This window comes from Citrobacter sp. UYEF32 (assembly GCF_040546205.1).
Lineage (GTDB): Bacteria > Pseudomonadota > Gammaproteobacteria > Enterobacterales > Enterobacteriaceae > Phytobacter > Phytobacter diazotrophicus.
In genome coordinates, this window is the sequence record NZ_JBEPNI010000008.1 from 1 (window position 1) to 115343 (window position 115343).

Annotated in this window: 102 protein-coding genes (1 of these 102 running past the window's edge); 40 read left to right on the plus strand and 62 right to left on the minus strand. The window is 53.4% G+C overall.

Annotated features, from left to right (window positions below; all coding sequences use genetic code 11):
- Positions 1–254: 254 nt before the first annotated feature.
- Positions 255–821 (minus strand): D-glycero-beta-D-manno-heptose 1,7-bisphosphate 7-phosphatase, encoded by a 567-nt coding sequence (gene gmhB, locus ABIB59_RS21210; RefSeq protein WP_039078460.1) that lies wholly within the window; start codon positions 819–821, stop codon positions 255–257.
- Positions 822–1009: 188 nt separating this feature from the next.
- Here gmhB and metN point away from each other — a divergent pair, with 188 nt between their 5' ends.
- From metN to proS, 6 genes are all read left to right on the plus strand, one after another.
- Positions 1010–2041 (plus strand): methionine ABC transporter ATP-binding protein MetN, encoded by a 1032-nt coding sequence (gene metN / locus ABIB59_RS21215; protein WP_039078459.1) that lies wholly within the window; start codon positions 1010–1012, stop codon positions 2039–2041.
- Positions 2034–2687 carry a methionine ABC transporter permease MetI gene (locus tag ABIB59_RS21220; protein WP_039078458.1) on the plus strand — a complete coding sequence of 218 codons (654 nt, stop codon included), beginning with the start codon at positions 2034–2036 and terminating at the stop codon, positions 2685–2687. The genes metN and ABIB59_RS21220 overlap by 8 nt, the downstream gene beginning before the upstream one ends.
- Before the next feature lie 43 nt (positions 2688–2730).
- The gene (gene metQ, locus ABIB59_RS21225) at positions 2731–3546 is read left to right on the plus strand and encodes a methionine ABC transporter substrate-binding lipoprotein MetQ (protein ID WP_354036939.1); all 816 of its coding nucleotides are present in this window, start codon (positions 2731–2733) and stop codon (positions 3544–3546) included.
- Between the two features lie 107 nt (positions 3547–3653).
- A complete protein-coding gene (gene rcsF / locus ABIB59_RS21230; protein ID WP_039078456.1) occupies positions 3654–4058 on the plus strand; it encodes an envelope stress sensor lipoprotein RcsF in 405 nt (134 codons plus the stop codon).
- Positions 4055–4762 carry a tRNA (N6-threonylcarbamoyladenosine(37)-N6)-methyltransferase TrmO gene (tsaA, locus tag ABIB59_RS21235; RefSeq protein ID WP_071193685.1) on the plus strand — a complete coding sequence of 236 codons (708 nt, stop codon included), beginning with the start codon at positions 4055–4057 and terminating at the stop codon, positions 4760–4762. The genes rcsF and tsaA overlap by 4 nt, the downstream gene beginning before the upstream one ends.
- A 111-nt stretch (positions 4763–4873) precedes the next feature.
- Positions 4874–6592 carry a proline--tRNA ligase gene (gene proS, locus ABIB59_RS21240; RefSeq protein WP_079497212.1) on the plus strand — a complete coding sequence of 573 codons (1719 nt, stop codon included), beginning with the start codon at positions 4874–4876 and terminating at the stop codon, positions 6590–6592.
- 32 nt (positions 6593–6624) lie between these two features.
- Here proS and nlpE read toward each other — a convergent pair whose 3' ends face one another.
- The 3 genes from nlpE to ABIB59_RS21255 are packed head-to-tail and all read right to left on the minus strand — an operon-like array spanning position 6625 to position 8323.
- Positions 6625–7323 carry an envelope stress response activation lipoprotein NlpE gene (gene nlpE / locus ABIB59_RS21245; RefSeq protein ID WP_354036942.1) on the minus strand — a complete coding sequence of 233 codons (699 nt, stop codon included), beginning with the start codon at positions 7321–7323 and terminating at the stop codon, positions 6625–6627.
- 35 nt (positions 7324–7358) lie between these two features.
- A complete protein-coding gene (gene arfB, locus ABIB59_RS21250) occupies positions 7359–7781 on the minus strand; it encodes an alternative ribosome rescue aminoacyl-tRNA hydrolase ArfB (RefSeq protein WP_039078452.1) in 423 nt (140 codons plus the stop codon).
- Positions 7778–8323: a YaeQ family protein gene (locus ABIB59_RS21255; RefSeq protein WP_169039924.1), complete on the minus strand. Its 546-nt coding sequence runs from the start codon at positions 8321–8323 to the stop codon at positions 7778–7780. The genes arfB and ABIB59_RS21255 overlap by 4 nt, the downstream gene beginning before the upstream one ends.
- Positions 8324–8516: 193 nt before the next feature.
- On the opposite strand from ABIB59_RS21255, the gene ABIB59_RS21260 reads away from it, so the two are divergent.
- Entirely contained in the window at positions 8517–8717 is a 201-nt protein-coding gene (locus ABIB59_RS21260) for a YaeP family protein (protein ID WP_039078450.1), read from the plus strand.
- Complete coding sequence (gene rof, locus ABIB59_RS21265) at positions 8704–8964, plus strand: Rho-binding antiterminator (RefSeq protein ID WP_039078449.1); 261 nt, start codon at positions 8704–8706, stop codon at positions 8962–8964. Before ABIB59_RS21260 ends, rof begins: the two co-directional genes overlap by 14 nt.
- A gap of 29 nt (positions 8965–8993) precedes the next feature.
- Here rof and tilS read toward each other — a convergent pair whose 3' ends face one another.
- The 20 genes from tilS to rpsB form a co-directional block, all read right to left on the minus strand.
- On the minus strand, positions 8994–10283 hold the full coding sequence (gene tilS / locus ABIB59_RS21270) for a tRNA lysidine(34) synthetase TilS (protein ID WP_071193696.1): 1290 nt from the start codon (positions 10281–10283) through the stop codon (positions 8994–8996).
- 69 nt (positions 10284–10352) lie between these two features.
- Positions 10353–10742, minus strand: coding sequence for a VOC family protein (locus ABIB59_RS21275; RefSeq protein WP_335257419.1), 390 nt, complete (start codon positions 10740–10742; stop codon positions 10353–10355).
- Between the two features lie 56 nt (positions 10743–10798).
- On the minus strand, positions 10799–12937 hold the full coding sequence (locus tag ABIB59_RS21280) for a lysine decarboxylase LdcC (protein ID WP_354036945.1): 2139 nt from the start codon (positions 12935–12937) through the stop codon (positions 10799–10801).
- Between the two features lie 106 nt (positions 12938–13043).
- On the minus strand, positions 13044–14003 hold the full coding sequence (gene accA, locus ABIB59_RS21285; RefSeq protein WP_039078446.1) for an acetyl-CoA carboxylase carboxyl transferase subunit alpha: 960 nt from the start codon (positions 14001–14003) through the stop codon (positions 13044–13046).
- A 12-nt stretch (positions 14004–14015) separates the two neighbouring features.
- Positions 14016–17498 carry a DNA polymerase III subunit alpha gene (dnaE, locus tag ABIB59_RS21290; RefSeq protein WP_079497216.1) on the minus strand — a complete coding sequence of 1161 codons (3483 nt, stop codon included), beginning with the start codon at positions 17496–17498 and terminating at the stop codon, positions 14016–14018.
- Positions 17499–17523: 25 nt separating this feature from the next.
- Positions 17524–18120 (minus strand): ribonuclease HII, encoded by a 597-nt coding sequence (rnhB, locus tag ABIB59_RS21295; protein WP_039078444.1) that lies wholly within the window; start codon positions 18118–18120, stop codon positions 17524–17526.
- The gene (gene lpxB / locus ABIB59_RS21300; RefSeq protein WP_354036948.1) at positions 18117–19265 is read right to left on the minus strand and encodes a lipid-A-disaccharide synthase; all 1149 of its coding nucleotides are present in this window, start codon (positions 19263–19265) and stop codon (positions 18117–18119) included. The genes rnhB and lpxB overlap by 4 nt, the downstream gene beginning before the upstream one ends.
- Entirely contained in the window at positions 19265–20053 is a 789-nt protein-coding gene (lpxA, locus tag ABIB59_RS21305) for an acyl-ACP--UDP-N-acetylglucosamine O-acyltransferase (RefSeq protein ID WP_039078442.1), read from the minus strand. The genes lpxB and lpxA overlap by 1 nt, the downstream gene beginning before the upstream one ends.
- A 3-nt stretch (positions 20054–20056) precedes the next feature.
- Complete coding sequence (fabZ, locus tag ABIB59_RS21310; RefSeq protein WP_004145858.1) at positions 20057–20512, minus strand: 3-hydroxyacyl-ACP dehydratase FabZ; 456 nt, start codon at positions 20510–20512, stop codon at positions 20057–20059.
- Positions 20513–20616: 104 nt separating this feature from the next.
- Complete coding sequence (gene lpxD / locus ABIB59_RS21315) at positions 20617–21642, minus strand: UDP-3-O-(3-hydroxymyristoyl)glucosamine N-acyltransferase (RefSeq protein WP_039078441.1); 1026 nt, start codon at positions 21640–21642, stop codon at positions 20617–20619.
- A 3-nt stretch (positions 21643–21645) separates the two neighbouring features.
- Positions 21646–22140, minus strand: a complete 495-nt coding sequence (gene skp, locus ABIB59_RS21320; RefSeq protein WP_039078473.1) for a molecular chaperone Skp — start codon at positions 22138–22140, stop codon at positions 21646–21648.
- Between the two features lie 119 nt (positions 22141–22259).
- Positions 22260–24674 carry an outer membrane protein assembly factor BamA gene (gene bamA, locus ABIB59_RS21325; protein WP_071193679.1) on the minus strand — a complete coding sequence of 805 codons (2415 nt, stop codon included), beginning with the start codon at positions 24672–24674 and terminating at the stop codon, positions 22260–22262.
- A gap of 31 nt (positions 24675–24705) precedes the next feature.
- Positions 24706–26055: a sigma E protease regulator RseP gene (gene rseP / locus ABIB59_RS21330; protein WP_039078439.1), complete on the minus strand. Its 1350-nt coding sequence runs from the start codon at positions 26053–26055 to the stop codon at positions 24706–24708.
- A gap of 11 nt (positions 26056–26066) precedes the next feature.
- Positions 26067–26924 carry a phosphatidate cytidylyltransferase gene (cdsA, locus tag ABIB59_RS21335; protein WP_039078438.1) on the minus strand — a complete coding sequence of 286 codons (858 nt, stop codon included), beginning with the start codon at positions 26922–26924 and terminating at the stop codon, positions 26067–26069.
- A 12-nt stretch (positions 26925–26936) separates the two neighbouring features.
- Positions 26937–27695 (minus strand): (2E,6E)-farnesyl-diphosphate-specific ditrans,polycis-undecaprenyl-diphosphate synthase, encoded by a 759-nt coding sequence (gene ispU / locus ABIB59_RS21340; protein WP_039078437.1) that lies wholly within the window; start codon positions 27693–27695, stop codon positions 26937–26939.
- A 183-nt stretch (positions 27696–27878) separates the two neighbouring features.
- Complete coding sequence (gene ispC, locus ABIB59_RS21345) at positions 27879–29078, minus strand: 1-deoxy-D-xylulose-5-phosphate reductoisomerase (protein ID WP_193795158.1); 1200 nt, start codon at positions 29076–29078, stop codon at positions 27879–27881.
- A 95-nt stretch (positions 29079–29173) separates the two neighbouring features.
- Positions 29174–29731: a ribosome recycling factor gene (frr, locus tag ABIB59_RS21350; protein ID WP_039078435.1), complete on the minus strand. Its 558-nt coding sequence runs from the start codon at positions 29729–29731 to the stop codon at positions 29174–29176.
- 152 nt (positions 29732–29883) lie between these two features.
- Complete coding sequence (gene pyrH / locus ABIB59_RS21355) at positions 29884–30609, minus strand: UMP kinase (RefSeq protein WP_039078434.1); 726 nt, start codon at positions 30607–30609, stop codon at positions 29884–29886.
- A gap of 146 nt (positions 30610–30755) precedes the next feature.
- On the minus strand, positions 30756–31607 hold the full coding sequence (gene tsf / locus ABIB59_RS21360; protein WP_039078433.1) for a translation elongation factor Ts: 852 nt from the start codon (positions 31605–31607) through the stop codon (positions 30756–30758).
- Positions 31608–31746: 139 nt separating this feature from the next.
- The gene (gene rpsB / locus ABIB59_RS21365; RefSeq protein WP_039078432.1) at positions 31747–32472 is read right to left on the minus strand and encodes a 30S ribosomal protein S2; all 726 of its coding nucleotides are present in this window, start codon (positions 32470–32472) and stop codon (positions 31747–31749) included.
- A gap of 377 nt (positions 32473–32849) precedes the next feature.
- On the opposite strand from rpsB, the gene map reads away from it, so the two are divergent.
- The 4 genes from map to ABIB59_RS21385 all read left to right on the plus strand — a co-directional run bounded on the left by map (position 32850) and on the right by ABIB59_RS21385 (position 37866).
- Entirely contained in the window at positions 32850–33641 is a 792-nt protein-coding gene (gene map / locus ABIB59_RS21370) for a type I methionyl aminopeptidase (RefSeq protein WP_039078431.1), read from the plus strand.
- A 183-nt stretch (positions 33642–33824) separates the two neighbouring features.
- Positions 33825–36500, plus strand: coding sequence for a bifunctional uridylyltransferase/uridylyl-removing protein GlnD (gene glnD / locus ABIB59_RS21375; protein WP_354036962.1), 2676 nt, complete (start codon positions 33825–33827; stop codon positions 36498–36500).
- Between the two features lie 30 nt (positions 36501–36530).
- Positions 36531–37355 carry a 2,3,4,5-tetrahydropyridine-2,6-dicarboxylate N-succinyltransferase gene (dapD, locus tag ABIB59_RS21380; protein WP_039078429.1) on the plus strand — a complete coding sequence of 275 codons (825 nt, stop codon included), beginning with the start codon at positions 36531–36533 and terminating at the stop codon, positions 37353–37355.
- A 121-nt stretch (positions 37356–37476) separates the two neighbouring features.
- Positions 37477–37866 carry a DUF3461 family protein gene (locus tag ABIB59_RS21385; RefSeq protein ID WP_039078428.1) on the plus strand — a complete coding sequence of 130 codons (390 nt, stop codon included), beginning with the start codon at positions 37477–37479 and terminating at the stop codon, positions 37864–37866.
- 100 nt (positions 37867–37966) lie between these two features.
- Here ABIB59_RS21385 and cdaR read toward each other — a convergent pair whose 3' ends face one another.
- The 3 genes from cdaR to dgt form a co-directional block, all read right to left on the minus strand.
- Positions 37967–39124: a DNA-binding transcriptional regulator CdaR gene (cdaR, locus tag ABIB59_RS21390; protein WP_039078427.1), complete on the minus strand. Its 1158-nt coding sequence runs from the start codon at positions 39122–39124 to the stop codon at positions 37967–37969.
- Positions 39125–39286: 162 nt separating this feature from the next.
- Positions 39287–40735, minus strand: a complete 1449-nt coding sequence (degP, locus tag ABIB59_RS21395; protein WP_354036965.1) for a serine endoprotease DegP — start codon at positions 40733–40735, stop codon at positions 39287–39289.
- Positions 40736–40870: 135 nt separating this feature from the next.
- Positions 40871–42385, minus strand: a complete 1515-nt coding sequence (gene dgt / locus ABIB59_RS21400) for a dGTPase (RefSeq protein WP_193795155.1) — start codon at positions 42383–42385, stop codon at positions 40871–40873.
- A gap of 108 nt (positions 42386–42493) precedes the next feature.
- On the opposite strand from dgt, the gene mtnN reads away from it, so the two are divergent.
- The 3 genes from mtnN to ABIB59_RS21415 are packed head-to-tail and all read left to right on the plus strand — an operon-like array spanning position 42494 to position 44623.
- Positions 42494–43192, plus strand: coding sequence for a 5'-methylthioadenosine/S-adenosylhomocysteine nucleosidase (gene mtnN, locus ABIB59_RS21405; RefSeq protein WP_039078424.1), 699 nt, complete (start codon positions 42494–42496; stop codon positions 43190–43192).
- A complete protein-coding gene (gene btuF, locus ABIB59_RS21410; RefSeq protein WP_039078423.1) occupies positions 43185–43985 on the plus strand; it encodes a vitamin B12 ABC transporter substrate-binding protein BtuF in 801 nt (266 codons plus the stop codon). The genes mtnN and btuF overlap by 8 nt, the downstream gene beginning before the upstream one ends.
- A gap of 14 nt (positions 43986–43999) precedes the next feature.
- The gene (locus ABIB59_RS21415) at positions 44000–44623 is read left to right on the plus strand and encodes a TRIC cation channel family protein (protein WP_039078422.1); all 624 of its coding nucleotides are present in this window, start codon (positions 44000–44002) and stop codon (positions 44621–44623) included.
- 49 nt (positions 44624–44672) lie between these two features.
- Here the strand turns inward: ABIB59_RS21415 and erpA are convergent, their stop codons facing one another.
- The gene (gene erpA, locus ABIB59_RS21420) at positions 44673–45017 is read right to left on the minus strand and encodes an iron-sulfur cluster insertion protein ErpA (RefSeq protein ID WP_039078421.1); all 345 of its coding nucleotides are present in this window, start codon (positions 45015–45017) and stop codon (positions 44673–44675) included.
- Positions 45018–45210: 193 nt separating this feature from the next.
- Between erpA and hemL the strand changes: the two genes are divergently transcribed.
- On the plus strand, positions 45211–46491 hold the full coding sequence (gene hemL / locus ABIB59_RS21425) for a glutamate-1-semialdehyde 2,1-aminomutase (protein WP_079497221.1): 1281 nt from the start codon (positions 45211–45213) through the stop codon (positions 46489–46491).
- Between the two features lie 147 nt (positions 46492–46638).
- Here hemL and fhuB read toward each other — a convergent pair whose 3' ends face one another.
- The 6 genes from fhuB to hrpB all read right to left on the minus strand — a co-directional run bounded on the left by fhuB (position 46639) and on the right by hrpB (position 58285).
- Positions 46639–48621, minus strand: coding sequence for a Fe(3+)-hydroxamate ABC transporter permease FhuB (fhuB, locus tag ABIB59_RS21430; RefSeq protein WP_079497223.1), 1983 nt, complete (start codon positions 48619–48621; stop codon positions 46639–46641).
- The gene (fhuD, locus tag ABIB59_RS21435; protein ID WP_079497224.1) at positions 48618–49508 is read right to left on the minus strand and encodes a Fe(3+)-hydroxamate ABC transporter substrate-binding protein FhuD; all 891 of its coding nucleotides are present in this window, start codon (positions 49506–49508) and stop codon (positions 48618–48620) included. The genes fhuB and fhuD overlap by 4 nt, the downstream gene beginning before the upstream one ends.
- The gene (gene fhuC / locus ABIB59_RS21440; RefSeq protein WP_125125298.1) at positions 49508–50305 is read right to left on the minus strand and encodes a Fe3+-hydroxamate ABC transporter ATP-binding protein FhuC; all 798 of its coding nucleotides are present in this window, start codon (positions 50303–50305) and stop codon (positions 49508–49510) included. Before fhuC ends, fhuD begins: the two co-directional genes overlap by 1 nt.
- Positions 50306–50352: 47 nt before the next feature.
- Entirely contained in the window at positions 50353–52602 is a 2250-nt protein-coding gene (gene fhuA, locus ABIB59_RS21445; protein WP_079497227.1) for a ferrichrome porin FhuA, read from the minus strand.
- 250 nt (positions 52603–52852) lie between these two features.
- A complete protein-coding gene (gene mrcB, locus ABIB59_RS21450; RefSeq protein ID WP_354036968.1) occupies positions 52853–55390 on the minus strand; it encodes a bifunctional glycosyl transferase/transpeptidase in 2538 nt (845 codons plus the stop codon).
- Positions 55391–55855: 465 nt separating this feature from the next.
- Positions 55856–58285 carry an ATP-dependent helicase HrpB gene (gene hrpB, locus ABIB59_RS21455; protein WP_354036970.1) on the minus strand — a complete coding sequence of 810 codons (2430 nt, stop codon included), beginning with the start codon at positions 58283–58285 and terminating at the stop codon, positions 55856–55858.
- 136 nt (positions 58286–58421) lie between these two features.
- Here hrpB and thpR point away from each other — a divergent pair, with 136 nt between their 5' ends.
- The 9 genes from thpR to panD all read left to right on the plus strand — a co-directional run bounded on the left by thpR (position 58422) and on the right by panD (position 65645).
- On the plus strand, positions 58422–58952 hold the full coding sequence (thpR, locus tag ABIB59_RS21460) for an RNA 2',3'-cyclic phosphodiesterase (RefSeq protein ID WP_039078413.1): 531 nt from the start codon (positions 58422–58424) through the stop codon (positions 58950–58952).
- Positions 58953–58964: 12 nt separating this feature from the next.
- Positions 58965–59669, plus strand: coding sequence for a DNA/RNA nuclease SfsA (gene sfsA, locus ABIB59_RS21465; protein WP_039078412.1), 705 nt, complete (start codon positions 58965–58967; stop codon positions 59667–59669).
- 180 nt (positions 59670–59849) lie between these two features.
- Positions 59850–60305, plus strand: coding sequence for an RNA polymerase-binding protein DksA (gene dksA, locus ABIB59_RS21470; RefSeq protein WP_001155227.1), 456 nt, complete (start codon positions 59850–59852; stop codon positions 60303–60305).
- Between the two features lie 126 nt (positions 60306–60431).
- Positions 60432–61328, plus strand: a complete 897-nt coding sequence (gene gluQRS, locus ABIB59_RS21475; RefSeq protein WP_039078411.1) for a tRNA glutamyl-Q(34) synthetase GluQRS — start codon at positions 60432–60434, stop codon at positions 61326–61328.
- A 69-nt stretch (positions 61329–61397) separates the two neighbouring features.
- Complete coding sequence (gene pcnB / locus ABIB59_RS21480; RefSeq protein ID WP_222557120.1) at positions 61398–62795, plus strand: polynucleotide adenylyltransferase PcnB; 1398 nt, start codon at positions 61398–61400, stop codon at positions 62793–62795.
- Positions 62796–62863: 68 nt separating this feature from the next.
- Complete coding sequence (gene folK, locus ABIB59_RS21485; RefSeq protein ID WP_039078409.1) at positions 62864–63349, plus strand: 2-amino-4-hydroxy-6-hydroxymethyldihydropteridine diphosphokinase; 486 nt, start codon at positions 62864–62866, stop codon at positions 63347–63349.
- Positions 63350–63466: 117 nt separating this feature from the next.
- Entirely contained in the window at positions 63467–64258 is a 792-nt protein-coding gene (gene panB, locus ABIB59_RS21490; protein ID WP_039078408.1) for a 3-methyl-2-oxobutanoate hydroxymethyltransferase, read from the plus strand.
- Positions 64259–64269: 11 nt separating this feature from the next.
- Positions 64270–65124: a pantoate--beta-alanine ligase gene (gene panC / locus ABIB59_RS21495; protein WP_039078407.1), complete on the plus strand. Its 855-nt coding sequence runs from the start codon at positions 64270–64272 to the stop codon at positions 65122–65124.
- A 140-nt stretch (positions 65125–65264) separates the two neighbouring features.
- Positions 65265–65645, plus strand: coding sequence for an aspartate 1-decarboxylase (gene panD / locus ABIB59_RS21500; protein ID WP_039078406.1), 381 nt, complete (start codon positions 65265–65267; stop codon positions 65643–65645).
- Positions 65646–65805: 160 nt separating this feature from the next.
- On the opposite strand, the gene ABIB59_RS21505 is transcribed toward panD, so the two are convergent.
- The 4 genes from ABIB59_RS21505 to ABIB59_RS21520 all read right to left on the minus strand — a co-directional run bounded on the left by ABIB59_RS21505 (position 65806) and on the right by ABIB59_RS21520 (position 69366).
- Complete coding sequence (locus tag ABIB59_RS21505; RefSeq protein ID WP_354036983.1) at positions 65806–67050, minus strand: polysaccharide deacetylase family protein; 1245 nt, start codon at positions 67048–67050, stop codon at positions 65806–65808.
- 63 nt (positions 67051–67113) lie between these two features.
- Positions 67114–67554, minus strand: a complete 441-nt coding sequence (locus ABIB59_RS21510; RefSeq protein ID WP_039078404.1) for a PTS sugar transporter subunit IIA — start codon at positions 67552–67554, stop codon at positions 67114–67116.
- Between the two features lie 118 nt (positions 67555–67672).
- Entirely contained in the window at positions 67673–68443 is a 771-nt protein-coding gene (locus ABIB59_RS21515) for an ABC transporter permease (RefSeq protein WP_039078403.1), read from the minus strand.
- Positions 68440–69366, minus strand: a complete 927-nt coding sequence (locus ABIB59_RS21520; RefSeq protein ID WP_039078402.1) for an ABC transporter ATP-binding protein — start codon at positions 69364–69366, stop codon at positions 68440–68442. Before ABIB59_RS21520 ends, ABIB59_RS21515 begins: the two co-directional genes overlap by 4 nt.
- Before the next feature lie 106 nt (positions 69367–69472).
- Between ABIB59_RS21520 and can the strand changes: the two genes are divergently transcribed.
- Positions 69473–70135: a carbonate dehydratase gene (gene can / locus ABIB59_RS21525; protein WP_039078401.1), complete on the plus strand. Its 663-nt coding sequence runs from the start codon at positions 69473–69475 to the stop codon at positions 70133–70135.
- 73 nt (positions 70136–70208) lie between these two features.
- On the opposite strand, the gene hpt is transcribed toward can, so the two are convergent.
- Positions 70209–70745, minus strand: coding sequence for a hypoxanthine phosphoribosyltransferase (gene hpt / locus ABIB59_RS21530; protein WP_039078400.1), 537 nt, complete (start codon positions 70743–70745; stop codon positions 70209–70211).
- Positions 70746–70952: 207 nt separating this feature from the next.
- On the opposite strand from hpt, the gene ABIB59_RS21535 reads away from it, so the two are divergent.
- Positions 70953–73340: a glucose/quinate/shikimate family membrane-bound PQQ-dependent dehydrogenase gene (locus ABIB59_RS21535; RefSeq protein WP_354036987.1), complete on the plus strand. Its 2388-nt coding sequence runs from the start codon at positions 70953–70955 to the stop codon at positions 73338–73340.
- A 115-nt stretch (positions 73341–73455) separates the two neighbouring features.
- Here the strand turns inward: ABIB59_RS21535 and cueO are convergent, their stop codons facing one another.
- Positions 73456–75039 (minus strand): multicopper oxidase CueO, encoded by a 1584-nt coding sequence (gene cueO, locus ABIB59_RS21540; RefSeq protein WP_354036989.1) that lies wholly within the window; start codon positions 75037–75039, stop codon positions 73456–73458.
- Positions 75040–75194: 155 nt separating this feature from the next.
- Between cueO and ABIB59_RS21545 the strand changes: the two genes are divergently transcribed.
- The 3 genes from ABIB59_RS21545 to speD all read left to right on the plus strand — a co-directional run bounded on the left by ABIB59_RS21545 (position 75195) and on the right by speD (position 77314).
- A complete protein-coding gene (locus ABIB59_RS21545) occupies positions 75195–75542 on the plus strand; it encodes a YacC family pilotin-like protein (protein ID WP_039078397.1) in 348 nt (115 codons plus the stop codon).
- A 96-nt stretch (positions 75543–75638) separates the two neighbouring features.
- On the plus strand, positions 75639–76505 hold the full coding sequence (gene speE / locus ABIB59_RS21550) for a polyamine aminopropyltransferase (RefSeq protein ID WP_039078396.1): 867 nt from the start codon (positions 75639–75641) through the stop codon (positions 76503–76505).
- 14 nt (positions 76506–76519) lie between these two features.
- Positions 76520–77314, plus strand: coding sequence for an adenosylmethionine decarboxylase (speD, locus tag ABIB59_RS21555; RefSeq protein WP_039078395.1), 795 nt, complete (start codon positions 76520–76522; stop codon positions 77312–77314).
- Between the two features lie 81 nt (positions 77315–77395).
- Here speD and ABIB59_RS21560 read toward each other — a convergent pair whose 3' ends face one another.
- The 8 genes from ABIB59_RS21560 to pdhR all read right to left on the minus strand — a co-directional run bounded on the left by ABIB59_RS21560 (position 77396) and on the right by pdhR (position 90025).
- Positions 77396–77569 (minus strand): hypothetical protein, encoded by a 174-nt coding sequence (locus ABIB59_RS21560; protein ID WP_165159226.1) that lies wholly within the window; start codon positions 77567–77569, stop codon positions 77396–77398.
- Positions 77570–77730: 161 nt separating this feature from the next.
- Positions 77731–78093 (minus strand): protein YacL, encoded by a 363-nt coding sequence (gene yacL / locus ABIB59_RS21565; protein WP_039078394.1) that lies wholly within the window; start codon positions 78091–78093, stop codon positions 77731–77733.
- A gap of 230 nt (positions 78094–78323) precedes the next feature.
- The gene (gene acnB, locus ABIB59_RS21570; protein ID WP_107224042.1) at positions 78324–80921 is read right to left on the minus strand and encodes a bifunctional aconitate hydratase 2/2-methylisocitrate dehydratase; all 2598 of its coding nucleotides are present in this window, start codon (positions 80919–80921) and stop codon (positions 78324–78326) included.
- A gap of 271 nt (positions 80922–81192) precedes the next feature.
- Entirely contained in the window at positions 81193–82629 is a 1437-nt protein-coding gene (locus ABIB59_RS21575) for a hypothetical protein (RefSeq protein WP_079497239.1), read from the minus strand.
- A 154-nt stretch (positions 82630–82783) separates the two neighbouring features.
- On the minus strand, positions 82784–84208 hold the full coding sequence (gene lpdA / locus ABIB59_RS21580) for a dihydrolipoyl dehydrogenase (RefSeq protein WP_039078471.1): 1425 nt from the start codon (positions 84206–84208) through the stop codon (positions 82784–82786).
- 196 nt (positions 84209–84404) lie between these two features.
- Positions 84405–86297 carry a pyruvate dehydrogenase complex dihydrolipoyllysine-residue acetyltransferase gene (gene aceF, locus ABIB59_RS21585; protein WP_354036993.1) on the minus strand — a complete coding sequence of 631 codons (1893 nt, stop codon included), beginning with the start codon at positions 86295–86297 and terminating at the stop codon, positions 84405–84407.
- 14 nt (positions 86298–86311) lie between these two features.
- Entirely contained in the window at positions 86312–88975 is a 2664-nt protein-coding gene (gene aceE, locus ABIB59_RS21590) for a pyruvate dehydrogenase (acetyl-transferring), homodimeric type (RefSeq protein WP_039078391.1), read from the minus strand.
- A gap of 285 nt (positions 88976–89260) precedes the next feature.
- Entirely contained in the window at positions 89261–90025 is a 765-nt protein-coding gene (gene pdhR / locus ABIB59_RS21595; protein WP_039078390.1) for a pyruvate dehydrogenase complex transcriptional repressor PdhR, read from the minus strand.
- 534 nt (positions 90026–90559) lie between these two features.
- Between pdhR and aroP the strand changes: the two genes are divergently transcribed.
- The 3 genes from aroP (at position 90560) to ABIB59_RS21610 (ending at position 94456) form a co-directional block, all read left to right on the plus strand.
- Positions 90560–91933, plus strand: a complete 1374-nt coding sequence (gene aroP, locus ABIB59_RS21600) for an aromatic amino acid transporter AroP (RefSeq protein WP_107224044.1) — start codon at positions 90560–90562, stop codon at positions 91931–91933.
- A gap of 169 nt (positions 91934–92102) precedes the next feature.
- Complete coding sequence (locus ABIB59_RS21605) at positions 92103–93509, plus strand: glycoside-pentoside-hexuronide (GPH):cation symporter (protein ID WP_110295039.1); 1407 nt, start codon at positions 92103–92105, stop codon at positions 93507–93509.
- Entirely contained in the window at positions 93506–94456 is a 951-nt protein-coding gene (locus ABIB59_RS21610; protein ID WP_317086418.1) for a glycoside hydrolase family 43 protein, read from the plus strand. The genes ABIB59_RS21605 and ABIB59_RS21610 overlap by 4 nt, the downstream gene beginning before the upstream one ends.
- Before the next feature lie 141 nt (positions 94457–94597).
- On the opposite strand, the gene ampE is transcribed toward ABIB59_RS21610, so the two are convergent.
- Positions 94598–95452, minus strand: a complete 855-nt coding sequence (gene ampE, locus ABIB59_RS21615; protein WP_354036996.1) for a beta-lactamase regulator AmpE — start codon at positions 95450–95452, stop codon at positions 94598–94600.
- Entirely contained in the window at positions 95449–96012 is a 564-nt protein-coding gene (gene ampD / locus ABIB59_RS21620; protein ID WP_079497245.1) for a 1,6-anhydro-N-acetylmuramyl-L-alanine amidase AmpD, read from the minus strand. Before ampD ends, ampE begins: the two co-directional genes overlap by 4 nt.
- Positions 96013–96154: 142 nt before the next feature.
- On the opposite strand from ampD, the gene nadC reads away from it, so the two are divergent.
- The 4 genes from nadC to hofC all read left to right on the plus strand — a co-directional run bounded on the left by nadC (position 96155) and on the right by hofC (position 100309).
- Positions 96155–97048, plus strand: coding sequence for a carboxylating nicotinate-nucleotide diphosphorylase (nadC, locus tag ABIB59_RS21625; RefSeq protein WP_039078384.1), 894 nt, complete (start codon positions 96155–96157; stop codon positions 97046–97048).
- 235 nt (positions 97049–97283) lie between these two features.
- A complete protein-coding gene (gene ppdD / locus ABIB59_RS21630) occupies positions 97284–97721 on the plus strand; it encodes a prepilin peptidase-dependent pilin (RefSeq protein ID WP_079497247.1) in 438 nt (145 codons plus the stop codon).
- Between the two features lie 10 nt (positions 97722–97731).
- Positions 97732–99117 (plus strand): type II secretion system protein GspE, encoded by a 1386-nt coding sequence (gene gspE / locus ABIB59_RS21635; protein ID WP_354036999.1) that lies wholly within the window; start codon positions 97732–97734, stop codon positions 99115–99117.
- Positions 99107–100309, plus strand: coding sequence for a protein transport protein HofC (hofC, locus tag ABIB59_RS21640; RefSeq protein ID WP_334749206.1), 1203 nt, complete (start codon positions 99107–99109; stop codon positions 100307–100309). The genes gspE and hofC overlap by 11 nt, the downstream gene beginning before the upstream one ends.
- 32 nt (positions 100310–100341) lie before the next feature.
- Here the strand turns inward: hofC and ABIB59_RS21645 are convergent, their stop codons facing one another.
- Positions 100342–101385: a GMP reductase gene (locus ABIB59_RS21645; protein ID WP_039078380.1), complete on the minus strand. Its 1044-nt coding sequence runs from the start codon at positions 101383–101385 to the stop codon at positions 100342–100344.
- 329 nt (positions 101386–101714) lie between these two features.
- On the opposite strand from ABIB59_RS21645, the gene coaE reads away from it, so the two are divergent.
- From coaE to yacG, 3 genes are read left to right on the plus strand one after another with little or no spacing between them, the layout of a single operon-like run.
- A complete protein-coding gene (coaE, locus tag ABIB59_RS21650; RefSeq protein WP_334749207.1) occupies positions 101715–102335 on the plus strand; it encodes a dephospho-CoA kinase in 621 nt (206 codons plus the stop codon).
- Complete coding sequence (gene zapD, locus ABIB59_RS21655; RefSeq protein WP_354037001.1) at positions 102335–103078, plus strand: cell division protein ZapD; 744 nt, start codon at positions 102335–102337, stop codon at positions 103076–103078. Before coaE ends, zapD begins: the two co-directional genes overlap by 1 nt.
- 9 nt (positions 103079–103087) lie before the next feature.
- Entirely contained in the window at positions 103088–103282 is a 195-nt protein-coding gene (gene yacG / locus ABIB59_RS21660) for a DNA gyrase inhibitor YacG (protein WP_108702035.1), read from the plus strand.
- Positions 103283–103321: 39 nt separating this feature from the next.
- On the opposite strand, the gene mutT is transcribed toward yacG, so the two are convergent.
- The 11 genes from mutT to ftsW all read right to left on the minus strand — a co-directional run.
- Positions 103322–103711 carry an 8-oxo-dGTP diphosphatase MutT gene (gene mutT / locus ABIB59_RS21665; RefSeq protein ID WP_039078376.1) on the minus strand — a complete coding sequence of 130 codons (390 nt, stop codon included), beginning with the start codon at positions 103709–103711 and terminating at the stop codon, positions 103322–103324.
- Positions 103712–103769: 58 nt separating this feature from the next.
- A complete protein-coding gene (secA, locus tag ABIB59_RS21670; RefSeq protein ID WP_039078375.1) occupies positions 103770–106475 on the minus strand; it encodes a preprotein translocase subunit SecA in 2706 nt (901 codons plus the stop codon).
- A gap of 59 nt (positions 106476–106534) precedes the next feature.
- Positions 106535–107035, minus strand: a complete 501-nt coding sequence (gene secM, locus ABIB59_RS21675) for a secA translation cis-regulator SecM (protein WP_039078374.1) — start codon at positions 107033–107035, stop codon at positions 106535–106537.
- A 286-nt stretch (positions 107036–107321) separates the two neighbouring features.
- On the minus strand, positions 107322–108239 hold the full coding sequence (gene lpxC, locus ABIB59_RS21680; protein ID WP_039078373.1) for a UDP-3-O-acyl-N-acetylglucosamine deacetylase: 918 nt from the start codon (positions 108237–108239) through the stop codon (positions 107322–107324).
- 100 nt (positions 108240–108339) lie between these two features.
- The gene (gene ftsZ / locus ABIB59_RS21685) at positions 108340–109491 is read right to left on the minus strand and encodes a cell division protein FtsZ (RefSeq protein WP_039078372.1); all 1152 of its coding nucleotides are present in this window, start codon (positions 109489–109491) and stop codon (positions 108340–108342) included.
- 59 nt (positions 109492–109550) lie between these two features.
- The gene (gene ftsA / locus ABIB59_RS21690) at positions 109551–110807 is read right to left on the minus strand and encodes a cell division protein FtsA (protein ID WP_039078371.1); all 1257 of its coding nucleotides are present in this window, start codon (positions 110805–110807) and stop codon (positions 109551–109553) included.
- Complete coding sequence (gene ftsQ / locus ABIB59_RS21695) at positions 110807–111637, minus strand: cell division protein FtsQ (RefSeq protein WP_039078370.1); 831 nt, start codon at positions 111635–111637, stop codon at positions 110807–110809. The genes ftsA and ftsQ overlap by 1 nt, the downstream gene beginning before the upstream one ends.
- A gap of 1 nt (position 111638) precedes the next feature.
- A complete protein-coding gene (locus ABIB59_RS21700; protein ID WP_108702036.1) occupies positions 111639–112559 on the minus strand; it encodes a D-alanine--D-alanine ligase in 921 nt (306 codons plus the stop codon).
- Positions 112552–114024, minus strand: a complete 1473-nt coding sequence (gene murC, locus ABIB59_RS21705; RefSeq protein WP_039078368.1) for a UDP-N-acetylmuramate--L-alanine ligase — start codon at positions 114022–114024, stop codon at positions 112552–112554. The genes ABIB59_RS21700 and murC overlap by 8 nt, the downstream gene beginning before the upstream one ends.
- Positions 114025–114080: 56 nt before the next feature.
- A complete protein-coding gene (gene murG / locus ABIB59_RS21710) occupies positions 114081–115148 on the minus strand; it encodes an undecaprenyldiphospho-muramoylpentapeptide beta-N-acetylglucosaminyltransferase (protein WP_039078367.1) in 1068 nt (355 codons plus the stop codon).
- Positions 115145–115343 carry the 3' end of a cell division protein FtsW gene (ftsW, locus tag ABIB59_RS21715; protein ID WP_047371825.1) on the minus strand. Its footprint extends 1046 nt past the window's final position, so only the last 199 of its 1245 coding nucleotides appear in the window; its start codon lies off the right edge, out of view; its stop codon occupies positions 115145–115147. Before ftsW ends, murG begins: the two co-directional genes overlap by 4 nt.

Consider the following 115343-nt stretch of genomic DNA (forward strand, 5'->3'; position numbering starts at 1 on the left):
CAGATTGTCTGATAAATTGTTAAAGAGCAGTGCAACGCGGCTTTCGCTCACCGTTGCGAGGTGGCGTATATTACGCTTTCCTCTTTCAGAGTCAACCCGTTATTTCAGGATTTTTCTCTTCAACCGACCCGGCTGTTTGTGTGAAGTGATTCACATCCGCCGTGTCGATGGAGGCGCATTATAGGCAGCCCACGATGAATGACAAGCGAAAAAATGCATTTTTATTTCAACCGCTCATCTTTTCATCATAACGGTTACTTTTGTTGCTTTTTGATAGCCGCAGGTAGGTCCGCAAGGCTATTAATCACCCAATCTGCCGCATTTTCCGCCTCTGGTGTAACGGGCTTGCCGGTACGCACCAATACTTTCGTTCCCACATCAGCAGCGGTAGCCGCCTGCATATCTTCGAGTTTGTCACCCACCATATAAGAAGCAGACATATCAATGTGCAGATAGTCTCGAGCAGAAATGAGCATGCCCGGATGTGGCTTACGGCAGTCACACACCTGGCGGAACTCTTCTACCGTCCCCTGAGGGTGGTGCGGGCAATAGTAGATACCATCCAGCTCGACATCGCGATCGGCCAGCGACCAGTCCATCCATTCGGTGAGCGTTTCAAATTGCGCTTCGGTGAATTTACCGCGCGCGATACCGGACTGATTGGTCACCACCACCAGCGCGAAGCCCATGGCTTTCAGTTCGCGCATGGCGTCAATGACACCGTCTATAAATTCGAAGTTATCAATTTCGTGCACATAACCGTGGTCGACATTAATAGTGCCATCACGGTCGAGGAAAATTGCGGGTACTGATTTTGCCACCGGGTTGCTCCTGAAAAAGGCATGTGGGCGTAGTATCTCATGTTTCACCGCACAGGAAAGTGCTCATCGCGCAGGGTTCGATTGATTTAGACGTCTGGATGCCTTAACATCCGCCTTGTTTACGGTCATCACCCGTAACAGGCAGAACAAAATGCCACGGCTAACTCTCATACGATAAAAATAATCTGATGATTAAACTTTCCAATATAACCAAAGTATTCCAGCAGGGAACTCGCACCATTCAGGCGTTGAACAATGTCAGCCTGCATGTTCCTGCCGGGCAAATTTATGGCGTCATTGGTGCCTCTGGCGCCGGTAAAAGTACGCTTATTCGCTGCGTTAACCTGCTTGAGCGCCCGTCCCAGGGCAGCGTCCAGGTTGACGGCCAGGAGCTGACAGCCCTTTCAGAAGCACAACTCACTAAAGCTCGCCGCCAGATTGGCATGATCTTCCAGCACTTTAATTTACTCTCTTCCCGCACCGTGTTTGGTAACGTCGCATTGCCACTTGAGCTGGATAACACGCCGCGCGAAGAGATTAACCGTCGCGTCAAAGAATTGCTGGATCTGGTTGGACTGGGCGACAAACACGACAGCTATCCGGCGAATCTGTCCGGTGGTCAAAAGCAGCGTGTGGCCATTGCCCGCGCACTGGCGAGCAACCCGAAAGTACTGCTGTGCGATGAAGCCACCAGCGCACTGGACCCGGCAACTACGCGTTCCATTCTGGAGTTGTTGAAAGACATCAACCGTCGTCTGGGCCTGACGATTCTGCTCATTACCCACGAAATGGATGTCGTAAAACGCATTTGCGACTGCGTTGCCGTCATCAGTAATGGTGAACTGATCGAACAGGACACTGTAAGTGAAGTGTTCTCTCATCCCAAAACGCCGCTGGCACAGCAGTTTATTCAGTCAACGTTGCACCTGGATATCCCTGAGGATTACCAGCAGCGCCTGAAAGATCAGCCACTGGCAGGTAGCGTGCCGATGTTACGCATGGAATTCACCGGTCAATCGGTCGATGCCCCCCTGCTTTCTGAGACCGCACGCCGCTATAACGTGAACAACAATATTATCAGTGCGCAGATGGATTACGCCGGTGGCGTGAAATTCGGCATTATGCTGACAGAAATGCACGGCGAGCCGCAGGATACGCAAGCCGCTATTGCCTGGCTTAAGGAACACCATGTGAAAGTAGAGGTGCTGGGTTATGTCTGAGGCAATGATGTGGTTACTGGCGCGTGGCGTCTGGGAAACGCTGGCAATGACCTTCGTATCCGGTTTCTTCGGCTTTGTGCTGGGTCTTCCGGTTGGCGTGCTGCTTTATGTCTCGCGTCCTGGACAAATTTCGGAGAATGCAAAACTCTACCGTACCATTTCGGCGCTGGTGAATATTTTCCGTTCGATCCCGTTCATTATTTTACTGGTCTGGATGATCCCGTTCACCCGTATTATCGTGGGGACTTCCATCGGCCTGCAGGCAGCGATTGTGCCTCTGACCGTCGGTGCAGCACCTTTTATTGCCCGTATGGTGGAAAACGCCCTGTTGGAAATCCCAACCGGCCTGATTGAAGCCTCCCGTGCAATGGGCGCAACCCCGATGCAGATCATCCGTAAGGTACTACTGCCGGAAGCACTGCCGGGTCTGGTCAATGCAGCAACAATTACTCTGATTACCCTGGTGGGTTATTCCGCAATGGGTGGAGCCGTGGGCGCAGGCGGTCTGGGGCAGATTGGCTACCAGTACGGTTATATTGGCTATAACGCCATTGTGATGAATACCGTCCTGGCACTGCTGGTGATTCTGGTTTACTTAATTCAGTTTGCAGGCGATCGTATCGTTCGCTCTGTTACGCATAAATAACGTTGCTCACAACACAACGACTCTGAAAGAAAGGAAAAAACACATGGCTTTTAAATTCAAGACCTTTGCGGCAGTGGGTGCCCTGATTGGTTCTCTGGCTCTGGTAGGTTGTGGTCAGGACGAAAAGAATCCGAACCACATTAAAGTCGGCGTCATCGTCGGTGCTGAACAGCAGGTTGCCGAAGTTGCACAGAAAGTCGCGAAAGAGAAATACGGTCTGGACGTTGAGCTGGTAACCTTTAATGACTACGTTCTGCCGAACGAAGCGCTGAGCAAAGGCGACATCGATGCGAACGCCTTCCAGCACAAACCGTACCTGGATCAGCAGATCAAAGATCGTGGCTATAAACTGGTTGCTGTTGGCAATACCTTTGTTTACCCGATCGCAGGCTACTCCAAAAAAATTAAATCTATCGATGAATTGCGGGAAGGCGCTCAGGTCGCTGTACCGAACGATCCGACTAACCTCGGCCGTTCCCTGCTGCTGTTGCAGAAACAGGGCCTGATCAAACTGAAAGATGGTGTTGGCCTGCTGCCAACCGCTCTGGATATTACAGAGAACCCGAAAAACCTGAAAATTGTTGAGCTGGAAGCCCCACAACTGCCGCGCTCGCTGGACGATGCACAAATCGCGCTGGCCGTTATTAACACCACCTACGCCAGCCAGATCAATCTGACGCCAGCAAAAGATGGTATCTTTGTCGAAGATAAAGACTCTCCGTACGTTAACCTGATCGTTACCCGCGAAGACAACAAAGACGCAGAAAACGTGAAGAAATTCGTTCAGGCCTATCAGTCTGACGAAGTCTACGAAGCAGCGAACAAAGTCTTCAATGGCGGTGCGGTGAAAGGCTGGTAATCCGGCCCGTCAGCAATATCCTTCAGGACGGGCTCATGCCCGTCTTGTCATTTGTGCAAGCTCCTGATTCAATAAGCGGCGTTAAGATCATTTTTTGAGGATATATTATGCGTGCTTTACCGATCTGTTTTTTAGCACTCATGCTGAGCGGCTGTTCAATGCTAAGCAGATCTCCTGTCGAACCTGTTCAAAGCACAGCAACCCCGCCTAAAACAGAACCAGCAAAACCGAAACCGCCGCGTCCGACGCCGGTTCGAATCATTACCAATGCTGAAGATTTGGTGGGTAAACCGTTCCGTGATTTAGGTGAAGTGACCGGTGACTCTTGCCAGGCAACCAATCAGGATTCCCCACCGAACATCCCGACCGCCCGTAAACGCATGCAAATCAACGCATCAAAAATGAAAGCGAATGCGGTTCTGCTCCACAGCTGTGAAATCACCAGCGGCACGCCGGGTTGCTACCGTCAGGCTGTATGCGTAGGTTCAGCGCTGAACGTCACGGCGAAATGACCACATTTGCCATCGAGCAGATAGGCGTCATCCGCTCCCCCTATAAAGAAAAGTTTGCCGTTCCCCGCCAGCCTGGTCTGGTTAAACATGGAGGCGGCGAACTGCATCTGCTGCCTCCCTATAATCAGGCCGAAGCCGTACGCGGGCTTGAGGCGTTCAGCCATCTCTGGATTGTGTTCATTTTCCACCAGACGATGGCTGGCGGCTGGCGTCCTACGGTACGCCCTCCCCGGCTAGGGGGGAATGCGCGGATGGGGGTTTTTGCCACGCGTTCAACCTTCCGTCCTAATCCGATTGGCATGTCTTTGGTGGAGCTTAAAGGCATTCACTGCGAGAAAGAGCGTGTCATTTTGCAACTGGGTAGTCTTGATCTTGTCGACGGCACGCCCGTCGTGGATATCAAACCCTATTTACCCTTTGCTGAGGCTCTGCCGCATGCCAGCGCCAGTTATGCGCAGCAGGCCCCCGTCGCGGAGATGGCGGTGTACTTCACGCCGGAGCTCGAAGCGGCATTTCCACAGTTAGAAAAGCGTTACCCGCAGCTAAGATCGTTTATTATTGACGTCCTGGCGCAGGACCCGCGCCCGGCATACCGTAAAGATGAGGAAATGGGGAAAACGTACGCGGTCTTGTTGCTGGATTTCAACGTGCGCTGGCGCGTGACCACTGCAGGTTTTGAAGTGTTTGCGCTGGAAGGCCGTTAATTTATCCTCCCTCTACTTTTGGCATCTCTTTCTCGCTGGTAAACTGAATCACTTTTTTGAATCAGGCTCCTTTTGAGTCTGTTCCAATCGTCCAAATGGAACCGTAACAACATGCGTACTAGCCAATACCTGCTCTCCACTCTGAAGGAGACACCTGCCGACGCCGAAGTCATCAGCCATCAGTTGATGTTGCGCGCCGGGATGATTCGCAAGCTGGCCTCCGGGTTGTATACCTGGCTGCCGACCGGCGTGCGCGTCCTGAAAAAAGTCGAAAACATCGTGCGTGAAGAGATGAACAACGCCGGTGCGATTGAGGTGTTAATGCCGGTCGTTCAGCCTTCTGAACTGTGGCAAGAGAGTGGTCGTTGGGAGCAGTACGGTCCGGAACTGCTGCGTATTTCTGACCGTGGCGAGCGTCCGTTCGTACTCGGGCCGACTCACGAAGAAGTGATCACCGATCTGATTCGTAACGAGCTCAGCTCTTACAAACAGCTACCGCTGAATTTCTTCCAGATCCAGACGAAGTTCCGTGACGAAGTACGTCCGCGTTTCGGCGTGATGCGTTCCCGTGAATTCCTGATGAAAGACGCCTACTCTTTCCATACTTCTCAGGAATCGCTGCAGGAAACCTACGACGCGATGTATGCTGCCTACAGCAAGATCTTTACCCGCATCGGGCTGGAGTTCCGCCCGGTTCAGGCAGATACCGGCTCTATCGGTGGTAGCGCGTCTCATGAGTTCCAGGTACTGGCGCAGAGCGGTGAAGATGACATCGTTTTCTCTGATACCTCTGACTATGCCGCCAACATCGAACTGGCAGAAGCTGTGGCGCCGAAAGCACCGCGTGCGGCGGCAACTCAAGAGATGACGCTGGTTGATACGCCGAACGCGAAAACCATCGCCGAGCTGGTTGAACAGTTCAACCTGCCGATTGAGAAAACCGTCAAGACCCTGCTGGTCAAAGCCGTTGAAGGCAGCAGCTACCCGCTGGTCGCCCTGCTGGTACGTGGCGATCACGAACTGAACGAAGTAAAAGCCGAAAAACTGGCGCAGGTTGCCAGCCCGCTGACTTTCGCGACCGAAGCTGAAATTCGCGCCGTGGTAAATGCGGGTCCGGGTTCGCTGGGGCCGGTAAACATGCCGATTCCGGTCGTTATCGACCGTACCGTTGCGGCAATGAGCGATTTTGCCGCTGGCGCTAACATTGATGGTAAACACTACTTCGGTATCAACTGGGACCGTGACGTAGCAACCCCGGAAATCGCCGATATCCGTAACGTGGTTGCTGGCGACCCAAGCCCGGACGGTCAGGGGACGCTTCTGATCAAACGCGGTATCGAAGTGGGTCACATCTTCCAGTTAGGTACCAAATACTCTGAAGCGCTGAAGGCGTCCGTTCAGGGTGAAGATGGTCGTAACCAGATCCTGACCATGGGCTGCTACGGTATCGGGGTAACGCGTGTTGTGGCTGCGGCGATTGAACAGAACTTCGATGACCGCGGTATTGTATGGCCAGAAGCGATTGCACCGTTCCAGGTGGCCATTCTGCCCATGAACATGCACAAATCTTACCGTGTTCAGGAACTGGCAGAGAAGCTCTATAACGAACTGCGCGCACAGGGTATCGACGTGCTGATGGACGACCGTAAAGAGCGTCCGGGTGTGATGTTCGCTGATATGGAGCTGATCGGTATTCCGCACACCATCGTGCTGGGCGACCGTAACCTCGACAACGACGATATCGAATACAAATACCGTCGCACTGGCGAAAAACAGATGATCAAGACGGGTGATATCCTTAATTACCTTGTCAGCGCCATCAAGGGCTAACAGTAAAAAGCCTCGCAAATGCGAGGCTTTTTTTATTGGTGATTACAATCTTTTCCGGCTATAAATTTCGCGTTTTTATCCGCCACCAGCGTCTTTTCCATCTCACCGTTATCCGTTTTCGGCTGTAGCGCGAAATGTCCTTCCACCTCCAGCAATACCGGCTGCGAAGCCTGACCTGCCGCTGCTTTATATTGCTGTTCGAGCCGCGCATCATTGCTGACCGCAATCCGTTTGCCCGTCATACAATCAGCGAACTCTGCCACACCACCAGTACGCGAATACATGCCACGCATCGCCATCGGCGTTGTCGGTAAGGCCGCCGTGACAGGCTGCAAGACATAATTTAGCTGTGAGCGAATCGGGTTCCCTTCACGATCCAGCATTTCCAGCGCACTGCCTTTCGCGCGGAAGTAAAGTTTCTCGCCACTTGCATCTGTCAGCACCAGCTTGTCCGCAGTGCGTGCCCATTGCCCGTAAGAGGCAAAATTTGATGGCGCTTTGCCACCCTGATAGCCCTGATTCATCACCCAGGTGCCATCTTTTTCAAGGAACAGTGAGGTTTCGATGCCTTCACAATCTGCGCACGGCAGAATACCGCGCCAGCTCTGTTGCATTGGCTTGAGCTTTTCAGCTCGCACGGGGGAGACGGTTTCCACCTCTCCCCGATTGTTGCACCCCATCAGCGCAAAGAGTGTCATTGCCACAGCCAAAGATACAATCGCTTTATTCACTCTTTCTTCCTTATGAACAGTTCTTATCTCGTCCGTCACTCCTGTGGGCGACGAACCTTCCCTCGTAGCGCTTTTACAGAAGATTTTTGCGCTTTTCCTGCCAGACGCCGCTCTTTCGATGCCCGTGTTGGACGGGTGGCCCGACGGCTTTTTTGCACCACCGTCAGTTCCCTGATTAACGCCACCAGCCGGGCAATCGCCGCTTCGCGATTCATATCCTGGCTGCGGTACTCCTGCGCCTTGATGATAACGACCCCGTCGGCCGTTAAGAGATGATGTGTCGCTGCCAGCAGCTTCTCTTTATAAAACTCGGGCAAACTAGACGCACGAATATCAAAACGCAGATGGATCGCCGTAGAGGCTTTATTTACATGCTGCCCGCCCGCCCCTTGCGCGCGAATCGCCGTAATCTCCAATTCTTCATCAGGAATGCTGACCTGGCGGGATATCTCAATCATGCGTGCTGTTGCCAGGTTGCCAAGTGGATTTCCAGATTGGTTTGAGTGTCGCTCAGCCAGATAGTTCCTTCCTGGAGAGTAGCCTGCAGTGACATTGTCCGCTCCGCCAGCCCACTCAGCATCGCCAGTTGCTCATCATCCAGGTACCAGATACTCAGATTTTTAAATCCAGCGAGTTTGCTCTGGTTCTGCTGCCACCAGATTTGTGCCGCACGCGAGTTATAGGTGAATAGCGCCACCTCTTTCGAATGCGAACAGGCTTTCTTGATGCGCCGTTCGTCCGGCAATCCGAGTTCGATCCACAGATCGATACCCAGATGATCGTTGCGCAGCCACACTTCGGGCTCGTCATCCGCACACAGCCCACGGGTGAACTGTAGCCGTTCATCGGCAAATTTAATCCATGCCAACAGGCGCAGCATCATGCGCTCCTGCGTCTCGGAAGGATGACGGGCAAGCGTCAATGTGGCATCGAGAAATTGATTCCGGTCTAAATCCGCCACATTCACAGTAGCTTTATAAATGGTTGCTTTGAGCGCCATACCGCCTCCTTTGCATAACAGCGGCTATTGTAGCGAATAAAGATATAACGTGCTGTTATCTCTTAATCTGCGGTTAATTCATCACTCTGATAATGACCCGTCGGGTATGGTATAGTCACCTTGCTAAACAGAGTTAATCTTCGTAGGCTTAATGGTATCTCACAGTAAAGCCAGGGTGCTGACAGGAGGACGTGTGGGAAATTATTGTGAGTTAATACGCCAGCGGTATGCGGAAATTGCCAGCGGAGACTTAGGGTATATCCCGGATGCGTTGGGGTGCGTATTGAAAGTTTTGAATGAAGTGGCTTCGGACGATGCCGTTTCAGAGTCGGTCAGGGAAAAGGCGGCGTATGCTGCCGCGAACTTACTGGTGAGCGATTATGTCAATGAATGATACCTATCAACCCATCAATTGCGACGACTATGACAACCTGGAACTCGCCTGTCAGCATCATCTCCTACTGACGCTCGAGCTCAAAGATGGCGAAACTTTGCAGGCAAAAGCCAGTGATTTAGTATCTCGCAAAAATGTGGAATATTTGGTTGTTGAAATTGCAGGAACAACGCGCGAACTGCGTCTCGACAAAATTGCCAGCTTTAGTCATCCGGAAATCGGCACCGTCGTGGTGAGCGAATCCTGACAGCACTTTCGGGCAGCGCTGACTGCCCGTTACTTCTGCCACATTAGCCGTACGCCAGGCTGCCCATTTTCTGCTTTGCCCTCCTGCGTGACAAACACGCCTGCCGCAGCAATCAGCGACTCACCGTAAAACAGTAGTGGTGTTGTATCCCGACGCCAGGGTGCCACGCCCAACTCCTGCCAGATCTTTTTAAGTTTACGGCCACCGTTACGCCCCTGGATGTGCAAAGTTCCCGTCGCCTGAAAGCGTACCGATACCACTTCGTCAGCGCCCGGTGGACGCAGCTCCTCGCCCGGCACAAGCCGCAGAACGCCAAGCCCATCCGGCAACGTCAGCGGCAAAAAAGGATCCGTCCATTGCAGAACTTTTTCGCGCTGACCCGCAAGCGCCTTAACCCACCACAAATAACCCTGATAACGGCGGATATCATGATCGCCAAGGCGCAAGCATGGCACTGCATCCTCTCTGGCTAACGCCACCTCTTGCCAGACCCGTAGCAACATTTCCCGGGAAGGCATCGGCGCCTGCTGCGCGGAAAGCCAACGTCGTAAGATAGCGGCACGCCGTGCCGCACTTAACGTTTCCAGCGCCGCAATCGACAACCCACCGTCACGGTGTGTCGCCGCCGCAAGCTCGTCTGCCAGCAGTTCATCCAGCAATTGCTCCTGCTCGCCGCACAAGGCCGCACTCCGGGCGACCGCATCGGCAAAATGCGGCCAGCGGGCATTCAATGCAGGCAGAACGCGTAAACGCAGGAAGTTGCGGTCATAGGCATCATCAGCATTACTCTCGTCTTCAATCCATGACAAGCCATGCTGCTGAGCCCAGCGAAGAAGGGCTTCACGTGTTTCGTTCAACAACGGTCTGAGGAGCATAGTGTCGGCAAACGGCAGCGTTTCCGGCATACCCGCAAGACCGGCCGGACCACTCCCCCGTTTAAGCGCCAGTAAAAACGTTTCGCACTGGTCGTCAAGATGCTGGGCGGTGAGCAGCAATTCTCCGGGGACTAACGCTTGAGTAAAGGCGGCATAACGGGCTTTTCTCGCCTGCGCTTCAATTCCATTGCCTTCATCCACCAGTTGTACCCGATGAACAACAAGCGGTACCAGCCAGCCATCGCAGACCTGCTGACAATGAGCAGCCCAGGCATCCGCATTGGGGCTTAATCCGTGGTGAATATGAATCGCGCGCAGGGAAATGTCCGGCTGCTGATGACGCCACTGCACCAAACGGTGCAACAGTACTGTCGAATCGAGCCCGCCGCTAAACGCCACCAAAAACTGGCGTTGATGGGCAGGAAAGCGAGAAAGTAAGGGCATGATCATGGCATTAACCGAAACGGAAATCATGCCCGGCACGTTACCGGGCATTCTTGTGACTGGCAAGGCTTACTGCTGATAGAGTTCCAGCGGAAGGTTGTCAGGATCTTTAAAAAAGGTAAAGCGCTTACCGGTGTAAGGGTCAACACGAATCGCTTCGCACGAGACATTGTGCGCTTGCAGGTGAGCAACCGCCTGATCGATATCCACAACGCTAAAGGCCAGATGACGTAATCCGCAGGCTTCCGGCCCACTCGGACGTGCTGGCGGAAAGGGAAACGAAAACAACTCAATGACATACTGGCCATTCAGCGCCAGGTCTCCTTTCCAGGAGTCACGCTCTTCACGATAAACTTCGCTTTGCAGCGTAAAACCCAGGATATCGCAATAGAACGCTTTACTCTTTACATAATCCGTTGCGATGATGGCGATGTGATGTACCTTTTTTAAACCCAGCATAATGTCTCCTTTTGTCTTTGCGCACGTTACCGTTGTGACGGGTAACCCGCAAGAGGCTACGGTCTTTTTAAGACACGTACCCAATAGACGCCATCTTCTCCCCGCTTCGCGCCATGGATATCCGTTTCAAAACCCGGATAGTGCCGCCCTATCGCACAGAGCATTAACAGGAAATCCAAAACCGAGCGGCTCGCTTCGGTGATCATCTCCCCTGGCATCAGTAACGGCACGCCCGGTGGGTAAGGTAAGATCATATTGGCGGAGATACGTCCGGTAAGCCTTTCCAGTTCAATAGTTTCAACATCTCCACGGATTTGCTGCTGCCACGCCTGATGCGGCGTCAGCTTCATTTCCGGCAACACATCAAACGCCCGCAGCATCAGTTGCGGCAGATCGTGCTGGCGGATCAATTTATGGATGCCCTGCGCAAGATCCTGGATCCGCATATTGCGGTAGAAGTCGGGATCTTCGGCATACAGATCCGGCAGCATGTTCTTCACGCGTAAATTGAGATCGTAGGCACGCTTGAACTCCATTAACCCACGCAGCAGGCCCATGGCACGGGTTTTGTCGATCCCGATACTGAACAGGAACAACAGATTGTAAGGACCCGTTTTTTCAACTACCACGCCGCGCTCATCAAGAAACTTCGCCACCAGCGCCGCCGGGATCCCCTCTTCACTCATATTGCCTTGCTCATCCATACCCGGCGTCAGAATAGTCACCTTGACCGGGTCGAGGAACATGTGGTCTTCGTCAGCATCGCGGAAGCCGTGCCAGCTTTCTTCCGGCGCTACCGGCCAGCAATCGGCCTCATTGATCTCCTCGGGCTGCCAGATATCAAAGAACCAGCCATCGGCTTCATCTTTTAACCGCTGCACCTCTTTGCGGAAATGCAAAGCGCGCTCAACCGAACGGTTAATCAGCCGTTTACCGGGGTTACCGCGCAACATTGCCGCCGCGGTCTCAATGGAGGCCACCAGCGGATAGCTTGGCGAGGTGGAGGTGTGCATCATAAAGGCTTCGTTAAAGGTATCTTCGTCATACTCACCTTTCACATGGATAAGCGAGGCCTGCGAAAACGCCGCCAGCATTTTGTGCGTCGATTGCGTTTCGAAAATCACTTTCCCCGGTACCCGCTCACCGCTCATGCCGCTCTTCCCGGCATAAATCGGATGAAAGTTGGTGTACGGCACCCAGGCGGAATCGAAATGAATAGAAGGCACATCCAGCGTTTTTTTAATCCAGTCAGTGTTGTATAGCAGCCCATCGTAAGTGGAATTGGTGATTACCGCATGCACCGGCCAGGTTGCACCTGCGGTTGCAGCAATCTTTTGTTCAATGCTGGCATGGGTGAATTCCCGGCGCGGAATACCGCCCAGAATCCCCAGCGCGTTACGTCCCGGTTTTAACCACAGCGGCGTAACGTCGCTCATCATTAACAGATGGGCCAGTGACTTGTGGCAATTGCGATCAATCAGCAGCGTACTACCCACCGGTGCGGCGTACATACCCACAATTTTATTGGAGGTGGAGGTGCCATTGGTGACCATATAACTTTGCTCAGCGCCAAAGGTGCGGGCGATATACTCCTCGGCTTCCAGATGCGGCCCGCTATGGTCCAGAAGCGAGCCCAGTTCAGTGACCGAGATAGACACATCCGCTTTTAGCGTGTTGCCGCCGAAGAAATCATAAAACAGGCAGCCAACCGGGCTTTTCAGGTAGGCCGTACCCGCCATGTGGCCTGGCGTGCAGAAGGTGTATTTTCCTTCTTTCACATAGGTAAAGAGCGCTTTGGTAAAGGGCGGCGTGATGTTATCGAGATACTCTTTTGTGTACTGCCCGATACGTGTTGCAATGTCATCGGCCATCCCCAGGGCATATTCAAAAAACCACAGCGCCATCCGCATATCTTGTGCGCTGACATCCAGCGTCGAATGGGTGTTAATAAAGGCATAAAGGGGAAGATATTCGTTAAGCTGGTTGATATCGCTGCATAAATCGAGCGTGTACTCGTCCCAGTCGAAAATGACGCCGCAGATACGCGGATTGTGTTCGATGAATTTCAGCAGGTCGCTGCTGTTTTGTGGCCAGATTATCTGAAACCCTTGCGCCTGGAGCGCCTTCTCAAGCTCCTTGATCGGCTCATCTTTGTAAAAGACGCCGTGCGGCCCCATGATGGCAATAATATTCACGGTTACCTCCTGAAAAAAACCTAAGTTAATCATAGCTGAGGTAAACAGGGGGTATAAAAAAAGCCACAACACTGTGTGGCTTTTCAGAATGATCTTTCAATGCTTATCAGGCGTAACCATAGCTCATCAGACGCTGGTAACGGCGATTACGCAGATCGTCTTTGCTCAGCACGTCCAGATCCGCCAGATCTGCAATCAACTGCGCTTTCAGAGAGGCCGCGATGGCTTCCGGGTTACGGTGTGCGCCACCTAACGGTTCCGGAATGATCGAGTCGATCAGTTTCAACTCTTTCAGACGCGGTGCAATGATACCCATTGCGTCGGCAGCCAATGGTGCCTTGTCTGCGCTTTTCCACAGAATGGACGCACAGCCTTCCGGCGAGATAACCGAATAAGTGCTGTATTGCAGCATATTCACTTTGTCACCCACGCCAATGGCCAGCGCACCGCCAGAACCGCCTTCACCGATAACGGTACAAATGACCGGTACGCTCAGACGGGACATTTCACGCAGGTTACGCGCGATCGCCTCAGACTGACCACGCTCTTCCGCGCCCACGCCAGGGTATGCGCCTGGGGTGTCGATAAAGGTAATGATCGGCATATTGAAACGTTCAGCCATTTCCATCAGGCGCAGCGCTTTGCGATACCCTTCCGGTGCCGGCATACCAAAATTGCGGCGAATTTTTTCTTTGGTTTCACGTCCTTTCTGGTGGCCGATGATCATCACCGGGCGACCGTCAAGGCGAGCGATACCACCGACGATGGCTTTGTCGTCCGCATAAGCGCGGTCGCCAGCCAGCTCGTCGAATTCATCAAATGCGAGGCGGACATAATCCAGGGTGTATGGACGCAGCGGATGGCGTGCCAGCTGAGCGACTTGCCATGCACCAAGATCGGCAAAGATTTTGCGCGTCAGCTCTACGCTTTTTTCACGCAGACGATGCACTTCTTCATCGATGTTAATATCCAGTTTTTCATCCTGACGACTTACTGACGTCAGAGAATCGATTTTCGCTTCCAGCTCGGCAATCGGCTGTTCGAAATCAAGGAAATTCAGACTCATAGTATTCCTGTATTAGTCAAACTCCAGTTCCACCTGCTCCGAACCAATGAGGCCACGGAGATCGTTTAATAAACGATCGCTCGGAGAGACACGCCACGTTGCGCCGAAACGTAATCGTGCACGTGCATCCGCCCTCTGATAGTAGAGATGTACTGGAATGGTCCCCGAGCGATGGGGTTCCAGAGACTGACGGAGTCGGTTCAAAAGCTGGTCATCAATTTGCCTGTCCGTCAGCGAGATAGCAAGCCCGCGCGCATATTTTTCACGAGCTTCGTCAATGTCCATCACTTCGCGGGCGGTCATTTTAAGCCCCCCGCTGAAGTCATCAAAGCTGACCTGTCCGCTGACGATCAGTATGCGGTCTTTTTCCAGCAGTTGCTGATATTTGTCCAGGGCGTCCGTGAACAACATCACTTCCAGGCGCCCGGAACGGTCATCCAAAGTACAGATGCCAATACGATTGCCGCGCTTGGTGACCATAACCCGCGCAGCAATCACCAGCCCCGCCGCCGTGGTGACCTTGCCACGTTCGGTCGGGTGCATGTCTTTTAGTCGGTAGCCACCGACGTAACGATCGATCTCTTTTAAATACTGGGTGATCGGATGCCCGGTCAGGTACAGCCCCAGGGTTTCACGTTCACCGTCCAGCACCACCTGCTCTGGCCACGGCTGGCAACTGGCGTAAGACTGTTCCACCTGTTCGGGCTCTTCTGCCAGGACACCGAACATATCCGCCTGACCAATGGCTTCCGCTTTCGCATGCTGATCTGCCGCTTTCAGGGCGTCGCCGAGGGAATTCATCAGCGCGGCCCGATGCGGCCCAAGGCGGTCAAACGCCCCGGACATTATCAGTTTTTCCAGCACCCGGCGATTGAGTTTTTTGGTGTCGGTACGGGCACAGAGATCAAACAGTTCCCGGAAATAGCCGCCGTTATTACGAGCCTCGAGGATCGCTTCAATCGGGCCTTCACCCACGCCTTTGATAGCCCCAATGCCGTAAACAATTTCACCGTCGTCATTCACGTGGAAATGGTACAGACCAGAGTTGATATCCGGCGGCAGGATCTTGAGCCCCATGCGCCAGCATTCGTCCACCAGGCCTACCACCTTCTCGGTGTTGTCCATATCGGCGGTCATTACCGCCGCCATAAACTCTGCCGGATAGTGCGCTTTCAGCCACAGCGTCTGGTATGAGACTAAAGCATAGGCAGCAGAGTGCGATTTGTTAAATCCGTACCCGGCGAATTTCTCCACCAGGTCGAAGATTTTCATCGCCAGCTCGCCGTCAACGCCGTTTTTCTTCGCCCCTTCTTCGAAGGTCCCGCGCTGCTTGGCCATCTCCTCCGGCTTTTTCTTACCCATCGCACGACGCAGCATGTCCGCGCCGCCGAGGGTATAGCCAGACAGCACCTGGGCTATCTGCATCACCTGTTCCTGATACAAGATGATGCCGTAGGTCGGCTCCAGTACCGGTTTCAGACTCTCATGCTGCCACTGTACGTCCGGGTAGGAAATCTCTTCGCGCCCGTGCTTACGGTCGATAAAGTTATCCACCATTCCCGATTGCAGTGGGCCCGGACGGAACAGGGCCACCAAGGCTATCATATCTTCGAAGCAGTCAGGCTGCAGACGCTTGATCAAGTCTTTCATGCCGCGGGATTCAAGCTGGAAGACCGCTGTGGTTTCCGAGCGCTGCAGCATGTCGAAGCTTTTCTTGTCATCGAGCGGGATAGCGGCGATATCAAGCGGTGGCTCGCCGTTCTTCTCTCGGCGGGCGTTGATCATCTCCAGCGCCCAGTTGATGATGGTGAGCGTACGCAGCCCCAGGAAGTCAAACTTCACGAGACCCGCGTATTCCACGTCGTTCTTATCAAACTGGGTGACCGGATGTTGCCCCGCCTCATCACAATAGAGCGGTGCAAAATCGGTGATTTTGGTCGGCGCGATAACCACACCACCGGCGTGTTTACCGGCGTTACGCGTGACGCCTTCCAGCTTACGCGCCATATCAATTAGCGCTCTGACTTCCTCGTCAGCCTCGTAGATTTCTGGCAGTTGCGGTTCCGCTTCAAAGGCTTTCGCCAACGTCATACCAGGATCGGGCGGCACCAGCTTAGAAATACGATCCACAAAACCGTACGGATGCCCCAGCACGCGGCCCACGTCGCGGATAACCGCTTTCGCCGCCATCGTACCGAAGGTAATAATCTGCGATACCGCGTCACGCCCGTACATATCTGCTACGTGCTCGATAACCTGATCGCGTTTTTCCATACAGAAGTCAACGTCGAAGTCGGGCATGGAGACACGTTCCGGGTTAAGGAAACGTTCGAACAGCAGGTCGAATTCCAGCGGATCGAGGTCGGTAATTTTCAGCGCGTACGCCACAAGCGATCCTGCACCCGAACCACGGCCCGGCCCTACCGGCACACCGTTATCTTTCGACCACTGGATAAATTCCATAACGATAAGGAAGTAGCCCGGGAACCCCATCTGGTTAATAACCTGGAGTTCAATATCCAGACGTTCATCATACTCAGGGCGTTTCTCTTTACGGACCGCCTCATCCGGGAAAAGGAATGCCAGGCGCTCTTCCAGCCCCTCTTTCGACTTCGCGACAAGAAAATCTTCGGTGGTCATATCCCCGGTCGGGAACTGGGGCAGGAAGTATTCGCCCAGACGCACCGTGACGTTACAACGTTTGGCGATTTCTACCGTGTTTTCGAGCGCTTCCGGGATGTCAGAGAAAAGCTCACACATCTCGTCTTCGCTGCGCATATATTGCTGCGCAGAGTAATTACGCGGACGCTTGGGGTCATCAAGGGTAAAGCCGTCGTGAATCGCGACACGGATTTCATGGGCATCAAAGTCGCCCGCATCGATAAAACGCACGTCATTGGTCGCCACAACAGGCAGACCGCGTTCTTCGGCGAGCCGTACCGCCGCATGCAAATAGTTCTCTTCGTCCGCGCGACCGGTACGAATCAGTTCGAGATAATAGTTGTTGGGGAAATGCTCTTCGTAAAACGCCACGCACTGCTCGACCAGCGCGCTATTACCGCGCATCAGGCTTTTACCAACATCCCCCATCCGGGCACCAGACAACAGGATCAGCCCGTCTTTCAGCTCAACCAGCCAGTCGCGGTCAATCCATGGCCCCGCCGCCCCGTACCCACGCTGATAGGCACGAGAAATTAGCAGCGTCAGGTTTTGATAGCCGACGTTGTTTGCTGCCAGTACAGTGAGCTGCGTCAGTTCGTCCGCGAGTAGTTCGCTCTGAACATGAAAATCGGCCCCCACAATCGGTTTTAACCCCGCGCCATGGGCCGTTCCGTAGAACTTCACCAGGCCACACAGGTTGGTAAAATCGGTGATCGCCAGCGCTGGCATGCCGAGCGCGGCCGCCTTTTTCACCAGCGGCCCGGTTTTCGCCAGCCCGTCTATCATGGAGTAGTCGCTATGCACCCGCAGGTGTACGAAACGTGGTTCAGCCATTTTCAGATCTCTTCACGTCACAGAATCAGGACACAAGGCCCAGCACGCGTTTGACGGGCGCAAAGCTGCGCCGATGATGTTCCGTTGCGCCATGCTCAGCCAGTTTTTCCAGATGGAAAGCGGTTGGATAGCCTTTATGCTGCGCGAAACCGTATTGAGGAAAAGTCAGATCGAGCGTGGCCATTTCTGCATCGCGGGTGACCTTCGCCAGAATGGAGGCGGCGCTGATTTCAGGCACCCGACTGTCACCTTTTACAACCGCCAGCGAAGGCATCGGCAGTTTGGGGCAACGGTTGCCATCAATGAGAACATACTCCGGAATAATACCCAAACCAGCGACCGCACGCTGCATCGCCAGCATCGTGGCATGCAGAATATTTAACTCGTCGATTTCGTGCGGCTCTGCACGGCCCAGACTCCAGGCCAGCGCCTTCTCTTTGATCTCGTCAAACAATGCCAGACGGCGTTTCTCAGATAATTTTTTCGAGTCATTAAGACCGATAATAGGACGCGCCGGATCGAGGATAACAGCAGCAGTCACCACTGCGCCAACCAACGGGCCGCGTCCAACTTCATCCACACCGGCAACCAGGTGTGTATGGGGGTAAATAAATTCCATCATTGTGCCAACTCCAGTACGGCATCTGCGGCCTGCTCATCGGCATTACAGCGGATCTGCAGATGCAGTTCCCGGAAAATATCGTGCATCGCATGGCTGGTTTTGCCATTTGCCAACAGGGGGAGTAACGCATCAGCCAGCGCCTGAGGCTGACAGTCATCCTGCAGCAGCTCTTTAACAAGCTCACGACCCGCCAGTAAATTGGGCAGCGACACGTAATCGGTTTTAACCAGACGCTTCGCCAGCCAGAAGGTAAACGGCTTCATTCGATAACCCACCACCATCGGGCATTTCGCCAGCATGCACTCCAGCGCGGCTGTGCCGGATGCCAGCAATGCAGCATCACTGGCGATCATCGCTTCCCGCGCCAGGCCATCCAGCATATGCACGCGCAGCTCAGGGGCCACATCCGCTTTGATGCGTTCAAACTGCTCGCGACGCTTTGCATTCACTAACGGCACCACAACTTCCAGGTCCGGATAATGCTTACGCAACAGCTGCGCCGTACGCAAAAAGTCAGCGCTCAGCATCTCAACCTCTGCGCCACGGCTGCCCGGAAGTAACGCAAGGCAATGCGCGTCATGGGGAATGCCTAATGTGTCCCGCGCCGCATTTTTATCCGGATCCAGCGGCATCGCATCCGCCATGGTATGACCGATAAAACGGCAGGGAACATTGAATCTATCGTAAAACGCTTTTTCGAAAGGCAGAAATGCGAGCACCAGGTCGGTGGCTCTGCCTATTTTGAAAACGCGTTTCTGGCGCCAGGCCCATACCGAAGGGCTGACATAATGAATGGTCCTGATGCCCTTCTTTTTCAGGTTCCCCTCAAGGGTAATATTGAAATCGGGTGCATCAATGCCGACAAAGACATCGGGTTTAAGCTCGCTAAAGCGACGCGTGAGGTCGGCACGGATATGCAGCAGACGTCGCAGGCGACCAAGCACCTCGACAATCCCCATTACCGCCAGCTCTTCCATTTCGTACCAGGCCTCGCAGCCTTCGGCCTGCATACGCGGCCCGGCAACACCGACGAAGCGCGCATCGGGCATACGCGCTCTCAGTGCACGGATGAGACCCGCACCAAGAATATCGCCGGAGGTTTCTCCGGCGACGAGGGCAATCGTTAACGGACGACGTTCAACCATTACCGAATTAAACCACGCGTGGAACGTTCAAAAAACGCCATGAACGTTTTCACTTCCGGATGCTGTTCTGCCAGCTCGGCAATTTCAGGTTTCGCTTCATCCAGCGTTTTGCCGCTGCGGTACAGCAGTTTATACGCGTTACGGATTGCGGTGATCGCTTCGCGGCTAAAGCCACGACGCTTAAGACCTTCAATATTCACACCAAACGGAGTGGCGTGGTTACCCTGAGCAATCACGAACGGTGGAACGTCCTGTGCGACACCAGAACAGCCGCCAACCATAACGTGCGCACCGATAATGCAGAACTGGTGCACCGCGGTCATACCGCCAATGATCGCGAAATCATCAACGGAAACGTGGCCTGCCAGTGTGGCGTTATTCGCCAGAATGCAGCGGCTGCCAACGGTGCAATCATGCGCAACGTGCGCATTGACCATCAGCAGGTTGTCACTGCCCACCTTCGTCAACCCACCGCCTTGTACCGTGCCACGGTGAATGGTGACGCTTTCGCGGATGCGGTTGCGATCGCCAATTTCCACGCGGGTCGGTTCACCAGCATATTTCAGATCCTGGTTAACCTCGCCGATGGAAGCGAACTGATAAATCTCGTTATCGCGACCAATTTTGGTATGGCCATTAATAACAACATGAGACTTCAGTACGGTGCCTTCGCCGATTTCGACGTTAGCGCCAACAATACAAAACGGACCAATGTGAGCGTTAGCACCAATAACGGCACCGTCTTCAACAATGGCAGAAGGATGAATAAAGGCGGTTTTATCAATCACGTATCAGGCCTCCCGGCTACGTGCACACATCATAGTAGCTTCACAAACAACTTTACCGTCTACCAGCGCGACACCCTTGAAGCGAGTCAGGCCACGGCGCGTTTTTTCGAAAGTTACTTCCATGATCATTTGATCGCCTGGCACAACCGGACGCTTAAAGCGCGCTTCATCGATACCTGCGAAGTAGTAGAGCTCGCCTGGTTCCAGTTTACCGACGCTTTTGAACGCCAGAATACCGGTTGCCTGCGCCATCGCTTCCAGAATCAACACGCCAGGTAAAATCGGTTTGCCTGGGAAATGCCCCTGGAAAAACGGCTCATTTACCGAAACATTTTTAACTGCGCGCAGAAAACGACCTTCTTCAAAGTCCAGCACACGGTCTACCAGCAAAAACGGGTAACGGTGCGGCAGAAGCTCCAGAATCTCTTCAATGTGCAGAGTATGAGTGTCAGTAGTCAAAATACTCTTCCTGTCTAAATATACTAAAAGGCCATAATAACACGGCCCGCGGCAATCGTAAGAATGCCGACAGGCCGGGAAGTTTAAACGTAGCGAGCGAGCTATTAGTCTTCTTTATTGACTTTACGCTCAATAGCTTTGAGGCGCTTGCTCATGTCATCAATGTTCATCACCAGGGCTGCGGTTTTACGCCACACCTTGTTCGGCTGTAGCGGGATGCCGGAGGAATAAATTCCTGGCTCGGTGATAGGACGCATCACCATCCCCATTCCCGTCACGGTGACTTTATCGCAGATTTCCATATGCCCGTTGATAACGCTGGCACCGCCAATCATGCAATAACGGCCAATTTTCAAACTACCCGCCATGATGACGCCACCAGCAACCGCGGTATTGTCGCCAATCACGACGTTATGTGCAATCTGGCACTGGTTATCAATGATGACACCGTTACCAATGCGGGTATCATCCAGCGCACCGCGATCGATAGTGGTACATGCACCAATTTCAACACGATCGCCGATGATGACACGACCAAGTTGTGGGATCTTAACCCAGGTGCCGCGATCGTTAGCATAACCAAAACCATCAGAACCGATCACGGTGCCCGATTGAATCAGGCAATTCTCACCGATCTCGATTTCATGGTAAATGGTCACATTGGCCCATAAACGGGAGCCCGCACCAATTTTCGTATTTTTCCCAACGAAGCAGCCGGGGCCAATGACAACATTGTCACCAAGCGTCACGCCGGATTCGATGACTGCGTTTGCGCCAATCGCCACGTTGTTTCCCAGCGTCGCATCAGGATCGATCACGGCCCCAGGGGCGATGTTCTGAGCCGGTTGCGGCGTGGTATCAAGAATTTGGGCCATGCGCGCGTATGTCAGGTAGGGGTTTTTCACTACCAGAGCCGCACTCGTGGCAAAAGGAAGATCGTCCTGCGTCATGACGACAGCAGACGCCTGACAGGCAGCTAAGCTTTCACGGTACTTAGGATTTACCATGAAGGTGATTTGCCCTGCTTTAGCGGATTGCATGGACGCAACGCCGGTGATGACGATATCGCCATCACCGTGTAACTCTGCATCCAACTGTTGAGCTAAATCAGACAGTCGAATTGAAGGCATTACTTATTTAACCTGTTTCAGTACATCAGCAGTGATGTCTTTAACGTCATTGCTGTTGTAGATAGCGGCGTTAGAAGGAATAACCAGATCCACGCCCTGATCGGAAGCAACTTTCTTCACAGCAGCCTGAATTTTGGTCATCAGCTTGCCACGTTCTTCGTTAGAACGACGAGCCTGATCCTGCTCGAAAGCCTGACCTTTCTGTGCCAGATCCTGACGCTGAGCCTGGATATCTTTTTCCAGCTTAGTACGATCGGCCGCTTTCATTGTGGAACCGTCACGCTGATAGCGCTGCATTTTAGTCTGCAGGTCAGATTCCATACGCTGCAGTTCGCTGGCACGGCCACTGAATTCGTTTTTCATTGTCTGAGAAACGCCAGAAGTCTGCGCAACCTGTTGGAACAGGCTGTTCATGTCTACGACCGCAATTTTATCGGCCGCCTGAGCAGACGTTGCCATTGCCAAACCTACACCTGCAGCTAATAACCACTTTTTCACAATTAACTCCTCACCATCCCGTTTGTACCCGAAGGTACCGTTCTTTGCGTTGGCAGGCAGTACGAAGCGCACTGCCTCACCATCACGACACTACTTATGCATTCCTTCGCTGCGGCAAGTTACCAGGTTTTACCAATGTTAAACTGGAACTGTTCTGCCTTGTCTCCATCGTATTTCTTAAACGGCTGGGCGTAGGAGAAAACCAACGGCCCCAATGGGGACATCCATTGTAAGGCGATACCCGCGGACATACGGATATTGCTCGGGTCACTGTAATCCGGTATGCCTAACGCTTTCATATCAGCAGTGTTTTGCCAGTTGGTATCCCAAACGGTACCTGCATCCCAGAAGAACGATGTGCGTACAGAATTCGCATACTTCTCACTAATAAATGGCGTCGGCGTGATGAACTCTACGCTTGCCACGCCCATTGCGTTACCGCCCACGGCGTCATTAGAACTACAGTATTTCTTAGTCGTCGAATCACAGTTATCCAGCCCCTTCGCACCGTAATAAACGGCTTTCGGACCAATGTTGTTGGATTGGAAACCACGAACGCTGCTGGAACCACCAGCATAGAAGTTCTCATAGAACGGCAGTTCTTTACCACTTAAGCCGTCACCATAACCCCAACGTGTACGTCCCAGAACAACCCATTTATGATCGTCATCGATCGGGAAGTAGGAAGCCGTATCAATTGTAACTTTGTAGAACTCGTTATCGGAACCCGGAATCGTCACCTTACCGTTCAGGTTGACACGTGAGCCCTTGGTCGGGAAATAACCCCGGTCAAGGTTGTTGTATGTCCAACCATAGTTGAAGGTGAAGTCGTTTGCCGTGAAACCGTTATTATCGTCGGTTTTACTGGCGCTTTGACCAATGGAGTCCAGATAACGCCACATCGCCACCTGCGGTTCCATCTTAGACAGATCGTTATGGACATAGCCTAAGCCCACACGCAGGGTATTGTATTCGTTAACCGGGAAACCTAACGTGCCATCCAGACCATAACTTTTGTTGGTGTAGGAAGACAGATCAGCATCGTCAGCTTTAAAGTCATTGTAGAAGATACGCCCGCCGAGACTCACACCATCCACCGTAAAGTACGGGTTGGTCACCGAGAATTCGGAATAGGTCTGGTAGTCGTTCTTCGTACCGTTGATACCCACGGAGTAGCCAGTACCCAGCCAGTTGTCCTGCTGGACACCCACCTGGAAGCTCACACCGCTCTCTGTACCGTAGCCAACACCGAAGTTGAAGCTACCGGTGTTACGCTCTTTAACTTTGTACACGACGTCAACCTGGTCCGGGCTGCCCGGCACACGCTGCGTATCGGTATCTACCGTTTCGAAGTAACCCAGACGGTTCAGACGCTCTTTACCCTGATCTACAAGGTCGCTGCCCAGCCAGGCACCTTCCATCTGACGCATCTCGCGGCGCAGAACGGCATCTTTCGAAGTATCGTTACCTTCGAAGCGAATTTTACGCACGTAATAACGGTTACCCGCATCGACGTTTACATGCAGCTTAACGGTTTTATCCGTATCGTTGATTTCCGGCTGCGACTGAACGCGCGGGTAGGCATAACCATAGCGACCAAGAAGTTTTTTAATGTCATCTTCCATTTTGGTCACTTTGGTGCCGTTATACAGCTCGCCCGGCTGGATTTTGGTCAGGCTTTCAATCTCCGCGGAGTGACCCGCCAGATTGCCGCTAACTTCAACACCAGAGAGTTTGTACTGATCCCCTTCGGTCACGTTGACGGTGATGTAGATACCTTTTTTATCCGGCGTCAGACTCACCTGCGTGGAATCAATATTAAAACGCGCATAACCGCGATCCAGATAGTAACTACGCAGGGTTTCAAGATCGCCCGCCAGTTTCTGTTTCTGGTACTTGCGATCGCCCACCACGTTCCACCATGGCACTTCATCGCGCAACTGGAAGGTAGAGATCAGCTCTTCGGTCGTAAACGCATGGTTCCCGACGATGTTGATCTGTTGGATCTGGGCTGATACGCCTTCCTGGAAGACCAGTTTAAGGTCAACACGGTTACGTGGCAGAGGCGTAACGACCGCCTTCACGCTGGCACTGTATTTACCGACACTGTAATAGAAATCTTCCAGACCTTTTTCGATATCAGACAGTGTAGTGCGATCCAGAGATTCACCAACACGTACGCCTGAAGCTTCAAGGTTCTGCTTGAGCATGTCATCTTTCACCGACTTGTTGCCGGAGAAAGTGATACTGGCGATTGTCGGACGTTCTTTTACCTGAACGAGAAGGGTATCACCGTCGCGGAGTACGCGAACATCCTCGAAGTTACCAGTGGCAAACAGGGCGCGGATGGTGTTACTGATGTCTTCATCATTCACCGTGTCGCCTGGGCGAACCGGCATACTGAGGAGGGCCGCACCAACGGCGACACGCTGCAGGCCTTCGAAATGAATGTCCTTCACTACGAACCCGTCAGCACCGTATACGGTGGCGCTGCTAAACAGCAGCGACGCTATGAGCAACTTTTTCATCGCCATCGTTATTATGCGTTCTTCCTAACAAACTCTCTTACAACCGAGAGAAATCATTGAAAAGTGCAAGCCCCATTAACAACACCAGCAAAATCGAGCCAATGCGATAACTAAAGTCTTGAACCCGCTCGGATACCGGTCCGCCTTTCAGCTTCTCAATCGCTAAAAACAGCAGATGCCCCCCGTCGAGGACAGGTAATGGGAACAGATTGATGATACCTAAGTTCACGCTTATCAACGCGAGGAACATCAGGTAGTAAATCAACCCGAACTCTGCTGACATCCCAGCCCCCTGAGCGATCGAAATCGGCCCACTGAGGTTGTTCAGTTTTACGTCACCGGTTATCAATTTCCCCAACATACTGACCGTCAGCTTCATCAATTGCCACGTTTTGTCCGTAGCTTCAGCGATGGCGCTAAATGGCCCGTACTGGCGTACTGTCTTATATTCATCCGGCAGCGGGATAATTTTCGGCACAACGCCGGCAAAACCCTCCGCCTTGTTACCGGGTTTCGCATCCGGTATTAGCGTTAAAGACAAGGGACTCCCATGCCTTTCAATGTCCAGTGCTAACGGTGTGCCCGGATTATCGCGCACCAGGGTGACAAACGTCATCCACTGCGTTAGTTGCTGACCATCGACTTTAACGATCCTGTCGCCAGCTTGCAAACCTGCTTTGCTTGCAGCCGAGCCTAATTGTACCTCAGCTAATACCGGTTCAATCTGCGCACCGCGTGGACGAATCCCTAATGACGCTACCGGGTCGTCTTTATCAGGTGCAAAATTCCACTGTTGTAAATCGAGAACTTTGTCCTGGCGGTTATTGCTCCCAAACGGAGCCACGCTGAGTGTGGTTTGCTTGTCGCCAATTTTGGCGATCAGCTGCAAACGCACTGCGTCCCAATCAGGCGTTTCGATGCCATCAATCGCTTTAAGTTCCGTTCCTGGCGTAATTTGCGCGTTTGCTGCGATGGAATTGGGCGCAATTTCACCAATAACCGGGCGAACACCCGGTACACCGATGATAAACACCAGCCAGTAAGCCACGATAGCAAAAAGGAAATTGGCGATCGGTCCCGCCGCGATAACCGCAGCACGCTGGCCAACGGTTTTATTGTTGAAGGCGTAATGGCGCATTTCCGGCGTCACCGGTTCAACACGCTCATCCAGCATTTTGACGTAACCACCAAGCGGAATGACGGCAATAACGAATTCCGTACCTTGCTTGTCCTTGCGACGCCAGAGCGCTTTGCCGAAACCAATGGAAAAACGCTCGACTCTCACGCCGCAACGGCGAGCAACCCAGAAATGGCCAAATTCATGCACGGTGATTAGAACACCAAGCGCAACAATGAACGACGCCAAATCCCAGAGAAAGCTCAGCATAAAACCGTCCGTTAAATCGTCCTGAAAACCAGTAACAGCAGACAGGCAAATACAGGAACCGCCGCCGTCAGGCTGTCGATGCGGTCAAGTATACCACCGTGACCGGGGATTAAATGACCACTGTCTTTAATACCGGCTTCACGCTTAAACATGCTTTCCGTCAGATCGCCCAGCACCGAGGCCAGCGCCGCGATCACAGAACAGAGTAATAATGTTGATGGCGCAACTTCGAGATTTGCCCACGCACCATATCCCCAGGAAATAATTCCTGCGGTAAACAAGCCGCCAATAAAGCCTTGCCAGGTTTTTCCCGGTGACACCTTCGGTGCCAGCTTATGTTTGCCAAACAGTTTGCCAAACATATACGCACCGGAATCTGCGCCCCATACCAGGATCATGATATACAGCAACCATAACGCCCCGCTGTAGTGATTATCAGCGTAATGCCATGACCGCAGCGCCAGCATACCCCAGAAAAAAGGAATAATTGTGAGAATGCCGAAAATCAACCGTATAGGTTTCGAATTACGCCAAATTGCTGCAGATGCAGGATAACCCAGCACCAGCACCAGAGCGATAACCCACCAGACAAGCGAAGCCCAAAGTGAAACCTCGACGACTGGCTGATGAATATTATGATGGTACTCCGGCAGCATAAACAACATCAGTGCCAACACCAGCCCGCATAATACCGCCAGCCAGACACGCTGTGTCCGTGACGTAAAACCGCTCAGTTGTCCCCATTCCCATGCAGCCAGCATGCAAACGGCAAGCGTAACAATCGCAAAACCCACAGGCGGCAATAAGAACAATGCAGCAATGACAATGGGTATTAATACAAACGCAGAAATCAGGCGATACTTCAGCAAAAGCTACCCCCATCAGGCTTTGTCGCCACCTGGCTCGGTGCCGCCGAAACGACGCTCTCGATTGGCAAAGGCATGCAGCGCACCTTCAAAGTCTTGTTCATCAAAATCGGGCCAAAGAACATCCGTAAAGTAAAGTTCGGCATAGGCAATTTGCCAAAGTAAAAAGTTACTTATGCGATGTTCCCCACCCGTCCTAATCACTAAATCTACAGGTGCCAGTTCATGCATACAGATTTGCTGACTCAGCAAATCTTCATCAATTTGGTCAGGATGCAATACCCCTTCCTGAACCTGAACGGCCAATTGCCGTACTCCCTGTACGATATCCCAGCGTCCGCCATAATTCGCCGCGATATTTAGCGTCAGCCCCGTATTCTGGGCAGTCAACGCTTCCGCTTTACGAATACGCTCTTGCAGACGCGCGTTGAAACGGCTGGTATCACCAATAATGCGCAAACGCACATTATGTCGGTGCAGGCTCTTCACTTCACTGTCCAGCGCCCAGACAAATAATTCCATTAGCGCACTGACTTCCTGCGCTGGACGATTCCAGTTCTCACTACTGAACGCGTAAAGCGTTAACGCATCAATCCCGCTGTTGGCAGCAAAAGAAACGGCCCGGCGGACTGATTTCGCACCCGCTCTGTGTCCAAATGCCCTTATCTTTCCTTGTCTTTTCGCCCAGCGACCATTGCCGTCCATAATGATTGCTACATGGCGACAGCCATGTGCTGGCAAATTTTCGCTCATTGGTTGATTCGCAGACAACATAACGCGTTTTAGTCCCTGAAAAGGATTTAGCGGTACTCAGGAATACAAAAGCCTTTACGCAAAAAAGCCGTGTCAACCACGGCTTCCCCTGACAGCCCGACATTAAACAGGCTGATGGATGGCGCAGACTATATCACCGAAGCCCAACGCTAACAAATAGCATGACTGTTAGTGGCTGGATTATCACCAGCTTGCGAAGCGCGTCACTTGTTTTTGCGCTACGTCACGTGCTAGCCGATCTACAGCCAATACATCATCAATACTTTGTGGTTCGCTTAATACCATCTGTTCCAGAACAGACAGATTCAGCGCAGCAATATCCGTAAAACGGATAGCGGAAGCCAGAAATGCCGACACCGTTACCTCATTAGCCGCATTCAGCGCCGTGGTCGCTGCCTGCCCCTGTGCAAACGCATCTATCGCCAGTTTCAGGCAAGGGTAGCGGTCATAATCAGGTGCGGCAAAACTCAACGCGCTCAATTTACAAAAATCGAGGGCATTGGCGCCGGAGGGCACACGTTCAGGCCAGGCCATAGTATGTGCAATCGGTGTACGCATATCCGGTTCACCAAGCTGCGCTAAAACACTGCCGTCCTGATAACGCACCATGGAGTGGATCACCGATTGCGGGTGAATAAGCACTTCCATCTGGCGGGCAGAAGCGTTGAATAACCAGCGCGCTTCAATGTATTCCAGACCTTTGTTCATCATGGTGGCGGAATCAACGGAGATCTTTCTCCCCATCGACCAGTTCGGATGACGACATGCCTGATCCGGCGTCATTGAGGCCAGTTCGGACATAGGCGTTTCACGGAACGGGCCACCAGACCCGGTAAGCAGAATAGACGAAACGCCATTCTGCTCTAAATCAGCGTACCCCAGGTTTTGTTGGATTGTTTCCGGTAAACTCTGAAAAATAGCGTTATGTTCGCTATCCACCGGGAGGAGCTGCGCCCCGCTCTCTTTCACTGCGTCCATAAAAAGACGTCCGCAGGTCACCAGCGACTCTTTATTGGCAAGCAGCACGGTTTTACCCGCGCGGATAGCCGCAAGCGTAGGCACAAGGCCAGCAGCGCCAACAATCGCCGCCATCACCTGGTCGACCTCATCGAGCGCAGCCATCTCACAGGCCGCCTGCTGACCACTCATGACCTGCGTCGGGCAGCCCTGTTGCTGTAATTCAGCTTTTAGCTGACGCGCACTGGCTTCATCGTCCATCACCGCAAAACGCGGGGTGAATTCCAGGCATTGTTCCACCATACGGGTAACATTTTTACCCGCAACCAGGGCAGTAATGGAAAAGCGATCGGGATTGTGGCGAACCACATCGAGCGTGCTGCAACCAATAGAACCTGTTGAGCCCAGAAGGGTTAAATGCTTCATGAAACGCTCACAATATTGTGCAGATTAAAAGCAAAACGCCGCCAGCAAAGCCCCCTTGGCGGCTCTCTGTACGGCGTTTTTCGTCGGTTTTCGAATCAGAACTGCATCAGTTCTGCTTCTTTATCCGCCAGCGCCGCATCGACTTTTTTGATTGCAGCGTCAGTCAGTTTCTGCACGTCTTCCTGAGAACGACGGTCATCATCTTCACTGATTTCTTTATCTTTCAGCAGCGCTTTGACTTTATCGTTCGCATCACGACGTACGTTACGAACAGCAACGCGCGCTTGTTCAGCTTCGCCACGAACAATTTTGGTCAGGTCTTTACGACGTTCTTCGGTCAGCGGCGGCAGCGGAACGCGAATGTCGGTCCCGGCGGAGCTTGGGTTCAGACCGAGGTCGGACGCCATGATGGCTTTCTCAACGGCCGGGCCCATAGAACGATCGAACACGTTGATTTTCAGCGTACGGGAGTCTTCTACCGTTACGTTCGCCAGCTGGCGCAGCGGCGTCGGAGTACCGTAATACTCAACGACGATACCATCCAGAAGGCTCGGGGAAGCACGGCCAGTGCGCACTTTGCTGATTTGGGTTTTGAATGATTCTACGCATTTTTCCATGCGCACTTCAGCATCTTTTCTGATATCGCTAATCACGTTACGAATCCTTGAAATCTTGTCTCAGGCAAACCATACGCCACTTGAGTGGTTAGTATAGTCTCGTTCAGTACAAGGCACCGTGAAGATGCCTGACAGAACTGCTAAATAAATTAAGGCGGAATCTTACCCTTATTTGTTGCTTACGGGAATTATTCCGTAATCAAAGTGCCTTCATTTTCGCCCATTACCACACGACGCAACGCGCCCGGCTTGTTCATGTTGAACACGCGGATAGGTAATTTATGGTCGCGGGCCAGGGTAAAGGCGGCAAGATCCATTACTTTCAGTTCTTTATCAAGAACTTCGGTATAACTGAGCTGATCGTACATGGTCGCAGCCGGATCTTTTGCCGGATCGGCAGTAAACACGCCATCAACCTTGGTGGCTTTCAGTACGACATCCGCTTCTATCTCAATGCCGCGCAGGCAGGCAGCGGAATCAGTCGTAAAGAACGGGTTACCCGTACCGGCACTAAAGATCACAACACGATTGTTACGCAGCAGGCTGATCGCCTCAGCCCAGCTGTAATTGTCACACACGCCGTTCAGCGGAAATGCGGACATCAGGCGGGCATTCACATAGGCGCGATGCAGCGCGTCGCGCATTGCCAGGCCATTCATGACCGTAGCCAGCATGCCCATGTGGTCACCCACCACGCGGTTCATACCCGCTTTCGCCAGGCCAGCCCCACGGAACAAGTTACCGCCACCAATTACCACCCCAACCTGAACACCCAGTTCAACAAGTTCTTTGATTTCTTGCGCCATGCGGTCAAGGATGCTTGCATCAATACCGAAACCTTCGGAACCCTGCAGGGCTTCGCCGCTCAGCTTAAGCAGAATGCGTTTATAGACGGGTTTTGCATTGGTAGCCATGTTTCTTTCCTGAGACTGTCAACAATTAGACGGGTTTAAATCCGGCGATATGATACGTCGCCTGTCAGCGCAAACACTATAGCGATTGGCTGATTTTACTCTGACGGGAACAAAAAGAAGCCGCCCTCAGGCGGCTGCTTTAATAATTAAGACTGCTTGGACATTGCAGCAACTTCTGCTGCGAAGTCAGTCTCAACTTTCTCGATACCTTCGCCCACTTCGAAGCGGATGAAGTTAGTCACATCAGCGCCCTGCTCTTTCAGCAGTTGGCCAACGGTTTTGCTCGGATCCATAACGAAAGGCTGACCCGTCAGAGAAACTTCGCCGGTGAATTTCTTCATGCGGCCTTCAACCATTTTCTCAGCGATTTCTTTCGGTTTGCCAGACTGCATGGCGATGTCCAACTGAACCTGGTACTCTTTTTCTACCACTTCAGCAGACACATCTTCCGGCTTAACGAATTCTGGTTTGCTTGCAGCGATGTGCATAGCCAGCTGTTTAACCAGCTCTTCGTCTGCGCCTTTAGCCGCAACCAGAACACCGATACGTGCGCCGTGCAGGTAAGAACCCAGCACTTCGCCTTCAAGGGAAGCAACACGACGGATGTTGATGTTCTCACCGATTTTAGCAACCAGCGCTACACGTTCTTCTTCGAACTGTGCTTTCAGAACTTCAACGTCAGTGATTTTGCCTGCAACAGCTGCGTCCAGAACTTTGTTAGCAAATGCCTGGAAACCACCGTCTTTCGCAACGAAGTCAGTCTGGCAGTTAACTTCCAGAATGATACCGTAGGTGCCGTCGATCTTGGTGATGATCACGCCGTCAGCAGCAACGTTGCCTGCTTTTTTCGCAGCTTTGATTGCACCAGATTTACGCATGTTTTCGATTGCCAGCTCGATGTCGCCGTTAGCTTCAGTCAGTGCTTTTTTGCAATCCATCATGCCTGCGCCAGTACGTTCACGCAGCTCTTTTACCAGGGATGCGGTAATTTCAGCCATTCTTTATTCCTCGGGAGAATTTGACCTGCCCGGTTCGAAGAACCGCACAGATATGAAAGTAAAAAAGGGGCCTGAGACAGGCCCCCTAACCAAACTTGTAACTACCTGGTTAATAAGGGCTCTAAAAGAGCAAACCTTATTATTCAGCTTCTACGAAGCTTTCTTCCGCTTGGGTAGCCAGATCCTGAGAACGGCCTTCACGGACGGTCGCAGCAACAGCATTCAGGTACAGGGTCACAGCACGGATTGCATCGTCGTTACCCGGGATAACGAAATCAACGCCATCTGGATCAGAGTTGGTATCAACGATAGAGAATACTGGGATACCCAGGTTGTTCGCTTCTTTGATAGCAATGTGCTCATGGTCAGCATCGATAACGAACAGTGCGTCCGGCAGGCCGCCCATGTCTTTGATACCGCCCAGGCTGTTTTCCAGTTTCTCAAGCTCACGAGTACGCATCAGCGCTTCTTTCTTGGTCAGCTTGTCGAAAGTACCGTCCTGAGACTGAGTTTCCAGGTCTTTCAGACGCTTGATGGACTGACGAACGGTTTTCCAGTTAGTCAGCATGCCGCCCAACCAGCGATGGTTCACGAAGAACTGATCGCAGCTGTTTGCAGCTTCTTTTACCGCTTCGCTTGCAGCGCGTTTAGTACCAACGAAAAGGATTTTACCTTTACGAGAAGAGATCTTGTTCAGTTCAGCCAGAGCTTCGTTGAACATCGGTACAGTTTTCTCAAGGTTGATGATGTGAACTTTGTTACGCGCGCCGAAGATGAAAGGCTTCATTTTCGGGTTCCAGTAACGGGTCTGGTGACCGAAGTGAACACCAGCCTTGAGCATGTCGCGCATGGAAACAGTTGCCATGGTAAAAACCTCTATAGATAAAGTTGGGGTTAAGCCTCCACGTATCCCATATTACCGACCCCGAAGGGCACCCCGGAATATGTGCCGATACGTGTGTGTTATTACACAAAGTGAGATTTGGTCGCCTCAGTTCCGAAGAGGAACGGAAGTCCGGCGCGCTTTATACCATAAACAGGCGTCAGACTCCAATAATTGTTGGCGTTACGCACGGTACTGAACGATGAATTTCCTGTTACAGGAGGCATTGCAGTACACGGGCGGCACGAAAGACGAAGTTCAGAATGATTCTCAATTTGGCACAGGACTCGTCAGACTGTTACCATTGACAGCACTTAGACTAGTATTGTCGAAAAATTCGACGCTGATGGACAGAATTCATGGCTATCTCAATAAAGACTCCAGAAGAAATTGAAAAAATGCGCATCGCCGGCCGTCTCGCCGCCGAAGTGCTGGAAATGATCGAGCCGTACATTAAGCCCGGCGTAAGCACCGGTGAGCTGGATCGTATCTGTAATGACTATATCGTTAACGAACAGCACGCCATCTCCGCCTGCCTTGGCTATCACGGCTTCCCGAAATCCGTTTGCATCTCTATTAATGAAGTGGTTTGTCACGGCATTCCGGACGACGAAAAACAGCTCAAAGATGGCGATATCGTCAACATCGACGTGACGGTGATTAAAGATGAGTACCATGGCGATACGTCGAAAATGTTTATCGTCGGCAAACCTACTATTTTGGGCGAGCGTCTGTGCCGTATCACTCAGGAGAGCCTCTATCTGGCGCTGAGAATGGTGAAACCGGGCATCCGTCTGCGTACCCTCGGTGCAGCCATTCAGAAATTCGTGGAAGCGGAAGGTTTCTCTGTCGTCCGTGAATATTGCGGACACGGTATTGGTCGCGTTTTCCACGAAGAGCCGCAGGTGCTGCACTACGATGCGGATGACGGTGGCGTAGTGCTGCAGGCCGGTATGACCTTCACCATTGAACCGATGGTGAACGCAGGCGATTACCGTATTCGTACCATGAAAGATGGCTGGACGGTAAAAACCAAAGACCGCAGCCTTTCCGCGCAATACGAGCACACGATTGTGGTTACCGATACAGGGTGCGAAATTCTCACCCTGCGTAAAGATGACACTATCGATGCTGTGTTAACCGCCGCTTGATAGTATTTAACGGTCCGCGTCGCGGGCCGTTCTTCCCCTCCCCCGCCCCGCTCTACGTCATAGATATAAACGACTTTTCATTTCTCGTTATCTCTTCTAATTTGTCGCATATGTCTTCGCATCCCGAACGCTCTCTGGTTCGGCAATGTCGCGTCCTGCCTTCAACTTATGGGTGGCCTGTTAATGAGCAATACATTTTCTGAACAATTCATCAGTACGGTGAAACCCACCCTTCCGGGCCAACCGGACTATCCCGGGAACTGGCCACAGGACGAACTGAATTGCGCCGCCATCAAGGCGCATATCGATACATTTCAGCAATGGCTGGGGCATGTTTTTGACGCCGGCCTTTCTGCCGAACAACTGATAGAAGCCCGCACGGAATTTATCGATCAGCTCCTGCAACGCCTGTGGCTGGAGTATGCTTTCGGCGACATCGGCGATACCGCGCTGGTTGCCGTGGGGGGCTACGGTCGCGGTGAACTGCACCCGCTGTCGGATATCGACCTCCTTATTTTGAGCCGCACGAAATTGCCTGACGAACAGGCACAAAAAATCGGTGAACTGCTCACGCTCTTATGGGATGTGAAGTTGGAAGTCGGCCACAGCGTGCGTACGCTAAGCGAGTGTCTACAGGAAGGGCTTTCCGATTTAACGGTCGCCACCAATCTGATTGAATCCCGCCTGTTAATTGGCGATGTTGCCCTGTTTCTTGAACTGCAAAAGCATATTTTCAGCGAAGATTTCTGGCCATCGGAAAAATTCTTCCCGGCAAAAGTGGCCGAACAAAATGAGCGCCACCAGCGTTATCACGGCACCAGCTACAATCTGGAGCCCGATATCAAAAGCAGCCCTGGCGGCCTGCGCGATATCCACACCCTGCAATGGGTCGCACGTCGCCACTTTGGCGCAACATCCCTGGATGAGATGGTTGGGTTTGGCTTTTTAACCGAAGCCGAACGCAACGAACTTAACGAGTGTTTGCACCTGCTCTGGCGTATTCGCTTCGCCCTGCACCTTGAACTCAACCGCTATGACAACCGTCTGCTATTTGACCGCCAGCTCAGCGTTGCTCAACGCCTGAATTACGTCGGTGAGGGGAATCAACCGGTCGAGCATATGATGAAGGATTTTTTCCGCGTCACTCGTCGCGTGACCGAACTGAACCATATGCTGTTGCAACTCTTTGATGAAGCGATTTTGGCGCTCACCGAAGATGAAAAGCCGCGCGCCATTGATGATGAATTCCAACTACGCGGCACGCTGATTGACCTGCGCGATGACAATCTGTTTATCCGCGAGCCGCAGGCCATCCTGCGTATGTTCTACATCATGGTGCGTAACAGCAGTATCACCGGTATCTATTCGACCACCTTGCGCCATTTACGCCATGCGCGACGCCACCTGACGCAGCCGTTGTGCTATATCCCCGAAGCGCGGTCAATATTTCTTAGCATGCTCCGTCATCCCGGAGCCGTGAAGCGTGGCCTGCTGCCAATGCATCGCCATAGCGTTTTGTGGGCTTATATGCCGCAGTGGTCGCACATTGTCGGGCAAATGCAGTTCGACCTGTTCCATGCCTATACCGTAGACGAGCACACCATCCGGGTAATGCTGAAACTGGAAAGTTTCGCCAGTGAAGAGACGCGTCAGCGCCATCCGCTTTGCGTGGAACTGTGGCCGCGCCTGACGCATCCCGAGCTTATCCTGATCGCTGCGTTGTTCCACGATATCGCCAAAGGACGCGGGGGCGACCACTCCGTGCTTGGCGCACAGGATGTGCTGAAATTCGCCGAATTACACGGTCTCAACTCCAGGGAAACACAACTGGTTGCCTGGCTGGTGCGCCACCACTTGCTGATGTCTGTCACCGCACAGCGCCGTGATATCCAGGATCCGGAGGTGATCAAACAGTTCGCCGAAGAAGTGCAAACAGAAAACCGTCTGCGCTTCCTGGTGTGCCTGACAGTGGCTGATATTTGCGCCACTAATGAAACCCTGTGGAATAGCTGGAAGCAAAGCCTGCTACGCGAACTCTATTTCGCTACGGAAAAACAATTGCGTCGCGGCATGCAAAACACGCCGGATATGCGCGAACGCGTGCGGCACCATCAGCTCCAGGCGCTGGCGCTGCTGCGTATGGACAATATAAATGAAGAGCAGCTTCATCAGATTTGGGGACGCTGTCGCGCCAACTACTTCGTCCGCCACAGTCCAAATCAGCTTGCCTGGCACGCGCGGCATCTGTTGCAACACGACCTGAGTAAGCCATTGATCCTGCTCAGCCCGCAGGCCACGCGCGGCGGTACGGAGATTTTTATCTGGAGTCCGGACAGGCCTTATTTGTTTGCCGCCGTCTGCGCCGAGCTGGACCGGCGCAACCTGAGCGTGCACGACGCACAGATTTTCACGACCCGTGATGGCATGGCGATGGATACATTTATCGTCCTGGAACCAGACGGTAGCCCACTGTCGCCGGATCGTCATGACGCCATCGGCTTTGGCCTGGAACAGGCGATTACACAGCCCAGTTGGCAGGCACCGCAGCCGCGTCGTCAACCGGCCAAGTTGCGCCACTTTACCGTCGATACGGAAGTGAATTTCCTGCCGACACATACAGACCGAAAAAGTTTCCTGGAGCTCATCGCGCTGGATCAGCCAGGGCTGCTGGCCCGCGTGGGCAAAGTGTTTGCGGACCTTGGCATTTCGCTGCACGGGGCGAGAATTACGACAATTGGTGAGCGAGTAGAAGATTTATTTATAATCGCGACTGCCGACCGGCGTGGCCTTAATAATGAGCTGCAAAAGGAGGTACAACAACGGTTGACAGAGGCCCTCAATCCAAACGATAAAGGGTGACGTGTTTTTTTATATGGAAAGAGTTTAACAATGCAGCAGTTACAGAACGTTATTGAAGCCGCTTTCGAGCGTCGCGCAGAGATCACCCCGGCAAACGCAGATACCGTTACCCGTGAAGCGGTTAACCAGGTTATTGCCCTGTTAGATTCCGGCGCGCTGCGCGTCGCAGAGAAAATTGATGGTCAGTGGGTCACTCACCAATGGCTGAAGAAAGCCGTACTGCTCTCTTTCCGCATTAACGATAATAAAGTTATCGAAGGTGCGGAAAGCCGCTACTTCGATAAGGTACCGATGAAGTTCGCCGACTACGACGAAGCGCGTTTCCAGAAAGAAGGCTTCCGCGTCGTGCCACCCGCGGCGGTGCGCCAGGGCGCGTTCATTGCCCGTAACACCGTGCTGATGCCGTCTTATGTGAATATCGGTGCTTACGTCGACGAAGGCACCATGGTCGATACATGGGCGACTGTCGGTTCATGCGCGCAGATCGGTAAAAACGTTCACCTCTCTGGCGGTGTCGGGATTGGTGGTGTTCTGGAGCCATTACAGGCGAATCCGACCATTATCGAAGATAATTGCTTTATTGGCGCACGTTCCGAGGTAGTAGAAGGTGTTATCGTTGAAGAAGGTTCCGTGATCTCCATGGGCGTGTACATTGGTCAGAGTACACGTATTTATGACCGCGAAACGGGCGAAGTTCACTATGGCCGCGTACCAGCGGGTTCCGTTGTTGTTTCAGGCAACCTGCCGTCTAAAGACGGTAAATACAGCCTGTACTGCGCTGTCATCGTGAAAAAAGTCGATGCCAAAACGCGTGGTAAAGTCGGCATCAACGAACTGCTGCGCACCATCGACTAAGTCATACCCTCTCCTGATTCGGGAGAGGGTGACATATCCCGCCTTTTTTGCATTTCCAGGTGGCGAAAATAGATTTTTTCGTTAATTATTCATAGGTTATGTTGAGCTTAAGGGTACCGCTATGTACGATAATCTGAAAAGTTTAGGCATCACCAATCCTGATGAAATCGATCGCTACAGCCTTCGTCAGGAAGCAAACAACGACATTCTGAAAATCTATTTCCACAAGGACAAAGGCGAGTTTTTTGCGAAAAGCGTAAAGTTTAAATATCCTCGTCAGCGCAAAACGGTGGTCGCGGATGGTATCGGTCAGGGATACAAAGAGGTGCAGGAGATCAGTCCAAACCTGCGCTACGTGATCGACGAGTTAGATCAAATCTGTCAGCGTGATCGGACAGATGTGGATCTGAAACGGAAGATCCTGGACGATCTCCGCCATCTGGAAAGCGTTGTCGCGAATAAGATCAGCGAAATTGAATCCGATCTGGAAAAACTGACACGCAATAAATAATGCGGGAGTGACGCATTCTGATGCCCTCACCCCGTCCCTCTCCTGGCTGGAGAGGGCGCAAACATTAAAAAGGCAACCCAGGTTGCCTTTTTGCTTTCATTTACCGCTGTTCATCCAGTTGCAGCGCCACATAGAGCAGCAACCTGTCGTCAAAGTTCCCCAGATCCAACCCGGTGAGTTCAGAAATACGGTTCAGACGATATTCCAGCGTATTGCGATGAATAAATAACGCCTTTGACGTCGCCAGCGGCTGAACATTGTGGCGGAACCATGCGGAAAGCGTACGGCGCAAAAGGCCATTATTATCCATCGCTTTAAGACGCTGCAGCGGGCGGGAAAGCTCATTCGCCTGCCAGCCGCCGCGTAAACTGTCGAGCAGCACCGGCAGCATCAAATCCTGATAGAAGTAACTACGGCTTTCCGGCATGCGCTGTTTCCCCACCATCATAGTGGTGCGCGCAGTACGGTAGGAACGAGCGATACTGCCCGGCCCGGTAAAGTAGTTACCCAGCGCAACGCGAAAACGCAACTGACCGTTCTCTTTCATGCGCTGAATCAGTTGTTCAACGCGCTTACGATGATCTTCGGCATCCCAGCGACCAAACTGATTCAGTGCCGGTTTAAGCACCACCATTTCGGTCAACGAGACAATCGCAATAAGGTTATTACGCTCAGGCGTGGTCAGGGCATTTTGCAATTGCTGGAGTTCCGCCATCGCGCTGTCCACCCCCAACTGCCCGCTATCGACCTCCACCACGGCAACCACACGCGGCTGATTTAAATCGATGCCCAGACGCTGTGCCCATTCGGTAAGTGCTGGGGTATGCTCTTCTGCCTGAATCAGGTTCATTACCAGCTCTTCACGCAGACGACTGTCCTGAGCCAGCAGGTGCATCAGCCGGGATTGTTCCAGCATCATTTCGGCGGTCATACACACCAGCTCGCCATATTTGCGCAACGACTCAGGCTCACCCGTCAGGCCAATAACGCCGACGATTTCCCCTTCCAGACGCAACGGCAAGTTGATGCCCTGACGGACCCCATGAAGGTGACGGGCCACCGCATCATCGATATCCACCACGCGCCCTTGCGCCAGCACAAGCAACGCGCCTTCGTGCAATTCCCCAATTCGCTCGCGATCACCGCTACCAATAATGCGGCCACGAGCATCCATCACGTTAATGTTTGTATCTATGATGCGCATAGTGCGCGCCACGATATCCTGCGCCATTTTAGTATCAAGATGCCAGCCAGCCATGTAACCCTCCCGTGAGCAGAGCACAAGCATATGGGAGATAATTACGGGGTGCACTGTGCAAATGCACAAAGCAGGCGGTGGAAGTATGGAGTTGTGGAAGGCCTCACAAAATCTGAGGAGAGCGCCCTCTTCTCCCGAATGGAAGAAGAGGGCTTAAGCGGGTTACTGCATCAGCAGATAGATTGAAGTATCACCACGCTGAATATTCAAAGCAAGGACCGAAGGCTTGCTGTCGATGATTTTGCGCAACTCGCCAAGGTTTTTCACCGGTTGCTGGTTAGCCCCCACGATGATATCCCCTTTCTTAAGACCAATGCGCGCAGCAGGCGTGTTGGCTTTCACCACGTTCACGACAACGCCCTCATCTTTACCATTGTTGCTCATTTCAGCGCCTTCAATGCCGCTGAAAATATTGCCGGACTCGACCTGATTCTGGCTGCTCTGCTGCAGTTCAAGGCTCACATTCACAGGTTTACCGTCGCGAACCAGACCCAGTTGCACTTTGCTGCCGATAGGCATAGAACCCACTTCCGCACGCAGCGCGGCGAAGCTGCTGATCGGTTTGCCATTCAGCGAAGTAATCACATCACCGGCTTTCACACCTGCTTTCGCAGCCGCAGAATTTGGCATGACCTGGCTGACAAAGGCACCGCGCTGAGCATCGACTTTCATCGCTTTCGCCAGCTCAGAGTTCAGTTCAGTCCCCATGATTCCCAGCTCGCCACGACGTACCTGGCCATACTGCACCATCTGCGCCGTCAGGTTTTTCACCATATTACTTGGGATAGCAAAGCCGATACCGATGTTGCCGCCATCCGGAGCGAGGATGGCGGTATTGATACCGATCAGTTCACCATTCAGGTTAACCAGCGCACCGCCGGAGTTACCCCGGTTGATCGCCGCATCGGTCTGGATAAAGTTTTCATAGTTTTCCGCATTCAGGCCGCTGCGACCCAGCGCAGAGACAATACCTGAGGTCACGGTTTCACCCAGGCCAAACGGGTTACCGATAGCCACGGTATAATCACCAACGCGCAGAGCGTCAGAGTCAGCCAGCTTAATAGCCGTCAGGTTTTTCGGATCCTGAATTTGCACCAGTGCGATATCGGAACGCGGGTCTTTACCAACGATTTTGGCATCGAATTTACGGCCATCGCTCAACTGAACTTTAATAGAGGTCGCATTATCCACCACGTGGTTGTTTGTCACGACATAGCCTTTAGCTGCGTCAATGATGACACCGGAACCCAGAGCCATAAATTTCTGTTGCTGAGCGCCATCACCCCCGGGGCCACCTTGCCCGCCCGGAGCACCACCGCCCTGACAGAAAGGCGAACTCTGGAAGGGAGAACCGTCCTGGCAGAACGGGGAATTATCACCGAAGAACTGCTGGAAATTACGCGGCATACGCGGCGTATTAACCGTGGTGCTGCCTTCTACGTTAATACTTACAACGGATGGCATGACCTGTTCCAGCATGGGTGCCAGGCTTGGCATCTGCTGCGAAGTCGACACCGATGAGGCGGTTTCAGCAGCCATCCCGGAAACAGGGGACAGCGCTAGGCTTAAAGCCAACGCCAGTGCACTCATTGCTAAAGTCGTTTTTTTCATGTCTCTCAATCTCTTTACTGGTAACGCAAACGGCTGTGTATGTATAACTCAGAGTCGCTTTATAGCGTGAAGTTCCGGGATTAAGTTTTTGGAAAAAGTAAAAATTTATTGTCCGTCTTTACAATTCCCAACCGATTATTCCACCGCCATCAAGCGGCGGTATTCATCCCATGCATATAAATCTGTCATTCCGCTGATATAGTCCTGGATGAGCCGACAACGGTGATAATATTCCATTATCGCGAAGTCGCTCCCTTCCGGGGATAATTTGCTCACGGCTTCAACGTAAGCCAGTCGATGGCGCGTTGATAACTTCTGGAACAAGCGTGATTCAATCGGCAAACGTCGCACGCGATCTTTTTCCACAAGCTCTGAAAAATCCGCCAGCGATAATTGCAGTAGCGGACGATAAATCTCCAAAAGCCCACTGATTACGCGATATCCCTGTAACTCCAGTTGTTCAACATCGGGATGACTAAACACCTCTTTAATGGCGACATTTTTATAAAGTTCAAGGAGCTGGCTATAATCGCTGTCATCTTCCAGCAGGGCGTGATTGAATTCTCCGCTGAATATTTGCGGTAGGTTTTCAATAAATCGCTGCGCGGCATAAGGCACAAGTTTATTTAAGGTATTTACACGTAAATACATAAAGAACTGATCTTCGGCGCTGCGGCTTAATGAATTTGCGCGGGATTTCTCCCAGGCGTTCTCCACTACCTGAGAGAACAAAGAACCTTTACTGTGTTCACCCCAGGCGTCATAGAGATGCTGATAGAGTTGCTCTGCGGTAAAAATGCGCTTTTCCACCGCATCTTCAAGGTCAGCTACGCAATAGGAAATATCATCAGCAGCTTCCATTATCCAGGTCAGTGGGAAACGACTGTAAGTATCGAGCTCAAGTTCTTTACGCAGCCGGGCGACATACGTCTCTTCGGAAAAATAAAAACCCGGCTTTTTCATTAAATAACTGTGGGTGGATGGCGGTGGACCACTCCACCAGGCAGGCCGGGTATATTTTAAAATACAGCCCACCTGTGCCCAGGTCAGATTCATGCGCATCAGGGTGTGAACCAGACGAATACCCTGCGCATTTCCTTCAAAATGGCTGAGATCCTGGCGCACCTTACGGCGTAGCGCATTGAGAGCATCTTCCCCCTCCCGCAGACGCAGCGCCACCACTTCGCAGCGATCGTCCGTCAGAGGCTGGCTGGCAGCATCCTCTGGCGCCAGGCGCTGACGAAACCAGTCATTGATTGCCGCCTCGCCAAAATGACCAAATGGCGGATTACCAATGTCGTGCATCAGGCACGCCATCTCAACAATGCTTTCAAAAGGGCCGGTAAGTTCATCCAGGCCATAGGTTTCAAGCAGACGAAGCTCTTTCAGGCGGCTTAACACCTCTTTGGCGATGTAACGCCCAACCTGCTGCACTTCCAGCGAATGGGTCAACCGCGTGCGCACCGCCGCGTTACGTTCCAGGGGGAAGACCTGCGTTTTTTGCTGCAGACGGCGAATCGCCGCCGAGTTGATTATCCGCCCGCGATCGCTTTCAAAAATGCGCAGGATTTCGCGCTCAGTTTTCACGCCTTGTGGCGAACGGTAGCGACGATGCCAGTTTATTTTTTTGCGAAAATCGATCTCAGCCATTTCCTCTCCTGTCAGCGAGGCGTCACGGGGTATCATGCAATTGTGTATGCCATGATAGACTATGCCCTGTAAACGTATCCCTGTCTTATCACATTAGCGAGTATCTCCATGAAAATTGGCATTATTGGTGCAATGGAAGAAGAAGTTACGCTGTTGCGTGACAAAATCGAAAATCGTCAGACGCTGACCATTGGCGGCTGTGAAATTTACACCGGTACGCTGAATGGTACAGAAGTCGCCCTGCTGAAATCTGGCATCGGCAAAGTGGCCGCCGCAATGGGCGCAACACTGCTGCTGGAACGCTGCAAGCCGGATGTGATTATCAATACAGGTTCCGCTGGTGGTCTGGCGTCAACCCTGAAAGTCGGCGATATCGTGGTCTCTGACGAAGCACGCTATCACGACGCGGACGTCACAGCATTTGGCTACGAGTTCGGCCAGTTGCCCGGTTGCCCGGCGGGCTTTAAAGCAGATGAAAAACTGGTTACTGCGGCAGAAAGCTGCATTAAACAGCTCAATCTGAACGCGGTTCGCGGTCTGATTGTCAGCGGTGATGCCTTTATTAACGGCTCCGTGGGTCTGGCCAAAATTCGCCATAACTTCCCGCAAGCCGTAGCCGTTGAAATGGAAGCAACCGCCATTGCGCATGTCTGCCATAACTTTGGCGTACCCTTTGTGGTGGTGCGCGCCATCTCCGACGTGGCCGACCAGCAATCCCACCTGAGCTTTGATGAGTTCCTCGTGGTTGCCGCAAAACAGTCCAGCCTGATGGTTGAGACACTGGTGCAGAACCTGGCACGTGGCTAAATATTTGTTCAGGGCGCTGGCCGCCCTGCTTATTTTTGCTTCGGCGTGGCTTTGCGCCGCGCCGCGCGTGATCTCCCTCTCTCCTGCGAATACGGAAATGGCCTTTGCCGCTGGCATCACGCCTGTGGGCGTCAGCAGCTATTCAGACTTTCCCCCTGAGGCGAAAAAAATCGAGCAGGTTGCCACCTGGCAAGGACTCAACATCGAGCGGATTGTGGCGTTAAAACCCGACGTCGTCCTCGCCTGGCGCGGCGGCAATGCGGAACGTCAGGTCGATCAACTGGAACGGCTGGGTATCAAGGTGCTGTGGCTGGATTCGGTAACCATCGAACAAGTCGCAGAATCTTTAGCCGGGCTCGCACAATACAGCCCACACCCCAAACAAGCACAGCAGGCATCAACTGAGCTGCTGGCCCAGTATCAGGCGCTGAAAAAACAGTATGCCGGGCAGACGAAAAAACGGGTGTTTCTGCAGTTTGGCGGAGAACCGCTTTTCACCAGCGGTAAAGGCTCGCTGCAAAACGAAGTGCTGGAACTGTGCGGGGGCGAGAATATCTTTGCCGCCAGCCGGGTTCCCTGGCCCCAGGTGAGTCGTGAGCAAGTGCTGGCGCGCGAGCCCCATGCGATCGTGGTAGCAGGAAATGTGAGCGAAATTCCTAAAATCGAACAATTCTGGCACAAACAGCTCGATATTCCGGTCATTCCGCTAACCAGCGACTGGTTTGAGCGCGCCGGTCCGCGTATTATCCTCGCCGCTCAACAACTCTGCCCTGCCCTGGCGCAGGTGAAATAACCGGGGATTAAACCATGCTCGTCTACTGGCTGGATATTGTCGGTACCGCTGTTTTTGCCATCTCAGGTGTGCTGCTTGCCGGAAAACTCCGGATGGATCCTTTTGGTGTGCTGGTATTAGGCGTGGTAACCGCCGTCGGTGGCGGCACGATCCGCGATATGGCGCTCGCCCATGGCCCTGTATTCTGGGTGAAAGATCCGACCGACCTGGTGGTGGCAATGGTCACCTGTATGCTGACGATTTTGCTGGTTCGCCAGCCAAGGCGTCTGCCGAAATGGGTGCTGCCAGTGCTTGATGCCGTCGGGCTGGCCGTATTTGTCGGTATTGGGGTAAACAAAGCGTTTATGGCTGGCACCGGGCCGTTGGTCGCAACGGGTATGGGGGTGCTGACCGGTGTTGGCGGTGGGATTATTCGTGATGTGCTGGCACGCGAAGTACCGATGATCCTGCGAACGGAAATCTACGCCACCGCTTGTATCATTGGCGGCATTGTCCATTCAACAGCGGCTTACTCTTTTGATGTGCCGCTGGAAAACGCTGCGATGCTTGGAATGGTGGTCACATTGGGCATTCGCCTTGCCGCCATACGCTGGCATCTCAAGCTGCCGACATTCGCGCTGGATGAGAATGGCAGATAGCAAAAAGCCGTGTCACTGACACGGCTTTTTTGTGGCATCCGAACAGGGATCAGATGCTGAATGAGGATCCGCAACCGCAGGTGCTTGTTGCGTTCGGGTTGGTTACCACAAAACGGGAACCTTCCAGACCTTCGGTATAATCAACCGAACCACCCACCAGATATTGCAGACTCATCGGGTCAACAACAAGGCCTACGCCCTGTTTCTCAATGGTCATGTCGCCATCGTTGATCTGGTCGTCAAACGTGAAGCCATACTGGAAGCCACTGCAACCGCCGCCCGTAATGTAGACACGCAGTTTCAGGTTCGGATTGTCTTCATCCGCAATCAGGTTTTTCACTTTACTGGCTGCTGCGTCGGTAAACTGCAGCGGCAGCGCTACATCGTCACTCATTTTTCGCTCCCATTCATACTGCGATCTGGGCAAATAATAACCCGATCATTTTGGCTATTATCTATTACCCTGGTTATTCGTTCAAGTATTCTCCCTCTGAGGTGGCTATCCTTTCCGTGCGCAATACTTTTATCCTCTTCCAGGAATCCCTTAGAATAAGCCCCATTGTTTTTAACAAACCAGGAACGATTTCATGAGTAAGTCAGAAAACCTCTACAGCGCCGCACGCGAACTTATCCCCGGCGGCGTTAACTCGCCGGTACGCGCCTTCACCGGCGTAGGAGGCACGCCGCTGTTTATTGAGCGCGCTGACGGCGCTTACCTCTACGACGCCGATGGCAAAGCTTACATTGATTACGTCGGCTCCTGGGGTCCGATGGTGCTCGGTCACAACCATCCGGCTATTCGCAATGCGGTAATTGAAGCCGCCCAGCGCGGTCTGAGTTTTGGCGCGCCGACCGAGATGGAAGTGAAAATGGCCGAACTGGTGACTCAACTGGTACCGACCATGGATATGGTGCGTATGGTGAACTCCGGTACCGAAGCCACCATGAGTGCGATTCGTCTGGCTCGCGGTTTTACCGGTCGCGACAAAATCATCAAATTTGAAGGCTGCTACCACGGCCACGCAGACTGCCTGCTGGTCAAAGCGGGATCCGGCGCATTGACGCTGGGCCAGCCAAACTCTCCGGGCGTGCCGGCGGACTTCGCCAAACATACCCTGACGTGCACCTATAACGATCTGTCGAGCGTCCGCGACGCTTTCGAGCAATATCCGCAGGATATCGCCTGTATCATCGTTGAGCCGGTCGCGGGTAACATGAACTGTATTCCGCCGAAAGATGACTTCCTGCCGGGCCTGCGCGCGCTCTGTGATGAGTTCGGCGCGTTGCTGATTATCGACGAAGTGATGACCGGCTTCCGCGTCGCGCTGGCGGGTGCGCAATCTTACTATGACGTCACGCCGGACCTGACTTGCCTGGGTAAAATCATCGGCGGCGGAATGCCGGTGGGCGCATTTGGTGGCCGCCGCGACATTATGGAAGCCCTGGCGCCGACAGGCCCGGTCTATCAGGCCGGTACACTTTCCGGCAACCCCATTGCCATGGCCGCTGGTTATGCCTGCCTGACCGAAGTGTCGCTGGTGGGCGTGCATGAAACCCTCAATGATCTGACGGCATTGCTGGCAGATGGCCTGATTGATGCAGCGCGCGGCCAGGGTATTCCACTGGTGGTCAACCACGTAGGCGGCATGTTCGGTCTGTTCTTTACCGATGCGCCGGAAGTGACCTGTTATCAGGATGTGGTGGCCTGCGATGTGGAACGCTTTAAGCGCTTCTTCCATCTGATGCTTGAAGAGGGTGTCTATTTTGCGCCATCAGCTTTCGAAGCAGGTTTTATGTCCATCGCGCATAGCGAAGAAGATATCCGCAATACGGTTGATGCAGCACGCCGCGTGTTTGCGAAGCTGTAATTTCTGACGAGACAGGTGTCGCCTTGCGTGGCACCTGTTCAGCCAGAATCGTATCCCGGATAAGGCGCTTGCGCCGTCATCCGGGACACGCCCTGGTGGCGCAACGCTTACCAGGGCTACATTAGGGCCGCATCGGCGCTCCACCGCTTATCGGCTCTGCTTTCTCAACAAATAGATAAAATACGGCGCGCCGATAAAGGTCGACAGCAGTCCTGCCGGGACCTGGTAGGGAAACATCATCATCCGCCCGCACCAGTCGGCAAACACCAACAGAAGCCCACCCGTCAGCGCAGACATAACGATATGCGGCATGGTACGGCGAAAACCCATCATACGCGCGATATGCGGTGCCATCAGGCCGATAAAACTCAGCGGGCCAATGGTCATCGTTGCGGTTGCCGTTAACGCCGCCGCCAGCAGCAATAGCCCGATACGTGATGTGGTCAACGCCATCCCCACCGAACGCGCCGTATCACCGCCCAGCGGCAATACCGTCAGCCAGCGACGACATAACGGCACCAGCGCGAGGAGCACGACCATCATCAGGCCCGTAAGCATCACCTGCTCAAAGGTCGCGTGATAGGTCGAACCGGAAATCCACGTCAGGATCTTCGCCATACGCGGATCGCCGCTTGCCTGCAACATCATCAACAGCATGGTGAACGCGGTACTGAGCGCCATCCCGGCCAGTAGCATACGGTGCGGCGAAAAGCCCCCGCGACCGGCGGCAATCAGAATGATCAGCAGCGTAATGGCCGCACCGAGACTGCCGGCTGGCATCAGCCAGCCAAACGCATTCCCCGGCACGAAGAACAGCATGACCACAACACCGAAGGCCGCTCCGGAGCTAATCCCCAGCACTTCCGGGCTTGCCATCGGGTTCCCCGTCAGGCGCTGAATAATACACCCGGCTACCGCCAGCATGATTCCGGCGGTCAGCGCGGCGATAATCCGCGGCAAACGCCACTGCATTAGATCGTCAAGCATCGTACCGCTAATCCAGCGCCAGCCTTCCGCGTCGCGTCCGAACGAAAGAGCCACCAGTACGCCCAGTAGCAATACAACCAGCCCGGCCAGCGCAAACCATTGCACGTTTTGCCGTTCCGTGGGGACATTGTCCCCGACATCCATCGAAGGCGCGCTCATGCTGCGCAAACGCGGCAGCAGCCACAGTAACAGCGGCGCGCCAATCAGCGCCGTCATAGATCCTGTGGAGACCTCTCTCCATACGCGGGCAAGCCACAGGATAAGCTGGTCAGATAGCCAAAGAATCAGGGCGCCAATCAGGGGGGCGAGCATCAGACGCGCCAACAGACGCCGCGCACCGAGCATTTTCGCCAACAAGGGTGCAAACAGGCCGATAAAACCGATAATCCCGACCGCATTCACCAGCAGTGCGCTGAGTACGATCGCAAGCGTAAGCGCGGCCAGACGCGCCATTGATAACGCGAGACCAAGATTGCGGGCAACGCCATCATCCAGCCCCATTAATGTTAATGGTCGCAGCAACAACAGGGTGAGCACCACGCCGCCGATCAACTGCGGCCACAGGCGCTGCACGCCGCTCCAGTCGGTCTGGGTAAGCGTACCGGTACTCCACAGGAACATACTTTGCAGCGCATCGTGGTGGAAAATCACCAACAACTGGTTGACCGCCCCGCAGTAGAGGCTCACCACCAGCCCTGCCAGAATGAGCGTCACCGGAGAAAGCCGTTTGCCCCAGGCAACCCCAAACACCAGCGCGCCAACCACACAGGCGCCGGCCAGCGCGGCAAACTGCGTGGTCAACGCGCCCGGAAGCGCCCAGAGCGTGACGATGGTGATGCCCAGTTGCGCGCCGGTAGAGACCCCAAGCGTTGTAGGTTCTGCCAGCGGGTTACGTAAGACCTGCTGGAACAGTACCCCCACCAGCCCCAGGCCAGCCCCGACTAACAGCGAAATCACCAGTCGTGGCAGCAGGCTGTAATGGAACAGCATCTGTTCAATCACATCAACGTTGGGCGAAAAAAGCGCCTGCCCCCACTGTGCACGGGGAAGTGCGGCATTCAAATTCAGCCAGGTTAGCCAGGCACCAGCAATGAATAACACCGCCAGTAGCAGGCCCGGCAGTAACGCAAACGGTCTTCTCATGCTTTGCCCCCGAGCGCGTTATCCAGAACACGCACAAAGTGCATGGCAGAGAGCGTCGCGCCATAGAACCAGACGGCAGGTACGCGCTGGAATCGGCCCGCGCGAACAAATGGCATCGCCTGCCACAGCGGGGTCGCCATCAACTTACGCATATCAGCATCATTACCGTGGTCAAAACAGAGAACATCGACGTCTTTATACATCGCCAGGCGATCAATCCCCACGGCGGTGCTTCCCCAGAACGAGGTTTCCCCCTGCCAGGCGTTTTGAATACCAAACTCATCCAGGACTTCCTGGAACAGGCAGTTGCGGGTAAAGACCAGCATGTGGCGTGCATCCAGCAGCGTCATCAGCAGCAGCGGGCGTTCGCCACGCGGTCTGAAGTGCGGTTTTCTGTCGGCAATAAAGCTATCGAAGGTATCCAGATGCGCTTTTGCCGCCGCTTCCATATGGAATAGCTGTGCCATCTCGTTGAGGGATTTTCGTGCCGTCGCCAGCGGTTTCTTGCCGTCGCTAAAATTGAACCCCTGCCCCGGCGCGATTCTCGCCAGTACATCGGCAGAGGGGCCATAGCCGGCAGACCAGACCAGGAAAGAAGGTTTCATCTGCGTAAGCAGTTCCAGATTGGGCTCCGTGCGCAGCCCAACATCAATCACCCCGGCGGGGAGCGCAGGCTCATTCACCCACAGATTGTAATTGGGAATATCGGCAATGCCGTAAGGTTTAATCCCCAGCGCCAGCAGCAGTTCGACCGGCAGCCACTCCAGACCGACAATCCGCTGCGTGTCGATTTCCGCGGCCTGCGCGCTGCGCATCTGCCACAGCAAAGGAGAGAGCGCCATCATCGTCAACAGGCGACGACGGCTAATCAGGTTCAGGCCATCCATCAATAGACAAAGCTCACCGGGGCAGCACCTGACGGGTGAGGAAGAATCCCCATCGGGATACCGTAAATTTGTTCGAGAGTCTCCGCGCGCATGAGTGTATCCGGGGTCCCCTGGGCAATCATTTCACCGGCGCGTAATGCGACAAGGTAATCGCAATAGCGCGCCGCCATATTGATATCGTGTAACACGGCAATTACCGTCAGCCCGCGTTGCTGGCTTAAACGATGCACCAGCGCCAGCACGTCCACCTGATGAGCGATATCCAGCGCCGAGGTTGGTTCATCCAAAAGCAGACAACGGCTATCCTGTGCCACCAGCATGGCAATCCATGCTCGCTGACGTTCACCGCCGGACAGGCTATCAACCAGACGATGCGCCAGTGGTTTGAGTCCAACCAGCGCTATCGCCTCTTCCACTTTCTCTCTGTCAGCCACACCAAAACGGCCCAGCGCGCCATGCCACGGATACCGACCAATCGCCACCAGCTCACGTACCGTCATCCCTTCTGCCTGAGGCAACTGCTGCGGCAGATAGGCCACCTTACGGGCAAAGGATTTACTGCTCCAACTTGCCAGCGGCTGTCCGTCGAGCAGAACATCTCCCTGCGAAGGCGGTTGATGACGCCCCAGCATTTTCAGCAGTGTGGATTTCCCTGAACCGTTATGCCCGATAAGGCCAGTGACTTTACCAACCGGAAAGGTCAGAGAAAGGGGATGCAGCAGCGTGCGGCCAGGCACACTGAATGTGACGTCGGTGAGTTGAAACGTGGTATCGGGAAGCGCGTTGTTTTCCTGCATGAGTGCCAACTTTTAAAAGGGCACGGCGAACCGTGCCCGAAGAGAGATTAGAAGCGGAAGGTTGCTGTCGCCACCACCTGGCGCTCAGCCCCCCAGAAGCAACCATAGGTATTAAAGCAGCTTGCGACGTACTCGCGATCGAACAGGTTGTTCACGTGTAACGCCACATTAGAGCCCGCCAGGCCTACACGCGCCAGATCGTAACGCACCAGAGCGTCAACTAACGTGTAACTCCCCACTTTGAAAGAGTTCGCCGGATCGCCCTGGCTGGAACCGGTAAAGCGAGCGCCGGTACCCAGCGTCAGACCAGAGAGCGCGCCATCAAAGATGGTGTAATCGCCCCACAGAGATGCCATGTGTTTTGGCACCTGGGCAGGCGTGTTGCCTTTGTAGTTGGTATCGGTAGTGTACTCAGCGTCGGTATAGGTATAAGAACCGACCACATTGATGCTGGCAGAGAGTGCCGCTTTCGCTTCAAGCTCAACGCCGCGCGCACGGATTTCGCCGCCTTCAACCGAGTAGAAAGATCCCGCCGGATCGCCCATCAGGTTGTTGGTTTTGGTCAACTGATACACTGCACCGGTCAGCACAATCGGACGATCTTTTGGTACGTATTTCACGCCCGCTTCGTACTGCTTACCTTTAGACGGTGCGAAAATCTTGCCATTCTGGCCCGTCGTGGATGCCGGTTCGAAGGATTCGCTATAGCTAAAGTATGGTGTTACACCATTGTCGAACAGGTAGTTAACGCCACCGCGCCAGGTGAACTGCTTATCGTCACGGGTGGTTTGTATGCCAGTGGTACGGGTCAGGGTTTCCTGCTTCGCCCAGTCATAACGCCCCCCGAGGGTGACCAGCACTTTGTCCCACTGCGCCTGATCCTGCGCATACACACCGGTCTGTTTCTGTTTATTCAGCACCTGATAAGGACCTGAGTTAGTCAGATCTTTGGTACCGAAATCGAAATCAGAAGAGACAGGGTTGTAGAGATCCAGCAACGGAACAGAGTTGTCATAACCGAACCAGGAGTCGATATCATTACGCATACGCATAAAGTCAACGCCAGTCAGCAGGGTATGATCTACATCGCCAGTGGCGAATTTGCTCTGCAACTGAGTATCCACAGTGAACGTCTGCAGGCGTTCGCTATCAACGACGTATTTACGTGCCAGATAGTGGCCTTTATCCGCTGCAGAGAGCGCATTACAGCTAGCGTTAAAACCATTGGCTGAATCTGAGCAGACGCCGTAACCATAGACGCTATTCTGCGCGACTTTGTTTTCCGCGTAACGCAGGTTCTGGCGCAGCGTGAAGGTATCGTTAAAGCCATGTTCGAAGCTGTAACCCACCATTTTCTCATTACGGGAATAGGTGTTGTTCTTCGCGCCTTCGTTGAAGTCGGTCGGCAGACGGGAGCCATTTGGCAGCGGCTGAACGGTCCCCTCTTTCGGTAACCAGCCGTAGTAACCCGTATCCGGTTCGTTCTGGAAATAAGAAAGGAATGTGAAGTTCGTTTTGTCATCAGGACGCCAACTGAAAGACGGCGCAATGGTGTAGCGCTGCTCTTTTGCCCCTTCCTGTTGGGCGTTAGCGGAGCGTGCCAGGCCGGTCAAACGATAAGAATAAACGCCGTCGTCATCCAGCGCGTCGCTAAAATCAAAACCTGTCTGGTACAGGTTATCGGTGCCCATCTTGAACTGCACTTCATACAGCGGCGTCGTTGTCGGACGTTTGCTGACCATGTTCAGTAACCCACCCGGGCTGCTCTTACCGTACAGCACAGAAGCCGGGCCGCGCAGGATTTCAGCACGTTCGAGCATGTAAGGATCAATCACCGCGTCGTTGTAGAAGTTGCCCTGCATCTTCATACCGTCGAGGTAGTTATTCTGGCTCTGACCATCTGCGGCAAAACCACGAATGACAAGATAGTCATAGGTGTTGGATGCGCCACGCGTCCCCACGGCGACACCCGGCGTGTAACTCAGCGCTTCCTTCACGGACTTCGGCTGATGCAGGGCCATCTCTTCGCTGGTTACCACGGAGATAGACTGCGGGGTCTTCTCAATCGGGGTGTCGGTCTTGGTCCCCGTCGCAGAGTGGCGCGCGGCAATCGTTGCCGCCGGGCCCCAGGCATTTTCCTGCCCCGCCGTGCTGCTGGAGGTTACGGTAACGGTTTCTTCAGGTTGGGTCGTTGCAGCCTGTGCATAGACAGACATGCCGCTAACCGCTGTGGCTACAACTACTGCGAGTTTACGCAGTGAGGTGTTGACTGGCTGAGCAGTTTTTAGACGCGCCATTGTTTGTTCTCTGACAATGAGTGAATGATAACGTAAACGATAATTATTATTATGACGGCAGCATAATATGCGAAGCGCCGACCGCATAGCAAGCGCTAAGCGGCCCTGCTCGGTGTGAGGGATTAATAAACAACCAGGTAAAAAGGATGGCGTTAAAAAGGAATTAAAAAGGATTTAAAACGAGGTTAAAGAGATGTTCCAGCCATGCCTAAATCAAAAACCCCCAGCCGGGCGACTGGGGGTTTGAGCATTAGTTACTACCGAACATATCTTTAATCCAGCCTGCAACACCGTCGCTCTTCTCTTGCTGCTGCGGTGGCTGTTGCTGAGGCTGCTGCTGTTGCGGCGGCGGGGTTGACTGATCGAACGGATTACCCTGCGGCTGCTGCTGCATCATCGGATTTTGCTGGCACAGCGTTTCCGGGCTGGTCGTCCAGACCGGCAGTGAACGCACACCGCCACCGCCGCAAATGAAGTTGCCCATATCATCCACGCTCATGGTGGTGATATCTTCCGGCGGCGTCAGATCCAGCGGAATTGGCGACTGGTTTGCCAGATAGCGCTGATAGATAGCCATCGCCCCGCTCGCACCATACAGCTTGGTCGGCTGGTTATTATCACGCCCAACCCAGGTAATCGTCACTTCACGCCCGTCAATCCCGGCAAACCAGGTATCGACGTTATTGTTGGTGGTACCGGTTTTCCCTGCCAGATGCAGCCCCGGATATTTTGCGCCGAGCTGGCGCCCGGTACCGCGCTGAATAACCTGCTGCATGGTCCACAGGGTCAGATAGGCCGCCTGTGCAGGTACCGCACGCTCAGACTGCGGATAACTCTGGTACAGCACCGTACCATCCTCTGCAATGACTGAACGCAGCGCAGACAACGTTGCGCGGTTACCGCCGCTGGCGATGGTCTGGAACGCTTGCGCGACTTCAATCGGCGTCAGGTTGAGCGCCCCCAACAGCATGGACGGGTTAGCCGTTAACTGATCTTTAGGCGCACCTAATTTCAACCAGGTGTCGGTCACCGCAGGCAGCCCCATTGCCATCCCGAGGTTAACTGTCGGCACGTTCATGGAGCGCGTTAACGCATCCACCAGCATCACCTGACCGCTAAAACGGTGGTCGTCGTTTTGCGGTGCCCAGACCTGACCATTCGACAGGCGCAGTGAAATCGGCGCATCGGCAATGGAGGTATTCAGACGGAATTTATCCGGCTGGCTTAGCGCTGTCAGGTAGGTCGCCGGTTTTGCCAACGAGCCGATAGAGCGGCGCGCCTGCATTGCACGGTTATAGCCCGCAAATTGCGGCGTCGCCCCGCCGACCATTGCACGGACTTCGCCACTGAAGCGATCCACAACCACCATCGCGGTTTCCAGGTCGTCCAGTTTACGCTGCTTGATCAAGGCCGGAATACCTTCCACCGCCGCTTTTTCTGCCGCGTCCTGCGCAACAGAATCAAAGGTGGTGAAAATCTTCACGCCCGACAAGTCCTTCACTTTGTCATCGCCGAGTTTAGCCTGAAGCTCCTGACGGACCATCTGCATAAACGCAGGCTGCGGCGAAATCACGCCACCACGCGGCTGCACACCAAGTGGACGAGCGCTGAGCATGTCGTAAAGCTCCTGGTCAATCACCTTCTGCTCTTGCATCAGGCGCAGGACAAGGTTACGTCGCTCCAGGGCCAGTTTTGGGTTACGCCACGGGTTGTAGATTGACGCCCCTTTCACCATCCCGACCAACATCGCCTGCTGGTCGAGACTCAGCTCTTCCACCGGACGGCCAAAGTAGTAAAGGCTTGCCAACGGGAAACCACGGATTTCGTTATCACCGCTCTGCCCGAGGTACACTTCGTTCATGTACAGTTCAAGGATACGATCCTTGCTGTAACGGGCATCGACGATCAGTGCCATATAGGCTTCGTTAGCCTTACGCCAATAGGAGCGCTCGCTGCTCAGGAACAGGTTTTTTACCAATTGCTGGGTCAGCGTACTCGCCCCCTGCACCGTACGTCCGGCGGTCAGGTTCGCCAGCACCGCACGGCCAATCGAGTAAAAACTGATACCATCATGCTCGTAGAAGTGGCGGTCTTCGGTCGCCAGCAGCGTATCCACCAGCAGATCCGGGAAGCCACTGCGCGGGACAAACAGACGCTGTTCGCCGTTAGGCGAGGAAAGCATGGTGATCAAACGCGGATCGAGACGGAAGAAACCGAACTGACGGTTACTGTCCATGTTCTCAATGCTATCGAGTCGGTCGCCATCAAACGTCAGACGAGCCCGGACCTGCCCTTCTTTGCTATCAGGGAAGTCAAACGGGCGGCGGATCATCTCAATGCTTTTCGCCTGCACGGTAAACTCGCCAGGACGCGTCATCTTCGTCACCTGACGGTACTGTGTGGCTTCCAGCAGTTTGACCATCTCGTTTTTGCTGATGGGCATATCCGGCTCAAGGTTGACCATACGGCCATAGACGGCAGCCGGCAGTTGCCACACTTTGCCATCGATACGGCTGCGGATCTTCTGATCCAGGTACACGCCATAAATGGCCAGCAGCACCGCACCCACGATACAAATTTTCAACAGCAGCCAGAACCAACGGCGCTTACCGCGAGGTTTACCGCCTTTACCTTTCCCTTTGCGCGGCGCTGAGTCCTGCTCATCGCCATCATCATCTTCGTAATCGTCGTATTCCTCTTCTCTGACTCGACGACGACTTACTTTCTCTTTTGCCGGACGTGAAGGTCTGCTCTTACGTCCAATTGGCTCGCGGTCATTCCCCGCCATGCTCTCTCTCCGCAACATTCAGGCGCAAGGGCCTGATTCTCAGTTCTTCCGCCTCCAGGCAGAAGAAGAAATCTCTCAAAATAAACAGTAAGATTTTCTCAACGAGAAAATCTTTAGTGTCTGCACCCTCTCCCTGTGGGAGAGGGACGGGGTGAGGGCATCAGGTCGCACTCCAGGTAAACAGCAAGATTTTCTCAACGAGAAAATCTTAGTGTCTGCACCCTCTCCCTGTGGGAGAGGGCCGGGGTGAGGGCATCAGGCCGCACTCCAGGTAAACAGCAAGATTTTCTCAACGAGAAAATCTTTAGTGTCTGCACCCTCTCCCTGTGGGAGAGGGCCGGGGTGAGGGCATCAGGCCGCACTCCAGGTAAACAGCAGATGTTCTCAACGAGAAAATCTTAGCGTCTGCACCCTCTCCCTGTGGGAGAGGGCCGGGGTGAGGGCATCAATCTGCCCCGCCCATAACTACGAATACTTTTTCGTGCGCCGCGTCGGTGCGGCATTCGCCGGATCGTCAGGCCAGACATGTTTCGGGTAACGCCCTTTCATCTCTTTTTGCACTTCACGGTAGGCGCCCTGCCAGAACGCCGCTAAATCGCGCGTAATTTGCAGCGGACGCTGAGCCGGGGAAAGCAGTTCCAGTACCAGCGCAATGCGCCCCTGAGCGATAACAGGCGTTGTGGCCTCACCAAACATCTCCTGCATACGCACCGCCAGAGCAGGCGGATTATCCTCATGATAACGAATGGCAATCCGACTTCCCGTCGGCACAGTGTAATGCCCAGGCAGTTCACTATCCAGACGTTGACGCAAAGGCCAGGGTAAGAAAGCTTTTAATGCTTCGCCCACGTCCAGCGCTTTCAACGCGCGAAGCGAATGTACGCCCCCCATTTGCGGTAACAGCCAGCTTTCCAGAGAAGCCAGCAGCGAAGCGTCATCTACCGCAGGCCATGCCTCTTCCGGCAGCCATTTCGCCGCGCAATGTAAACGCAGACGAAGCTGTTTCGCCTCGGGCGTCCAGTTAAGGACATCCAACCCTTTATCACGAATGCCGTTGAGCATCGCCTGGTGTAGTTCTTCTTCCGGAAGCTTCGCCAGCGGCTGAACCTTAACCGTCAATTGACCAATCCGGCTACGGCGAAATGCCTTTAAGGTTCCCAGCGCTTCATCCCATTCCACAGAGTCAGACGGCTCAACAATGTGCGGACAAGCTGCCATTAACCGATCAATGTCAAGCGGCAGCGCCAGCAAAATGCGGGCATCCGGCGACTGGCTCCCTTGTAACAGCAGTGGCGCGAGCAGCCATTCATGGCGATTAAGCGCGTCATCCGCGTCAAGCATTGCGCCCATTCCGTTTGCGAGTTGATAACGCCCGTCCTGGCCACGCCTGCGCGCAATGCGGTCGGCAAAAGCGCTGGCAAGCAACGGCGCCAACAGATCGCTATCCGACTCCCCTTCCGCACTTTTCAACCGCCGGATCAGCTGTCGGGCACGCTGCTGCCACTGGGGCTGATTGCGGGAAAAGGCAACGCTCAAATCGGTATTACCGCCGCGCGGCGGCTCTTCAAGGATGGCTGCCAGCTTCGCCGCCGTTGCCACCTCATCCGCACCGCTGGCGCTCGCTAACATCGCGGCCAGGCGCGGATCGTTACCCAGCGATGCCATTTTTTTCCCGAACGCAGAGAGGCGATCGCCTTCCAGCGCCCGCAGTTGCGTCAACAACCGCTTCGCTGCGGCAAGGTTAGTCGCTGGCGGTAAATCCAGCCAGCTAAGCTGCACGGGATCCTGGCATCCCCACTGTAACAACTCCATCAACAGGCCAGACAAATCGCTTTGCAAAATCTCTGGCTCGCTCTGTGCCGCCGCCCTTTCGGCCTGTTCTTTGCCGATCAAATGCAAACAGATACCTGGTTCAAGGCGCCCGGCACGTCCAGCACGCTGCGTCATCGATGCCTGGCTCACGCGCTGAGTGACAAGCCGTGTTAGCCCTGTTCGCGAATCGAAACGGGCCACCCGCTCCTGGGCGCTGTCCACTACCAGACGAATGCCTTCTATGGTCAGGCTGGTCTCGGCGATATTGGTCGCCAGCACCACCTTTCGTTGCCCGACAGGCGGCGGAAGAATGGCTTTGCGTTGTTCATTGAGCGACAACGCCCCATACAGCGGACAGAGCAATACATCGTCAGCGACCCGGCTGGCCAGTTGTTCCTGCACACGCTGGATCTCCCCGACTCCCGGCAAAAACAGTAACAACGACCCCGATTGCGAACGCAGCAAATCGGCTGTCGCCACCGCGACCGCCTCGTCAAAGCGCTGATGGCTGTTTAAGGCCTGATAGCGCCGCTCGACCGGGTGCATACGCCCTTCGGAAACAATTAGCGGCGCATCCGGCAACAGGGTCTGCAGGCGGCTGTTATCAAGGGTGGCTGACATGACCAGCAGTTTCAGGTCGTCACGCAGTCCCTGCTGGACATCCAGCAATAGCGCCAGCGCCAGATCGGCCTGCAGGCTACGTTCGTGGAATTCATCAAGGATCACCAGACCAACGCCGTTCAGCTCGGGATCGTGCTGGATCATTCGCGTCAGGATCCCCTCAGTCACCACTTCCAGACGCGTATTCGGCCCAACACAAGTTTGGGCTCTCATCCGGTAGCCGACCGTGTCACCAGGCTGCTCATTGAGCAGTTCCGCCAGCCGTTGCGCCACGTTACGGGCAGCCAGCCTGCGCGGTTCAAGCAGTAAAATACACCCGTCAATACCGCCCTGCTGCAACAATTGCAGCGGCAGCCAGGTTGACTTCCCCGCGCCTGTCGGGGCAGTTAGCAGTACCTGGGGAGCGTGTTGTAACGCATTGAGAAGGTCGGGCAATACGGCAGCAACCGGCAGTGAGGACACTCAAGGCTCCAGAGGATTCACATTGATAAGGACGGGGCCAATTGTACATGAACTACGGCGCTTTGGAGCGCCGAAGGATTTGCGAGCATCCGCCTGCCATTGTAGCATCGCGACAAATCCTAACTGAGTGCCTGCCATGTCTGAATCGAAAAGGCTGTTTTTTGCCATCGAATTGCCCGACGCCACCCGACAGGAGGTGGTGCGCTGGCGGGCGGAACATTTCCCGCAGGATGCCGGGCGACCGGTTGCGGCAGCAAACTTACATCTGACACTGGCGTTTTTGGGGGAAGTGAGCGCGGAAAAACAACGGGCGCTGGAAACGCTGGCCGGGCGCATTCGTCAGCCAGGCTTTACGTTACAACTCGATGATGCCGGGCAATGGTTGCGTTCGCGCGTCGTCTGGCTTGGCTGTCGCCAGTCGCCACGCGGGCTGTTGCAACTGGCGGATATGCTGCGCGCTCAGGCTGCACGCAGCGGATGCTGGCAAAGTCCAACGCCGTTTCATCCTCATATCACCCTGCTACGCGATGCCAGTCATGCGGTCACGATACCGCCGCCGGGTTTTCACTGGACTTTTCCTGTAACAGAATTTGTCTTATATGAATCGCAGTTTGCCGGAGGACGTCTGCGCTACACGGCGTTAAACCGCTGGACGCTAAAAACATAAAAAGGATATGTCATGGAATTTTCTCCGCCCCTCCGATCCGCCACGCTTATTCAGCGCTATAAGCGGTTTCTTGCCGATGTGATCACGCCAGAAGGCGAAACATTGACAATCCATTGTCCCAATACCGGCGCAATGACCGGTTGCGCCACGCCTGGCGACACGGTTTGGTATTCCACATCAGAAAATACTAAACGCAAATATCCGCATACCTGGGAATTAACGCAAACCCAACAGGGCGCTTTTATTTGCGTTAATACGCTTCGCGCTAATACGTTAACGAAAGAAGCAATACAGCAAAACCGTTTGCCAGGACTGTCGGGTTACAGTGCACTGAAAAGTGAAGTGAAATATGGTGCCGAAGGCAGCAGAATTGATTTTCTGTTACAGGCGGATGGCCGACGCAACTGCTATATTGAAGTGAAATCAGTAACGCTCGCCGAGCGGGAATGCGGTTTTTTCCCTGATGCAGTTACGCTACGCGGACAAAAGCATCTGCGTGAGTTAATGAGCGTAGCGGCCAGCGGCGACCGCGCGGTTATTCTGTTTGCCGTGCTGCATTCAGCCGTTGAACATTTTTCTCCAGCGCGCCATATTGATGAGAAATACGCACGATTGTTAAAGGAAGCACAAGGTCAGGGAGTAGAAATTCTGGCGGTAAAAGCGGAACTTTCTGCTACAAATATGACTCTGAGATTGCCGCTGCCTTTCACAATATAGGGCAGCGATTGACTAAATTGACTAATAAGTGTTCTGGTCGCGTGCGCAAATACGCTTTTCCTCACAGGCTTGTCAAGTGTTACGTTTAGATATTTGCCATCCGGAAAAGCATCTGCTATTTATAGCGGCCTGATTTTCCCCCAACACGGGGATCGATAGTGCGTGTTAAGGAGAAGCAACATGCAAGAAGGGCAAAACCGTAAAACATCGTCCCTGAGTATTCTCGCCATCGCTGGGGTGGAGCCGTATCAAGAGAAACCGGGCGAAGAGTATATGAATGAAGCCCAGCTGGCGCACTTCAGGCGTATTCTTGAAGCGTGGCGTAATCAACTCAGGGATGAAGTCGATCGCACCGTCACCCATATGCAGGATGAAGCAGCTAACTTCCCGGACCCGGTAGACCGTGCCGCACAGGAAGAAGAGTTCAGCCTCGAACTGCGTAACCGTGACCGCGAGCGTAAACTGATCAAAAAGATCGAGAAAACGCTGAAAAAAGTTGAAGACGAAGATTTCGGCTACTGCGAATCCTGCGGTGTTGAAATCGGCATTCGCCGCCTGGAAGCGCGTCCCACCGCTGACCTGTGCATCGATTGCAAAACACTGGCGGAAATTCGCGAAAAACAGATGGCGGGTTAATTCGCCTCTGACCGACAGCCGGTCAACCCCTCAGACGGCGCAGCGCTGATTCCAGCCTGCGCCTTCAAATCAGGCTGTGCTATAGTCGGGGAAAATTTCCCGTATTGTCGGCGTTTCCTGTCTTTTATGTCTGACTCTCACTATATTGGGCGCTTTGCGCCGTCACCGTCCGGTGAACTCCATTTTGGCTCGCTCATTGCTGCACTTGGCAGCTACCTGCAGGCGCGCGCGCAGCAGGGTACCTGGCGAGTGCGTATCGAAGACATTGATCCCCCGCGTGAAGTTCCCGGTGCCGCAGACACCATCTTGCGCCAGCTTGAGCATTACGGCCTGCACTGGGATGGCGATGTACTCTGGCAATCACAACGTCATGAGGCCTACCGCGACGCGCTGGCCTGGCTTCGTACTCGTGGGCTGAGTTACTACTGTACCTGTACGCGGGCGCGCATTCAGAGCGTGGGCGGCACCTATGACGGCCACTGCCGTAGCGCTAATAATGGCCCGGAAAATGCGGCTGTACGTCTGGTGCAGCAACATCCGGTGCTCCATTTTCACGACAGGCTACGCGGCGAACTCTATGCGGATGAAAAACTGGCGCGCGAGGATTTTATTATCCACCGCCGGGATGGCCTGTTTGCCTATAACCTCGCCGTCGTGGTTGACGACCATTTTCAGGGCATCACGGAAATTGTGCGCGGCGCAGATTTAATTGAACCCACGGTCAGGCAAATTTCGCTCTACCGACAATTTGGCTGGCCAGTGCCACAGTATGTCCATCTGCCGCTGGCGCTCAATGCGCAAGGGAATAAACTCTCCAAGCAAAACCATGCGCCAGCCTTGCCCGGTGGCGATCCGCGCCCCATAATAATCAGGGCGTTACAATTCTTAAACCAGAGCGCAACAAATGAGTGGCAGGATCTCAGCGTCGACGATTTGTTGAAAAATGCGGTGGCAAACTGGACGCTCGCTAACGTGCCCATTGCAGTGGATGTGAATACGGCATTCTCAAACGCCTCGCGCTGAGCTATGATTAGCCGCTATTTTTTTGTCCTTATTTTTTTGTCCTGACGTTTGACACTACCGAGGTGCACTATTTTTACCCGAGTCGCTAATTTTTGCCGTAAGGTGCTAAGTCGCGAAGAGAGCATGGTCGTTGAGGCTAGCGTCCAACCTCAGATGACGGTTATCCCGCGTGAACAGCACGCTATTTCTCGCAAAGATATCAGTGAAAATGCGCTCAAAGTCCTCTACCGCCTGAACAAAGCCGGTTACGAGGCTTATCTCGTCGGTGGTGGCGTGCGTGATTTATTGCTGGGCAAAAAACCAAAAGATTTCGACGTCACGACGAACGCCACGCCGGACCAGGTGCGTAAATTATTCCGCAACTGCCGCCTGGTGGGTCGCCGTTTCCGCCTGGCCCACGTCATGTTCGGGCCGGAAATCATTGAAGTCGCCACCTTTCGCGGCCATCACGAAGATACCGAAGCCGACCGCACCACGTCTCAGCGTGGCCAGAATGGCATGTTGCTGCGCGACAATATTTTCGGTTCTATCGAAGAAGATGCTCAGCGTCGCGATTTCACCATTAACAGCCTTTATTACAGCGTTGCTGACTTCACCGTGCGTGATTATGTCGGCGGCATGCGCGATCTGGATGAGGGCGTCATTCGCCTGATTGGCAACCCGGAAACCCGCTATCGCGAAGACCCGGTACGTATGCTGCGCGCGGTGCGTTTCGCCGCCAAGCTGGGTATGAACATCAGCGCTGAAACGGCCGAACCGATTCCTCGTCTGGCCGCCCTGATTAATGACGTCCCCCCTGCGCGCCTGTTTGAAGAGTCGCTGAAATTATTGCAAGCGGGCTATGGTTTCGATACCTACATGCTGCTGCGCGAATACAACCTCTTCCAGCCTCTGTTTCCTACCATCAGTCGCTTCTTCACCGAAAACGGTGACAGCCCGATGGAACGCATCATTGCGCAGGTGCTGAAAAACACCGATACCCGCCTTCACAACGATATGCGGGTTAACCCGGCGTTTTTGTTTGCGGCTATGTTCTGGTATCCGCTGCTGGAAACCGCGCAGCGCATTACTCAGGAAGGCGGTCTGGCATATTACGACGCCTTTGCGCTTGCCATGAACGATGTGCTGGATGAAGCCTGCCGTTCACTGGCCATCCCGAAACGCATCACCTCGCTGATTCGCGATATCTGGCAGCTACAACTGCGTATGTCCCGTCGTCAGGGTAAACGCGCGTGGAAACTGATGGAGCATCCGAAATTCCGCGCAGCCTACGATCTGCTGGCCCTGCGTGCCGAGGTTGAAAACAACGGCGAACTGCAGCGGCTGGTGAAATGGTGGGGAGAATTTCAGGTTTCCGCACCGCCTGAGCAGAAAGATATGCTTGACGACCTGGGCGATGAACCCGCCGTTCGCCGTCGCCATCGCCGCCCGCGCAAACGCGCGCCGCGCCGTGAAGGCAGCGCATAATGTTATCCCTTTCAGGCCTGCCACGCGCAGGCCTGATGCTATAGAGAATGAAAAACGCAGGAGCCTGTATGTCCCCGACCCTTTGCTATATCGCCATCGGCAGTAATCTCGCATCGCCTCTGGAGCAGGTAAAGGCAGCGCTGGACGCCATTGGGGAGATCCCGCAAAGCCGCGTGGTCACCGTCTCCTCGTTCTACCGCACGCCTCCGCTTGGCCCGCAGGATCAGCCTGACTATCTCAACGCCGCCGTCGCGCTGGAAACGACCCTTGAGGCCGAAGCGCTGCTTGACCACACCCAGCGCATTGAACTGCAGCAAGGGCGCGTGCGTAAAGCCGAGCGCTGGGGGCCACGCACGCTGGACCTGGATATCATGCTGTTTGGCGATCAGGTTATTCAGACGCCGCGTCTCACCGTTCCCCATTACGACATGAAAAATCGCGGCTTTATGCTGTGGCCGTTATTTGAAATTGCCCCTGCCCTGCGATTCCCTGATGGTATGACGCTGAGCGCCGCCCTCACAGAATGCGCAGCGGACAAACCTGCCTTGTGGTAAAACGCTTTTCTGGCGCTTCTGATGTGATCGGTGTTAAACGATTGCCTAAAATCATTGTTCACCTGAATGTTGCTGTTAGAATGCGCCAGAATTCGTTTTTAGCCATCAGGAAACGTTATGAAACCCACCACCATCTCCTGGCTGCTTAAGTGCAAACAGGAAAAAAAACGCTTCGCTACCATCACAGCCTACGATTACAGCTTCGCTAAACTGTTCGCCGAAGAAGGCATCAATGTGATGTTGGTTGGCGACTCGTTAGGGATGACGGTACAAGGTCATGATTCCACCCTGCCCGTGACGGTAGACGACATTGCCTATCACACGCGCGCGGTGCGCCGTGGCGCCCCTCATTGTTTGCTACTGGCCGACCTGCCGTTTATGGCGTATTCCACACCGGAGCAGGCCTTTGAAAACGCCGCCGCCGTGATGCGCGCCGGGGCCAATATGGTAAAAATCGAAGGCGGTCGCTGGTTGAGTGATACGGTGAAAATGCTCACCGAACGCGCTGTACCGGTGTGCGGGCACCTGGGGTTAACGCCGCAGTCCGTAAATATCTTCGGTGGCTACAAAGTTCAGGGGCGCGGCGATGCCGGACAAACGCTACTGGACGACGCGCTGGCGCTGGAAGCCGCTGGTGCGCAGTTGCTGGTGCTGGAGTGTGTGCCGGTTGAGCTGGCAAAGCGTGTCACGGACGCGCTGACCATTCCGGTCATTGGTATCGGCGCAGGTAACGTCACAGACGGCCAGATTCTGGTGATGCACGACGCGTTCGGCATTACCGGTGGTCATATCCCCAAATTTGCAAAAAACTTTCTGAGCGAGGCAGGCGACATGCGCGTTGCCGTGCGCCAGTATATTGCCGACGTTGAGTCCGGGGTCTATCCGGGCGAAGAACACAGTTTCCATTAAGGAGTGCCGTTGTGTTGATTATCGAAACCCTGCCGTTACTGCGCCAGCATATTCGAAGAGCGCGTCAGGAAGGAAAACGCATTGCGCTGGTGCCAACGATGGGCAACCTGCACGATGGTCATATGACGCTGGTTGAGGAAGCCAAAGCCCGCGCGGATGTGGTCGTGGTGAGCATTTTCGTCAACCCCATGCAGTTTGACCGCGCCGACGATCTGGCTCGCTACCCGCGCACCCTGCAGGAAGATTGCGAAAAGCTCAATAAACGGAAAGTGGATTTTGTTTTCGCCCCTGTGCCAAATGATATTTATCCGCAGGGCACGGACACGCAAACCTATGTGGATGTGCCAGGTATCTCCACCATGCTTGAAGGCGCAAGCCGCCCGGGGCATTTCCGTGGTGTTTCCACCATCGTCAGCAAGCTCTTTAACCTGGTCCAGCCAGATATCGCCTGCTTTGGCGAAAAGGACTACCAGCAGTTGCAGCTCATTCGCAAAATGGTTGCCGATATGGGCTATGACATTGAGATTGTCGGGGTTCCGACCGTGCGTGCTAAAGACGGTCTGGCGCTCAGTTCCCGTAACGGCTATCTCACCGCCGATCAACGCAAAATCGCACCGGCTCTGAGCAAAACCATGAACGCGATGGCCGCAAAACTGAGCGCAGGCGATCGCAATCTCGAAGAGATCATTGCCCTGGCGGAACAGGAACTTAACGACAGCGGCTTTCGCGCAGATGACATCCAGATCCGCGATGCAGACACGCTTCTGGAGCTGGCGCAGACCAGCAAACGCGCGGTGATTTTGATGGCCGCCTGGCTGGGTCAGGCGCGTCTCATCGACAATAAAGTGGTTGATCTCCCCCTGTAGACAGGGGTTAAAAAACGGGCAATACTGGCCTGTTATCGGCCTGGTCTGGCGCTGTCGCCGGGCCGGGAAAGTCTGGCCGGGCAGCCGAATGCCACCCGGCGATATACCTGTATTTCGTTACGCCATTAAAGGTAGAAGTTATGATTCGCACGATGCTGCAAGGCAAGCTCCACCGCGTCAAAGTGACACAGGCCGACCTGCACTATGAAGGTTCCTGCGCGATTGACCAGGATTTCCTTGAGGCGGCTGGTATCCTGGAATACGAAGCCATCGATATTTACAACGTCACCAACGGTAAGCGCTTTTCCACCTATGCCATTGCCGGTGAACGTGGCTCCCGCATCATTTCAGTTAACGGTGCGGCGGCGCACTGTGCTGACGTTGGCGACATCCTGATTATCGCAAGCTACGTCACCATGCCGGATGAGCAGGCGCGTAGTTGGCAGCCGAAAGTCGCCTACTTTGACGGCGACAACGAGATGAAACGCACGGCAAAAGCGGTTCCGGTACAAGTTGCCTGAATGGCATGGCCGACTCATTAATCAGGCATAATGGGCGTTATTGATGCAGACAGTTTGAACACGGACAGCGCGTAGTCACCGGAGCGTACACACAGTACGTGAGGATGACGAGCACTGTCCTGGTTCAAAACGGCAAATAAAATAGCCCATTTTGCCTGATTTATCCCTGAGGTTGATTACTTATTAACCTCGACATATCCTCCAGCGAATCCGTCTTTAAGATATACAACCGTTTCAGTAAGTACGGATTATCCCCAGGCTTTACCTTCCCTCGCACCGTGGTCAGCGCAAGATGGAATCCTGCATCCTTCGCCGCAGCCAACGCTTTGTCATCATAGCCGCCGAACGGGTACGCCAGATACCATATGTGCTGGTTGAACTGCGAAAGCGCGCGGCGTGAATGCTTAAAATCCATCAGGATATTGTCATAACTGCGACTTAGCAGGATCGGATGCCCAGCATCATCGGTGCGATGCAGGAAATGAGTATGTGACTGAAAATCAAAGACATGCGAAATTTGCTCCAGTTCAGAGATGCTCATGAACTGCAGGGATTTTGGATCCCAGAGCTGCGGTTTGCGCTTAATACGCGACGAAATAATAAAAGCGGTCGCCCTGAAACCGTTCTGCTTCAACACCGGATACGCATAACGACTGACCGATTTCAGTCCGTCATCAAAGGTGAGCACCACTGAACGGGCAGGAAGGTTCATCGCGTTACGTATATAACCTTCCAGTTGATACATGCTTAACGTGGTATAACCCTGGTCATGCAGCCAGCTCATCTGGTTGGTGAAAGCGCGAAGAGAGGTGGTCGTCGAGGTATGACGAAACCGCGTGTTCTCCTCGTCTTCCAGAATATGATGGTAGGTGAGCACCGGAATACCGTTATCTTCCTGCGCATCCAGGCTACTGATCCACGCCAGACGTTCGCCAATGCGAATCTGATACCAGGTCTGGTTGAGTCTGTCTTTTAGCTTGCTGATGATGGGGTAGCGCAGATTCCCGGCCAGAATACCCAATTGTTCACTGGTATTGTCCGCCTCGTTATACATCGGTGTATCACGCCAGGTGATCAAATTTTGATTACTCAGGGGCTTATTGAGGTCGCCAAGGCTATCCTGAACCTTCTCACTGCCACGAACCGTTCCCAGATGCCCTTTATCTATCCACGCTTTGCCGAAGCCGAAGCGAAATTCGTAATAGTCTTCCGCCCCTGGCACAACCGCCAGAATTTGTCCGGCGCGGATATTGCCAACAGTCATAACATTGTTACCAATCTGCGCCCATATGTCGGCATCTTCCGTAATTTGCATATAGCGAGCAGGGTCGGGATTTTGACTAACGAGACGTGCAGAAACGCTACATGACACCAGCAAGAACAAAATGAGGAGAAAACGAGGCATGCACCTAACCAGGCTAAAAATAATTTAGGTTATTGTAGGAAAAAGAAAAATGAATACCAACGTTTATTTTTCATACAAATCATGTAACAACACAAACGGCGGATTTTTCTGTTGCTGATGCCAGAGACTGCTGACCACCGGCGCGCCAGCGCCCACAATCTGCTCACGAAAATCGGCACTGCTACATACTTCACGCAGCGGATACATTGCTTCCAGTAACTCAGCATCAACGCCGGATATCACTTCACAATGCTCATGCTTGTGGCTCATGAGCGAGGCGGCACGGTAAGGTGCAGCCCCGGAAATATCGGTCAAAAAAACCACGCCATCACCGGAATCCGTTTCATGCAACGCATCACAAATCATGCGGCTGAGCATATTGGTGCTAAGCCCGTGGCGAAAGTTGACCGCTCTACATTGTTTAAGCGGACCAAACCGGCTCTCCAGACTGTCCAGCATCTCCTGCGCCAGTTCACCATGGCACGTAATGACCCATCCCAGCATACCTATCTCCTTAGCAGACTTGCAGTTTAGCCAGGTGACCATCAGCCGTCGGTGACAGATATCATAGATTAAAAGGGCAATGAGAACCCGGCGACGAACGCCGCCGGGTAAGTGGCGATTAACTGCGCAGACCGCGTCCGCGCTGAATTAAATACCAGCACAATATATAAAAAGCGATGATAAACACCGCCAAAACCGCCACAGTGGTGAAAAGCGGCACATCGGTAATACCGAGGAAACCAAAGCGGAAACCGCTAATCATGTAAACAATGGGGTTGAGATGAGACAGCGCCTGCCAGAAGGGCGGTAGCAACGTCAGCGAATAGAACACCCCACCGAGATAGGTCAGCGGTGTCAGGACAAATGTTGGGATCAGGCTGATGTCATCAAAGGTTGTCGCAAAAACGGCATTCAGCAGACCCGCCAGCGAGAACAATACCGCGGTCAACAGCAGCGTTAACGCAACAAAAACCCACGAGTGGACCTGAAAAGGCACGAAAAACAGCGACACGGCCGTCACCAGCACCCCGACACATAAACCGCGCGCCACGCCGCCACCCACATACCCTGCGATAATCACATGTGTGGGCACCGGGGCGACCAGCAGCTCTTCAATATTGCGTTGAAACTTGGCGCTGAAAAATGATGACGCCACGTTTGCATAGGCATTAGTGATCACCGCCATCATGATCAGGCCTGGCACGATGAATTGCATATAGGTAAAGCCGTGCATTTCACCGATACGTGAGCCAATCAAATTACCAAAGATAATAAAATAGAGGGTCATGGTAATCACCGGCGGCACCAGCGTCTGTACCCAAATACGCATAAACCGTTGAATTTCTTTATGCCAGATACTTTTCAATGCCACCCAATAAAGCTGCATCATGCGTGCTCTCCTTTTTTCTCATGCACCAGCGTGACGAACAGCTCTTCCAGACGGTTAGCCTTGTTGCGCATACTCAAGACCTGTACGCCCTGCGCGCTAAGCTGGCTGAACACGCTATTTATCCCCTGCTCACGCAACACTTCGACCTCCAGGGTCGACGTATCCACCAGCCGATACTGGTAACCTTCCAGCTTCGGTAACGGGCTTTTCGTTGCCAGATCGAGGATAAAGGTTTCCGATTTTAGCTTCGCCAACAATGACTTCATGGAGGTGTTTTCAATCAGCTCACCGCTCTGAATAATGCCAATGTTGCGACACAGCATCTCGGCTTCTTCCAGATAATGGGTAGTCAGAATGATGGTGGTGCCTTTGTCGTTGAGATCTTTCAGAAAGCCCCACATAGAACGACGCAGTTCGATATCCACCCCGGCCGTAGGTTCATCAAGGATCAGCAGCTTCGGCTCATGCATCAGGGCGCGGGCAATCATCAAACGACGCTTCATCCCGCCCGATAACATACGCGCTCGTTCGTTGCGTTTTTCCCACAGATCGAGCTGGTTCAGGTATTTTTCGCTACGCTCCAGCGCCTCTTTACGCTCAACGCCGTAGTAACCTGCCTGGTTAACCACAATCTGCTGTACGGTTTCAAACGGGTTAAAATTGAACTCCTGCGGCACAAGACCGAGCTGCCGTTTGGCGTTAACGATATCTTTTTGCAGGTCGTAGCCGAAGACACTCACGCGTCCGGACGTTTTATTTACCAGAGAACTGATGATACCTATGGTGGTCGATTTTCCTGCGCCGTTTGGTCCCAGTAACGCGTAAAAATCCCCAGCTTCTACTTTAAGATCAATACCACGTAGCGCATGAACGCCGCCCGGGTAGGTTTTTTTAAGCTGCTCAAGCTCCAGTGCAATGGTCATGAATTTTCACTTACCTTATTCTTACACTCGATGTGTGGTTTAAAAAACGTGGGAGTTGACCTATATTAGCGCAACGCACTTATTTGGTTACAGGTCGTTAACTTCCATGAAAGACATAGATACACTCATCAGCAACAATGCACTATGGTCAAAAATGCTGGTGGAAGAGGATCCCGGCTTTTTCGAAAAACTGGCGCAAGCGCAGAAACCGCGTTTTCTATGGATTGGATGTTCTGACAGTCGCGTTCCCGCAGAACGCCTTACCGGCCTTGAGCCAGGCGAACTGTTTGTTCACCGTAACGTTGCCAACCTGGTTATTCATACCGACCTGAACTGCCTTTCTGTGGTTCAGTACGCGGTCGATGTACTGGAAGTTGAGCATATCATCATCTGCGGCCACTACGGCTGTGGTGGTGTGCAGGCGGCGGTGGAAAACCCGGAACTGGGGCTGATTAACAACTGGCTGCTGCACATTCGCGATATCTGGTTCAAGCATAGTTCGTTGCTTGGCGAGATGCCGCAGGAGCGCCGCCTTGATACCCTTTGCGAGCTGAACGTGATGGAGCAGGTGTATAACCTGGGTCACTCCACCATTATGCAATCTGCCTGGAAACGTGGACAAAAAGTCACGATTCACGGTTGGGCGTATGGCATCCACGATGGTTTACTGCGTGACCTGGAAGTCACCGCAACGAACCGCGAAAGCCTGGAACAGCGCTACCGTCAGGGCGTCTCGAACCTCAGCAAGAAACACATCAACCACAGATAATCTTGCCTTCCCGGCAGCATGATGCCAGCCGGGATAACGCATCAGGCCGGGCTAAAGCCCGGCTTTTTTATGCTTACTCGTCCAGCATCACCACTTTGCCGACATACGGCAGGTGGCGATAACGTTGCGCATAATCGATACCGTAGCCCACCACGAATTCATCAGGGATCGAGAAGCCGACAAATTCCACATCAACCGGCACTTCTCGGCGCGACGGTTTATCGAGCAGGGTGCAAATAGAGAGAGACTTCGGCTCGCGCAGGCTGAGAATTTCGCGCACTTTAGAGAGCGTATTGCCGGAATCGATAATATCTTCAACGATCAGAACGTCTTTACCGCGAATATCTTCATCCAGATCTTTGAGGATTTTAACATCGCGGGTCGAAGACATGCCGCTGCCATAGCTGGAGGCGGTCATAAAATCGACTTCGTGCGGTACCTGCACTTCACGGCAAAGGTCCGCCATGAACATAAATGAGCCGCGCAGCAGGCCCACCAGCACCATTTCACTGCCACTGTCCTGATAACGTTCTGTGATTTGACGACCCAATTCGGCGATACGCGCTTTGATCTCCGCTTCCGGGATCATCACTTCAACAATATGTTTCATTTTAAATAACCATATGATTTAAATACTAAATCACTCAATAACCCGCGTTTTGCTTTGGTTATTGAAGCGCAAGGCGTGCAGTATACCAGCAAACGCATTTCCGATGCTTATCTGTCGATAAAGCTCATTTTGTGATGACGATCACACTTGTTAAATCCTATAATTAGTTGCTACTAAAACATTAATGAATTTGATGAGTGTCTTTTTATGGCTGAAACAAAAACGCAACGCTCAGGTATCCTTGTGATACTGACCGCGCTGTTCGCAGCATTCTGCGGACTGTACTTACTGATCGGCGGAGTATGGCTGGTCTCTCTTGGTGGTTCCTGGTACTACCCTATTGCCGGGGTGGTAATGCTTGGCGTCACTGCACTGCTCTGGCGGCGTAAGCAGTCAGCATTATGGCTGTATGCCGCGTTGCTGCTGGCGACCATGATCTGGGGCGTGTGGGAAGTGGGCTTCGACTTTTGGGCGCTCACGCCTCGCAGCGATATCCTGGTCTTCTTCGGTACCTGGCTTATTCTGCCTTTCGTCTGGCGCAGACTGATTTTCCCTTCCGGTGGTGCGGTTGCCGCACTGGTGGTTGCGCTGCTGATTAGCGGCGGCATTCTCACCTGGGCGGGCTTTAATGACCCGCAAGAAGTGAACGGTACGCTGAATGCGGATGCCACGCCGGCTGCCCCGATTTCTCAGGTTGCTGACGGCGACTGGCCAGCTTATGGCCGCAACCAGGAAGGTCAGCGTTTTTCACCGCTCAAACAGATCAATGCGGATAACGTTAAGAACCTGAAAGAAGCCTGGGTGTTTCGTACCGGAGACCTGAAACTGCCAACAGACCCGGGTGAACTGACCAACGAAGTGACGCCGATTAAAGTGGGTGACACGCTTTATCTGTGTACCGCTCACCAGCGCCTGTTCGCTCTGGACGCCTCGACCGGTAAAGAGAAATGGCACTTTGACCCGCAGTTAAATGCCAACCAGTCCTTCCAGCATGTCACTTGTCGCGGTGTTTCTTATCATGAAGCACGTGCAGAAAACGCCAGCCCGGATGTTGTCGCGGATTGCCCGCGTCGCATTATGCTGCCGGTTAACGATGGCCGCCTGTTTGCCATCAACGCCGACAACGGCAAACTGTGCGAAACCTTTGCCAACAAAGGTATTCTGAATCTGCAGACCAATATGCCGGACACCACGCCAGGTCTGTATGAACCTACCTCACCGCCGATCATCACCGATAAGGTGATTGTGATTGCCGGTTCGGTAACGGACAACTTCTCTACCCGTGAAACCTCCGGTGTTATTCGTGGTTTTGACGTGAATACCGGCAAGTTGCTCTGGGCTTTTGATCCAGGCGCGAAAGATCCCAACGCTATTCCGTCTGACCAACACAGCTTTACGTTCAACTCGCCCAACTCGTGGGCGCCAGCCGCCTATGATGCGAAGCTGGACCTGGTCTATCTGCCAATGGGTGTGACTACCCCGGATATCTGGGGCGGCTACCGCACGCCGGAGCAGGAACGCTATGCCAGCTCTATCGTGGCGCTGAACGCCACTACCGGTAAACTGGCGTGGAGTTACCAGACCGTTCACCACGATCTGTGGGATATGGATATGCCGTCCCAGCCGACGCTGGCAGACATCACGGTTAACGGCAAAACAGTTCCGGTGATTTACGCCCCGGCGAAAACCGGCAACATCTTCGTGCTGGATCGCAGCAACGGTAAGCTGGTTGTCCCGGCACCGGAAAAACCGGTTCCGCAGGGTGCGGCCAAAGGCGATTACGTCACCAAAACTCAGCCGTTCTCAGATCTGAGCTTCCGTCCGAAGAAAGATCTCAGCGGGGCGGATATGTGGGGCGCGACCATGTTCGACCAACTGGTCTGCCGTGTGATGTTCCATCAGTTGCGCTATGAAGGCATCTTCACTCCGCCATCTGAGCAAGGCACACTGGTGTTCCCGGGTAACCTGGGGATGTTCGAATGGGGGGGTATCTCCGTTGATCCGAACCGCCAGGTCGCGATCGCCAACCCGATGGCCCTGCCGTTTGTCTCTAAACTGATCCCACGCGGTCCGGGCAACCCGATGGAGCAGCCGAAAGATGCGAAAGGTAGCGGTACAGAGGCGGGGATTCAGCCGCAGTATGGCGTGCCGTTCGGCGTAACCCTGAATCCGTTCCTCTCTCCGTTTGGCCTGCCGTGTAAGCAGCCAGCATGGGGTTATATTTCCGCGCTGGATTTGAAAACCAACCAGGTAGTGTGGAAAAAACGTATTGGTACGCCGCAGGACAGCATGCCGTTCCCGATGCCCGTTCCGGTGCCGTTCAATATGGGGATGCCGATGCTAGGCGGCCCAATCTCTACTGCCGGTAATGTGCTGTTCATTGCTGCAACCGCAGATAATTACCTGCGTGCGTACAATATGAGCAACGGCGAGAAACTGTGGCAGGGCCGTTTGCCAGCAGGTGGCCAGGCAACGCCGATGACCTATGAAGTGAATGGCAAGCAGTACGTTGTCATCTCTGCGGGTGGTCACGGTTCGTTTGGTACGAAGATGGGTGACTATATTGTTGCCTACGCCCTGCCGGACGAGAAGTAAGGCACCGTCCCCTCAGACTGCACAAGGTAAAAGCAAAAAGGCAACGCAAGTTGCCTTTTTTAATGCCTGCTCCCGGTATGAACCGGGAACATGGGTAACACTTTTTACCGTAAACCTACACCGTAAATCCAAGCATCATGCCCGTATCTTCATGCTCAAGCAGATGGCAGTGTGCCATATAGGCATACTCCTTCGGCGCATCATGCGCAAAGCGGACCAACACTTCGCTTTTCGCCCCTTCAACGCTGACAATATCTTTCCAGCCTGCGCGATGTGCGGCAGGCGGCTTACCGTTTTCTGACAGAATGCGGAACTGTGTGCCGTGAATATGGAACGGATGCAGCATCATATCGCCTTCCCCAGAAATGACCCAGCGCTCCCAGGTATCTTTCTGCGCGGCAAACGCAGGCACTTGCATATCGAACGCCTTGCCGTTGATTCGATTGGCGCTATGGAACGCCATCCCGCCATCGCCGTGATTCATCTGCCCCATGTCGCCATGGTTCATTCCGCCATGATTCATCTGCATCTGACCATGGTTCATATTGCCATGCTGCATCCCCATCCCTGCCATTGCGGCATCGCCGTATTTTTGCTGCAGAGCCTGCATCCCCATCATGTCCAGCATGGGATCCATGGAGAGCTGCAAAGTCCGCTGTGTTAATCCATCCAGCGCTGGCAGCCCGGGCAGCGTCGCCAGTGTATCGGGTAAAATGCCAGATGCGGTTACCACCACGGGTTGAATACGCAACAGCGGATAGGGCTTATCAAAAGGCGCCACCGTCATACCCACTTGCTGTACGGGCAACGTGACCAGATCGAAGACTTTATTATCCCGGGTCTCCACCAGCACCTCAAAGCGCTCACCCGGCAACATGGCCAGCTCGCTGACTTTCACTGGCGCATTCAACAAGCCACCGTCGCTGGCAATAACGTACAACGGGCGATTATCGCTGGCAGCCACGTTGAGCGAGCGAGCGTTACAACCATTGAGTAAGCGTAAACGCAGCCAGCCACGAGGTGCCGCATGCTGTGGATAAACCGCACCGTTCGTCAGTAACGTATCGCCAAACCACCCAACCGCCGCGCTCATCACATCCAGTTGATAGTCAATCTGCCCGTCAGCGGTAAAACGTTTGTCCTGCATGATGACCGGAATATCATCAATGCCCCACTGTTGCGGCAGGCGTAGCTTTCGGCTGTTATCATCTTCAATCAGTAACAGCCCGGCCAGCCCCATCGCCACCTGATGGCCGGTTTTCCCATGTTGATGGGGGTGAAACCAGCAGGTTGATGCAGGCTGATTCGGGGTAAACGAGACCGTACGGCTATCGCCGGGCTTAATCACGCCCTGCGGCCCGCCGTCAACGTCGCCCGGCACTTCCAGACCGTGCCAGTGTAAGGTTGTCTCTTCCGCCAGCGCATTGCGAATGGATACGTTAACGGTTTTCCCCTGACGCAATTGAATCGCCGGCCCCAGCAGGCTGCCGTTATAACCCCAGGTTGTCGCCTGTTTGCCCGCAAACGTTGATGACCCTGCCTGAACCGTAAGTTGAATATGGTTTTGTGCATCGGCGCTCACTAACGGGGGAATCGGTAGCGCAGGCCTTTCCGCCGCCAGCAAAGAACGACTCCAGAGCGGCAGTGCACTCGCCACGCTCAGCGCAGCAGAGTATTTCAAAAAATCACGACGTTGCATGTCCCTTTCCTTACGGTTATCAGCCCGAAATTTGAGCATAAACCCTCCCCTTGCCGGAAGGTCAAGAAAAGTGGCTGTAATCGGACAATAATAAATATCGTCGCCTCGCCAACAGTGTGCTAACGTTTAATTTCCGTTATGCCGTGGTAGAAATAATGAAGACGCTTTTCAGAACAATTTTATTCGGCAGCCTGCTGGCTGTCTCCGCTAATAGCTACGCCCTGAATGAATCCGAAGCGGAAGATATGGCCGACCTTACGGCTGTGTTTGTTTTTCTGAAAAATGACTGCGGTTATAATAACTTACCTAATGGTCAGATTCGCCGGGCGCTGGTTTTCTTCGCACAGCAGAACAAGTGGGATCTGAGCAATTACGACTCCTGGGATATGAAATCGCTCGGTGAAGCAAGCTATCGCGACCTGAGCGGCATCCGCATTCCTACCGCCAAAAAATGCAAAGCGCTGGCACGAGATTCGCTCAGCCTGCTCGCCTACGTGAAATAAGTTATTTCCAGCGGGGGACGCTGACCGTGCATCCACGGTCAGAGTTAGCTATGATGTTGCGCCTGTTTTGAGCAGGTGTTAACAAAGGAGCAACCTATGGCCGATAACACGTTGTGGCACGAAACGCTGCACGATCAGTTTGGGCAATACTTTGCCGTTGATAAGGTGCTGTACCACGAGAAAACCGGGCACCAGGACCTCATCATTTTCGAAAACGCCGCTTTTGGCCGCGTAATGGCGCTTGATGGCGTGGTGCAAACCACCGAACGCGACGAATTTATCTATCATGAAATGATGACTCATGTTCCGCTGCTCGCCCATGGCCGCGCGAAACATGTGTTGATTATCGGCGGCGGTGATGGCGCTATGCTGCGTGAAGTCAGCCGCCATAAAAACATCGAGACCATTACCATGGTCGAAATTGATGCCGGCGTCGTCTCTTTCTGCCGTCAGTACCTGCCAAAACACAACGCTGGCGCTTACGATGATCCCCGTTTCCAGTTGGTTATCGATGATGGCGTAAACTTTGTAACGCAAACCACACAAACGTTTGACGTGATCATTTCCGACTGTACCGATCCGGTCGGTCCCGGCGAAAGTCTGTTTACCTCGGCGTTTTACGAAGGCTGCAAACGTTGCCTGAATCCCGGCGGGATCTTTGTGGCACAGAATGGCGTCTGCTTCTTGCAACAGGATGAAGCGCTGGACAGCCACCGTAAGCTCGGTCATTACTTTGCCGATGTCGGTTTTTACCAGGCAGCCATTCCCACCTATTACGGTGGCATTATGACCTTCGCCTGGGCGACAGATAATGAAGCGCTACGTCACCTTTCCAGCGAAATTATTCAGGCGCGTTTCCACAATGCAGGCCTGACGTGCCGTTATTACAATCCGGCCATTCATACGGCGGCATTTGCTCTGCCACAATATCTGCAAGACGCACTCTCTTCACAGTCGTCCTAAGGAGAGATACGAAATTGAAAAAACTCAAACTGCATGGCTTTAACAACCTGACCAAGAGCCTGAGTTTTTGTATTTACGATATCTGCTATGCCAAGACGGAAGCAGAGCGTGACGGGTATATCGCTTATATCGATGAACTCTATAACGCCAATCGTCTGACAGAAATCCTGACGGAAACCTGCAATATCATTGGCGCCAATATTCTTAATATCGCCCGTCAGGATTATGAGCCGCAGGGTGCGAGCGTGACTATTCTGGTCAGCGAAGAACCGGTAGACCCGCAGCTTATAGATAAAACCGAGCACCCCGGCCCGCTACCGGAAGCCGTGGTCGCCCATCTCGATAAGAGCCATATCTGTGTGCATACCTATCCGGAAAGCCACCCGGAAGGTGGGTTGTGCACTTTCCGCGCGGATATAGAAGTGTCGACCTGCGGGGTGATTTCGCCGCTGAAAGCGCTGAATTATCTGATTCACCAGCTTGAGTCGGACATTGTGACGATCGATTATCGCGTGCGTGGCTTTACCCGTGACGTGAACGGCATGAAGCACTTTATCGATCACGAGATCAATTCCATTCAGAATTTTCTGTCAGAGGATATGAAGTCTCTGTATGACATGGTGGATGTGAATGTTTACCAGGAAAACATTTTCCACACCAAGATGTTGCTAAAAGAATTCGATCTTAAGCACTACATGTTCCATACCAGGCCAGAAGAGCTGACCGCGCAGGAACGCAAAGAGATTACAGAAGCCTTATGGAAAGAGATGCGTGAGATTTACTACGGTCGCAACATTCCGGCCGTGTGATCTACAACGGAGCAAGGATGCTCCGGTCTGTTTGCCAGAGCGCATCGCTCATTCCAGTAGGTTTCGCGGGTCGCGCGATGTTCAGCGTGTTGTTTGGTCATGGAACCACTCCACGTCCACGTTGGCGACATCAACACCGTACAGGCTGGCAACGGCGAGCAGCGATTCCATCATTCGTCTGCTGTTATGTTCCGCATCATGGCGCTGAGCGCGCGCTGAACTGCGCAAAAAATAACGGGAAATAAACGCTTTCATCTCAGTCTCCGTAAGGTGTCCGGAAGACCATTCCAGCGTAAAAATTCGACAAAGGGAAATATGAAAAACAGCTGAGGTTTTTCACTACGCGCATTTGTAAGGACAGAGCGCCGATTCCCGACATTGCGGAAGACCGGCCCCGGTGAAACAAGGGGGGAAAATTAACGCTGTTTAAGGAATTCGCGGTATGCCGCTACCACATTGAGAAAGTCTTCCACGCCGCACATCGACAGACTCTCTTCGTCGTAATAGCTCATCCCTTCTTCCATCTCATCACCTGAGAATTCCAGTTGGTTGGCGCGCACCATGACCTCTTCGCCATCCATCCACAGCGTATATTCATGCCCGGCGCGCTGCCAGGAACGCTCGCTGCCTTTCACGGTATGCGCCGCCTGTTCCACTTCATCAAGCAGGGCCAGGTTATCTTTCACTTCTTCATTAAACCAGTGCCCGACAGCTTCGTGGCCCATCGACATGCGTACCTTTACCCCACCGGTAATATCACGCAAAAATTCGTAATCCATAATCTCTTCCTCATGCAGGCTTATCGTCAGCCCATAAGGTAATTATCGCAGCACAACGGAAGAAAAAAAGCGTAACGGCGGGAAGGAAGCAATAAAAAAGCGGAGAAGATCTCCGCTTTGGAATATGGTGCGGTCTGATGCCCTCCCCCCCAGCCCCTCTCCCACAGGGAAAGGGTGGTCTGGATAGTCCCTTCACTTTTTACGAAGAGAGTTAGGGTGAGGGGAACCCCTTACACCGCTGTCTGGAAAATCACGCCGTCAGCTTTGTCCGTATACTGGTTCAACTGGTCGAAGTTCAGATAACGGTAGGTATCCACCGCCGTCTTATCAACCTGAGCAATATAGGTCTGGTACTCTTCCGGCGTCGGCAGTTTGCCGAGCAGAGAAGCCACCGCCGCCAGTTCAGCAGACGCCAGATAAACATTTGCACCGGTACCTAAACGGTTCGGGAAGTTACGGGTCGAGGTGGAGACCACCGTCGCACCGTCCGCTACGCGCGCCTGGTTACCCATACACAGGGAGCAACCCGGGATCTCAATACGCGCACCGCTCTTACCAAACACGCTGTAGTAGCCCTCTTCGGTCAACTGCGCGGCATCCATACGGGTCGGCGGCGCAACCCACAGGCGGGTCGGCAACTGGCCTTTGTGGGCATCCAGCAGTTTACCGGCAGCACGGAAGTGACCGATGTTGGTCATGCAGGAACCGATAAAGACTTCATCGATCTGCGCGCCCTGAACATCAGAAAGCAGACGTGCGTCATCCGGATCGTTCGGCGCACAGAGAATCGGCTCTTTGATTTCTGCCAGATCGATGTCGATCACGGCCGCGTATTCTGCATCCGCATCGGCTTCGAGCAGTTGCGGATCCGCCAGCCATTTTTCCATGCCCTGAATGCGACGTTCCAGCGTACGACGATCGCCGTAGCCTTCTGCGATCATCCACTTGAGCAGAACGATGTTGGAGTTCAGGTACTCGATGATCGGGTCTTTGTTCAGTTTGATGGTACAGCCCGCAGCAGAACGTTCAGCAGAGGCATCGGTCAGCTCAAATGCCTGCTCAACTTTCAGATCCGGCAGACCTTCAATCTCCAGGATGCGGCCAGAGAAGATGTTTTTCTTGCCTTTCTTCTCAACGGTCAGCAGGCCCTGTTTGATGGCGTACAGCGGAATCGCATGCACGAGGTCACGCAGGGTGATGCCCGGCTGCATTTTGCCCTTAAAGCGCACCAGAACAGATTCCGGCATGTCGAGTGGCATCACGCCAGTCGCCGCAGCAAACGCCACCAGGCCGGAACCTGCCGGGAAGGAGATGCCTATCGGGAAACGGGTATGGGAGTCACCACCGGTACCTACGGTATCGGGCAGCAGCATACGGTTCAGCCAGGAGTGAATAACGCCATCGCCCGGACGCAGCGATACACCGCCACGGTTCATAATGAAGTCCGGCAGCGTGTGGTGCGTGGTCACGTCAACCGGCTTCGGATAGGCCGCCGTGTGGCAGAAGGACTGCATCACCAGGTCGGCAGAGAAGCCGAGGCACGCCAGGTCTTTCAGTTCATCACGGGTCATCGGACCGGTGGTATCCTGAGAACCTACAGAGGTCATCTTCGGCTCGCAGTAAGCACCTGGACGGATACCCGCAACGCCGCAGGCGCGACCGACCATTTTCTGTGCCAGTGAATAACCGCGGCTGCTTTCCGCCACGTCTTTCGCCTGACGGAAGACATCGCTGTGCGGCAGCCCCAGCGCTTCACGTGCTTTGGTCGTCAAACCACGGCCGATAATCAGCGGAATACGGCCACCAGCGCGCACTTCGTCGATCAGCACGTCGGTTTTCAGTTCGAAAGTGGCCAGCAGTTCGTTGGTATCGTGGTTGCGTACTTCACCTTTGAACGGGTAAACGTCGATCACGTCGCCCATATTCAGGTTATTCACGTCCACTTCAATCGGCAGTGCGCCGGCATCTTCCATCGTGTTGAAGAAGATCGGCGCAATTTTACCGCCCAGCACCAGGCCACCGCCGCGTTTGTTCGGCACATGAGGAATGTCATCCCCCATAAACCACAGCACGGAGTTGGTGGCGGACTTACGGGAAGAACCGGTACCCACAACGTCACCGACATAGGCCAGCGGGAAACCTTTCTGTTGCAGGGCTTCGATCTGTTTGATCGGGCCAACAGCGCCTGGCTGATCCGGCTCGATACCTTCACGGGCGTTTTTCAGCATCGCCAGTGCATGCAGCGGGATATCCGGGCGCGACCAGGCATCCGGTGCCGGAGACAGGTCATCGGTGTTGGTTTCACCAGTCACTTTGAAGACGGTAACGGTAATTTTTTCCGCCAGCGCCGGACGGCTCAGGAACCACTCAGCATCGGCCCAGGATTTCAGTACCTGCTGCGCGTATGCATTGCCCGCCTTCGCTTTTTCTTCTACGTCGTAGAAATTATCGAACATCAGCAGGGTGTGGGAGAGCGCTTTCGCAGCACCGGGCGCCAGTTTGTCGTTATCCAGCGCGTCAATCAGCGGATGAATGTTGTAACCACCCTGCATGGTACCCAGCAATTCGATGGCTTTTTCCGGGGTAACCAGCGGAGAAGTGGCTTCACCTTTGGTAATCGCAGCAAGGAAACCCGCTTTTACATAGGCAGCTTCATCAACGCCCGGCGGGACACGGTTGGTCAGGAGGTCTAACAGGAAATCTTCTTCGCCAGCAGGCGGGTTTTTCAGCAGCTCAACAAGTGCTGCCATCTGGGTTGCATCTAGCGGTTTTGGCGCAATTCCCTCAGCGGCACGTTCGGCTACGTGCTTACGGTATTCTACTAGCACGACGGTTCTCCTCGCTCTCATTGTCATAATGCGGCAGGCGATTCTCTTCACGCTCCTGTGAGACAGCAGTTTGTAGGGTAAATCCGCAATACCGCAACGGGCAGGATAGCAGGATTTTCAGGGGGTGTTAATCTGTTTACAAAAAAGCAACATTAAAAATTGGCTGAATCGTTAAGGGCAGGATAAAGCAGAGGAAATCGTCTTTTAAAGACAGAGAAAAAACGGTAGAAACCACGCAATACGGCCCCGCAGGGCCGTATCAGAAGAAACGTTACTTGTCTTTTGGCATAGTGAGTAAGTTGTTGCGCTCGTACTTTTCTGGAGTGATGGTTTTGTCTACCAGTTCGCCCAAAACATATTTACGCACCGTTTCGACATTATTCACCTGCGTATGGTTACCAATACTGGTGAGGAGGCCTTTCGCATTGTAATTGAAGGTGGTGGCGTTGGTTTCTTCATTATCCACCGTATGGTACAGATAATTCTGTGAATTTTTGCTCGAGTTAAGTGAAAGCGGCGTGGCCGGATCCAGCGCCTGATACCAGGACGCGGTCAGATGCGTATGCAGCGTCTGCTTAACGCTTAGCGAACCATCATGCGACGTACTCTCTTGTGTAGATTGCGATGCCTGGTACGCGAAGCTCTCTTTCTCATCCATACGATACGGGTTGATGGCTTTCTCCGTTTCTGTCAGCGACAGAGAGAAATCATTCAGACCACGGACCTGTACCTTGCCGTCACCGCCCATCTGGATAGCGCTCGGTGAGCTCGCCTTGCTGCTCTCTTTTGGCTGCGTCTTATTCAGCGCATGGAACGCAGTCTTAAGCATCGCCATTTGATCGCTATCGCCATGACCATCACGACGCGCTTTATCAAACTTGCTATCCCAGGCGTTTAATGCCGCCTGTTGTTCAGCCGCAGTGCCCACCAGAGACGGATTAGACGTATCGCTGGTCATTTTCAGCGAGAAATTATTGTCCTGATAACCAATCCAGCGTTCTTTATCGTCAGCATGGAAGTTAAGGGATTGCTGCGACAGATCGCCACGGCTGAGGTCAGTTTTCAGATCGACGGATTTGATGAGTGAGCTGTCAAATTGCGTCAGGCCGGAAACGTCCATTCTCGGAGGCTTCTCGCTCAGACCGTTAAGCGCAGACTGGAAGGCATTTCCCAATTTTGCGATTTCTGCCGCTTCGTCATCGCTGGCTTTGCCGCCTTCGGTCGTGAGCTCTACCGCAATACCATCACTCTGACGCGTCAGATTCAGATGTACAACAGAACCCGATTGCGTCGTGATATTCAGCGACACGGCAGATTTGGTTGGGAAATTCGTGTTGGTGTCCAGCCCGAGGCTGGTCAGCGCCTGACTCACATCACCCTGATTATCTGCGTAGTTACTGAGGAGTAACCCCCCCAGCCCGCTTAGCGAGGATACGCCTTCACTGCTCAACCCAAGTTGCATCAGGCCCGAAAGCGCACTATCCGCTTGCGTTGATGCTTTCGCAGCATCGCTGATTTTGGTTGGCGACATGGAGTACACGGCGGCAATTTCTGCCGTCTGACTGCCAAAAATCACCTTCGCAGAGGCAGATGCCGCAGCGGGCAGCGCCGTGCCGTTGGATTTCACTGTCGGTGAGGAGTTCCCGACAGAGGAAGCCAGATGCGACAGCGTGGTCAGAAACGTCTTGTTGTTGATGCCAGTGATCATGACGATGAAACTCCCTCTCCCATCGATAAGGTGTGGACTATATACATCGGCAGATCGCGCGCATTATTTATACCAAAATGGAGAAATTATGAATTTATTCGCGAAAGACAGGCAAAAAAAACGCCTCCGAAGAGGCGCTTAGTATGAAGCGAAATTATTTTTTCTTCGCTTTCGGGTTCGGCAGGTCGGTGATGCTACCTTCGAACACTTCGGCAGCCAGGCCAACAGACTCGTGCAGCGTCGGGTGCGCGTGGATAGTCAGCGCGATGTCCTCTGCGTCACAGCCCATTTCGATAGCCAGACCGATTTCACCCAGCAGCTCGCCGCCGTTGGTACCGACAATCGCACCACCGATGACGCGGTGAGTCTCTTTGTCGAAAATCAGTTTGGTCATACCGTCTGCGCAGTCAGAAGCAATAGCACGGCCAGAAGCAGCCCACGGGAAGGTGGCGGTTTCGTAGCTGATGCCTTTCTCTTTCGCTTCTTTCTCAGTCAGACCAACCCATGCAACTTCTGGCTCGGTGTATGCGATAGACGGGATAACTTTCGGATCGAAGTAGTGTTTTTTGCCAGCGATAACTTCGGCAGCAACGTGACCTTCATGAACACCTTTGTGCGCCAGCATCGGCTGACCGACGATATCGCCGATAGCATAGATGTGCGGTACGTTGGTACGCAATTGTTTGTCAACGCGGATAAAGCCACGCTCGTCAACTTCAACACCCGCCTGGCCTGCGTCCAGCAGTTTACCGTTCGGTACACGACCGATAGCGACCAGCACTGCATCATAACGCTGTGCTTCGGCAGGCGCTTTTTTGCCTTCCATGGAAACGTAAATACCGTCTTCTTTCGCTTCAACGGCAGTCACTTTGGTTTCCAGCATCAGGTTGAATTTCTGGCTGATGCGTTTGGTGAAGACTTTCACGATGTCTTTATCGGCAGCCGGGATAACCTGGTCGAACATTTCAACCACGTCAATCTGTGAACCCAGCGCATGGTAAACGGTACCCATTTCCAGGCCGATGATACCGCCGCCCATAACCAGCAGACGTTTAGGAACGGTTTTCAGCTCCAGTGCATCGGTGGAGTCCCATACGCGCGGATCTTCATGCGGAATAAACGGCAGTTCGATCGGACGGGAACCCGCTGCGATGATGGCGTTGTCGAAATTGATCACGGTTTTGCCGTTTTCGCCTTCAACTTCCAGAGTGTTCGCGCCGGTGAATTTACCCAGACCGTTGACCACTTTAACTTTACGACCTTTCGCCATGCCTGCCAGGCCGCCGGTCAGTTGAGTGATAACTTTCTCTTTCCAGGTACGGATTTTATCGATATCAGTCTGCGGCTCACCAAATACGATACCGTGAGTTGCCAGCGCTTTAGCTTCTTCAATAACTTTCGCTACGTGCAGCAGCGCTTTAGAAGGGATACAACCGACGTTCAGACAAACACCGCCGAGGGTGTTGTAACGTTCTACGATGACGGTTTCCAGACCTAAATCAGCGCAACGGAAGGCAGCAGAGTAACCTGCCGGGCCTGCCCCAAGTACCACGACCTGAGTTTTGATTTCAGTACTCATCATGACCTCTTATTGATTTCCGGCAGTCAGGTACTTGTCGCCCTTTATCCACCGGGACGTTCTATCCGCCCGCAGTTTACAAAAATGTTAACAATTTTGAAACAACAAACGGCTCACGAATTCTCGTTTCGCTAATAACCTCACAGACATTATGAGGTTAAAAGGAAAAAAGCCGGCCGTCAGGCCGGCTTTTCGATTACATCACCAGACGACGGATGTCTGACAGCATGTTGTTGATGATGGTAATGAAGCGAGCACCATCAGCACCGTCAATCACGCGGTGGTCGAAGGACAGAGAGATCGGCATCATCAGACGCGGAACGAACTCTTTACCGTTCCAGACCGGCTCCATCGCAGACTTGGAGACACCCAGAATAGCCACTTCCGGCGCGTTAACAATCGGGGCAAAGTGGGTTGTGCCCAGGCCACCGATGCTGGAGATAGTGAAGCAACCGCCCTGCATTTCGCCAGCAGTCAGCTTGCCATCACGCGCTTTTTTGGAGATCACGGTCAGCTCACGAGACAGCTCAGTGATGCTCTTCTTGTTCACGTCTTTAAAGACCGGAACAACCAGACCGTTCGGGGTATCAACCGCAACACCGATGTTGATGTATTTTTTCAGGGTCAGACGCTGACCGTCTTCGGACAGAGAGCTGTTGAAGCGCGGCATCTGTTCCAGCGCAGCAGCAACGGCTTTCATGATGAAGACAACCGGGGTGAATTTCACGTCCAGTTTACGTTTCTCAGCTTCGGCGTTCTGCTGTTTACGGAACGCTTCCAGATCGGTGATATCGGTTTTGTCGAAGTGCGTAACGTGCGGGATCATCACCCAGTTACGGCTCAGGTTAGCACCAGAGATTTTCTGGATACGACCCAGTTCCACTTCTTCGATTTCACCAAACTTGCTGAAATCAACTTTCGGCCACGGCAGCATGCCAGGCAGACCGCCACCAGTCGCAGCAGCAGGAGCCGCTTCTGCGCGCTTGATAGCCTCTTTCACGTAAGTCTGAACGTCTTCGCGCAGGATACGGCCTTTACGGCCAGTCCCCTTCACTTTCGCCAGGTTCACACCGAATTCGCGCGCCAGGCGGCGGATCAGCGGAGTCGCGTGAATATAAGCGTCGTTTTCAGCAAACTCAGATTTGCCTTCTGCTTTCGCCGCAGGAGCAGCAGCAGATTTAGCAGCCTGAGCGGCCGGAGCCGGGGCAGCGGCGGCTGGTGCAGCAGCCGGAGCCGCCGCAGGCGCAGCGCCTTCCACTTCGAAGACCATGATCAGGGAGCCGGTAGACACTTTGTCGCCAGTGCTGATTTTGATCTCTTTAACGGTACCTGCGAACGGCGCCGGCACTTCCATGGAAGCCTTGTCGCCTTCAACGGTGATCAGTGACTGCTCAGCGGCAACTTTATCGCCCACTTTCACCATCACTTCGGTCACTTCAACTTCGTCACCGCCGATATCCGGTACGTTAACGTCTTTTGCGCCAGCCGCAGCAGCAGGAGCCGCGGCCTGAGCCGCCGCCTGTGCAGGCGCGGCAGCAGGTGCAGCACCCGCCACTTCGAAGACCATGATTAGGGAACCGGTAGACACTTTGTCACCAGTGCTGATTTTGATCTCTTTCACGACGCCCGCGAACGGTGCCGGAACTTCCATAGAGGCTTTATCGCCTTCAACGGTGATTAGAGATTGCTCAGCGGCAACGGTGTCGCCTGGTTTAACCATGATTTCAGTGACTTCAACTTCATCGCCGCCGATATCCGGTACGTGAACTTCTTTCGCACTCGCGGCTGCAGGTGCTGCTGCCGGAGCCGCTTCTTTCTTCTCTTCTGCCTTGGCAGGTGCAGCGGCTGCTGCACCGTCGGCGGAATCGAAAATCATAATCAGTTTGCCGGTCTCGGTTTTGTCGCCAACAGAAACTTTAATTTCTTTGACGACGCCAGCCTGCGGAGACGGGACTTCCATAGAGGCTTTGTCGCCTTCTACGGTGATCAGCGACTGTTCTGCTTCAACTTTGTCGCCCACTTTGACCAGGATCTCGGTGATTTCAACTTCATCAGCCCCGATGTCCGGTACGTTGATTTCGATAGCCATTATCTCTTTACCTCTTACGCCAGACGCGGGTTAACTTTTTCTGCATCGATGTTGAATTTGGTAATTGCTTCCGCAACCACTTTCTTATCGATTTCGCCACGTTTAGCCAGTTCGCCCAGTGCTGCTACAACCACATAAGAAGCATCAACTTCGAAGTGGTGACGCAGGTTTTCACGGCTGTCAGAGCGGCCGAAGCCGTCGGTACCCAGTACACGGTAATCATCAGCCGGTACATAAGTACGAACCTGCTCTGCGAACAGTTTCATATAGTCAGTAGATGCCACAGCCGGCGCATCGTTCATCACCTGAGCGATGTACGGAACGCGCGGGGTTTCCAGCGGGTGCAGCATGTTCCAGCGCTCACAATCCTGGCCATCACGCGCCAGTTCAGTGAAGGAAGTGACGCTATAAACGTCAGAACCAACGCCGTAGTCTTTCGCCAGGATCTGTGCCGCTTCACGCACGTGACGCAGGATAGAACCGGAGCCCAGCAGCTGAACTTTACCTTTGCTACCTTCCAGAGTTTCGAGTTTGTAGATACCTTTACGGATACCTTCCTCGGCACCTGCTGGCATTGCCGGCATATGGTAGTTTTCGTTCAGCGTGGTGATGTAGTAGTACACGTTCTCTTGCGCTTCACCGTACATACGGGTCAGACCATCATGCATGATGACCGCCACTTCGTACGCGTAAGATGGATCGTAAGAGATACAGTTCGGGATAGTCAGAGACTGAATGTGGCTGTGACCATCTTCGTGCTGCAGACCTTCGCCGTTCAGGGTCGTACGACCGGAAGTACCACCTACCAGGAAGCCGCGCGCCTGTTGGTCGCCAGCCTGCCAGCACAGGTCACCGATACGCTGGAACCCGAACATGGAGTAATAGATGTAGAACGGGATCATCGGCAGGTTGTTGGTGCTGTAAGAGGTCGCAGCAGCCAGCCAGGATGCGCCAGCGCCCAGCTCGTTAATACCTTCCTGCAGAATCTGGCCTTTTTCGTCTTCTTTGTAGTAAGCAACCTGCTCACGGTCCTGCGGGGTGTACTGCTGGCCGTTCGGGCTGTAGATACCAATCTGACGGAACAGACCTTCCATACCGAAGGTACGTGCTTCGTCAGCGATGATTGGAACCAGACGATCTTTGATAGACTTGTTCTTGAGCATCACGTTCAGGGCACGAACGAAGGCGATAGTGGTAGAAATCTCTTTATTCTGCTCTTCCAGCAGTTGGGAGAAATCTTCCAGCGCAGGCAGTTCCAGCTTCTCGGTGAATTTAGGCTGACGAGCAGGCAGGTAGCCTTTCAGCGCCTGACGACGTTCGTGCAGGTACTTATACTCTTCAGAACCTTCCGGGAAGGTCAGGTAAGACAGGTTTTCAACCTGCTCATCGGTTACTGGAACGTTGAAACGGTCGCGGATATAACGCACGCCGTCCATGTTCATTTTCTTAACCTGGTGCGCGATGTTTTTACCTTCAGCGGTATCGCCCATGCCGTAACCTTTGATGGTGTGGGCCAGGATTACAGTCGCTTTACCTTTGGTTTCACGCGCTTTTTTCAGTGCAGCGTAGACTTTCTTCGGATCGTGACCACCACGGTTCAGGGCCCAGATCTGCTCGTCAGTCCAGTCAGCAACCAGTGCAGCAGTTTCCGGGTATTTACCGAAGAAATGCTCACGGACGTAGGCGCCGTCTTTGGATTTAAAGGTCTGATAGTCGCCGTCAACGGTTTCGTTCATCAGTTGAATCAGTTTACCGCTGGTATCTTTACGCAGCAGCTCATCCCAACGACCGCCCCACATCACTTTGATCACGTTCCAGCCAGCACCTGCGAAGATGCCTTCCAGTTCGTTGATGATCTTGCCGTTACCGGTTACCGGGCCATCAAGACGCTGCAGGTTACAGTTGATGATGAAGCACAGGTTGTCCAGCTTCTCACGGGTAGCGATGGTGATCGCGCCTTTAGATTCCGGCTCGTCCATTTCACCGTCGCCCAGGAAGGCGTAAACGGTCTGCTCAGAGGTATCTTTCAGGCCACGGTGTTCCAGATATTTCAGGAATTTTGCCTGATAGATCGCACCGATAGGGCCCAGACCCATGGATACGGTCGGGAACTGCCAGAATTCCGGCATCAGTTTCGGGTGCGGATAAGAAGACAGGCCTTTGCCATGAACTTCCTGACGGAAGTTGTTCATCTGCTCTTCAGTCAGACGACCTTCCAGGAAGGCACGTGCATAGATGCCCGGAGAGATGTGGCCCTGGAAGTAAACCAGATCGCCGCCGTCTTTCTCGTTGGCTGCACGGAAGAAATGGTTAAAGCACACTTCGTAGACAGTTGCGGAAGACTGGAAGGACGCCATGTGGCCGCCCAGTTCGAGGTCTTTCTTGGAAGCGCGCAGAACCGTCATGATAGCGTTCCAGCGAATTGCCGAGCGAATACGACGTTCCAGCTCCAGATTACCCGGGTATTCCGGTTCGTCTTCAACGGCAATAGTGTTGACATAGTTGCTAGCTCCGGTACCAGCGGCAACTTTCACGCCCCCTTTGCGGGCTTCGGAAAGCAGCTGGTCAATCAGATACTGAGCACGCTCAACACCTTCTTCACGGATTACCGATTCGATCGCCTGTAGCCAGTCGCGAGTTTCAATCGGATCCACGTCATTTTGGAAACGTTCTGACATGGGGGGTATTCCTTATCTATCTAATACGTTGAGTTATCTGGAACCTGTCCCATTGCCCTCTTTGTTCTTCATACCTCAGGTTGTCTCGTTGTTGGCTGCGCTTCCTCGCACCAGCCACATAGTTCACTATGCTGCTGGCGCTTCGCGCATTTGCCGCCGCGATACAACCCGAATTATTTTGAACAACTAAAAGAGCAATAAGACAGGTTCTGCGTTTAGTTGCCGCGCTCTAAATTTTTGGCGCTCTGGTTACAACTCTTCCGGCACAAACTCCACCAGAAAATGCTAATTCTTTCTCTGTTCCAGCCGACGGAGCGAACGTTCACGACGGCTCTGCTCACGGCTGCGGTCCAACAGGATCTCTTCGATAAAAGCCAGGTGGCGATGAGAGGCTTCACGCGCTTCTTCAGGTTCGCCCGCCATAATGGCTGCAAAGATACTGCTGCGATGCTTGCTCACCAGCGGCAGCATCTCGCGGCGCGCGTAGAGCAATTCGAAATTCTCACGAACATTCTGTGCCAACATAGGTTCCATGCAACGAAGCAGATGTAAAAGCACAACATTATGTGCCGCTTCGGTTACAGCGATTTGATATTGCACGACAGCGTTCGATTCCGCGTCGAGGTCGCCGGACTGCTGCGCCAGTTCAATCGCCTGATGCAGTTCGCCAATGCGTACCTTGTCTTCGTCCGTGCTGCGTAATGCGGCGTAATAAGCGGCAATGCCTTCCAGTGCGTGACGCGTCTCGAGCAAATCAAATTGGGATTCGGGATGGTCGGAGAGCAACTCAACGAGCGGATCGCTGAAGCTCTGCCAGAGGCTGCTTTGAACAAACGTACCGCCACCCTGGCGACGCAGCAGAAGCCCTTTTGCTTCGAGGCGCTGGATGGCCTCACGCAGTGAAGGACGTGAAACATCGAACTGTTTGGCCAGTTCGCGTTCTGGAGGCAATTTTTCACCGGGGCGCAAGGTCCCCTCAAGAATCAAAAACTCCAGTTGCTGCTCAATCACATCGGATAGTTTTGGCTGGCGGATTTTGCTGTAGGCCATTGTTCCCTGTCTCTACCATTCGCCCGGAGTAAATTGGTCTTACCAATTTCATATTCGTGACGCTAAAGTAACAAAGTATTCACCTTATGTCCATACAGGTTTTGATTGAAATCAGTAAACACTGCACATTTTAACAACGTTACAGAAATAACGTTTCAAACATGTAACCTTGCACAAATGACTCGTTTACTCCCAAAGAGGCAGTTTTAACTTTATTGAAACGCGCTCATTTAAATTTGAACCGATTCAGTGTGAATAGATTTGCATACTAAAACCAAATAAATGCATAAATAGTCGATTGAGCAAAAAACAGCCTGAACCGAGGCGATTTACAAATGGTTTCTTTTTATGCAAGTCGTCATATCCCCTTCACAAAGCAGGTGCAAACGCGAGCGCTTACCACTATTCTGAGCTTCACGAAAGGGATGAGTGCAAATTCACGTCAGCATTTCGTAAATAAAAAAATACAATAAATGGAATTTCTCCCTTACACGCAGACAACAGCGTAGACATAATAACCACACACGAGGTTTCATGATGGAAGGTCAACAGCACGGCGATCAGCTTAAGCGCGGCCTTAAGAACCGCCATATTCAGCTTATCGCGCTGGGCGGCGCTATCGGGACTGGCCTGTTTCTGGGCAGCGCGTCAGTCATTAATTCTGCAGGGCCAGGGATTATCCTGGGTTATGCCATTGCGGGTTTCATTGCTTTTCTGATTATGCGCCAGTTGGGCGAGATGGTCGTTGAGGAGCCGGTTGCAGGCTCATTCAGCCACTTCGCGTACAAATACTGGGGTAATTTCGCGGGTTTTGCCTCCGGCTGGAACTACTGGGTGCTGTATGTGCTGGTTGCGATGGCGGAACTCACCGCCGTTGGTAAATATATCCAGTTCTGGTGGCCAGAAATCCCAACCTGGGTCTCCGCAGCGGCCTTCTTCGTTATTATCAACGCCATTAACCTCACCAATGTTAAAGTGTTTGGTGAGATGGAGTTCTGGTTCGCCATTATTAAAGTGGTTGCTGTAGTGGCGATGATCCTGTTCGGCGGCTGGTTACTGTTCAGCGGCAGCGCAGGTCCACAGGCGACAGTACGCAACCTGTGGGAGCAAGGCGGTTTCTTACCACACGGTATCTCAGGCCTGGTAATGATGATGGCTATCATCATGTTCTCCTTTGGTGGCCTTGAGCTGGTAGGGATTACGGCTGCAGAAGCGGACAACCCGGAGCAGAGCATTCCAAAAGCGACCAACCAGGTTATCTACCGCATCCTGATCTTCTATGTGGGCTCACTGGCTGTCCTGCTTTCTCTGCTGCCGTGGACGCGCGTCACCGCGGATACCAGCCCGTTCGTATTGATTTTCCATGAGCTGGGTGACACCTTCGTGGCGAATGCATTGAACATCGTCGTGCTGACTGCCGCGCTGTCGGTTTACAACAGTTGCGTATACTGTAACAGCCGTATGCTGTTCGGCCTCGCACAGCAGGGGAACGCGCCAAAAGCGCTGCTCTCCGTCGATAAACGTGGTGTTCCGGTTAATACCATTCTGGTTTCCGCTGTGGTCACTGCGCTGTGCGTACTGATCAACTATATGGCGCCTGAATCGGCATTTGGCCTGCTGATGGCACTGGTGGTTTCTGCCCTGGTCATCAACTGGGCGATGATTAGCCTGGCGCATATGAAGTTCCGTAAAGCCAAACAGCAGCAGGGCGTGACGCCGCGTTTCCCGGCGCTGTTGTACCCGTTAGGTAACTGGATTTGCCTGCTGTTTATGGCAGCCGTACTGGTCATTATGCTGATGACTGACGGCATGGCTATCTCCGTCTACCTGATCCCGGTATGGCTGGTCATCCTTGGCGTCGGCTATATGTTTAAAGAGAAAAGTGCAAAAGCGGTGAAAGCGCACTGATTTTGCCTGCTCCCCTCTCCCGCCCGGGAGAGGGTTGTTATTCAATTGTTACCAACCTCACACTTTCCCCTATGTAGCTGTTTTGTCCATGTTCCCGCCAACATCCTGTAACGCAAATTTTGTTTAGCGGGCGAATAATTATTCCCACAACTCACTGGGAGTATCGTCGATGGACAACAGTAAACTCTCTGTTAAAGAGAAAATCGGCTACGGGATGGGCGATGCCGGATGCAACATCATCTTTGGCGCCATCATGCTGTTTGTTAATTACTTTTACACGGATATTTTCGGTCTGGCACCTGCACTGGTAGGCGTCTTATTGCTCTCAATTCGCGTGATAGATGCCATCACCGACCCGATCATGGGGGCGATAGCCGACCGCACCCAAAGCAAGTACGGACGTTTTCGTCCATGGCTTTTGTGGATAGCCTTGCCCTATGCCGTGTTCAGCGTGCTGATGTTTACCACACCGGACTGGACCTACCATAGCAAAGTTATCTATGCCTTTATTACCTACTTCCTGCTCTCACTGACCTACACTGCGATCAACATCCCCTACTGCTCGTTAGGCGGCGTGATAACCAACGATCCAAAAGAGCGTGTGGCCTGCCAGTCTTATCGTTTTGTGATGGTAGGGATTGCCACCCTGCTGCTGTCGCTGACGTTACTCCCTATGGCCGAATGGTTTGGTGGCGAAGACAAAGCCAAAGGCTATCAAATGGCGATGACGGTTCTGGCGTTTATCGGCATGTGTATGTTCTTGTTCTGCTTCGCTACAGTTCGCGAGCGTGTGCGCCCGGCGGTCCCAACCCATGACGATATGAAAAAGGACATGAAGGATGTCTGGAAAAACGACCAGTGGGTGCGGATTTTGCTGCTCACGCTGTGTAATGTCTGCCCGGGCTTTATCCGCATGGCCGCCACCATGTACTACGTGACCTGGGTCATGGGGCAAAGCACTCACTTCGCCACTCTCTTTATCAGCCTGGGCGTTGTCGGCATGATGATCGGCAGTATGCTGGCAAAAGTCCTGACCGACCGCTGGTGCAAGCTGAAAGTCTTCTTCTGGACTAACATCGCGCTGGCGATTTTCTCCTGCGCCTTCTACTTCTTCGATCCGAAAGCCACGGTCATGATTGTGGTGCTCTACTTCCTGTTGAATATTCTCCATCAGATCCCTTCCCCGCTGCACTGGTCGCTAATGGCGGATGTGGACGATTATGGCGAGTGGAAAACCGGCAAACGTATCACCGGGATCAGCTTCTCTGGCAACCTGTTTTTCCTGAAAGTGGGGCTGGCGGTTGCTGGTGCGATGGTGGGCTTCTTACTCTCCTGGTACGGTTATGATGCAGGTGCCAAAGCGCAGAGTGCCAGCGCTATCAATGGCATCATGCTGCTGTTTACCGTTATTCCGGGCGTGGGCTATCTGATTACCGCAGGAGTCGTACGCCTGCTGAAAGTGGATCGGGAACTGATGAAAACCATTCAGGCCGACCTGGAAAAACGCCGCGTCAATTATCATGAACTGAGCGAGAGCCAGGGCGTTCCCGTTGGTGAACATGTAAGGAAAGCATAATGAACTGGCCGAATCCCTTTATTGAGCAGCGTGCCGACCCGTATATTTTGCGTCATGATGGCAACTATTATTTTGTGGCCTCAGTCCCGGAATATGACCGACTGGAAATCCGCCGGGCCAGTACTTTGGAGGGGCTGCGCGAAGCGCAAGGCGTGACCGTCTGGCGTAAACCGGCTACCGGCCCAATGAGCGAACTCATCTGGGCGCCTGAGCTCCATTATATCGACGGTAAATGGTATCTCTACTTTGCCGCCACCTGGACGAAGGCACTGGATGCGCTGAACATGTTCCAGCACCGTATGTTTGTGCTGGAGTGCGCCGATGCCGATCCCCTTAGCGGGGTCTGGCTCGAAAAAGGCCAGGTGAAAACCCCGTTCGACACCTTTGCACTGGACGCCACGACCTTTGTTCATCAGGGTAAACGCTGGTATCTGTGGGCACAGAAATCACCGGAGATTGCCGGTAATTCAAACCTCTATATTGCGGAGATGGAAAACCCCTGGACGTTAAAAGGTGAACCTCTCTTACTGAGCAAGCCGGAGTACGACTGGGAATGCAGGGGTTTTCTGGTAAACGAAGGCCCGGCGGTGCTGTTTCACGGTGACAGGTTGTTTATCAGTTACTCTGCCAGCGCCACGGACGAGAACTACTGCATGGGACTGTTGTGGATTGATGTAAACGCTGACCCGCTAGTGGCGGCCAACTGGCATAAATCACCGCAACCGGTATTCCGAACCAGTTACGAGAACCGGCAATATGGCCCCGGTCATAACAGCTTTACCCAAACCGCAGACGGTAAAGATGTGCTGGTCTACCATGCCCGAAACTATACGGAGATTGAAGGCGACCCGCTTTACGATCCAAACCGCCATACCCGCCTGAAGCTGATTCGCTGGCAAGAAAACGGGATGCCAGACTTCGGCATCCCGCCTGCAGATACGCAATAAATTTATACTCTACATCATTCTGGTTGCAGGAAGGCGGCAAGTCAGTAAATCCCCAGGAGCATAGATAACTTTGTGACTGGGGTGCGCTGAAGTAGCCAACGCACATGCAGCCTGAAGTATGACGAGTATAACGGCACGTGGTTACATCAGCGTGCCGTAAATGGTTAACAGCGCCACCACCACCACCATCACGAACGAGGTTTTTTTGGCCATTGAGACGGCGGCTTTTGGTGTCTCGACTTTATCCATATGCGGCTCGCGGGCCAGCGAGAACTGCGCAAGACACGTTAGTACATGATATTGCGAAGAATGCCGGTCGGTCAGCGAGGCAAACCATGCTGGCAGTGCCTTTTCGCCATGGCCGATCAACGCATAAACCACGCCCGCCAGGCGCACCGGGATCCAGTCCAGCACGTGTAAAATCGCGTCGATTCCGGACTGCTGGCGTTCATTCGGCGTCTGATAGCGAGCCAGCCAGGATTGCCATGCACGCAAAAAGCTGTAGCCAACCAGCGTCACAGGCCCCCATATTCCACCGACGATAAACCAGAACAGCGGTGCCAGATAATAACGAAAGTTGATCCACAAAAGCGCATTTTGCAGCTCGCACAGGTACTCCCGTTCATTACAGCCCGGCGGTATACCATGAATCAACGTGAGCTCATTCGCCATGGCATTATGGGCGTGGCTGTCATTGCGCGCGGCCGCTTTGAGGTAAGCATGGTAATGCAGACGCACTTTTCCAGCACCGATACACAAAAGCCCCAGCAGGATCCACACCACCAGCAGTGGCACATTGAAAAAGAGCCCCTCCAGCGCCTGAAAAATGAGGAAGGTCACCAGCATGGCGACCACCGCCATCAGGAGCGTTCTCAGCATAGAGTAGTGTTTGACCCGGCGGAACAACACTTCCAGGCGATGATCCAGTTGCCAGTGTTCTCCGAGTTTAAAAAGCCGCTCGGCAATAAGAACCAGCAGCATGGTAAACAGTGTCATGACATCTCCTTATCTGATTCAGCCGCCACCAGCCCGCGAAATCGTGGCCAGTCAAACGCCGGACCGGGATCGGTTTTGCGCTCAGGGGCGATATCGCTGTGCCCGGTCATGTTGCTGGCAATCGAGGGATAAAGCGAAATCAAAGCGTGGGTAACGTTCGCCAGTTGCTGATATTGGGCGTCGGTATAGGGCTGATTGTCTGTGCCTTCCAGCTCAATGCCGATGGAAAAATCATTGCAGCGTTCCCGCCCCTGATAACGCGACACTCCCGCATGCCAGGCTCGCTTATCAAACGGCACATATTGAACGACTTCACCGTCACGACGAATCAGGCAATGAGCGGAGACGCGCAGATGAACGATCTCAGCAAAAAAAGGATGAGCGTCAGGATCCAACGTACCGGTAAACAGCGCATCGATCCACGGTCCGCCAAATTCACCGGGAGGCAGGCTGATATTGTGGACCACGAGCAACGAAGGGGTTTCACCGTCCGGGCGGCAATCAAAATGCGGAGAAGGTACGCGACGCGCATCCGCCAGCCAGCCCTCATTTAACTGCATGCAGGATCTCCTTAATTATGGTGCTCAAACACGCTCTAGAGTAGCATGTTCAGACGCTGTCCGGTCATTGTATGTTGACGAAACGTGCAATGACAGGACACTGTCTAACTTTCTGATTCGTTACCCTTTTTGGAGTTTTATCATGCCGCCTCGCCGTTACAACCCCGATCTTCGACGTGACGCGCTTTTGCAACGCATTGAACTGGACATCCCCGCTGCCGTCGCGCAGGCCCTGCGCGAAGATTTGGGTGGAGAAGTGGATGCGAACAACGATATTACCGCGCAATTATTGCCGCCGGATAACCGCTCTCATGCGGTGATCATTACCCGCGAAAAAGGCGTGTTCTGCGGTAAGCGTTGGGTCGAAGAGGTCTTTATTCAGCTAGCTGGCGACGATGTTCGTGTCACCTGGCATGTCGCCGATGGCGATGCGGTGACGCCAAACCAGCCGTTGTTTGAACTGGAAGGCCCCTCACGCGTTCTTCTCACCGGAGAGCGCACGGCGCTTAACTTCGTGCAAACACTGTCGGGTGTTGCCAGCGAAGTAAGCCGCTATGTCGCCTTGCTGGACGGAACCAAAACACAGTTGCTGGATACGCGTAAAACCCTGCCCGGCCTGCGTACCGCGCTGAAATATGCGGTTCTGTGCGGCGGCGGCGCGAATCATCGTCTGGGGCTCTCCGACGCGTTCCTGATTAAAGAAAACCACATTATCGCTGCTGGTTCCGTTCGACAGGCCGTCGAGAAAGCCTTCTGGCTGCATCCTGACGTTCCGGTTGAAGTGGAAGTGGAAACGCTGGAAGAGCTGGATGATGCCCTGAAAGCCGGTGCCGATATCATCATGCTGGACAACTTCGATACGCCGATGATGCGCGAAGCGGTAAAACGCACCAATGGCCAGGCGCGTCTGGAAGTTTCCGGCAACGTCACGTTCGAGACTATCCGTGAATTTGCCGAAACGGGCGTCGATTTTATCTCTGTCGGTGCATTAACCAAGCATGTCCACGCGCTGGACCTGTCGATGCGTTTTCGCTGATACCCCATAGCCCGATGGCGTCTCTCTGTCGGGCTTATCCTTCTCTTTTTCCCCTGCAAGGTAAAGCCCTTACGCCACGTTATGACTCGTTTTTCGTAAAGCCTCGCAAATCTGTTGTTCAATCCTGCAAGCTGCTCAAAAACGGCTGAAGCTCCGTTCCCGTTTCGTTTTTCGACCCTCGCAGGCCATTCCTTATGTTTGCCAAAGTAACGCCACCTAACTCAAGGAGCGAACAATGGACAAGCAACGAGGCTTCACCCTTATCGAACTGATGGTGGTCATTGGCATTATTGCTATTTTGAGCGCAATCGGCATTCCGGCGTATCAGAACTACCTGCGCAAAGCCGCACTCACCGACATGCTGCAAACCTTTATCCCCTATCGTACGGCCGTTGAGCTATGCGCACTGGAGCGTGGCGGCGTCACAGGTTGCGAGGGTGGCACTAACGGTATCCCTGCCCCCACCACCACCCGCTATGTTTCAGCCATGACCATCAGCAAAGGAGTGATTACCCTCACCGGCCAGGAGAGCCTGACGGGCCTGAGCGTAGTCATGACGCCGCAGTGGAATGCGGGCAACGGTATGTCGGGCTGGGCACGTAGCTGCACGGTGGCCGATAACGGCGCGCTGAAACAGGCCTGTGAAGATGTCTTCCGTGGAAACAGTAACTAAGGGACAGCCCATGCGCCAGGATAAACTCACCACGCTGTGCAAACGCCACCATGCCTGCCTGCTTAACTGTGATGAAAAGATACTGACCATTGCCGTCGTGGGCGATCCCTCATCGGAACTACTTGAAGCGCTACGTTTCGCGACACAAAAACGCATTGATATCGAATGCTGGACGCAGGAGCAGATGGACAGCCATCATCAACAGTCTGTAGAAGCGCAATCTCTCGTCCCCGTAGAGGATTCAGGTTCAGCGGTCGAATTACTTGACCAGACGCTGCAACAGGCGCTTAGCCAGAGGGCATCCGATATCCATTTTGAACCCGCGGAACATACCTATCGCATCCGGCTGCGCGTTGATGGCGTACTGCATGCGTTGCCTCTGATTCCCGGCGCGCTCGCCAACACGCTGACCGCACGACTGAAAGTATTAGGTAATCTGGATATTGCCGAACGCAGGCTGCCGCAAGACGGGCAATTCAGCACCACGCTTAACGGGCAGAATGTCTCGTTTCGCATTGCCACCCTGCCGTGCCGACACGGTGAAAAAGTGGTACTGAGGTTGTTACATCAGGTAAGTCAGGCACTCGACCTTCATCAGCTAGGAATGACCCACTCCCAACTGGCGCAATTCCAGCAGGCTTTGAACAAACCCCAGGGATTGCTACTGGTCACCGGCCCCACGGGCAGTGGAAAAACCGTCACCCTCTACAGTGCGTTGCAGGCTCGCAATAAGCCTGAGATCAATCTCTGCAGCGTGGAAGATCCGATTGAGATCCCGCTTACTGGCCTGAATCAGACACAGATTAACCCACGCGCCGGGTTGACCTTCCAGAGTGTATTACGGGCGCTTTTGCGACAGGATCCGGATGTCATTATGGTCGGTGAGATCCGCGATGGCGAAACGGCTGAAATCGCCATCAAGGCCGCGCAAACCGGGCATCTGGTCCTCTCAACACTTCACACCAACTCAACAGCCGAAACACTGGTACGCATCCAGCAAATGGGGGTTGCCCGCTGGATGATCTCCTCCGCGCTCTCGTTGGTTGTCGCACAGCGGCTGGTGCGAAAGTTGTGCCCCCACTGCCACGGTCGGGAACACGAGAATATTAACCTGCCGACATCACTCTGGCCGCGCCCATTACCGCGCTGGGTATCAAAGGGCTGTGAGCGTTGTTATCACGGATTTTATGGGCGATTCGCGCTTTTTGAGGTTCTGGAAGTAGACGGGGAACTGCGTCAGGCTATTGCCAGTGGGCTCCCTGCCAGCGACATTGAAAGGCAATCTCGTTCGGCGGGCATGATGACGCTGTTCCAGAACGGCTGTATGGCGGTAGAAAACGGGATCACTACTTTTGAAGAGCTGGTTCGCGTATTGGGTATGCCCGATGGCGACTAAACAACTCTGGCAGTGGGCCGGGCTTGACGATAACGGTGAACGGCACGAAGGCGCTTACTGGGCAGAACAGCGCAGCGATGCACTGTTCGCTTTGCAACAGCAATGCCTTCATCCCCTCTCTCTACGCCGTCGCCCTGTACGCCAGGCACAGTGGCGCGGTGAACACAGTAGCGAGGTCATCCACCAGCTTGCCACATTGCTGCAGGCTGGTCTGACGCTGCCGGATGGCCTGCAGTTGCTGGCCAAACAGCAGCCTTCTGTTCAGTGGCAGGCGCTATTACAGACACTGGCCGAAAACCTGGCACAGGGCGAGACATTCTCTGGTGCGCTGTCGCGCTGGCCGGAGGTCTTTCCACCCCTTTACCAGGCAATGATACGAACAGGTGAGCTTACGGGGAAGCTCGATGAGTGCTGCTTTAAACTCGCTGCGCAGCAAAAAACACAGCTTGCCCTGACGCGGAAAGTGAAAAAAGCGCTGCGTTATCCACTTATTGTGCTGACATTAGCCTTCATCGTAGTGCTGGCGATGATCTATTTCGTACTCCCGGAATTTGCCACCATTTACCAGACATTTAACACGCCGTTGCCTGCCCTCACGCGTGGGGTGCTTGCGTGTGCGGATATCCTGCAGCAAGTCAGCCTTCCGTTAGCCATTATCAGCCTGCTTCTGGCAATTCTGTTGGGGCGTTTACAGAAACAGTCAGGCTGGCTGCGTTATCAGCAGCGTATTCTGCTGGCGTGCCCGCTGATAGGGCAACTTGTTCTTGGGCAGAAGCTCAGCCAGATCTTTACCGTGCTATCGCTGACGCAGCGTGCTGGCATCGCCTTCTTACAAGGTCTGGAGAGCGTCAAAGAAACGCTCACATGTCCATGGTGGCGAGATATTGTTGATGCTATACATCAGGATATTACACAGGGTCAGTCGATTTCAGCGGCATTCAGCGCCAGAGGGGTTTTTACGCCACTTTGCATTCAACTGGTCAGTACGGGGGAAGCCTCAGGCGCGCTGGACGCAATGTTATTTAATCTGGCGATGCATCATAGTGAACAGACGCAACATCAGGCCGACGGGCTGGCCTCCATGCTGGAGCCTTTACTGCTGGTTGTGACAGGAATTATTGTCGGCACACTGATCGTGGCCATGTATCTGCCGATTTTCCATCTGGGAGATGCGATGAGTGGAATGGGATGAAACAGGCGCAGCAAACTGCGCCTGTAAACCGATTAAAGGCTATTGAAAACGCGGTTTTCTTGCTCCTGAACGCGGATAAAGGTAGTGCGTTTGGTCAGCTCTTTCAGGCGAGATGCGCCCACATAAGTACAGGCGGAACGCAAGCCACCAAGGATATCGCGCGCGGTATTTTCGACCGGGCCGCGTAGTTTCAACTTAACGGTTTTACCTTCTGCCGCACGGTACTGAGCAACCCCACCAACGTGACGGGTCATCGCCGACTCAGAACTCATACCATAGAACAGCATGAATTTTTCACCGTTTTCGTCAACCACGGTACCGCCGCTTTCTTCGTGCCCTGCTAACATTCCACCGAGCATGACAAAATCAGCGCCGCCGCCAAAAGCTTTCGCCACATCGCCAGGCACGGTACAGCCGCCATCGCTAACGATTTGACCGCCCAAGCCATGTGCTGCATCGGCACACTCAATCACAGCGGAAAGCTGAGGATAACCGACACCGGTTTTCACACGTGTGGTGCAAACAGAACCCGGACCGATACCGACTTTGACAATATCCGCACCGGAGAGAATCAGCTCTTCACACATTTCGCCTGTTACTACGTTACCTGCGCAGATCGTTTTGTTCGGCCAGGCTTCGCGCGCTTTCGACACAAACTGTACGAAGTGCTCGGAATAACCATTCGCGACATCAATGCAGACGAAATTCAACTGGGAGTGCAGCGCCAGAATTTGTTTAGTTTTTTCAAAGTCAGCATCTGAGGTACCTGTTGATACCATTACATGACGCAATACATCGTCAGATTCGCGCTGAACAAATGCTTTCCAGTCTTCGACAGAATAATGTTTATGTACTGCGGTCAGAATATCGAACGAAGCCAGCGCTTTCGCCATAGCAAAGGTGCCAACGGTATCCATATTGGCTGCAATTACCGGTACGCCAGACCAGTTCTGTCCTGAATGCTTAAAGGTAAACTCGCGTTCCAGCTCAACATCGGAACGGCTTTTGAGGGTAGAGCGTTTAGGGCGGATAAGAACGTCTTTAAAGCCTAATTTCAGATCTTCTTCAATACGCATGTGCGGATTCCTGGGGTTAATGGCGAACAACGCAGACTTGCAAACACACAACTCCAGTGACGCTATCATACGCACTAATCAGGACTCCGCAAGACTGCGAAATTCTCTTTTTTTACGCTACAATCCTATAAATTTACCTGGTGAAAGGGCAAGATTAGCCGCATTTGCGAAAGTTCATCTTGCTCAAATTATAACCTACTGATTCACATGATAAATGCATTATTATTTTTCCGCGTTTCGCTTACTGGCGACCTTCGTAAAGCAAACTGGCAAAATTAAAAATGTGTGGGTTATGATTTTTTTTACCGACTATTTTGAGATCAGGCGCTATGGGGTATACGGTCGCGTTAACCGGAGGTATTGGTAGCGGCAAAAGCACGGTCGCTGATGCCTTCGCCCGTTTGGGTGTTGATATTGTCGATGCAGATATTATTGCCCGCCAGGTTGTTGAACCGGGCTCTGTTGCATTACAAGCCATCGCCGAACATTTTGGTTCAGACATCCTCACACCTGAGGGTTCACTGAACCGTCGCTTATTACGCGAACGCATTTTTGCTTCCCCAGCCGAGAAAAACTGGCTCAATGGTTTGCTGCACCCATTAATACATCAGCAAACCCAGCGACAAATTGCCGGGGCTACTTCACCCTATGTGTTGTGGGTTGTTCCTTTGTTGGTTGAAAACCACTTACAGAACAAAGCCGACCGGGTATTGGTTATCGACGTCTCACCAGAGACGCAAATTTTGCGAACGATGCAGCGTGACGGCGTAAGCCGTGAAAATGCTGAGCATATTCTGGCGGCGCAAGCGACACGTGAAGCACGCCTTGCCGTTGCGGATGATATTATTGACAATAATGGCGCACCAGATGCAATTGCATCGGATGTTGCCCGCCTGCATGCGGCTTATCTGAGCTATGCATCACAGGCAGTTTCACAGGAAAACCCTTAATGCAGACCCACGTCCTATTTGAACACCCGCTCAATGAAAAGATGCGCACCTGGCTGCGTATCGAATTCCTGCTCCAGCAACTCACTGCCCACCTTCCTCTTGCCGATCATGCAGATGCGCTGCATTTCTTCCGCAATGCCGGTGAGTTATTAGATATTTTCGAGCGTGGTGACACACGTACCGAATTGCTTAAAGAGCTGGAACGCCAGCAACGTAAATTAAAAGCCTGGGCCGAAGTGCCTGGTGTTGATCAGGGACGTATCGATGCCATTCGCCAACAGTTAAAAGAGACCAGCACCATGCTGATGGCAGCCCCCCGGATTGGGCAGTTGCTGCGTGAAGACCGTCTCATCGGCCTGGTCCGCCAGCGTCTGAGTATACCGGGCGGCTGTTGCAGCTTTGATTTGCCCACCCTGCATGTCTGGCTGCATTTGCCACAGGTTCAGCGTGACGAGCAGGTGAATATCTGGCTGTCCAGCCTGACGCCACTCAATCATACGTTGTCACTGATTCTGGATTTGATCCGCAACTCAGCTCCGTTCCGTAAGCAAACCAGTCTGAACGGTTTTTACCAGGATAATGGTGAAGATGCCGATCTGCTTCGCCTGCACCTGGATTTAGACAGCCAGTTATTCCCACAGATTTCGGGGCATAAAAGTCGTTTCGCCATTCGTTTCCTGCCGCTCGATAGTGAAAATGGCATCATCCCGGAACGCCTGGATTTCGAACTGGCTTGTTGTTAAGGAGAAATGATGTCAGACGCAACGCGTGTTAATTGCCCGACCTGCGGCAAAAGCGTGATATGGAGCGAAACCAGCCCGTTTCGCCCGTTCTGTTCAAAACGCTGCCAGTTAATAGACCTGGGTGAATGGGCTGCGGAAGAAAAGCGCATCCCGAGTGCAGGGGATCTTTCCGACAGTGACGACTGGAGTGAAGAACAGCAGTAAATGACAAGGTGGCGGGAAGCCCCGCCACACTTTGCGCCATCAGGCGTTTGCCAGTTTTGAGATGACTGGCTCATTAGCGGGTGGGAACTCATCTGCCAGCAGTTGAGTCTGATGGACCCAACGCCCAGGCTGCCCTTCTTTTCCCCACGGTTCCCCTTCCCACTGCTCAACAAGATAAAACCAGAGCGTAATGTGGCGATCCGGGAAACGATATTCCAGTTTATCGAACAGGCTGGCCGCACCAGCTTTGATACCCACTTCTTCGTGCAGCTCACGGATAACCGCTTGTTCAGGTGTTTCACCTTCTTCGATCTTGCCGCCAGGAAATTCCCATTTATTCGCCATATGCGCATCGGCTGCGCGCTGGGTAATAAAGATTTCTCCCTGTGGATTGCGAATAATTCCGACGGCGATTTGCAGTATTTTCATTGTCGTTACTCCATAAAAAAGGCGCAGATATCTGCGCCTTTCTTTATTTATTCGTGCCTTAGCTCAGACGGCCATGGCACTGTTTGTATTTTTTACCTGACCCGCAAGGACAAGGGTCGTTGCGACCGACTTTACGATCGCCAGTCTGTGCAGCCAGTGCTGCCGCCGCCTCAGATTCATCATCACGGTGGCTAAGTTGCTGCATCTGCGCCAGACGCTCTGCTTCTTCGCGGCGCTGCTGCTCCATTGCTTCAACTTCTTCCGGCATACGTACCTGAACTTTACTCAGGGTGCTGATCACTTCATATTTCAGCGACTCCAGCATCGCGGCGAACATAGAGAAAGATTCGCGCTTGTACTCCTGCTTCGGATCTTTTTGCGCATAGCCACGTAAATGGATCCCCTGACGCAGATAGTCCATCGCCGCCAGGTGCTCTTTCCACAATGAGTCCAGCGTTTGCAGCATGACGCCTTTTTCGAAGTGGCGCATCATCTCCGCGCCAACAACCTCTTCTTTGCGAGCATAGACTTCAACTGCCTGAGCAAGGATACGCTCACGCAGGGTCTCTTCATGCAATTCTGGCTCTTTATCCAGCCACTCAGCAATCGGCAGATCGAGGTCGAAATCATTTTTCAGGCGTTCCTGCAAGCCAGGAATATCCCACATTTCTTCCAGCGACTGCGGTGGAATGTGAGCGTCGATAGTCGCTTTGAACACATCCTCACGAATGCTGTTAATGGTCTCGCTCACATCAGAGACATCCAACAGTTCATTACGCTGGGTGTAGATTGCGCGACGCTGATCGTTCGCCACGTCATCATATTCCAGCAGCTGTTTACGGATATCGAAGTTGCGGCTTTCCACTTTACGTTGCGCGTTGGCAATCGCCTTGGTCACCCATGGGTGTTCAATCGCTTCGCCCGGTTTCATACCCAGTTTACGCATCATGCTCGAAACACGATCGGAGGCAAAAATACGCATCAGCGCATCTTCCATCGACAGGTAGAAGCGGGATGAGCCCGGGTCACCCTGACGACCAGAACGGCCACGCAACTGGTTATCGATACGGCGTGATTCGTGACGCTCGGTACCAATGATATGCAGGCCGCCCGCAGCCAGAACGGCATCATGACGCACCTGCCAGTCCGCTTTGATCTTCGCGATCTGCTCCGGCGTCGGGTCGGTCAGCTCGGCGACTTCTGCCTGCCAGCTACCACCCAACACAATATCGGTACCACGACCAGCCATGTTAGTTGCGATCGTTACCGCTGCGGTATAACCCGCCTGAGCAACGATATCTGCTTCTTTGGCGTGGAATTTCGCGTTCAGTACGTTGTGTTTGATACCCGCTTTCGTCAGCTCATTTGAAACCACTTCGGATTTCTCAATGGAGATCGTACCCACCAGCACCGGCTGGCCTGCGGCGGTACGCTCACGAATATCTTCGATAATCGCCTGAATTTTTTCCGCCTCGGTCATGTAGACCAGATCCGGCATATCTTTACGGATCATCGGACGGTTGGTCGGCACCACCACGGTGTCGAGTTTATAAATAGAACTGAACTCGAATGCTTCGGTATCCGCAGTACCGGTCATCCCCGCCAGTTTCTCGTACAGACGGAAGTAGTTCTGGAAGGTAATAGAAGCCAGCGTCTGGTTTTCGTTCTGAATATCCACACCTTCTTTGGCTTCCACAGCCTGGTGCAGGCCATCAGACCAGCGGCGGCCCTGCATGGTACGACCGGTGTGTTCATCGACGATAATAACTTCGCCGTCTTTAACAATGTAATCCACGTCACGGGTGAACAAAGCGTGCGCGCGCAGCGCTGCGGTAACATGGTGCATCAGCATAATGTTACCCGGCGAGTACAGTGACTCACCTTCATCCATGATGCCTTCTTTAACCAGCAGCTCTTCAATCAGCACCAGACCACGTTCGGTCAGGTTAACCTGACGCGCCTTCTCATCAACGGAGAAGTGGCCTTCGCCCTGGAAAGTATCGGAATCTTCCTTCTCCTGACGAATCAGATGCGGGATGATTTTGTTCACTTTTTTGTACATTTCCGAGCTGTCTTCAGCCGGGCCGGAAATGATCAGCGGTGTACGTGCTTCATCAATGAGGATGGAGTCCACCTCATCCACCAGCGCATAGTGCAGTTTGCGCTGTACGCGTTCTTCAGGGCTGAACGCCATGTTGTCGCGCAGGTAGTCAAAACCGTATTCGTTGTTAGTACCGTAGGTGATATCTGCGGCATACGCTTCACGCTTCGCCACAGACGGCATCCCCGGCAGGTTGATACCGACGGTCATGCCCAGGAATTCGAACAACGGACGGTTGTTTTCGGCGTCACGTTGCGCCAGATAGTCGTTCACGGTGACCACGTGGACACCTTTGCCGCTCAGCGCGTTCACATAAGCAGGCAGCGTCGCGGTCAGCGTTTTACCTTCACCGGTACGCATCTCTGCGATGCAGCGTTCATTCAATACCATGCCGCCGAGTAACTGGACGTCGAAGTGGCGCATACCGAAGACACGTTTACTGGCTTCGCGCACGACGGCAAACGCTTCCGGGATCAGGCTTTCAACCGTTTCGCCTTTTTCCAGACGGCCACGAAATTCCGCTGTTTTTGCTTTCAGTTCGTCGTCTGACAGCTTTTCCATTTCCGGCTCCATCGCATTGATGATGCCGACTGCTTTGCGCATACGACGCAGTGTACGATCGTTACGACTACCGAATACTTTTGTTAATAATTTGATAAGCATAATAAAATCTCAAACGCCCCGCTCTGCGGAGTCACAAAATTAGTTGAAGGATAAATTTTTCAGCTAAGGCGTTGAGGTCCCGCACGGATGCCCTGTACCTGGCTAATCCAGGCCCGGACGCTAAACGCGGAATGGGTGGGGAAATCAGTATCAAATGTCTGGCTAACACTTGCTGCCGGCCTCTGCTCCTGGGTCAGCAGTGCACTGAGCGTATCCAGCAGAGCGAGATGATGCGCCTGCAAAGGCAGCGGTTCTTCCACGACGGGTAATGCCTGAGGCGCCATCGCAAAAGAGAGATGCCGAATAACGGTACGGATAGCATGCTGATGCCAGTAATCAACAGTGAAGCTTGGGCGACGAGTTCCTTCAAGCAACGCGAGGTTGGTGAAGTTGACGCTGCCAGCGCCTTCATGATTACGCGTCGTCGCTTTGGCCGGTTCAGTGTGGTTGCTGTTGCTGAGCGCAGGCATGCCAAAGCTTGCCGCGACCATCCCTAATAAGAGATGCGGCCAGAAATAACGTCTGCCAAATTGTCGCCAGCGCGTCAGAATTCCGCTCACTCATCCACCAAAAAAATCACTGTTGCCCGTTTTTTACTTCGGTACGCGTTATTTTGCGCAAAGATATTACCATTAATGCAGCGGGAGGACAGCGATTATAAGGCGCTCTGAGGGATAAAAACGGCCAGGAAAGCAGCGATCGCGCTCATTGAATGGTAAAAACAATCTTCATGAACCAAAGCGAGGCAAAAGTACAGATTTTAAAATAAAAAACGACTGGCACTCCTGGCAGGAGAGAGTGTGCCAGGCGGACCAGTCGAATTCAGGTCTTACTTATTGTCTGGTATTACGCCAGAACCATCGTCGGTGCTTTGAACGCCAATGGCAGTTCCGCATCGTCTTCGAAGGTCACAAATTCCCAGGCTTCCTGTTTCGCCAGGACCGCCTGCAACAGTTTGTTGTTCAGCGCGTGACCAGATTTATATGCGGTAAACGCACCGATGATATTGTGACCACACATGAACAAGTCACCAATCGCGTCGAGCATTTTGTGACGAACGAATTCGTCTTCAAAACGCAGGCCGTCTTCGTTCAATACGCGATAATCGTCAACAACGATGGCACAATCGAAGCTACCGCCCAGGCACAAACCACGGGACTGCAGATATTCGATATCACGCATGAAACCGAAGGTACGCGCGCGGCTAATCTGGCGCATAAACGCGTCGGCAGAAAAGTTCATCGCGTAACGCTGGGTGCTGGCATCAATGGCCGGGTGGTTAAAGTCGATGGTGAAATCGAGAGAGAAACCGTTAAACGGTTTAAACTCTGCCCATTTATCACCGTCTTCAACGCGGACCGTCTCTTTGATTCGCACGAATTTCTTCGCACTGCGCAGCTCTTCGATGCCTGCGTCCAGCAGAAGATAAACGAACGGTGCAGCACTACCATCCATAATCGGGATTTCCGGCGCATCGACTTCAACAATAATGTTGTCGATACCCAGCCCGGCCAGAGCAGCATTAAGGTGCTCTACGGTTGAAATCCGCACGTCATGCTCGTTCACCAGACACGTACAGAGCATTGTATCACGCACAGATTTAGCATCAGCCGGGAAATCTACCGGTGGATTCAAGTCAGTGCGACGATAGATGACCCCGGTGTTGGCCGGCGCAGGGCGCAACGTCAGTGTGACTTTCTTGCCGGTATGTAAACCGACACCAGTCGCCTGAACGATACGTTTAAGTGTCCTTTGTTTGATCATCGTATAATCTCGCCTAATTAACTATCCAACCGAAGTGTACTACACAATCGGTGGGGCAGTTTAGCACAAAGAGCGAAGATGCCCAACTTCCAGCGTATTCTTAATCAGCTTGCTTACGCAAAAACGCTGGAATATCCAGGTAATCCGGTTCTTTAGTCGTCTGCGGCGTATTGTCGTTGACCACTTTAGACTGAGGTTTCTGCTCCTGCTGCATCGTTGACATGCCATGCTGCTGGTAGCGGTCCATCACCGGTTGCTGCTGCTGTTTGTTGGTCACCAGAGTAATTTCTGGACGTTTGTCCATACCAATACCGGTTGCAACAACAGTCACACGCAGCTCATCATTCATATCCGGATCCAACGATGTACCAATAACAACAGTAGCATTGTCAGAAGCGAATGCACGAATAGTGTTACCCACCGTTTCGAACTCATCGAGACGCAGGTCGAAGCCCGCGGTGATGTTAACCAGCACGCCGCGCGCACCAGACAGATCGATATCTTCCAGCAGCGGAGAGGAGATCGCCATTTCCGCAGCTTCTTCAGCGCGGTCTTCGCCTCTCGCGACACCAGAGCCCATCATGGCATAGCCCATTTCGGACATCACGGTACGCACGTCAGCAAAGTCGACGTTCATCAGACCCGGACGGGTAATCAGTTCGGCGATACCCTGCACCGCGCCTTTCAGTACGTCGTTAGCCGCACCGAATGCATCCAGCAGAGAGATACCACGACCGAGAACTTTCAGCAGTTTATCGTTCGGGATTGTAATCAACGAGTCCACATGTTTGGACAGCTCGGCGATACCCTGTTCAGCAAATGCCATACGCTTCTTGCCTTCAAAATTGAAAGGCTTGGTCACGACAGCAACCGTCAGGATACCCAAATCTTTAGCCACTTCTGCAACGACCGGTGCCGCACCCGTGCCGGTGCCGCCGCCCATACCCGCTGCGATAAAGACCATGTCTGCACCATCAAGCGCAGCGCGCAGTGCTTCACGGTCTTCTTCAGCCGCATTACGACCGACTTCCGGGTTAGCCCCAGCGCCCAGACCTTTGGTGATACCACCACCGATCTGAATGGTCTGACCCACCGCAGTCTTACGCAACGCTTGCGCGTCGGTATTCACTGCGAAGAATTCAACACCCTCAATGCGCTCGCGCACCATGTGTTCAACGGCATTACCGCCGCCGCCACCGACGCCGATGACTTTAATCACCGCGTCGTTGGTCAGTTCCATAGGTTCAAACATAATTTCTCTCCGTTTTGTGCCTGTCGCCTGAGACCGCTAATGTTTTCGGTCTCTGAAAATTAAAATTCTTTACGCAGCCAGCTGTTGATTCGTTTAAACCACGAGCCGACTGATGCACGTTTTTCCACTTCTGCTTCACCACTGAGATGGGTTTCTTTCCCGTAGTGCAGCAATCCCACTGCCGTTGAGTAGTACGGCTCCTGGGCGTAATCCGTTAAACCTGTAATATTGAGCGGCGCACCAATACGCACCTGCGTATGGAATACGCGCTGAGCACAGGCCGCAAGACCTTCAATTTGCGCTGCTCCGCCCGTTAACACAATCCCCGCCGCCAGATGATGTTTCACCCCTTGCTGACGAAGCTGCTCTTGTAACTGCAAAATCTCATCATTCACCAGATTGAGCAACTCGGTATAACGCGGCTCAATCACGTCGGCCAGCGTCTGGCGCTGCAAACTGCGCGGTGGACGCCCACCTACACTCGGTACTTCGACGCTTTCGTCTTTACCTACAATGGAGCCCAGTGCGCAACCATGGCGAACTTTAATGGCTTCAGCATCGCTGGGTGGCGTACCGAACGCATAAGCGATATCGCTGGTCACGACATTCCCCGCATACGGGATCACTTTCGTATGGCGCAGCGCTCCGCCTGTATAAACGGCCATGTCCATTGTACCACCACCGATGTCTACAACGCAGACACCCAGCTCACGTTCATCTTCCGTCAATACGGAATAACTGGACGCCAGTCCGGCGAAAATAAGTTGGTCAACTTTCAGACCACAACGTTCCACGGCTTTAACAATGTTTTTCGCCATATCGTTATGGCAAGTGATCAGATGTACTTTCGCCTGCATACGCACACCCGAAAGACCTACCGGGTTTTTGATACCTTCCTGGTAATCAATGGCATATTCCTGAGGAATGACATGCAGAACGCGGTGTTCATCACGCACACGCACCGATTTCGCCGTGTGCACCACATTTTCTACATCTTCCTGTGTCACTTCCTCTTCTGAAATCGGCACCATACCAATTTCATTCTGGCAGCTAATATGTTTACCCGATAACGCCAGATAAACAGAGGAAATCTGGCAATCTGCCATCAATTCGGCCTGATCGATGGCGCGCTGAACGCATTTCACCACAGATTCCAGGTCGTTAACGCCACCTTTATCCATACCACGGGACGGGCAGCTTCCCACTCCGATGATATTGATCATACCGTCGGGCAGAACTTCCCCTACCAAAGCGGCTACCTTCGCGGTACCAATCTCCAGTCCTACTACCAGTTTTCTGTCCGTCGCCTTGATCATTATTGTTCTGCCTGTGCCTGATTCTGTTGCTGATTAGGGTCCTGAACTGGGGCCGGCTTCCAACCTACCGCCGCGCCAGAGTCATAGCGTAAATCCACGTAACTGATTTCTTTGTGATCCGCCTGCGCCTGCTGTTGCAGAACCGGATACAGTTCGACAAAGCGCGCCAGGCGTTTCATCGTATCGCCACGGCCGAGGTTGAGCTTAATATCGTTATTTAGCGTCACCTGCCACGACCGCCGGGCAGTCATCGCCGCCTCTTTCAACGTGAATTTATCCTTCGCCAGCACCTGCCCCATGTCATGGAAGCCCTGTAAAACTTCGCTCTCACTCCCTTCCGGGCCATACAGCATGGGTAAAACCTGCTTGCTGGTTCGATCCGCAGGAACGCTGAACGAATTACCGTCCATGTCCACCATATGCTGATCATTCCAACGTGCTATGGGCACATATTCAACCAGATGAATCTTCAATTCATCAGGCCATTGCTTTCTGACACTCGCCTGCTTTATCCAGGGCAGACGTTCAATCTGGCTCTGGATAATATTGACATCCTGCGTCATAAACGTGCCGGGTGCGCCAAGCGCCAGAATTGACTGGCGAATGTCGTCGTTGCGGGTGTAATGACGATCGCCTGTCAGCACCAGCTTCGACAACGGTAAACGTTGCGCATCTTCCATCCAGCCCAGGACTACCCAGCCGCTAGCCAACACGGTACACAACACCGTCAGCAGGAACAGGATTCCTGCAAGACGCGTTCCATTATTACGACGGGAGGAAGGCATTTCCTCGACATCGCGATTTCTCGTGTTCAGCGCAGCCTGAGACATATCACTCCGCCAGTTCCAGAATTCGCACGACCAACTGCGAGAAGGTTAACCCCGCCTGTCGCGCTGCCATCGGGACCAGGCTATGACTCGTCATACCCGGCGCGGTATTGGCTTCCAGCAGATAAAACTGCCCATCACTGTCTAACATAGCGTCAATTCTTCCCCAGCCCCGACATCCCAGCGCACGCCAGGCTTTCAGTACCAGGTTTTGTAAATTGGCCTCATCTTCTGCTTCCAGACCTGACGGACAGAAATATTTTGTCTCATCAGAGAGATACTTCGCCTCATAATCATAGAAGGTTCCAGCGGGCTGAATGCGAATTGACGGTAAAATTTCTTTTCCGAGCATGGCAACTGTAAATTCGGGTCCACTTAGCCATTTTTCGATAAGAACTTCATCATCATGTTGAAAGGCAAGCGCTAACGCAGCCGTTAACGCACCAGATTCTTCAACTTTTGACATCCCGACACTTGAGCCTTCACGGCTCGGTTTAACGATAACCGGTAAACCTAACGCATCAATGCGCTGAATAACGTCGTTATTGAGTCCCGATTCAAATTCGCTGCGTGTTAATGCAACCCACGGGGCGACCGGTAACCCTGCACCTTGCCAGAGCAATTTACTGCGCAATTTATCCATTGAGATTGCCGACGCCATAACACCGCTGCCGGTATAGGGCACCCCTGTTATCTCCAGCAATCCTTGCAGCGTACCGTCTTCGCCGCCACGCCCGTGCAGCGCAATGAATGCCTTATCGAAGCCCATCGCTTTCAGGCGAGTGACATCCACATCACGCGGGTCAATCGGGTGAGCATCAACGCCCCCCTCACGTAAACCCGCAAGCACCGCAGCGCCGGAGTTTAATGACACCTCACGCTCAGCAGAAACCCCGCCCAGCAGGACCGCGACTTTATCAGCCATTGCGCTCGTCCTCCTGTTGCGGCTTGAGTTTCACTTCCGCCAGTTGACGCGCAATCTTACCGACATTGCCTGCGCCCTGAATCAGTATCAAATCATTACCGGTCAGAACCGGAGCCAGCATTGCCGCGGTTTGAGCCGGATCGGACACCAGAATCGGGTCGATTTTTCCACGGCCGCGAATGGTACGGCACAGGGAACGGCTGTCCGCTCCCGGAATCGGCGTTTCGCCCGCAGAGTAAACATCCAGCATCAGCAGCGAATCGACCTGGGTCAGAACATTGGCAAAATCGTCATACAGATCGCGCGTACGGGTAAAGCGATGCGGCTGGAAGACCATCACCAGATTTTTATCCGGCCAGCCCGCGCGTGCCGCTTTAATGGTGGCATCCACTTCCGTCGGGTGATGACCGTAATCATCCACCAGCATGGCAGTCCCTGGTTTACCGTTAACGGGTTCCAGCGGAAACTCACCCAGGAAATCAAAACGACGACCGGTGCCCTGGAAGCTCTCCAGCGCGCTCAGAATATCTTCATCATCGATGCCTTCCTCAGTCGCCACCGCGACCGCAGCCGCTGCATTAAGCGCATTATGGCGGCCCGGCGCATTGAGCGTGACATGCAGTTCCGGCTTGTCCTGGCGAATCAGGGTGAAATGCCCTTGCGCGCCTTTCTGTTGATAGTTTTCAATGCGTACATCCGCATCCTGGCTAAAGCCGTATGTGGTGAGCTGACGACCCACTCGCGGTAATAATTCGCGAATAACCGGATCGTCCACGCACATCACCGCGCGACCATAGAACGGCAGGTTGTGCAGGAAGTTGATAAACGTCGTTTTTAAATTCTCGAAGTCACCCTGGTAGGTGTCCATATGGTCAGCTTCGATATTGGTGACAATCGCCACCATCGGTTGCAGATGGAGGAATGACGCATCACTCTCGTCTGCTTCCGCAATCAGATAACGGCTGTTGCCCAGACGCGCATGTACGCCTGCCGCTTTCACCAGACCGCCATTCACGAAGGTAGGATCAAGCCCGCCTTCGGCGTAAATACTGGCAACCATAGCCGTGGTTGTCGTTTTGCCATGCGTACCGGCGATAGCGATACCGTGGCGAAAGCGCATCAGCTCTGCCAGCATTTCGGCACGGCGAATCACCGGGATGCGCGCTTCATTCGCGGCTACGATTTCCGGGTTATCCGCTGCAATCGCGCTGGACACAACGACAACACTCGCATCGCTAACGTTCTCCGGGCGATGGTTGAAATAGATTGTCGCGCCAAGCGACGCCAACTGCTGCGTTACCGGATTCGGCGCCAAATCAGATCCGCTGATTTGATAACCTTCGTTAGCCAAAACTTCGGCAATACCGCCCATGCCAGCACCGCCAATGCCGACAAAGTGAATGTGCCGGACGCGACGCATCTCGGGCACGATTGAACGCAGTTTCGCCAGTTGTTGTGTATTCATTCTCTAAACGCCATCTACCACTTCAAATTCGCGCGACGCAAAAGGCGTCGCCAGTATTAAGCCTGTGCTGCAAGACTCACTTCTTTTGCCACTCGTTCAGTGGCATCGGGAATGGCGGCGGCGCGTGCGCGCTCGGCCATTTCCAGTAATGCTTCCCGGTTCCAGCCTGCAAGTGTCTCTGCCACGGCATCGACCGTAAATTGCGGCTGCTCCAGAATCTTCGCCGCACCCGCTTTTTCCAGCGGCAGCGCATTCCAGTACTGCTGTCTATCCTTATGCTGGAATGGAACAAATAACGCAGGCAGGCCTGCGGCAGCGATCTCACTGACCGTCAGTGCGCCAGAGCGGCATACCACAACGTCCGCCCAGGCATAGGCCTGCGCCATATCATCAATAAACTCGGTCACTTTATGCTGAGGCTGACCAGCATCGGCGTAGGCCTGCTCAACGGTTTGCTGAGCCCCCTTTCCACTCTGATGCCAGATAGTCACCGCGCTGCCCAGTTTTGCCGCGACCAGCGGTATCGTCTGATTCAGTACGCGCGCCCCCTGCGAACCGCCCACCACCAGAACCCGCACCGGCCCTTCACGGCCCGGTAATCGTTCTTGCGGCAATGGCAGCGCCAGTACATCCACGCGTACCGGGTTACCTACGACCTCGGCTTTCGGGAATGCGCCCGGGAAGGCCTGCATAACTTTGGTGGCGATCTTCGCCAGCCATTTGTTAGTCAGCCCTGCGATACCGTTTTGCTCATGCAGCACGACGGGAATACCTAGCGACCATGCGGCTAACCCGCCAGGGCCAGAGACATAACCGCCCATGCCCAGCACTACGTCCGGCTTGAAGCGCTGCATAATGGCGCGCGCCTGACGCCAGGCGTTAAAAATTCTCAACGGCGCAAGCAGCAGGGCTTTCACCCCTTTGCCGCGAAGGCCGGAGATACGGATGAAGTCAATCTCGATACCGTGTTTCGGTACCAGGTCGGCTTCCATGCGATCGGCGGTTCCAAGCCAGCGCACTTGCCAGCCCTGATCCATTAAATGGTGCGCAACCGCAAGCCCGGGGAACACATGCCCGCCGGTACCGCCTGCCATCACCATTAACCGCTTCGGTTGACCGCTCATCGTGAACCTCGTGTAAACGCCTGGGCTTTTTCCAGACGCGTTTCATAATCAATACGTAACAACAGCATGATGGCCGTCGACATAATCAATAAACTGGAGCCGCCATAACTGATGAGCGGCAGAGTCAGCCCTTTAGTCGGCAGCATACCTGCGGCTGCGCCAACGTTTACTAATGCCTGGAAGCTGAACCAAATG

Excerpts from the sequence above, each read along its gene's own strand:
- ABIB59_RS21255 (WP_169039924.1), bottom strand. The coding sequence starts at position 8,323 with ATGGCGCTCAAAGCAACCATTTATAAAGCTACTGTGAATGTGGCGGAT.
- fhuD (WP_079497224.1), bottom strand. The coding sequence starts at position 49,508 with ATGGATGGCCTGAACCTGATTAGCCGTCGTCGCCTGTTGACGATGATG.
- ftsZ (WP_039078372.1), bottom strand. The coding sequence starts at position 109,491 with ATGTTTGAACCTATGGAACTGACCAACGACGCGGTGATTAAAGTCATC.
- aceE (WP_039078391.1), bottom strand. The coding sequence starts at position 88,975 with ATGTCAGAACGTTTCCAAAATGACGTGGATCCGATTGAAACTCGCGAC.
- ampD (WP_079497245.1), bottom strand. The coding sequence starts at position 96,012 with ATGCAGTTAAATGAGGGCTGGCTGGCGGATGCGCGTCGCGTACCTTCT.
- glnD (WP_354036962.1), top strand. The coding sequence starts at position 33,825 with ATGAGCAATACATTTTCTGAACAATTCATCAGTACGGTGAAACCCACC.
- fhuB (WP_079497223.1), bottom strand. The coding sequence starts at position 48,621 with ATGAGAAGACCGTTTGCGTTACTGCCGGGCCTGCTACTGGCGGTGTTA.
- tilS (WP_071193696.1), bottom strand. The coding sequence starts at position 10,283 with ATGCCCTTACTTTCTCGCTTTCCTGCCCATCAACGCCAGTTTTTGGTG.
- tsf (WP_039078433.1), bottom strand. The coding sequence starts at position 31,607 with ATGGCTGAAATTACCGCATCCCTGGTAAAAGAGCTGCGTGAACGTACT.
- degP (WP_354036965.1), bottom strand. The coding sequence starts at position 40,735 with ATGAAAAAAACGACTTTAGCAATGAGTGCACTGGCGTTGGCTTTAAGC.
- ABIB59_RS21560 (WP_165159226.1), bottom strand. The coding sequence starts at position 77,569 with ATGAAAGCGTTTATTTCCCGTTATTTTTTGCGCAGTTCAGCGCGCGCT.
- mrcB (WP_354036968.1), bottom strand. The coding sequence starts at position 55,390 with ATGGCGGGGAATGACCGCGAGCCAATTGGACGTAAGAGCAGACCTTCA.
- ftsQ (WP_039078370.1), bottom strand. The coding sequence starts at position 111,637 with ATGTCTCAGGCTGCGCTGAACACGAGAAATCGCGATGTCGAGGAAATG.
- dgt (WP_193795155.1), bottom strand. The coding sequence starts at position 42,385 with ATGGCTGAGATCGATTTTCGCAAAAAAATAAACTGGCATCGTCGCTAC.
- ABIB59_RS21220 (WP_039078458.1), top strand. The coding sequence starts at position 2,034 with ATGTCTGAGGCAATGATGTGGTTACTGGCGCGTGGCGTCTGGGAAACG.
- murC (WP_039078368.1), bottom strand. The coding sequence starts at position 114,024 with ATGAATACACAACAACTGGCGAAACTGCGTTCAATCGTGCCCGAGATG.
- fhuA (WP_079497227.1), bottom strand. The coding sequence starts at position 52,602 with ATGGCGCGTCTAAAAACTGCTCAGCCAGTCAACACCTCACTGCGTAAA.
- ispC (WP_193795158.1), bottom strand. The coding sequence starts at position 29,078 with ATGAAGCATTTAACCCTTCTGGGCTCAACAGGTTCTATTGGTTGCAGC.
- ABIB59_RS21535 (WP_354036987.1), top strand. The coding sequence starts at position 70,953 with ATGGCTGAAACAAAAACGCAACGCTCAGGTATCCTTGTGATACTGACC.
- tsaA (WP_071193685.1), top strand. The coding sequence starts at position 4,055 with ATGACCACATTTGCCATCGAGCAGATAGGCGTCATCCGCTCCCCCTAT.
- ABIB59_RS21515 (WP_039078403.1), bottom strand. The coding sequence starts at position 68,443 with ATGATGCAGCTTTATTGGGTGGCATTGAAAAGTATCTGGCATAAAGAA.
- panD (WP_039078406.1), top strand. The coding sequence starts at position 65,265 with ATGATTCGCACGATGCTGCAAGGCAAGCTCCACCGCGTCAAAGTGACA.
- ispU (WP_039078437.1), bottom strand. The coding sequence starts at position 27,695 with ATGTTGTCTGCGAATCAACCAATGAGCGAAAATTTGCCAGCACATGGC.
- coaE (WP_334749207.1), top strand. The coding sequence starts at position 101,715 with ATGGGGTATACGGTCGCGTTAACCGGAGGTATTGGTAGCGGCAAAAGC.
- secA (WP_039078375.1), bottom strand. The coding sequence starts at position 106,475 with ATGCTTATCAAATTATTAACAAAAGTATTCGGTAGTCGTAACGATCGT.
- dnaE (WP_079497216.1), bottom strand. The coding sequence starts at position 17,498 with ATGGCTGAACCACGTTTCGTACACCTGCGGGTGCATAGCGACTACTCC.
- rof (WP_039078449.1), top strand. The coding sequence starts at position 8,704 with ATGTCAATGAATGATACCTATCAACCCATCAATTGCGACGACTATGAC.
- lpxC (WP_039078373.1), bottom strand. The coding sequence starts at position 108,239 with ATGATCAAACAAAGGACACTTAAACGTATCGTTCAGGCGACTGGTGTC.
- ABIB59_RS21385 (WP_039078428.1), top strand. The coding sequence starts at position 37,477 with ATGTACGATAATCTGAAAAGTTTAGGCATCACCAATCCTGATGAAATC.
- yacL (WP_039078394.1), bottom strand. The coding sequence starts at position 78,093 with ATGGATTACGAATTTTTGCGTGATATTACCGGTGGGGTAAAGGTACGC.
- hemL (WP_079497221.1), top strand. The coding sequence starts at position 45,211 with ATGAGTAAGTCAGAAAACCTCTACAGCGCCGCACGCGAACTTATCCCC.
- metQ (WP_354036939.1), top strand. The coding sequence starts at position 2,731 with ATGGCTTTTAAATTCAAGACCTTTGCGGCAGTGGGTGCCCTGATTGGT.
- speE (WP_039078396.1), top strand. The coding sequence starts at position 75,639 with ATGGCCGATAACACGTTGTGGCACGAAACGCTGCACGATCAGTTTGGG.
- gluQRS (WP_039078411.1), top strand. The coding sequence starts at position 60,432 with ATGTCTGACTCTCACTATATTGGGCGCTTTGCGCCGTCACCGTCCGGT.
- lpxD (WP_039078441.1), bottom strand. The coding sequence starts at position 21,642 with ATGCCTTCAATTCGACTGTCTGATTTAGCTCAACAGTTGGATGCAGAG.
- accA (WP_039078446.1), bottom strand. The coding sequence starts at position 14,003 with ATGAGTCTGAATTTCCTTGATTTCGAACAGCCGATTGCCGAGCTGGAA.
- ABIB59_RS21510 (WP_039078404.1), bottom strand. The coding sequence starts at position 67,554 with ATGCTGGGATGGGTCATTACGTGCCATGGTGAACTGGCGCAGGAGATG.
- ABIB59_RS21575 (WP_079497239.1), bottom strand. The coding sequence starts at position 82,629 with ATGATCACTGGCATCAACAACAAGACGTTTCTGACCACGCTGTCGCAT.
- folK (WP_039078409.1), top strand. The coding sequence starts at position 62,864 with ATGTCCCCGACCCTTTGCTATATCGCCATCGGCAGTAATCTCGCATCG.
- ABIB59_RS21505 (WP_354036983.1), bottom strand. The coding sequence starts at position 67,050 with ATGCCTCGTTTTCTCCTCATTTTGTTCTTGCTGGTGTCATGTAGCGTT.
- gspE (WP_354036999.1), top strand. The coding sequence starts at position 97,732 with ATGCGCCAGGATAAACTCACCACGCTGTGCAAACGCCACCATGCCTGC.
- panB (WP_039078408.1), top strand. The coding sequence starts at position 63,467 with ATGAAACCCACCACCATCTCCTGGCTGCTTAAGTGCAAACAGGAAAAA.
- sfsA (WP_039078412.1), top strand. The coding sequence starts at position 58,965 with ATGGAATTTTCTCCGCCCCTCCGATCCGCCACGCTTATTCAGCGCTAT.
- bamA (WP_071193679.1), bottom strand. The coding sequence starts at position 24,674 with ATGGCGATGAAAAAGTTGCTCATAGCGTCGCTGCTGTTTAGCAGCGCC.
- ABIB59_RS21700 (WP_108702036.1), bottom strand. The coding sequence starts at position 112,559 with ATGGCTGATAAAGTCGCGGTCCTGCTGGGCGGGGTTTCTGCTGAGCGT.
- pyrH (WP_039078434.1), bottom strand. The coding sequence starts at position 30,609 with ATGGCTACCAATGCAAAACCCGTCTATAAACGCATTCTGCTTAAGCTG.
- pdhR (WP_039078390.1), bottom strand. The coding sequence starts at position 90,025 with ATGGCCTACAGCAAAATCCGCCAGCCAAAACTATCCGATGTGATTGAG.
- ftsA (WP_039078371.1), bottom strand. The coding sequence starts at position 110,807 with ATGATCAAGGCGACGGACAGAAAACTGGTAGTAGGACTGGAGATTGGT.
- arfB (WP_039078452.1), bottom strand. The coding sequence starts at position 7,781 with ATGATTGAGATATCCCGCCAGGTCAGCATTCCTGATGAAGAATTGGAG.
- rpsB (WP_039078432.1), bottom strand. The coding sequence starts at position 32,472 with ATGGCAACTGTTTCCATGCGCGACATGCTCAAGGCTGGTGTTCACTTC.
- ABIB59_RS21275 (WP_335257419.1), bottom strand. The coding sequence starts at position 10,742 with ATGCTGGGTTTAAAAAAGGTACATCACATCGCCATCATCGCAACGGAT.
- fhuC (WP_125125298.1), bottom strand. The coding sequence starts at position 50,305 with ATGCAGGAAAACAACGCGCTTCCCGATACCACGTTTCAACTCACCGAC.
- rseP (WP_039078439.1), bottom strand. The coding sequence starts at position 26,055 with ATGCTGAGCTTTCTCTGGGATTTGGCGTCGTTCATTGTTGCGCTTGGT.
- rnhB (WP_039078444.1), bottom strand. The coding sequence starts at position 18,120 with ATGATGGAATTTATTTACCCCCATACACACCTGGTTGCCGGTGTGGAT.
- ABIB59_RS21605 (WP_110295039.1), top strand. The coding sequence starts at position 92,103 with ATGGACAACAGTAAACTCTCTGTTAAAGAGAAAATCGGCTACGGGATG.
- hofC (WP_334749206.1), top strand. The coding sequence starts at position 99,107 with ATGGCGACTAAACAACTCTGGCAGTGGGCCGGGCTTGACGATAACGGT.
- proS (WP_079497212.1), top strand. The coding sequence starts at position 4,874 with ATGCGTACTAGCCAATACCTGCTCTCCACTCTGAAGGAGACACCTGCC.
- ABIB59_RS21545 (WP_039078397.1), top strand. The coding sequence starts at position 75,195 with ATGAAGACGCTTTTCAGAACAATTTTATTCGGCAGCCTGCTGGCTGTC.
- aceF (WP_354036993.1), bottom strand. The coding sequence starts at position 86,297 with ATGGCTATCGAAATCAACGTACCGGACATCGGGGCTGATGAAGTTGAA.
- yacG (WP_108702035.1), top strand. The coding sequence starts at position 103,088 with ATGTCAGACGCAACGCGTGTTAATTGCCCGACCTGCGGCAAAAGCGTG.
- map (WP_039078431.1), top strand. The coding sequence starts at position 32,850 with ATGGCTATCTCAATAAAGACTCCAGAAGAAATTGAAAAAATGCGCATC.
- mtnN (WP_039078424.1), top strand. The coding sequence starts at position 42,494 with ATGAAAATTGGCATTATTGGTGCAATGGAAGAAGAAGTTACGCTGTTG.
- hpt (WP_039078400.1), bottom strand. The coding sequence starts at position 70,745 with ATGAAACATATTGTTGAAGTGATGATCCCGGAAGCGGAGATCAAAGCG.
- thpR (WP_039078413.1), top strand. The coding sequence starts at position 58,422 with ATGTCTGAATCGAAAAGGCTGTTTTTTGCCATCGAATTGCCCGACGCC.
- zapD (WP_354037001.1), top strand. The coding sequence starts at position 102,335 with ATGCAGACCCACGTCCTATTTGAACACCCGCTCAATGAAAAGATGCGC.
- ABIB59_RS21415 (WP_039078422.1), top strand. The coding sequence starts at position 44,000 with ATGCTCGTCTACTGGCTGGATATTGTCGGTACCGCTGTTTTTGCCATC.
- can (WP_039078401.1), top strand. The coding sequence starts at position 69,473 with ATGAAAGACATAGATACACTCATCAGCAACAATGCACTATGGTCAAAA.
- cueO (WP_354036989.1), bottom strand. The coding sequence starts at position 75,039 with ATGCAACGTCGTGATTTTTTGAAATACTCTGCTGCGCTGAGCGTGGCG.
- dksA (WP_001155227.1), top strand. The coding sequence starts at position 59,850 with ATGCAAGAAGGGCAAAACCGTAAAACATCGTCCCTGAGTATTCTCGCC.
- aroP (WP_107224044.1), top strand. The coding sequence starts at position 90,560 with ATGATGGAAGGTCAACAGCACGGCGATCAGCTTAAGCGCGGCCTTAAG.
- lpxB (WP_354036948.1), bottom strand. The coding sequence starts at position 19,265 with ATGGTTGAACGTCGTCCGTTAACGATTGCCCTCGTCGCCGGAGAAACC.
- cdaR (WP_039078427.1), bottom strand. The coding sequence starts at position 39,124 with ATGGCTGGCTGGCATCTTGATACTAAAATGGCGCAGGATATCGTGGCG.
- ppdD (WP_079497247.1), top strand. The coding sequence starts at position 97,284 with ATGGACAAGCAACGAGGCTTCACCCTTATCGAACTGATGGTGGTCATT.
- metN (WP_039078459.1), top strand. The coding sequence starts at position 1,010 with ATGATTAAACTTTCCAATATAACCAAAGTATTCCAGCAGGGAACTCGC.
- ABIB59_RS21645 (WP_039078380.1), bottom strand. The coding sequence starts at position 101,385 with ATGCGTATTGAAGAAGATCTGAAATTAGGCTTTAAAGACGTTCTTATC.
- ampE (WP_354036996.1), bottom strand. The coding sequence starts at position 95,452 with ATGACACTGTTTACCATGCTGCTGGTTCTTATTGCCGAGCGGCTTTTT.
- murG (WP_039078367.1), bottom strand. The coding sequence starts at position 115,148 with ATGAGCGGTCAACCGAAGCGGTTAATGGTGATGGCAGGCGGTACCGGC.
- nadC (WP_039078384.1), top strand. The coding sequence starts at position 96,155 with ATGCCGCCTCGCCGTTACAACCCCGATCTTCGACGTGACGCGCTTTTG.
- erpA (WP_039078421.1), bottom strand. The coding sequence starts at position 45,017 with ATGAGTGACGATGTAGCGCTGCCGCTGCAGTTTACCGACGCAGCAGCC.
- lpdA (WP_039078471.1), bottom strand. The coding sequence starts at position 84,208 with ATGAGTACTGAAATCAAAACTCAGGTCGTGGTACTTGGGGCAGGCCCG.
- ABIB59_RS21520 (WP_039078402.1), bottom strand. The coding sequence starts at position 69,366 with ATGACCATTGCACTGGAGCTTGAGCAGCTTAAAAAAACCTACCCGGGC.
- dapD (WP_039078429.1), top strand. The coding sequence starts at position 36,531 with ATGCAGCAGTTACAGAACGTTATTGAAGCCGCTTTCGAGCGTCGCGCA.
- rcsF (WP_039078456.1), top strand. The coding sequence starts at position 3,654 with ATGCGTGCTTTACCGATCTGTTTTTTAGCACTCATGCTGAGCGGCTGT.
- mutT (WP_039078376.1), bottom strand. The coding sequence starts at position 103,711 with ATGAAAATACTGCAAATCGCCGTCGGAATTATTCGCAATCCACAGGGA.